97 protein-coding genes, 2 tRNA genes, 1 pseudogene and 1 riboswitch (1 of these 101 running past the window's edge) are annotated in these 115,343 nt (G+C 58.9%); of the genes and pseudogenes, 34 read left to right on the top strand and 66 right to left on the bottom strand.

What is annotated here, in order from left to right:
- Positions 1–115 (bottom strand): annotated as a pseudogene (locus tag AC1DWM_RS05385) (IS110 family transposase); the annotation flags it as partial.
- Positions 116–398: 283 nt separating this feature from the next.
- On the opposite strand from AC1DWM_RS05385, the gene ureE reads away from it, so the two are divergent.
- From ureE to AC1DWM_RS05410, 5 genes are all read left to right on the top strand, one after another.
- Positions 399–899, top strand: a complete 501-nt coding sequence (ureE, locus tag AC1DWM_RS05390) for an urease accessory protein UreE (protein ID WP_223518489.1) — start codon at positions 399–401, stop codon at positions 897–899.
- Complete coding sequence (locus tag AC1DWM_RS05395; RefSeq protein WP_223518488.1) at positions 896–1,570, top strand: urease accessory protein UreF; 675 nt, start codon at positions 896–898, stop codon at positions 1,568–1,570. Before ureE ends, AC1DWM_RS05395 begins: the two co-directional genes overlap by 4 nt.
- 23 nt (positions 1,571–1,593) lie before the next feature.
- Positions 1,594–2,208: an urease accessory protein UreG gene (ureG, locus tag AC1DWM_RS05400; RefSeq protein ID WP_007947546.1), complete on the top strand. Its 615-nt coding sequence runs from the start codon at positions 1,594–1,596 to the stop codon at positions 2,206–2,208.
- Positions 2,209–2,237: 29 nt separating this feature from the next.
- A complete protein-coding gene (locus tag AC1DWM_RS05405) occupies positions 2,238–2,810 on the top strand; it encodes a HupE/UreJ family protein (protein ID WP_223518487.1) in 573 nt (190 codons plus the stop codon).
- Between the two features lie 255 nt (positions 2,811–3,065).
- Positions 3,066–4,193 (top strand): AGE family epimerase/isomerase, encoded by a 1,128-nt coding sequence (locus AC1DWM_RS05410; protein ID WP_223518485.1) that lies wholly within the window; start codon positions 3,066–3,068, stop codon positions 4,191–4,193.
- Between the two features lie 123 nt (positions 4,194–4,316).
- On the opposite strand, the gene AC1DWM_RS05415 is transcribed toward AC1DWM_RS05410, so the two are convergent.
- The 9 genes from AC1DWM_RS05415 to amaB all read right to left on the bottom strand — a co-directional run bounded on the left by AC1DWM_RS05415 (position 4,317) and on the right by amaB (position 15,102).
- Positions 4,317–5,084, bottom strand: coding sequence for an SDR family oxidoreductase (locus AC1DWM_RS05415; protein ID WP_223518484.1), 768 nt, complete (start codon positions 5,082–5,084; stop codon positions 4,317–4,319).
- Positions 5,085–6,015: 931 nt separating this feature from the next.
- On the bottom strand, positions 6,016–6,321 hold the full coding sequence (locus AC1DWM_RS05420; protein WP_223518482.1) for an HdeA/HdeB family chaperone: 306 nt from the start codon (positions 6,319–6,321) through the stop codon (positions 6,016–6,018).
- A 370-nt stretch (positions 6,322–6,691) separates the two neighbouring features.
- Positions 6,692–7,408 carry an ABC transporter ATP-binding protein gene (locus AC1DWM_RS05425; RefSeq protein ID WP_223518480.1) on the bottom strand — a complete coding sequence of 239 codons (717 nt, stop codon included), beginning with the start codon at positions 7,406–7,408 and terminating at the stop codon, positions 6,692–6,694.
- Positions 7,405–8,280 carry an ATP-binding cassette domain-containing protein gene (locus tag AC1DWM_RS05430; protein WP_223518479.1) on the bottom strand — a complete coding sequence of 292 codons (876 nt, stop codon included), beginning with the start codon at positions 8,278–8,280 and terminating at the stop codon, positions 7,405–7,407. The genes AC1DWM_RS05425 and AC1DWM_RS05430 overlap by 4 nt, the downstream gene beginning before the upstream one ends.
- Positions 8,277–9,560, bottom strand: coding sequence for a high-affinity branched-chain amino acid ABC transporter permease LivM (livM, locus tag AC1DWM_RS05435; RefSeq protein WP_223518478.1), 1,284 nt, complete (start codon positions 9,558–9,560; stop codon positions 8,277–8,279). Before livM ends, AC1DWM_RS05430 begins: the two co-directional genes overlap by 4 nt.
- A gap of 3 nt (positions 9,561–9,563) precedes the next feature.
- Positions 9,564–10,478 carry an ABC transporter permease subunit gene (locus tag AC1DWM_RS05440; RefSeq protein ID WP_223518476.1) on the bottom strand — a complete coding sequence of 305 codons (915 nt, stop codon included), beginning with the start codon at positions 10,476–10,478 and terminating at the stop codon, positions 9,564–9,566.
- 241 nt (positions 10,479–10,719) lie between these two features.
- Entirely contained in the window at positions 10,720–11,853 is a 1,134-nt protein-coding gene (locus AC1DWM_RS05445; protein WP_223518474.1) for a branched-chain amino acid ABC transporter substrate-binding protein, read from the bottom strand.
- A gap of 364 nt (positions 11,854–12,217) precedes the next feature.
- Positions 12,218–13,501, bottom strand: coding sequence for an L-pipecolate oxidase (gene amaA / locus AC1DWM_RS05450; RefSeq protein ID WP_223518473.1), 1,284 nt, complete (start codon positions 13,499–13,501; stop codon positions 12,218–12,220).
- Between the two features lie 110 nt (positions 13,502–13,611).
- The gene (gene amaB, locus AC1DWM_RS05455; RefSeq protein ID WP_310336614.1) at positions 13,612–15,102 is read right to left on the bottom strand and encodes an L-piperidine-6-carboxylate dehydrogenase; all 1,491 of its coding nucleotides are present in this window, start codon (positions 15,100–15,102) and stop codon (positions 13,612–13,614) included.
- A gap of 174 nt (positions 15,103–15,276) precedes the next feature.
- Between amaB and AC1DWM_RS05460 the strand changes: the two genes are divergently transcribed.
- Positions 15,277–16,188, top strand: coding sequence for a LysR family transcriptional regulator (locus tag AC1DWM_RS05460; RefSeq protein ID WP_223518468.1), 912 nt, complete (start codon positions 15,277–15,279; stop codon positions 16,186–16,188).
- A 96-nt stretch (positions 16,189–16,284) separates the two neighbouring features.
- On the opposite strand, the gene AC1DWM_RS05465 is transcribed toward AC1DWM_RS05460, so the two are convergent.
- Complete coding sequence (locus AC1DWM_RS05465) at positions 16,285–17,094, bottom strand: helix-turn-helix domain-containing protein (RefSeq protein WP_477794766.1); 810 nt, start codon at positions 17,092–17,094, stop codon at positions 16,285–16,287.
- A gap of 177 nt (positions 17,095–17,271) precedes the next feature.
- Here AC1DWM_RS05465 and AC1DWM_RS05470 point away from each other — a divergent pair, with 177 nt between their 5' ends.
- From AC1DWM_RS05470 to nadE, 5 genes are all read left to right on the top strand, one after another.
- Positions 17,272–18,729, top strand: coding sequence for an alanine/glycine:cation symporter family protein (locus tag AC1DWM_RS05470; RefSeq protein WP_223518463.1), 1,458 nt, complete (start codon positions 17,272–17,274; stop codon positions 18,727–18,729).
- 125 nt (positions 18,730–18,854) lie between these two features.
- On the top strand, positions 18,855–19,112 hold the full coding sequence (locus AC1DWM_RS05475; RefSeq protein WP_223518462.1) for a hypothetical protein: 258 nt from the start codon (positions 18,855–18,857) through the stop codon (positions 19,110–19,112).
- A 3-nt stretch (positions 19,113–19,115) separates the two neighbouring features.
- Positions 19,116–19,277 carry a hypothetical protein gene (locus AC1DWM_RS05480; RefSeq protein WP_223518460.1) on the top strand — a complete coding sequence of 54 codons (162 nt, stop codon included), beginning with the start codon at positions 19,116–19,118 and terminating at the stop codon, positions 19,275–19,277.
- Positions 19,278–19,441: 164 nt separating this feature from the next.
- Positions 19,442–20,668, top strand: coding sequence for a nicotinate phosphoribosyltransferase (gene pncB, locus AC1DWM_RS05485; RefSeq protein WP_477794767.1), 1,227 nt, complete (start codon positions 19,442–19,444; stop codon positions 20,666–20,668).
- A gap of 4 nt (positions 20,669–20,672) precedes the next feature.
- Complete coding sequence (gene nadE, locus AC1DWM_RS05490; RefSeq protein WP_477794768.1) at positions 20,673–21,500, top strand: ammonia-dependent NAD(+) synthetase; 828 nt, start codon at positions 20,673–20,675, stop codon at positions 21,498–21,500.
- A gap of 165 nt (positions 21,501–21,665) precedes the next feature.
- Here nadE and azu read toward each other — a convergent pair whose 3' ends face one another.
- Positions 21,666–22,112, bottom strand: coding sequence for an azurin (gene azu / locus AC1DWM_RS05495; RefSeq protein ID WP_223518456.1), 447 nt, complete (start codon positions 22,110–22,112; stop codon positions 21,666–21,668).
- Positions 22,113–22,456: 344 nt separating this feature from the next.
- On the opposite strand from azu, the gene AC1DWM_RS05500 reads away from it, so the two are divergent.
- Both AC1DWM_RS05500 and AC1DWM_RS05505 read left to right on the top strand, forming a co-directional pair.
- Positions 22,457–23,044, top strand: a complete 588-nt coding sequence (locus AC1DWM_RS05500) for an LOG family protein (RefSeq protein WP_223518453.1) — start codon at positions 22,457–22,459, stop codon at positions 23,042–23,044.
- 68 nt (positions 23,045–23,112) lie between these two features.
- Positions 23,113–23,301: a hypothetical protein gene (locus AC1DWM_RS05505; protein WP_223518450.1), complete on the top strand. Its 189-nt coding sequence runs from the start codon at positions 23,113–23,115 to the stop codon at positions 23,299–23,301.
- Positions 23,302–23,523: 222 nt separating this feature from the next.
- Here AC1DWM_RS05505 and AC1DWM_RS05510 read toward each other — a convergent pair whose 3' ends face one another.
- The 11 genes from AC1DWM_RS05510 to rnr form a co-directional block, all read right to left on the bottom strand.
- The gene (locus tag AC1DWM_RS05510; protein WP_223518445.1) at positions 23,524–24,414 is read right to left on the bottom strand and encodes a transglutaminase family protein; all 891 of its coding nucleotides are present in this window, start codon (positions 24,412–24,414) and stop codon (positions 23,524–23,526) included.
- Complete coding sequence (locus tag AC1DWM_RS05515; protein WP_477794769.1) at positions 24,414–26,900, bottom strand: circularly permuted type 2 ATP-grasp protein; 2,487 nt, start codon at positions 26,898–26,900, stop codon at positions 24,414–24,416. The genes AC1DWM_RS05510 and AC1DWM_RS05515 overlap by 1 nt, the downstream gene beginning before the upstream one ends.
- Before the next feature lie 88 nt (positions 26,901–26,988).
- Positions 26,989–30,264 (bottom strand): transglutaminase family protein, encoded by a 3,276-nt coding sequence (locus AC1DWM_RS05520; RefSeq protein ID WP_477794770.1) that lies wholly within the window; start codon positions 30,262–30,264, stop codon positions 26,989–26,991.
- 375 nt (positions 30,265–30,639) lie between these two features.
- A complete protein-coding gene (locus AC1DWM_RS05525; RefSeq protein ID WP_477794771.1) occupies positions 30,640–32,943 on the bottom strand; it encodes a YgiQ family radical SAM protein in 2,304 nt (767 codons plus the stop codon).
- A gap of 194 nt (positions 32,944–33,137) precedes the next feature.
- The gene (gene dnaB / locus AC1DWM_RS05530; protein ID WP_007947521.1) at positions 33,138–34,532 is read right to left on the bottom strand and encodes a replicative DNA helicase; all 1,395 of its coding nucleotides are present in this window, start codon (positions 34,530–34,532) and stop codon (positions 33,138–33,140) included.
- 109 nt (positions 34,533–34,641) lie between these two features.
- Positions 34,642–35,088, bottom strand: coding sequence for a 50S ribosomal protein L9 (gene rplI, locus AC1DWM_RS05535; RefSeq protein ID WP_003197251.1), 447 nt, complete (start codon positions 35,086–35,088; stop codon positions 34,642–34,644).
- Positions 35,089–35,107: 19 nt separating this feature from the next.
- Entirely contained in the window at positions 35,108–36,001 is an 894-nt protein-coding gene (locus AC1DWM_RS05540) for a hypothetical protein (protein WP_477794772.1), read from the bottom strand.
- A gap of 36 nt (positions 36,002–36,037) precedes the next feature.
- Positions 36,038–36,268, bottom strand: a complete 231-nt coding sequence (gene rpsR / locus AC1DWM_RS05545; protein WP_002551829.1) for a 30S ribosomal protein S18 — start codon at positions 36,266–36,268, stop codon at positions 36,038–36,040.
- A gap of 28 nt (positions 36,269–36,296) precedes the next feature.
- Positions 36,297–36,719, bottom strand: a complete 423-nt coding sequence (gene rpsF / locus AC1DWM_RS05550; RefSeq protein WP_003217491.1) for a 30S ribosomal protein S6 — start codon at positions 36,717–36,719, stop codon at positions 36,297–36,299.
- Between the two features lie 305 nt (positions 36,720–37,024).
- Positions 37,025–37,792, bottom strand: a complete 768-nt coding sequence (rlmB, locus tag AC1DWM_RS05555) for a 23S rRNA (guanosine(2251)-2'-O)-methyltransferase RlmB (RefSeq protein ID WP_223520186.1) — start codon at positions 37,790–37,792, stop codon at positions 37,025–37,027.
- On the bottom strand, positions 37,789–40,419 hold the full coding sequence (rnr, locus tag AC1DWM_RS05560; protein ID WP_223520184.1) for a ribonuclease R: 2,631 nt from the start codon (positions 40,417–40,419) through the stop codon (positions 37,789–37,791). The genes rlmB and rnr overlap by 4 nt, the downstream gene beginning before the upstream one ends.
- A gap of 226 nt (positions 40,420–40,645) precedes the next feature.
- On the opposite strand from rnr, the gene AC1DWM_RS05565 reads away from it, so the two are divergent.
- The 4 genes from AC1DWM_RS05565 to AC1DWM_RS05580 all read left to right on the top strand — a co-directional run bounded on the left by AC1DWM_RS05565 (position 40,646) and on the right by AC1DWM_RS05580 (position 43,895).
- A tRNA-Leu gene (locus AC1DWM_RS05565) sits at positions 40,646–40,732 on the top strand.
- Between the two features lie 166 nt (positions 40,733–40,898).
- Positions 40,899–40,985 (top strand) — tRNA-Leu (locus tag AC1DWM_RS05570).
- A 334-nt stretch (positions 40,986–41,319) separates the two neighbouring features.
- Positions 41,320–42,330 carry an iron ABC transporter substrate-binding protein gene (locus AC1DWM_RS05575; protein WP_477794773.1) on the top strand — a complete coding sequence of 337 codons (1,011 nt, stop codon included), beginning with the start codon at positions 41,320–41,322 and terminating at the stop codon, positions 42,328–42,330.
- A complete protein-coding gene (locus AC1DWM_RS05580) occupies positions 42,330–43,895 on the top strand; it encodes an ABC transporter permease (RefSeq protein WP_477794774.1) in 1,566 nt (521 codons plus the stop codon). The genes AC1DWM_RS05575 and AC1DWM_RS05580 overlap by 1 nt, the downstream gene beginning before the upstream one ends.
- A gap of 108 nt (positions 43,896–44,003) precedes the next feature.
- Here the strand turns inward: AC1DWM_RS05580 and AC1DWM_RS05585 are convergent, their stop codons facing one another.
- From AC1DWM_RS05585 to AC1DWM_RS05640, 12 genes are all read right to left on the bottom strand, one after another.
- Positions 44,004–45,938: a methyl-accepting chemotaxis protein gene (locus AC1DWM_RS05585; RefSeq protein ID WP_477794775.1), complete on the bottom strand. Its 1,935-nt coding sequence runs from the start codon at positions 45,936–45,938 to the stop codon at positions 44,004–44,006.
- A gap of 150 nt (positions 45,939–46,088) precedes the next feature.
- A complete protein-coding gene (locus AC1DWM_RS05590) occupies positions 46,089–47,381 on the bottom strand; it encodes an adenylosuccinate synthase (RefSeq protein ID WP_010464193.1) in 1,293 nt (430 codons plus the stop codon).
- A gap of 54 nt (positions 47,382–47,435) precedes the next feature.
- Positions 47,436–48,623, bottom strand: a complete 1,188-nt coding sequence (locus AC1DWM_RS05595) for an ATP phosphoribosyltransferase regulatory subunit (protein WP_007945592.1) — start codon at positions 48,621–48,623, stop codon at positions 47,436–47,438.
- A 315-nt stretch (positions 48,624–48,938) separates the two neighbouring features.
- The gene (gene hflC, locus AC1DWM_RS05600) at positions 48,939–49,808 is read right to left on the bottom strand and encodes a protease modulator HflC (protein WP_223520176.1); all 870 of its coding nucleotides are present in this window, start codon (positions 49,806–49,808) and stop codon (positions 48,939–48,941) included.
- On the bottom strand, positions 49,808–50,983 hold the full coding sequence (hflK, locus tag AC1DWM_RS05605) for an FtsH protease activity modulator HflK (protein WP_223520174.1): 1,176 nt from the start codon (positions 50,981–50,983) through the stop codon (positions 49,808–49,810). Before hflK ends, hflC begins: the two co-directional genes overlap by 1 nt.
- 96 nt (positions 50,984–51,079) lie before the next feature.
- Positions 51,080–52,381, bottom strand: a complete 1,302-nt coding sequence (gene hflX, locus AC1DWM_RS05610) for a ribosome rescue GTPase HflX (protein WP_223520172.1) — start codon at positions 52,379–52,381, stop codon at positions 51,080–51,082.
- A 12-nt stretch (positions 52,382–52,393) separates the two neighbouring features.
- Positions 52,394–52,654 carry an RNA chaperone Hfq gene (hfq, locus tag AC1DWM_RS05615; RefSeq protein WP_007902656.1) on the bottom strand — a complete coding sequence of 87 codons (261 nt, stop codon included), beginning with the start codon at positions 52,652–52,654 and terminating at the stop codon, positions 52,394–52,396.
- A gap of 94 nt (positions 52,655–52,748) precedes the next feature.
- On the bottom strand, positions 52,749–53,720 hold the full coding sequence (miaA, locus tag AC1DWM_RS05620) for a tRNA (adenosine(37)-N6)-dimethylallyltransferase MiaA (protein ID WP_223520170.1): 972 nt from the start codon (positions 53,718–53,720) through the stop codon (positions 52,749–52,751).
- Positions 53,720–55,630, bottom strand: a complete 1,911-nt coding sequence (gene mutL / locus AC1DWM_RS05625) for a DNA mismatch repair endonuclease MutL (RefSeq protein WP_477794776.1) — start codon at positions 55,628–55,630, stop codon at positions 53,720–53,722. Before mutL ends, miaA begins: the two co-directional genes overlap by 1 nt.
- Entirely contained in the window at positions 55,627–57,057 is a 1,431-nt protein-coding gene (locus tag AC1DWM_RS05630) for an N-acetylmuramoyl-L-alanine amidase (RefSeq protein WP_411741866.1), read from the bottom strand. Before AC1DWM_RS05630 ends, mutL begins: the two co-directional genes overlap by 4 nt.
- Entirely contained in the window at positions 57,058–57,528 is a 471-nt protein-coding gene (gene tsaE, locus AC1DWM_RS05635; RefSeq protein WP_223520166.1) for a tRNA (adenosine(37)-N6)-threonylcarbamoyltransferase complex ATPase subunit type 1 TsaE, read from the bottom strand.
- Positions 57,516–59,015, bottom strand: coding sequence for an NAD(P)H-hydrate dehydratase (locus tag AC1DWM_RS05640; protein WP_477794777.1), 1,500 nt, complete (start codon positions 59,013–59,015; stop codon positions 57,516–57,518). Before AC1DWM_RS05640 ends, tsaE begins: the two co-directional genes overlap by 13 nt.
- A 63-nt stretch (positions 59,016–59,078) precedes the next feature.
- Between AC1DWM_RS05640 and queG the strand changes: the two genes are divergently transcribed.
- Positions 59,079–60,143: a tRNA epoxyqueuosine(34) reductase QueG gene (gene queG / locus AC1DWM_RS05645; protein WP_477794778.1), complete on the top strand. Its 1,065-nt coding sequence runs from the start codon at positions 59,079–59,081 to the stop codon at positions 60,141–60,143.
- A gap of 120 nt (positions 60,144–60,263) precedes the next feature.
- Here the strand turns inward: queG and AC1DWM_RS05650 are convergent, their stop codons facing one another.
- Entirely contained in the window at positions 60,264–60,875 is a 612-nt protein-coding gene (locus AC1DWM_RS05650) for a trimeric intracellular cation channel family protein (RefSeq protein ID WP_094469417.1), read from the bottom strand.
- A 181-nt stretch (positions 60,876–61,056) separates the two neighbouring features.
- On the bottom strand, positions 61,057–61,599 hold the full coding sequence (gene orn / locus AC1DWM_RS05655) for an oligoribonuclease (protein ID WP_056746367.1): 543 nt from the start codon (positions 61,597–61,599) through the stop codon (positions 61,057–61,059).
- A 107-nt stretch (positions 61,600–61,706) separates the two neighbouring features.
- Here orn and rsgA point away from each other — a divergent pair, with 107 nt between their 5' ends.
- The 4 genes from rsgA (at position 61,707) to AC1DWM_RS05675 (ending at position 64,804) form a co-directional block, all read left to right on the top strand.
- Positions 61,707–62,738 carry a small ribosomal subunit biogenesis GTPase RsgA gene (rsgA, locus tag AC1DWM_RS05660; RefSeq protein WP_008153263.1) on the top strand — a complete coding sequence of 344 codons (1,032 nt, stop codon included), beginning with the start codon at positions 61,707–61,709 and terminating at the stop codon, positions 62,736–62,738.
- A 211-nt stretch (positions 62,739–62,949) separates the two neighbouring features.
- On the top strand, positions 62,950–63,357 hold the full coding sequence (locus tag AC1DWM_RS05665) for a TIR domain-containing protein (protein ID WP_477794779.1): 408 nt from the start codon (positions 62,950–62,952) through the stop codon (positions 63,355–63,357).
- Between the two features lie 2 nt (positions 63,358–63,359).
- Positions 63,360–64,319, top strand: a complete 960-nt coding sequence (locus AC1DWM_RS05670) for a caspase family protein (protein WP_477794780.1) — start codon at positions 63,360–63,362, stop codon at positions 64,317–64,319.
- Entirely contained in the window at positions 64,319–64,804 is a 486-nt protein-coding gene (locus AC1DWM_RS05675; protein ID WP_223520154.1) for a toll/interleukin-1 receptor domain-containing protein, read from the top strand. Before AC1DWM_RS05670 ends, AC1DWM_RS05675 begins: the two co-directional genes overlap by 1 nt.
- Positions 64,805–64,846: 42 nt before the next feature.
- Here AC1DWM_RS05675 and AC1DWM_RS05680 read toward each other — a convergent pair whose 3' ends face one another.
- The 9 genes from AC1DWM_RS05680 to motA form a co-directional block, all read right to left on the bottom strand.
- Positions 64,847–65,116 carry a hypothetical protein gene (locus tag AC1DWM_RS05680; RefSeq protein ID WP_223520153.1) on the bottom strand — a complete coding sequence of 90 codons (270 nt, stop codon included), beginning with the start codon at positions 65,114–65,116 and terminating at the stop codon, positions 64,847–64,849.
- Between the two features lie 192 nt (positions 65,117–65,308).
- Entirely contained in the window at positions 65,309–65,743 is a 435-nt protein-coding gene (locus tag AC1DWM_RS05685; protein WP_223520151.1) for a hypothetical protein, read from the bottom strand.
- Between the two features lie 514 nt (positions 65,744–66,257).
- A complete protein-coding gene (locus AC1DWM_RS05690; protein WP_477794781.1) occupies positions 66,258–66,893 on the bottom strand; it encodes a hypothetical protein in 636 nt (211 codons plus the stop codon).
- A gap of 287 nt (positions 66,894–67,180) precedes the next feature.
- Positions 67,181–68,134 carry a hypothetical protein gene (locus AC1DWM_RS05695; RefSeq protein ID WP_223520147.1) on the bottom strand — a complete coding sequence of 318 codons (954 nt, stop codon included), beginning with the start codon at positions 68,132–68,134 and terminating at the stop codon, positions 67,181–67,183.
- Positions 68,131–71,418, bottom strand: a complete 3,288-nt coding sequence (locus AC1DWM_RS05700) for a toxin VasX (RefSeq protein ID WP_477794782.1) — start codon at positions 71,416–71,418, stop codon at positions 68,131–68,133. The genes AC1DWM_RS05695 and AC1DWM_RS05700 overlap by 4 nt, the downstream gene beginning before the upstream one ends.
- Positions 71,415–72,248, bottom strand: coding sequence for a DUF4123 domain-containing protein (locus tag AC1DWM_RS05705; RefSeq protein WP_477794783.1), 834 nt, complete (start codon positions 72,246–72,248; stop codon positions 71,415–71,417). Before AC1DWM_RS05705 ends, AC1DWM_RS05700 begins: the two co-directional genes overlap by 4 nt.
- Complete coding sequence (gene tssI / locus AC1DWM_RS05710; protein WP_477794784.1) at positions 72,245–74,314, bottom strand: type VI secretion system tip protein TssI/VgrG; 2,070 nt, start codon at positions 74,312–74,314, stop codon at positions 72,245–72,247. Before tssI ends, AC1DWM_RS05705 begins: the two co-directional genes overlap by 4 nt.
- Before the next feature lie 234 nt (positions 74,315–74,548).
- Entirely contained in the window at positions 74,549–75,592 is a 1,044-nt protein-coding gene (motB, locus tag AC1DWM_RS05715) for a flagellar motor protein MotB (protein WP_477794785.1), read from the bottom strand.
- A gap of 162 nt (positions 75,593–75,754) precedes the next feature.
- Positions 75,755–76,606 carry a flagellar motor stator protein MotA gene (gene motA / locus AC1DWM_RS05720; RefSeq protein ID WP_223520138.1) on the bottom strand — a complete coding sequence of 284 codons (852 nt, stop codon included), beginning with the start codon at positions 76,604–76,606 and terminating at the stop codon, positions 75,755–75,757.
- A gap of 166 nt (positions 76,607–76,772) precedes the next feature.
- On the opposite strand from motA, the gene AC1DWM_RS05725 reads away from it, so the two are divergent.
- The 3 genes from AC1DWM_RS05725 to asd are packed head-to-tail and all read left to right on the top strand — an operon-like array spanning position 76,773 to position 80,047.
- Positions 76,773–78,311: an HDOD domain-containing protein gene (locus AC1DWM_RS05725; protein ID WP_223520136.1), complete on the top strand. Its 1,539-nt coding sequence runs from the start codon at positions 76,773–76,775 to the stop codon at positions 78,309–78,311.
- 42 nt (positions 78,312–78,353) lie between these two features.
- Positions 78,354–79,169, top strand: coding sequence for a rhodanese-like domain-containing protein (locus tag AC1DWM_RS05730; RefSeq protein WP_223520134.1), 816 nt, complete (start codon positions 78,354–78,356; stop codon positions 79,167–79,169).
- A 17-nt stretch (positions 79,170–79,186) separates the two neighbouring features.
- Complete coding sequence (gene asd, locus AC1DWM_RS05735; protein ID WP_223520132.1) at positions 79,187–80,047, top strand: archaetidylserine decarboxylase; 861 nt, start codon at positions 79,187–79,189, stop codon at positions 80,045–80,047.
- A 100-nt stretch (positions 80,048–80,147) separates the two neighbouring features.
- Here asd and serB read toward each other — a convergent pair whose 3' ends face one another.
- Entirely contained in the window at positions 80,148–81,362 is a 1,215-nt protein-coding gene (serB, locus tag AC1DWM_RS05740; protein WP_007945613.1) for a phosphoserine phosphatase SerB, read from the bottom strand.
- A 135-nt stretch (positions 81,363–81,497) separates the two neighbouring features.
- Between serB and AC1DWM_RS05745 the strand changes: the two genes are divergently transcribed.
- Positions 81,498–83,027, top strand: a complete 1,530-nt coding sequence (locus AC1DWM_RS05745; RefSeq protein WP_223520128.1) for an AhpA/YtjB family protein — start codon at positions 81,498–81,500, stop codon at positions 83,025–83,027.
- Positions 83,028–83,272: 245 nt separating this feature from the next.
- Here the strand turns inward: AC1DWM_RS05745 and AC1DWM_RS05750 are convergent, their stop codons facing one another.
- The 10 genes from AC1DWM_RS05750 to AC1DWM_RS05795 form a co-directional block, all read right to left on the bottom strand.
- Positions 83,273–83,986, bottom strand: coding sequence for a PqiC family protein (locus AC1DWM_RS05750; protein ID WP_223520126.1), 714 nt, complete (start codon positions 83,984–83,986; stop codon positions 83,273–83,275).
- Between the two features lie 176 nt (positions 83,987–84,162).
- Positions 84,163–86,433, bottom strand: a complete 2,271-nt coding sequence (gene parC / locus AC1DWM_RS05755; RefSeq protein WP_477794786.1) for a DNA topoisomerase IV subunit A — start codon at positions 86,431–86,433, stop codon at positions 84,163–84,165.
- A 7-nt stretch (positions 86,434–86,440) separates the two neighbouring features.
- Positions 86,441–86,965, bottom strand: coding sequence for a retropepsin-like aspartic protease family protein (locus AC1DWM_RS05760; RefSeq protein WP_223520123.1), 525 nt, complete (start codon positions 86,963–86,965; stop codon positions 86,441–86,443).
- Positions 86,962–87,951 (bottom strand): esterase-like activity of phytase family protein, encoded by a 990-nt coding sequence (locus AC1DWM_RS05765; RefSeq protein ID WP_223520121.1) that lies wholly within the window; start codon positions 87,949–87,951, stop codon positions 86,962–86,964. The genes AC1DWM_RS05760 and AC1DWM_RS05765 overlap by 4 nt, the downstream gene beginning before the upstream one ends.
- The gene (gene parE, locus AC1DWM_RS05770) at positions 87,951–89,855 is read right to left on the bottom strand and encodes a DNA topoisomerase IV subunit B (RefSeq protein WP_223520119.1); all 1,905 of its coding nucleotides are present in this window, start codon (positions 89,853–89,855) and stop codon (positions 87,951–87,953) included. Before parE ends, AC1DWM_RS05765 begins: the two co-directional genes overlap by 1 nt.
- 41 nt (positions 89,856–89,896) lie before the next feature.
- Positions 89,897–90,505, bottom strand: a complete 609-nt coding sequence (locus AC1DWM_RS05775) for a YqiA/YcfP family alpha/beta fold hydrolase (protein WP_477794787.1) — start codon at positions 90,503–90,505, stop codon at positions 89,897–89,899.
- Positions 90,506–90,686: 181 nt separating this feature from the next.
- Entirely contained in the window at positions 90,687–90,941 is a 255-nt protein-coding gene (locus tag AC1DWM_RS05780; protein WP_223520115.1) for a DUF6124 family protein, read from the bottom strand.
- A gap of 797 nt (positions 90,942–91,738) precedes the next feature.
- Positions 91,739–92,554 (bottom strand): 3',5'-cyclic-AMP phosphodiesterase, encoded by an 816-nt coding sequence (cpdA, locus tag AC1DWM_RS05785; RefSeq protein WP_477794788.1) that lies wholly within the window; start codon positions 92,552–92,554, stop codon positions 91,739–91,741.
- 259 nt (positions 92,555–92,813) lie between these two features.
- Positions 92,814–93,266 (bottom strand): DUF1249 domain-containing protein, encoded by a 453-nt coding sequence (locus AC1DWM_RS05790; RefSeq protein WP_223520111.1) that lies wholly within the window; start codon positions 93,264–93,266, stop codon positions 92,814–92,816.
- On the bottom strand, positions 93,257–93,874 hold the full coding sequence (locus AC1DWM_RS05795) for an NUDIX domain-containing protein (protein ID WP_007946986.1): 618 nt from the start codon (positions 93,872–93,874) through the stop codon (positions 93,257–93,259). The genes AC1DWM_RS05790 and AC1DWM_RS05795 overlap by 10 nt, the downstream gene beginning before the upstream one ends.
- 229 nt (positions 93,875–94,103) lie before the next feature.
- On the opposite strand from AC1DWM_RS05795, the gene AC1DWM_RS05800 reads away from it, so the two are divergent.
- Positions 94,104–94,850, top strand: coding sequence for an RsiV family protein (locus tag AC1DWM_RS05800; RefSeq protein ID WP_223520109.1), 747 nt, complete (start codon positions 94,104–94,106; stop codon positions 94,848–94,850).
- On the opposite strand, the gene cytX is transcribed toward AC1DWM_RS05800, so the two are convergent.
- A complete protein-coding gene (gene cytX / locus AC1DWM_RS05805; RefSeq protein WP_223520107.1) occupies positions 94,819–96,111 on the bottom strand; it encodes a putative hydroxymethylpyrimidine transporter CytX in 1,293 nt (430 codons plus the stop codon). The two genes, AC1DWM_RS05800 and cytX, sit on opposite strands and share 32 nt — an antisense overlap.
- Positions 96,112–96,264: 153 nt before the next feature.
- On the bottom strand, positions 96,265–98,154 hold the full coding sequence (thiC, locus tag AC1DWM_RS05810) for a phosphomethylpyrimidine synthase ThiC (protein WP_054053301.1): 1,890 nt from the start codon (positions 98,152–98,154) through the stop codon (positions 96,265–96,267).
- A 168-nt stretch (positions 98,155–98,322) separates the two neighbouring features.
- Positions 98,323–98,428, bottom strand: a riboswitch (TPP riboswitch).
- 193 nt (positions 98,429–98,621) lie between these two features.
- On the opposite strand from thiC, the gene AC1DWM_RS05815 reads away from it, so the two are divergent.
- Positions 98,622–100,061, top strand: a complete 1,440-nt coding sequence (locus AC1DWM_RS05815) for a TolC family outer membrane protein (RefSeq protein ID WP_477794789.1) — start codon at positions 98,622–98,624, stop codon at positions 100,059–100,061.
- Between the two features lie 45 nt (positions 100,062–100,106).
- On the opposite strand, the gene waaA is transcribed toward AC1DWM_RS05815, so the two are convergent.
- Positions 100,107–101,384 carry a lipid IV(A) 3-deoxy-D-manno-octulosonic acid transferase gene (gene waaA / locus AC1DWM_RS05820; protein WP_477794790.1) on the bottom strand — a complete coding sequence of 426 codons (1,278 nt, stop codon included), beginning with the start codon at positions 101,382–101,384 and terminating at the stop codon, positions 100,107–100,109.
- An 11-nt stretch (positions 101,385–101,395) separates the two neighbouring features.
- Positions 101,396–102,292, bottom strand: a complete 897-nt coding sequence (locus AC1DWM_RS05825; protein ID WP_223520101.1) for a LysR family transcriptional regulator — start codon at positions 102,290–102,292, stop codon at positions 101,396–101,398.
- 103 nt (positions 102,293–102,395) lie between these two features.
- Here AC1DWM_RS05825 and AC1DWM_RS05830 point away from each other — a divergent pair, with 103 nt between their 5' ends.
- The 4 genes from AC1DWM_RS05830 to AC1DWM_RS05845 all read left to right on the top strand — a co-directional run bounded on the left by AC1DWM_RS05830 (position 102,396) and on the right by AC1DWM_RS05845 (position 105,911).
- On the top strand, positions 102,396–102,728 hold the full coding sequence (locus tag AC1DWM_RS05830; RefSeq protein WP_150797006.1) for a DMT family transporter: 333 nt from the start codon (positions 102,396–102,398) through the stop codon (positions 102,726–102,728).
- A gap of 197 nt (positions 102,729–102,925) precedes the next feature.
- Positions 102,926–104,101 (top strand): NAD(P)/FAD-dependent oxidoreductase, encoded by a 1,176-nt coding sequence (locus AC1DWM_RS05835; RefSeq protein WP_477794791.1) that lies wholly within the window; start codon positions 102,926–102,928, stop codon positions 104,099–104,101.
- Positions 104,098–104,910: an aldo/keto reductase gene (locus AC1DWM_RS05840; RefSeq protein WP_477794792.1), complete on the top strand. Its 813-nt coding sequence runs from the start codon at positions 104,098–104,100 to the stop codon at positions 104,908–104,910. Before AC1DWM_RS05835 ends, AC1DWM_RS05840 begins: the two co-directional genes overlap by 4 nt.
- 32 nt (positions 104,911–104,942) lie before the next feature.
- A complete protein-coding gene (locus AC1DWM_RS05845) occupies positions 104,943–105,911 on the top strand; it encodes a metal ABC transporter ATPase (RefSeq protein WP_223520095.1) in 969 nt (322 codons plus the stop codon).
- 108 nt (positions 105,912–106,019) lie between these two features.
- Here the strand turns inward: AC1DWM_RS05845 and hldE are convergent, their stop codons facing one another.
- Positions 106,020–107,444, bottom strand: coding sequence for a bifunctional D-glycero-beta-D-manno-heptose-7-phosphate kinase/D-glycero-beta-D-manno-heptose 1-phosphate adenylyltransferase HldE (hldE, locus tag AC1DWM_RS05850; RefSeq protein WP_223520093.1), 1,425 nt, complete (start codon positions 107,442–107,444; stop codon positions 106,020–106,022).
- Between the two features lie 175 nt (positions 107,445–107,619).
- Positions 107,620–109,422, bottom strand: a complete 1,803-nt coding sequence (gene msbA, locus AC1DWM_RS05855) for a lipid A export permease/ATP-binding protein MsbA (protein WP_223520092.1) — start codon at positions 109,420–109,422, stop codon at positions 107,620–107,622.
- 156 nt (positions 109,423–109,578) lie between these two features.
- On the opposite strand from msbA, the gene AC1DWM_RS05860 reads away from it, so the two are divergent.
- Both AC1DWM_RS05860 and AC1DWM_RS05865 read left to right on the top strand, forming a co-directional pair.
- On the top strand, positions 109,579–111,441 hold the full coding sequence (locus tag AC1DWM_RS05860; RefSeq protein WP_223520090.1) for a bifunctional O-antigen ligase/aminoglycoside phosphotransferase family protein: 1,863 nt from the start codon (positions 109,579–109,581) through the stop codon (positions 111,439–111,441).
- Positions 111,441–112,658 carry an acyltransferase family protein gene (locus tag AC1DWM_RS05865; RefSeq protein ID WP_223520088.1) on the top strand — a complete coding sequence of 406 codons (1,218 nt, stop codon included), beginning with the start codon at positions 111,441–111,443 and terminating at the stop codon, positions 112,656–112,658. The genes AC1DWM_RS05860 and AC1DWM_RS05865 overlap by 1 nt, the downstream gene beginning before the upstream one ends.
- Before the next feature lie 62 nt (positions 112,659–112,720).
- Here AC1DWM_RS05865 and AC1DWM_RS05870 read toward each other — a convergent pair whose 3' ends face one another.
- The 3 genes in view from AC1DWM_RS05870 to AC1DWM_RS05880 are tightly spaced (each overlapping or abutting the next) and all read right to left on the bottom strand, a layout consistent with a single transcriptional unit that may run on beyond the window.
- On the bottom strand, positions 112,721–113,605 hold the full coding sequence (locus AC1DWM_RS05870; RefSeq protein ID WP_477794793.1) for a glycosyltransferase: 885 nt from the start codon (positions 113,603–113,605) through the stop codon (positions 112,721–112,723).
- Positions 113,602–114,756: a glycosyltransferase family 4 protein gene (locus AC1DWM_RS05875; RefSeq protein WP_477794794.1), complete on the bottom strand. Its 1,155-nt coding sequence runs from the start codon at positions 114,754–114,756 to the stop codon at positions 113,602–113,604. Before AC1DWM_RS05875 ends, AC1DWM_RS05870 begins: the two co-directional genes overlap by 4 nt.
- On the bottom strand, positions 114,753–115,343 hold the 3' end of the coding sequence (locus AC1DWM_RS05880; protein ID WP_477794795.1) for a PIG-L deacetylase family protein. Its footprint extends 852 nt past the window's final position; 591 of the gene's 1,443 nt are visible here — the last part of the coding sequence; its start codon lies off the right edge, out of view; it ends in the stop codon at positions 114,753–114,755. The genes AC1DWM_RS05875 and AC1DWM_RS05880 overlap by 4 nt, the downstream gene beginning before the upstream one ends.

Genomic DNA, 115,343 nt, shown 5'->3' on the forward strand with positions numbered 1-115,343 from the left:
AAGCTTCACGCGATTTGAGGCGTTCTTCATAAAGCACCTGGCCCAGAGCGTCTTCGCCTGCGACCTGAAAGACCTGCTTGGCAAGATCGACCGCCACTGTCGTACAGGCCGACACATCGGTTGAAGACAGGGACTGTTTAAGCGTCGTATTCTTTTTCATGGACTCGCCCTCGCTGCCGTTGGCTTCTTAGACTGCCACCGTGGCGCATTGACGCCTCGGCGTGGGCGAGTCCATCCAATTACATTGGTGCGCGAAATCTCTCAACGCACCAATTTGATTCAAAATTTTGCAATAGCCCGAACCCCCCACCAATCTCCGAAAGGTATTTCCTACGTATCGCCCGATTGGCAAGCCCCTTGCTCTAGCCTGAGCATTGTCCATTGCTGGAAGCCTTCCGATGCTGGTGATTCATCGCAGAATCGACCCTCAACCCGTCTGGGCCGCCGTATTGCTCCTGACCTTCGAAGCCCGGAGTAAAAGCCGTTTGCGCTGTTTCAGTGCCGAAGGTGAAGACGTCGGGTTGTTTTTGGAGCGCGGTCAGCCGCCTCTGTATGACGGCGAATGCCTGCAAGCCGAAGACGGACGCATCGTGCGCGTCTGCGCCCGCCCCGAACAACTGCTGCATGTCACCTGCGCCAATGCCTTCGAACTGACGCGTGCCGCGTATCACCTCGGCAACCGTCATGTCGCCTTGCAGATCGGTGATGGCTGGCTACGCCTGCTCGACGATTACGTGCTTAAAGCCATGCTCGAACAGCTGGAAGCCAAGGTCGAAAACATTGAAGCGCCCTTCCAGCCGGAACACGGCGCCTATGGTGGCGGCCATCACCATTCGCGACACGGCGACGAAGACTTCAACTACCCGCCGAAACTGCATCAGTTCGGCGTCCGCCTATGAACCCGGCCTGGGCGCTGCTGCGTCTGGCCAGCCCGCAACTGCCGATTGGCGGCTACAGCTATTCCCAAGGCCTGGAAATGGCGGTGGATAACGGTCGAGTGTGCGATTCGGACAGCGCACGACGCTGGATCAGCGATCAGCTGCTGCTGAATCTGGCACGGTTCGAGGCGCCGCTGCTGCTCGCCCATTGCACGGCGGCGGCCGAAGAAAACTGGCCAACATTGCTGCAGCGTTGCGAGGAACACCGGGCCAGTCGGGAAACCCGCGAGCTGCATCAGGAAAGCCGGCAGATGGGCTATTCGTTGCAGCAACTGCTCAACGGCTTACCGGAGCTGGATGCGCCCGCCCGCGCCTTCCTCGAACAACTCCCCGAACCGCACCTGGCCCTCGGCTGGGCGCTGGCCGCTCGGGCTTGGGGGATCAGTCCGCAGGATGCGTTGGCCGCGTGGCTCTGGAGCTGGCTGGAAAACCAATTGGCGGTGCTGATGAAAACCTTGCCGCTGGGCCAGCAAGCCGCTCAGCGCCTGACCAGCGAACTGCTGCCGCTGTTGCAACAAGCCCAGCAGGACGCCACCCGAATCAACCCCGAACACTATGGCAGCGCCGCGTTTGGCCTGTCCCTGGCGTGCATGGCCCATGAGCGCCAGTACAGCCGCCTGTTCCGTTCCTAGGGCCTTTTAATTTGGAGAACCACATGAACACACAACCCCTGCGCGTCGGCATCGGCGGCCCGGTCGGTTCCGGTAAAACCGCTCTGACCTTGGCCCTGTGCCTGGCCCTGCGCGAGCGCTATAACCTCGCCGTTGTCACCAACGACATCTACACCCGCGAAGACGCCGACTTTCTGGTGCGCAACGAGGCCCTGGCGCCCGAGCGCATCATAGGTGTGGAAACCGGCGGCTGCCCACACACGGCGATCCGCGAAGACGCCTCGATCAACCTCGAAGCCGTGGATCAACTGAACCGCCGCTTTCCGGGGCTGGACCTGATTCTGGTGGAGTCCGGTGGCGACAATCTGTCAGCAACGTTCAGCCCGGAATTATCCGACCTGACCATCTACGTGATCGACGTTTCGGCCGGCGACAAACTGCCGCGCAAGGGCGGGCCCGGTATCTGCAAATCCGATTTGCTGGTGATCAACAAAGTCGATCTCGCACCGCTGGTGGGGGCGTCGCTGGAGATGATGGACAGCGACACCAAACGCATGCGCAACGGCAAACCGTTTGTCTTCAGTAACCAGAAAACCGGTCTCGGACTGGAGGAAATCATCGCCTTCATCGAACGCCAGGGCCTGCTGACAGCGGCCTGATCACGACTTATCAACAAGGAAGCTTACCCATGACACTGAAACGCATTCTGAGCGCCGTGGCCCTGCTGCTGACCCCGGCCGTCGCCTTCGCCCATCCGGGTCATGGCGACAATGGCTTGATCGCCGGCATCAGCCACCCGATTGGCGGCCTCGATCACTTGCTGGCGATGATTGCGGTCGGCCTGTGGGCGGCACAGCAAAAAGGTGCAGCGCGCTGGGCGCTGCCGTGCACGTTCGTCGGCACGATGCTGATGGGCGGGTTACTGGGGTTTGAAGGGCTGAATCTGCCGGCGCTGGAAGGCGCGATTGCCGCGTCAGTGCTGGCGCTGGGCCTGGCGGTGGCGCTGGCGGTGCGTCCGCCGTTGAGCGTGGCGATGGGGGCGACGGGGTTGTTTGCACTGTTCCATGGTGTGGCGCATGGATTGGAGTTGCCGGACATCTCGAGCCCTTGGGCGTATGCGGCCGGGTTTGTGGCGGCGACGGCAGCGTTGCATGGATTGGGTTATGCCGTGGTGCGGGTGTTGCCGCAAGCGGCGGCGCCGTTGGTTCGACTGGCGGGTGCAGCGTCGGCGGCGACTGGCGTGTGGTTGTTGGCAGGCTGATTTTTTATCGCCTGTGATGGCCTCATCGCGAGCAAGCTCGGCTCCCACAGTGGAATGCGTACTCCTGTGGGAGCCGAGCTTGCTCGCGATAGCGGCCTGACAGACATCGCATCTCTCCGGCCGGCCTCTCTCCCACAGTGGCATGCGTACTCCTGTGGGAGCCGAGCTTGCTCGCGAAAGCGGCCTGACAGACACCGCCCCTCTCAGGCCTGCTAACATGTCGCGCAATCAACCCTGCCGTGACGACGCCAGCCAATGCCGCCTGTTTCCCGCTCCGCCTCCCTGCCTGAATTGACCGCCCTGTTCGCCTCGGTGCAACAGCACTTCCAGGACGTGATCGTGCCGCTCTGGCAAGGACCCGGCTGGAATGCCGACATGGCACTGCCTTATGAAGCACTGGACGCGGAACATCAACCGCTGGCCCCTCAACGCTACCGGGCCATGGCCTGCGCACGGCAGCTGTATGTGTTCTCCAGCCTGATTGGCCAGGTTCCGGCTGCCGAAGAGCGCGCTGCTGCGCTATTCCGCTCCCTGCAGCAGCATTTCCACGATGCTGAACATGGCGGCTGGTTCTACAGCATCGACCCGCACGGCGCACCGCTCGATCAGCGCAAAGACCTCTACACCCACGCGTTCATCCTGTTCGCCTGCGCCCATTACTGGGACAAGGTGCGCGAGCCGCTGGTGGAATCGGCCCTTAATGCGGCGCTGGAAGTGATCGCTCAGCGTTTCGCGACAGGCGACGGCCTGTACGAAGCCAGCCTCGACCGTGACTGGTCATCGCTCAACTCCGGGCCGCTGCAAAATCCCCTGATGCACTTGGCCGAAGCCTTCCTCGCCACCCTGTCTGTGCGCGAAGACATCGCCGTGCAGCGCGCGCTCGTTGAGTTATGCACAGCCATGCAGAAGCGCTTCATCGACCCGCAACAGAGCGTGTTGATGGAGAAACCGCTAGGAGCTGTGGATAACTGGTTTGAACCGGGGCATCAGTTCGAGTGGTATTTCCTGCTGGAGTCTTCGCCGTTGCTGCGCGATTCCACACTGCATGCTTCGCTTGAGCGTGCATTTGCGCTCACCGAGCAACTGGGCGTTGATCCATGCACCGGTGCCGTCGTGGCGATGCTTGATCTGGATGGCTCTGCAAAGGATGCCACCCAGCGCATATGGGCACAGGCTGAATACCTGCGCGCCCTGACCTTGCGGCCAAACAGCGAGGCCTCTGTGCAGCGCCAGTTGCAGGCGCTGCAACAGCGCTTTTTGCATGCGGGCGGCTGGTATGAGTGTCGCGATGAACAAGGCGAAGTGAGCCGCAAGGACATGCCGTCGACCACGCCTTATCACTTGGCGACCTGTTATCGCGGGTTGGTCGACTATCTGCGCTGACTGACAGATTGCTATCGCGGGCAAGTCGAATCGTCGCACCGCCGCTCCTACAGGGATCACACTGTACCTGTGGGAGCCGGCGGTGCGACGATTCGACTTGCCCGCGATGGCCGTTACGCGGTCTTAAGCCTTGGCATTACGCTCGATTGAGAAACCAGCCCAGGTCTGACTCACCGGCATCAACTCCAGGCTGTTGATGTTGATGTGCGCCGGCGCGTTAAGCACCCAGAAAATGGTCTCGGCGATGTCTTGCGGCTGAATCGGCTCGGCCCCCGCGTATGTCGCGTTGTAACGCTCCTGGTCACCGGCGAAACGCACCAGCGAGAACTCGCTCTCACACAGGCCCGGCTCGATGTTGCTGACACGCACGCCAGTGCCTTGCAGGTCGCAGCGCAAGTTCAGCGAAAACTGTTTAACGAATGCCTTGCTCGCGCCATACACGTGGCTGCCCGGATACGGATAGTTGCCGGCGATAGAACCGAGGTTAACGATGCCGGCGCCACGGCCATGGGCAATCAGGCGCGGCAGCAACAAACGGGTGCTGTACATCAAGCCTTTGATGTTGGTGTCGACCATGGTGTCCCAATCGTCGAGATCGCACTTCGGCGCAGGATCCACGCCGAGTGCCAGGCCGGCGTTGTTGATCAGCCCGCGCAGCTTCGAGAAGGACGGTGGCAGGTTGGCAATCGCTTCCTCCATGGCTTTGCGATCACGCACGTCGAGCACCAGGCCATGCACCTCGGTCTGCTTCGACAACTCGGCGCACAGGGCAGTAAGGCGCTCTTCACGACGGCCTGTCAGCACCAGTTTCCAGCCAGCCTCGGCAAAACGGCGGGCACAGGCTTCACCAAAACCGGAGGTCGCGCCGGTAATAAACAGGGTGTTGGACATCGTGTTCTCCTTGCTTCGGCTGACGGGCAGCCCTTGGAATTGAAAGTCAGCTGGCAGCATGCCCGGCCCTGCTCACAGCGGCAACCACCGCAAAGCTGTGCAAAAAACAACCAACGCTGTTAGCACCATACGCCCCGTGGCTTGCAGCCATGTACACGCACGTTATCCACAGGTCGGTCCACAGTTTCCGGGGGCAAGTGGAAATGCTGGAGGCCGCTGTGTACAAGGCTTTGCGGGGAGTTTAGAAAGTTTTTCGCTTGACCCTCGCAGGCTCACTGTGTAGCCCAGGGCATTTTGCACGATTGACCCCGCAAACCAGCGATGGCGCCAAGCCAGTAACGACGGCCCTTAGCCGAGTCTTTCCAGAGTTTAACCACAGACTTATCCACAGGCCGCTACTGCCCGTTTCACCCTGCTTTAATCGCCAATAAAAAGGTTGACAACGCCGTCCTCCAGCCTCGCAAAAACGACTGATCAAAAAACAACCACGCCGCTGCAAGCCACGTATTTAAAGGCGTACAGCCAGCTACTCCCACGTTATTCACAGCCAGTTCCACAGCAAACGGGGACAAGTCAAAACAGTGACAAAACAACAATTTACAGCGGCTTTATGTCGCGCTTTGAGAGCTTGTGAATATTGTTTTCCACAATTTCAAGAAAGCACACGACTCGCCCTGTGGGAGTGAGCCGGCTCCCGCAAGGAATGGGGATGAATTGGGAATCGATCATGACATCCGCCGTCCTACTTACACCCGGGACGGTGTGCACACCTTGTGGGAGATATTCGCCGGCCAGCAATCGGTTCTTGAGAATCAGACCCGGGAAATGGTTCAACCAACTCTGCCGGTCAAACTAATCGGACTCACAAAACGGCAAAACGCTCGCCGGCATTAAAATACCGACAAGCGCCACTAGTTCGTGATTACATTATTCAGAATAACTTCTTCAGTTCCTCTGAGAAACCAGATACTTTTTTCTCGGGGTTCTTCTGGCAAAGTTTTACAAACTCTGGAAGAACCTCTGCTTTAACTTTTTCTTTAGTGAAAGAACCCCCATTTGAATTAATATTCTCGTCGACTGAAACCCAAAGCAAGACTGGGGCCTGAGCTGGAGGGGGCGTTACAAGGAACTCCTTACACGTCATATCATCGGTACTAGTCGACGCGGCATAAACACCGCTGACAGATGAGAGAATCAAGCTAGCCAGGGCCATTTTGCAAAAGGCTTTATGAGTCATTTTAAGCATCTCCACAGACTTTGATTATACCTCTGCATATAAGAGGCAATATCGTGTATTGATTTGCGCTAAAAACAAGAACTTAATTTTAGCGGCATTACAAGCGACACGCCGGATGAGTATAGACGCTTTCACACGATGTCAATGTCTATTTTTAGCATATGACAATAGCGCAAAAAACAACCAAATAGCGCTTGTAATCAAGATTGATTTTTCTGCACTAGCTTAGAGCCAACTTATAGTTTCACCGTTTAATATCAGATTTGCGCGGGCCCGCGCCTGAACACTTAAAATTCAACCAACACTTCTCTTTCCAACACAAAAAAGCCCCGGCGATTGCGCGCCGGGGCTTGTGCATAACAACGCAGACTCAATGACCGCCGAGATAAGCGTTACGCACCTCTTCGTTCACCAACAGCTCCTTGCCGGTGCCCGTGAGGCGTATCTCGCCGTTGACCATCACGTACGCCCGGTCCGACAACCTGAGGGCGTGGTTGGCATTCTGCTCCACCAGGAAGATCGTCATGCCGGTCTTGGCCAACTCCCGCAGTGTCGCGAAGATCTGTTTCACCACAATCGGCGCTAACCCCAGGCTTGGCTCGTCAAGCAACAACAGCTTGGGCCGGCTCATCAGCGCGCGCGCGATGGCGAGCATTTGCTGTTCGCCGCCAGACATGGTCATCGCCCGCTGGTTGCGCCGCTCTTCAAGTCGCGGGAACAACTCGAACATGCGTTGCATGTCTTCCTTGGCGTACTTGTCACCAATAGGGATGGTGCCCATCAGCAGGTTTTCCTCGACGGTCATGTCGGGGAACACTCGCCGGCCTTCCGGCGATTGCGCAATGCCGTTGGACGCGATGTAGTGCGATGACTTGTGCGTAATGTCCACACCCTGATAGATGATCTGCCCGTCAGCTGCGCGCGGCTGGCCGAAGATCGACATCAGCAAGGTCGACTTGCCGGCGCCGTTGGAGCCGATCAGGCTGACCGTTTCACCTTCATTGATGTGCAACGAGACTTTCTTCAGGGCCTGGATCGGCCCGTAAAACACGTCCAGTTCCTTGAGTTCGAGGATCGGTTGACTCATAACACCACTTCCTCTTCATCGGCGCCCAGATAGGCCGCAATCACTTTCGGGTCGTGGCGGATCGCCTCGGGGCCGCCCTCGGCAATGACGATGCCGTGGTCCAGCACCACGATGTGGTCGGAAATACTCATTACCATGCCCATGTCGTGTTCGATCAGCACCACGGTCAGATCGTGCTCGTCACGCAGCAGCCGGATCATCGCGCTCAGCGCTTCGGTTTCCTGAGGGTTGAGGCCGGCGGCCGGTTCGTCGAGGCAGATGATCTGCGGACGGGTGCACATGGCCCGGGCAATTTCCAGACGGCGCTGTTGGCCGTAGGACAGTTCACCGGCCAGGCGGTTGGCGCAATCCACCAGGTCCACCACTTCCAGCCAGTAGAAGGCGTGGTCCAGCGCATCGCTTTCAGCCTTGCGGTAGCCCTTGGTATTGAGGATGCCCGCCAGCATGCTGCGGTTGACCCACATATGCTGGGCCACCAGCAGGTTTTCCAGCACCGACATTTCCTTGAACAGGCGAATGTTCTGGAAGGTCCGCGCCAGGCCGGCACGGTTCACCAGGTGGGTGCCGCCGAATGCCTTGTAGAACAGCCGACTGGCGAAGGATTTCGGCGAAACGAAATCGGTCGGTTTGAACGGTTCGCCCAGCAATTTGATGACGTTGGTCTGTTGCCCACGGATGTTGAGTTCGATCTTGCCGCCCGAGGCTTTATAGAACCCGGTCAGGCAGTTGAACACGGTGGTTTTACCGGCGCCGTTGGGGCCGATCAGGGCGAAGATCGAATTGCGGTGGACTTTCAGGCTGACATCGTTCAACGCCTTGATGCCGCCGAAGTGCATCATCAGCTTCTCGACCGAGAGTACGACTTCGCTCATGGCGCTACTCCTTTACGCGGGGTCACACCGGTACGGCTGATCCGAATCAGGCCGCGCGGTCGCCAGATCATCATCAATACCATCAGGATGCCGAACAGCAGCACGCGGTATTCCGCGAAGCCACGCAGCAGTTCCGGGGCGACGGTCAGCACGAAGGCTGCAATCACCACGCCGATGGTCGAGCCCATGCCGCCGAGTACCACGATGGCGAGGATCAGGGCCGATTCGAAGAAGGTAAACGAAGTCGGGTTGACGAAGCCCTGGTAGGTGGCAAAGAACACGCCAGCCAGACCGGCCGTCGATGCACCGATGGTGAACGCCGAGAGCTTCACCAGCACGTGGTTCAGGCCCATGGAGCGGCAGGCGATTTCGTCTTCACGCAAGGCTTCCCAGGCACGGCCTACGGGCATACGGGTCAAGCGGTGCTTGATGTACAACACGGCCAGCACAACCAGGAACAACACCGCATAAATGAAGTAGTACTTCACGTCCGGGTTGTAGGCGATGCCGAAGAACTCGTGGAACGGTACACCACCGTCTTTCGCCCGTTTGCCGAATTCCAGACCGAAAAACGTTGGCAGCGGGGCCGCCATGCCGTTCGGACCACCGGTAAACGACAGCCAGTTGGTGAGGATCAAGCGGATGATTTCACCGAAACCCAGGGTCACGATCGCCAGGTAGTCACCGTGCAGACGCAACACCGGGAAACCGAGGATGCAGCCGGCAAGCCCAGCGGTTATTGCCGCCAGCGGCAACACCGTCCAGAAGCCCAGGCCGAGGTACTGGTAACCGAGCGCCAGGCCATAGGCACCGATGGCGTAAAACGCCACGTAACCCAGGTCGAGCAGGCCGGCCAAGCCGACCACGATGTTCAGCCCCAAACCCAGCAGTACATAGATCAACCCAAGGATGACCACGCCCAACAGGTAGGAGTTGGAGAAAAACGGAAACACCACGGCAATGACGATCATCAGCGGGATGATCCAGCGCAAACGGGATTTATAATCGGGCGGCAGTACATGAACCCCGGAGCCGGTGGTTTCAAATCCTTCGAGGATTTTCAGGCCCCTGGAGGTTTGCAGGAACAGGCTCAGGGCAAAACGACCGGTCATGACGATAGCGACAATCCAGGCCACCCGGGTCGTTTCCAGGTTGAAACCGTAGCCATCGAGTACGACACCGACTATCGGCCCGAACACGATCAGGGCAATGAGGCCGGCAAGAATCGCATCAACCAGACTTTTTTTGATATCAATGGTTTTTTTAGTGGTTGAAGACATCGCTTACACCTTCGACACAAGAGGACGGCCGAGCAGGCCTTGAGGCCGAAAGACCAGTACGAGAACCAGCAACGAGAAGCTGAAAACGTCTTTGTAGTCAGAGTTGACCAGACCGGAAAACAGCGACTCGGAAATCCCGAGAATGATCCCGCCGAGCATGGCACCCGGTAGCGAACCGATCCCGCCGAGTACAGCAGCGGTGAACGCCTTGATACCGATGATGAAGCCGGCATAGAAGTCGAATGTGCCGTAGTTCATGGTGATCAGCACGCCGGCCAGGGCCGCCATCGCTGCGCCGATGATGAACACGTAGGAAATCACCCGATCGGTGTTGATCCCCAGTATCGAAGCCATCTTGCGGTCTTGCTGGGTGGCGCGGCACATACGGCCGAGCTTGGTGTACTTGATGATGTAGGTCAGCAGGGCCATCCCGGCAAACGCTGCAACCAGAATGAAGACCTTGGTGTAGGTCAACTGCACAAAACCCGTACCGAATTCGACGCGCCAGGCACCCGTCAGCAAGGTGGGAACACCCTGTTGCTTCGCGCCTTGGGCGATCTGTGCATAGTTTTGCAGGATCAGCGAAATACCGATGGCACTGATCAGCGGAGCCAGTCGGGTGGAGTTACGCAGGGGTTTGTAGGCGACACGCTCGATGACCCAGCCATACACCGCCGTGACGACGATGGTGAAGATCAGTGTGCCGAGCATCAGCAGCGGGAAGGATTCGATACCGAAGTAAGCCAGCAGAGCCAGACTGATTGCCGCCAGGTAAGCAGAAATCATGTAAACCTCGCCGTGGGCGAAGTTGATCATGCCGATGATGCCATAGACCATTGTGTAGCCGATGGCGATCAGGCCATAGACCGACCCGAGGGTCAGGCCGTTGACCAGTTGCTGCAGGAAAATACCATCCATAACGCAATCTCACGCAATGAGAACCTGCACACCTGTGGGTGTGCGGTTCTTCTAGAAAAATACAGATGTACGTCGGAGCGATCAGACACGATCAGACAAGCCACCACCGCCCCTCCCTGTAGGAGCTGGCTTGCCAGCGAAGGCGGTGTATCAGCCAACATTGATGTCGGCCGAACTGGCGCCTTCGCGGGCAAGCCCGCTCCCACAAGGGATCAGTGGGGTCAGCCGATCGAGTCAGCCCTTACTTCTGTTTTTCCAGCTGGTGGTATTTGCCGTCCTTGTCCCACTGGTAAACCACGTAGTCGGAGACTTTCAGGTCGCCCTTGCCGTCCCAGGTCTTCTCGCCCATGACGGTTTTGACCGGGTTTTTCTTCAGCCATGCAGCCGCTTCTTCGCCCTTGTTGGACTTGGCGCCATTGAAGGCTGCAGCCAGGGCCTGGACCGAAGCGTAGGCGTACAGGGTGTAGCCTTCAGGCTCGGTACCGGCCTTGCGGAATGCGTCTACCACTGCCTTGCTGTCTGGCAACAGGCGAGGGTCGGCGCCGAAAGTCATCAACACGCCGTCGACGAATTGTGGACCGCCAGCGGTGGTCACCAATTCGTCGGTCACGATGCCGTCATCGGACATGAATTTGACGTCTTTCAGACCTTGTTCACGCAGTTGACGAACCAGAGGACCGGCTTCCGGGTGCAGGCCACCGAAGTAGACGACATCGGCGCCAGCGCCGCGGATTTTGGTCACGATGGTACTGAAGTCTTTTTCGCCACGGGTCAGGCCTTCATACAGCACTGGTGTTACGCCGCGCTTGACCAGTTGAGCCTTGGTGGCATCTGCCAGGCCTTGGCCGTAGGTATCCTTGTCGTGCAGCACGACAACCTTCTTGCCCTTGAGCACGTCGACGATGTAGTCGCCGGCCACGATGCCTTGTTGATCGTCACGCCCGCACATACGGAACATGGCGCTCAGGCCGCGCTCGGTAACGGCCGGGTTGGTGGAACCCGGGGTGATTGCGATAATGCCTGCTTCGTCGTAGATCTCGGAGGCCGGGATGGTCGACGAGGAGCAGAAGTGACCGACCACGCCAGCGACTTTCTGGTTGGTCAGGTCCTTGGCGACCGTCACAGCCTGTTTCGGTTCGCAGGCGTCATCGCCCTTGACCAGTACGATTTTTTCCCCGTTTACGCCGCCCGACGCGTTGACCGCGTCGGCTGCAGCCTGTGCACCCTTCATGTACTGCTCGCCAAATGCCGCGTTGGCACCTGTCATCGGACCCGCCACACCGATTTTCACATCAGCCTGTGCAAACGCAGAAACACCCAACGCAGCTGCCACTGCGAGGGCCAGAAAGCCTTTCTTGTAAAACGTCTGGGACATGAGGTGGTGCTCCAAGGTTTTTTTTTAGTTGGCACTGCGATTTCTCTGAATGCTCAGAGCAAGGGCCGTGCCATCGGTTTTTTATTCTGAAAAAAGTCGCTGCCTTATTGTTTTTTCGACTGTTTCGATCCCATTTTCATTGGGCGTGCAACCGTCTAAACCGCGGAAGGTAAAACCTTTTATTTTTAAAGGCGCAACCCGCATGCGCCATCATTGCAACCGCGGCGTCAAACGACGTGCAACCAGCCTGTAACACCGTTCGTCACCGAAGTGCACACTGCTGGTGCGGGACTGCTACAACCCGCACCATGACAGGCTAGACGCTGCGCCGAAAAACGCCGCTTCCAGCAACAAAATTCAACAATCAAATAACGATCCGCAAGCACTGGCCTGCGTGATACAGCGAGAATCCAGCCTCATAAAGACAACTGCGCAACCCTACTCCCGCCAGGGGCTGCATCGGTGCGAACGGAATCGGCAGCGCTTGAGGATTTCCGTTACACAAATAATCGGCAAAGGCTTTGCCGACTACCGTACCCGTCGTCACACCACGACCGTTGTAACCGGTAACGGCCACTAAACCGGGCGCGGGCTCGAACAGACGCATCAAATGGTCAGGTGTGAAGGCGATGCGACCGGTCCAGGTGCATTCCCATTCCACCGGTTTAAGGTAGGGAAAATAATGCTGCTGAACGCGATCGGCCCAAGCTTTCAGGAACCAGGCCGGCTTCTGGTTGCCATTACCGAGACTGCCGAGCAACAGACGCCCGTCCTTGTCGCGTCGAATGCTGCTGAGCACCTGGCGGGTGTCCCAGGAACCCTGGCCACCGGGAAGAATCTGTTGCGCGGCGTCTTCGGTCAGCGGCACCGAAGCGACTTGATAGTAGTAACCGGGGAAGAAGTTGCGCCGCAGTTCCGTCCAGTCGCCTTCGGTGTAAGCGTTGGAGGCGATCACGACTTTCTCGGCCATGACCGAACCCTGAGCGGTTTGCACCGACCAGCGTTGACCCTGACGTTCGAGCCGGGAGACCGGAGAATGATCGAACAGTTGGCCGCCCAGGCCGATGGCCGCGTTGGCCAGCCCGGTGGTATAGGCCATTGGATTGAGGGTGCCGGCACGTCTATCGAGCAAGGCGGCGGCGATTTTTTTAGTGCCCGTCGCCTGCTCGCAGGCTTGCCCGGTCAGTAGCTCGACCGGCGCTCCGCGACGTTTCCATTGTTCTTCACGACTGCGCAAATCCGCTTCGCCACGGGCGTTGTGCGCCATGTGCAGCGTGCCTTCACGGCGTAACTGGCAATCGATGTTGTACTTGTCCACAAGGCTGAACACCAGGGACGGTGCCGCGCCGAGCATGCGATTGAGTTGGCTGCCCACCGCTTCGCCGAATCCGGCTTCGATGTCGTCCGGTGGTATCCACATGCCGGCGTTGACCAGGCCGACATTGCGCCCCGAACCACCATGGCCGGCGCGATGAGCCTCCAGTACACAAACACTTTTGCCCTGCTCCAGCAGATGCACCGCCGCCGACAAACCGGTGAAACCGGCGCCGATGACGCAGACATCGACTGTCACTTCACCCTTGAGCGCCGCGTTGTCGGGCCTTTGCGGCGTCAGTTTTTCCCACAGACACTCTTCGCGTAACGGCATTGCCAGACTCCAACAGAAACCTAACAAACAACAAGAGCTTCGCTGGCAAGCCAGCTCCTACAGAAGTTTGCAATGCCCTGTAGGAGCTGGGTTGCCAGCGAAGGGGACCATCAGTCGAATGTGATGCCCTGAGCCAACGGCAGCTCCAGCGAGTAGTTCACGGTGTTGGTCTGGCGACGCATGTACCCGCGCCACGCATCGGAGCCCGATTCACGACCACCGCCGGTTTCTTTCTCGCCACCAAACGCGCCACCGATTTCTGCGCCGCTCGGGCCGATGTTGACGTTGGCGATGCCGCAGTCGCTGCCTACCGCCGACATGAATTGCTCGGCTTCACGCACATCGGTGGTGAAGATGCAGGACGACAGGCCTTGTGGCACGGCGTTGTTCAGGCGCAGGGCTTCGTCGAAATCCTTGTAACCGATCACGTACAGAATCGGTGCGAAGGTTTCGTGGCACACCACGTCGCTCTGCTCCGGCATTTCAACAATGGCCGGGGCGACGTAGTAAGCGTTAGGGAACTTGTCTTCCAGTTGGCGCTTGCCGCCGAATACACGGCCGCCTTCGCTCAAGGCCTGCTCCAGCGCGTCCTGCATGTTTTCGAAACTTTGTTTGTCGATCAGCGGGCCGATCAGATTGCCTTCCAGCGGATGGCCGATGCGCACTTTGGAATAGGCGGCTTTCAGGCGGGTGACGATCTCTTCCTTCACCGATTCGTGCGCGATCAGACGACGCAGCGTGGTGCAACGCTGACCGGCGGTGCCGACGGCGCTGAACAGGATGGCGCGAACGGCCATGTCCAGGTCGGCGCTTGGGCCGAGGATCATCGCGTTGTTACCGCCCAATTCCAGAATGCTACGGGCGAAACGCGCGGCGATTTTCGGCGCCACTTCGCGGCCCATGCGGGTGCTGCCGGTGGCGCTGATCAGCGCGACACGCGGATCATCGACCAGTGCTTCGCCGGCATCGCGGCCGCCGATGATCACTTGGCTCAGGTGTGGCGGTGCATCGCTGAAGTTTTTCAGGACGCGATCGAACAGCGCCTGGCAGGCCAACGCAGTCAGTGGGGTTTTCTCCGACGGCTTCCAGATCACCGGGTTACCGCACACCAGCGCCAGCGTGGTGTTCCAGGCCCAGACTGCGACCGGGAAGTTGAACGCACTGATGACGCCGACGACACCCAGCGGGTGCCAGGTTTCGCGCATGTGGTGGCCAGGACGCTCGGAAGCGATGGTCAAGCCGTACAATTGACGGGACAAGCCGACGGCGAAATCGCAGATGTCGATCATTTCCTGAACTTCGCCCAGGCCTTCCTGAGTAATCTTGCCAGCTTCCCAAGACACCAGTTCGCCGAGGTCGGCCTTGTATTCACGCAGAATGTCGCCCAGTTGGCGCACCAGTTCGCCACGACGCGGCGCCGGGACTTTGCGCCACAGTTCGAACGCATGATCGGCACGACTGATGTGCTGCTCGACTTCAGCAGCGCCTTCCCAGTTCACGGCAGCGATCTGGCTGCCATCAATCGGCGAATGCACCGGCACTTTGCCGTTCTGGTACAGGGCCGGGTTTACACCAAGACGATCAAGCAATGCGGCAACCATGGGTCACTCCTCAAGCAAAAAACAGAAAACGTGCAGCCGCAATATCACGGCTGATCAGACCTGTAGTTTTAGCTCCCCGGAGGTTACCCAACAAACGACCTTTAAGAGAGATATCATTCCGTTTATTCATGCTGCGAATTGCTGGTAAGAAAGAAACAAGAAAAAGGACAACCCATGCTGAATAAACGCTACCTGCCGTCGATCACAGCACTGCAGTGTTTCGAGGCCGTGACCCGGCATTTGAGCTTCACCCGGGCCGCCGAAGAGCTGAACCTGACCCAGAGCGCCGTCAGTAAACAGGTCGCGCAACTTGAAGAATTGTTGCAGCACTTGTTGTTCCGCCGCGTGCGCCGACGCCTGCAAATGACCCCGGCCGGTGATTTGTACCTGGTAGAAGTACGAAAAATCCTCACCCAGGTCGAAATGTCGACCCATTACCTGCGTTCCTACGGCGGCGAGACTGAAGTCTTGCGCGTCTCGACCCCGCCGACTTTCGGCGCGCGCTGGCTGGTGCCCCGCCTGAAAGGCTGGCGCCTACGCCATCCGTCGATCCATCTGGACCTGTGCAGCGAGCAGGAAGCCGACGATTTACTGCAAGGTCGCAGCGATCTGGCGTTCTACTTCGGCCAGGGTTCACGGCCGGGCACCGAATGCCTGAAACTGTTCAGCGAAGAGCTGGTGCCGGTCTGCGCACCGGGCAGCCTGCCGGACAAGCCATTCACCGACCCTACGCAACTCACCGACCTTGTCCTGCTGCAAAACGCCTCCCGCCCCCAGGCCTGGCACGACTGGTTCGACAGCCAGGGCTACCACACCGAACACAGCTACCACGGCCCGCGCTTTGAAACCTTCTACATGTGCATCCGCGCCGCTCAGGTTGGCTGCGGTGTAGCCCTGTTGCCGAAGTTTCTGGTGGAAGAGGAATTGGCTGACGGCAAACTGGTCATACCGTGGAAACACGCGATGCCCAGCACGGATGCTTATTACCTGGCGTATCCCGAGCATTCGGCAGAAGTGCCCAAAGTACGCGATTTTGTGAAGTGGATGCTGGAGCAGATTGATAGCCCGGACATGTCACAAATTTAGGAGCGCGCTCAGTCCCTGTGGCGAGGGAGCCTGCTCCCGCTCGGCTGCGCAGCAGCCCCAAAACCGGCAACACGGTTTATCAGGCTCTTCATGGCGTCACGCAATAACAAAGAGGCCATCAACGACTTTGGTTTGAGCGAGGCGCCCGCGCAGATCATCATCAATGGCGGGATCATCGATGTTGTACAGTCGCAACCTGCGATATGCATTTATTCGATTGATCTCCGGCCCGAGATACTCCCAAACAACCCTCGAACAGGCAGGAGTACGATAGTCCGCAGCGGAAACGCCCATTTTCAAGCCATTAAGTCGAGTAATGCAGCTTTTGAAGCTCGGGATAAGAATGGTTTGGCTAATCTCGTTGGACGTCAGCGATTCGTAATCGATGAGAAACAAGCGATCCTGTAGGTAGTAGGCAACCCCCACATATCGATACCGCTCAAATTCCCCATCCGTCCCAGCTATCTTCAGGCGTTCATTTCGTTCGTATACGAAATGCTCCCCCTCCTCGTGTATATGCACCAGGGAACACAGAATGGAACCTGGCTCTGTCATTGCATGGTAGTACTCGTAGTAGTAGCCCGTGTGAGCTCTGAGCTGCGACGAAGACTGTTGACGAAGGTGATCAAGCATCCGCTGCGGTGCCGTCATCTCGTTGGCAGGACTAATTCGTCTCGTTTTAACACCAATAAGAATGACGAATTGATCTGTCGGCAAAAATATTTCTAATTCTTCCACTCCAAAAAAATCACAAATCCTCTTTAGGTTAAAAGCCGTGGGGACGCTACTTCCACATAGGTATTTATTAAATTGGCCACGATTAATCCGAAGTTTCCTACAGACCTCAGAGACCGATCGGTAGTGACTGCATAACAGTCTTAGGTTAGCAGGTAGAAAATTGTGCATATCAACCCATCACAACAGCGTCAGGAGGCACAACCATAGCAGCAACTCGCATCACATTTAAGCAACTTGCGAAATTGCGCAAATTGATAGATGACTTGATATTACGGGACCTGAAGGATTTCAGGATCTTGTACACCCTCGATTCGCCAGCACTCTTAAAACAGCAAGGAGCTTTGAATGCTTGACGTCATCAATGACTTTCTCTCTGGAAAGGTTTTGATACCTTTGGTTCTTGGACTTGGAACCTACTTCACCATCCGCTCGCGATTTGTACAGTTTCGATACTTCGTACACATGATTTCTGTTTTACGTGGCAGTTCGCACACCGGCAATAACCACTTGAGTTCATTGCAGGCATTGACGCTCAGCCTGGCCGGACGGGTCGGAACCGGCAATATCGTGGGCGTCGGCATTGCCTTGAGCATGGGCGGACCCGGTGCAGTGTTCTGGATGTGGATGACCGCTCTGTTGGGGATGTCGAGCAGCTTTTTCGAATGCTCACTGGGCCAACTCTACAAGCGTTGCGATGCAAACGGTCAATATCGAGGGGGCCCATCCTGGTACATCCAGCATGGCCTGGGCAAACGCTGGCTCGGTACGATTGCTGCGCTCCTGCTGTTGGTGACCTTCGGGTTTGCCATCAATGGCCTTGAGTCTCATGCCGTATCGCACTCTCTCAACAATGCCTTTGGTTTATCGACGACATGGTCCGGATTCACGCTGTCGTTGTGGCTGGGCATCGTGTTCGTGGGCGGTATAAAGCGAATCGCGGCTGTAGCCGATCTATTGGTTCCCCTTAAAGTTATCGCCTACATCGGCGTGACGCTTTACGTCATCGTGTTGCAAATTGACCAGGTCCCCGGCGTGCTGATCAGTATTGTCAAAAGCGCTTTCGGACTGGATCAGGCGTTTGGCGGGCTCGTCGGCAGCGCAATCATTATGGGGGTGAGGCGCGGTGTGTTCTCCAATGAAGCAGGACTAGGCAGTGCGCCTAACGTCGCATCCACGGCAAAGATTGCCCATCCGGTGGCACAAGGCGTGGTGCAGGCRTTCAGTGTCTTCATCGATACCATCGTTATTTGCACGTGTACTGCGCTGATCATTTTGCTTTCCGGTTTTTATGCCCCCGGTTTCGAAGGCGACGGCATTGCGTTGGCACAAAACTCGCTGGCTGCGGTGGTAGGTGATTGGGGCCGGATGTTTATCAGCGTGGTACTTGCACTGTTTGTGTTCACGGCAATGCTCTACAACTACTACCTGGGAGAGAACAGCTTACGGTTTATCATTGCTGCCCCTCGTAAATCATTAATTGCGTACCGCGCATTAGTATTGACGCTGGTCTTTTGGGGTTCGGTTGAAGACCTCTCAACGGTGCTTGCGTTTGCCGACATCACCATGACACTGCTGGCCCTAGTCAACCTGATAGCGATGACATTGCTATTCAAAGTCTGCATGCGAATTCTGGGCGACTACGACGAACAACGTCGCGATGGCAACAAAACGCCCATTTTTGACTCAAGCAAATTCAGTGATCTGGATCTCGACTTGAGGGCCTGGCCTGCGGTGACAGCTCCTCTTCCACCAATGAGTCCTGTATGTGCGGATCGCCGCCCAGCTAAAGTACAGGTCGCGTAAATTCCGAATGAACTCTGAACCATTGCGCATCTGCGATGGTTCAGCCCTTAAGCAATGCCTTCGCACCATCATCAGTAAAAAGTACTCGCGCCTTCCAAACCCAAGCGCGCTCAAGGAGTTCGTCTGTGAATCGCTATCAACCGCTTAAAGCCAACGCATCAAACAATCCAACTTTCTATATAGACACGCATGCTGCACCTCATCTGTTATTTGAAGATGCTTGTTTCAGAATACGCGCTGCCACCAGCCTTTTAGAGACACTGACGTCCGTAACCCTTAAGCATACTAATGACGCTGACTTTTTCCGGCTGATACTTCCAGCCTATTTATTGTTACAGGACGGTGTCGACGCGCTGGACCAAATAACATTTAAAGGACTGTAAATCATGGCCGGATCAGTGACCCATGAAATGATCAAGGCAGCAATGATCAAGGCAATTGAAACAGGCCTTGTTCCTCGTCACCCCTACCTTGATGCCTATATAAGCAGTTGGGATAGCCTGGCGCTCGTCATCCAGGCAGCGATTAAGGCAGCACCCGATAACTGACAAACCACTGGTGCTTGTTTTAGAGGTTGGTCACAAGTGATTAATCCGTCATGAACACAAAAAGAACTGGTAATCCCCACCCCTGTTATGCGCCACTAGCCCCAATCATTGAAACAGCTGCAACGTCGCCGCCAAGGGCCGCGGCCAGCCCGGAGAACCCCTTTATGAGCGAGAGCGTGTTTGGCGATCGCATCGTGCAGAACCTGCTCGACACCGACTTCTACAAACTGACGATGATGCAGGCGGTGCTGCACAATTACCCGAACGTCGAAGTCGAATGGGAGTTTCGTTGCCGCAACAGTGAAGATTTACGCCCGTACCTGGCCGAGATCCGTTTCCAGATCGAGCGCCTGGCAGAGTTGAGCCTGAGCGCCGATCAACTGGGTTTTCTGGAACGCATCAGTTTTCTGAAACCGGATTTCCTGCGCTTTCTCGGGCTGTTCCGTTTCAACCTGCGTTACATCCACACCGGCATTGAAAACGGCGAGCTGTTCATCCGCCTGCACGGGCCGTGGCTGCATGTGATTCTGTTCGAAGTGCCGCTGCTGGCGATTGTCAGTGAAGTGCGCAACCGCTATCGCTACCGGGAAATAGTCCTGGAGCAGGCGCGAGAACAGCTTTACCGCAAGTTCGACTGGCTGACCGCCAACGCCAGCAGCGACGAATTGTCCGAGTTGCAGGTCGCCGATTTCGGCACGCGCCGTCGCTTTTCGTACCGCGTGCAGGAAGAAGTAGTGAACGTGCTCAAGCACGACTTCCCCGGGCGCTTCGTCGGCACCAGCAACGTACACCTGTCCCGAGAACTGGACATGAAACCGTTGGGCACCATGGCCCACGAATGGATCATGGCCCACCAGCAACTGGGGCCACGGCTGATCGACAGTCAAATTGCCGCGCTCGACTGCTGGGTGCGCGAGTACCGCGGCCTGCTGGGGATCGCCCTGACTGACTGCATCACCATGGATGCCTTCCTCGGTGATTTCGATCTGTTTTTCGCCAAACTTTTCGACGGCCTGCGCCACGACTCGGGTGATCCGGTGGTATGGGCGGAAAAAGCCATCGCCCACTATCACAAGCTCGGCATCGACCCGTTGAGTAAGACGCTGACATTCTCCGATAGCCTGACACTGCCCAAGTCACTGGAGATATTCCGCGCGCTTCGGGGTCGGATCAATGTCAGCTTTGGCATCGGCACTAACCTGACGTGTGATATTCCAGGTGTTGAACCCATGAGCATCGTGCTTAAAATGGCAGCCTGCAACGGCCAGCCCGTCGCGAAAATTTCCGATGAGCCTGGCAAGACTCACTGCAAAGACCCGAATTTCGTCGCCTATTTGCGACACGTTTTCAAAGTACCTGCCGCCCTTTCAAGCACATCAAGCAAGGAGTGAATTCATGCAAGCCGTACAGCGTGAGATTGCTGAGCAGCTCAAGGTTCAACCGCCGTTTGCCGACGAAGCCGCCCTTGAGGCAGAAGTCGCTCGGCGAGTCAGCTTCATTCAGGATTGCCTGGTCAATTCCGGGCTCAAGAGCCTGGTGCTGGGCATCAGCGGTGGCGTCGACTCGCTGACCGCCGGCCTGCTGGCCCAACGCGCCATGCGCGAATTACGCCAACGCACCGGTGACAAGAGTTACAAATTCATCGCGGTGCGCCTGCCATACGAGACTCAGTTCGATGAGCACGACGCTCAGGCCTCGGTGGATTTCATCGCCCCGGACGAGCGCCACACCGTGAACATCGGCCCGGCAGTCAAATCCCTGGCCAATGAAGTCGCCGCCTTCGAAGGCAAGCACGCGGTCTCGGTGGATTTCGTGCTCGGTAACACCAAAGCACGGATGCGCATGGTCGCTCAGTACACCATCGCGGGCGCCGCCCACGGTCTGGTGATTGGCACTGACCACGCGGCGGAAGCGGTGATGGGGTTCTTCACCAAGTTCGGTGACGGCGCCTGCGACCTGGCACCGTTGAGCGGACTGGTAAAAAACCAGGTTCGGGATATCGCTCGCAGTTTCGGTGCGCCGGAATCGCTGGTAGAAAAAATCCCCACCGCCGATCTGGAAGACCTGTCGCCGGGTAAACCGGACGAAGCGTCGCACGGCGTGACCTATGCCGAGATTGATGCGTTTCTACACGGCGAAGCGGTGCGTGAGGAAGCGTTCAAGATCATTTGTGACACGTATAAAAAGACTCAACACAAGCGGGTGATGCCGTTTGCGCCTTGATTCAAGTGGCGTTCTTACGGGCGCCATCGCTGGCAAGCCATGCTCCTACGGTTCAATGTTGCTCATGTAGGAGCAAGGCTTGCCCGCGATGAACGATGACCCGGTCAAATGCCGGGCACAAAAAAAGCGTCCCAAGCGGACGCTTTTTTTATGAGCTCGATTCGATTACTTCAGCGTAACCGTGCCTTTCATCATCGCGATGTGGCCCGGGAACGAGCAGAAGAACCCGTAAGCTTCACCCGCCGCCAGCTTCGACACGTCAAAGGTCACCGAATCTTTTTCGCCAGCACCGATGACTTTGGTGTGAGCGATGACACGCGCATCACCTTCCGGCAGGTAATTTTTGTCGATGCCTGCGGCCATGCCAGCGGTAGCGATCGGCTGCATGTCAGCCTCTTTACTCAGTACCCAGTTATGGCCCATGACATTTTTCGGCAAGCTGCCGGAGTGGGTCAGCTCAACGGTGAAGGTCTTACAGCTCTTGTCGATTTCAATGGCCTTGCTGTTAAAGGACATCTGATCAGTGGAATCGATAGTTGTCTTGCACTCGGCAGCCATCAATTGACTGCTGGCCAGTGTCAGCAGGGATACCGCAACAAGTTTGGCAAACATGGTGAATCTCCAAGGCAGGGTTAACAAAAGTGCGAATGGACAGAAGACTGCCTGAAATCTTCGCAAGTTCCTATGACCTGAATCAAAAATTGTATACAACTTTTGGGCTATGACCCCTATCGAAACAATCTACCAGCCAGGCGTCTGGCACGGCCCTATCATCAGGCCGTCATCCTTCATATGGAGCGCCTCTCATGTCCATGAATAGCCTGTTGTGCAGTTTGCTTGCCGCCTACGCCTGTGGCGCCAGCGGCACCTGTGAAACACCCCAGCGCGAGGTTTAACCCTTGGAGCGTAGCTGACCTGCCTTTATTCTGTTGGCCATCCTGACCCTGGAGTAAGGCATGTCTTTAACGTCTGTTTGTGTATTTTGCGGCGCCAGCACCGGCACCCACCCAGCTTATCGTGAAGCGGCTGTGGCCTTGGGGCGCGCCTTGGCCGAACGCAAGTTGACCCTGGTCTATGGCGGCGGTGCCGTGGGCTTGATGGGGATTGTTGCCGATGCTGCTCTGGCAGCCGGCGGCGAAGTGATCGGAATCATCCCGCAAAGCCTCAAAGACAAGGAAATCGGCCACAGCGGCCTGACGCGTCTGGAAGTGGTCGATGGCATGCATGCGCGCAAGGCGCGGATGGCCGAACTCAGTGACGCGTTCATCGCTCTGCCCGGCGGCCTGGGTACCCTGGAAGAATTGTTCGAAGTCTGGACCTGGGGCCAGCTCGGCTACCACGGCAAGCCGCTCGGTCTGCTGGAAGTGAACGGTTTCTACAGCAAATTGACCGGTTTTCTTGATCATATCGTCGGCGAAGGCTTCGTTCGCGCACCGCACCGTGACATGCTGCAAGTGAGCGAATCACCGCAAACCCTGCTCGATGCACTGGACACCTGGAAACCGTCGGTCCTGCCAAAATGGACCGATCAAAAACCCAGCTAACGGCTCGGCACCGATACAGGGCAGAATATGCGCCGCTCAACCTCACCTTCGACCCCAGAGGATCGCCCATGGCTAAACCTAATTATTCCTTCGCCAAACGTCAGAGAGACTTGGCCAAGGAGCAGAAGAAAGAGGAAAAGCTTCAGCGCAAGAAAGCTACAGCTGAAGAAGAAGCAGCAGCACTGAACCCGGATGCTGAAGGCGACGTGGCTACAGACGAAACTGAAGCACCGAAAGATCAGGCGCCCGACGCCTGAGACCCTCAGGGCCGGATGATCTGATCAGGCCCACCGGATCTGTGTCCAGGGTCAGCAGTCACTTTGCTGACCCTCACAGTCCTCTCTGAAATATCCCTATCTAAAAGAACGCACACAGTCCCTGTGGGAGTGAGCCTGCTCGCGATAGCGGCTTTGCATCCAACCTCCATGTGACTGTCAGATCGCTATCGCGAGCAGGCTCACTCCTACAGTGGATCTTTGTTAATCCAGTGGCATCACGGTGACACTGACTTCCGGGTCATGATTGCCCCCTCCCAGAATCACCCCCCGCAATGGCGAGACATCGGAGAAATCCCGGCCCCAAGCCAGGGTGATGTGTTCGAGTGCCGGTTGTACGTTGTTGGTCGGGTCGAAATCGACCCATCCCAGCGCCGGGCAAAACACCGAGACCCAGGCATGGGACGCGTCCGCGCCGATCAACCGGGGCTGCCCGGGCGGTGGCTGAGTCAGCAGATAACCGCTGATATAGCGAGCGGCCAGACCACGGGAACGCACGCACGCGAGCATCAGGTGAGCGAAGTCCTGACAGACTCCGCGTCGGCGCTCCAGCACTTCCACCAAAGGCGTCGCCACTTGGGTCGCTTCGGCGTCGAAGGTGAACTCGCTGAAGATCTTCTCCATCAAAGCCTGAACACCCCACAGCAATGGCCGCCCCGCCGGAAAGCAACTCTCGGAGAAGTCGACGAAGTTGCGCTTCAAATGCACGTAAGGCGATTCGAACCGATACCGACAGGCTTCAAGAACTTCGGGTGACAGCGGCAGGCTGCTGTAGGTCAGCGCGTTGCGGGTGTCTTCCCAGGCCGGCGATTGATTGAAATCCAGCGTGGGCCGGGCAAGGACTTCGACTGTGAGGCTGGCATTGACCAGCAACTCATCGTGCGGGCGCTCAAAGGCCAATCGCGTGAGCGGATTGCCAAACACATCCAGCTCATCCCGGCGCGCGGTCGGGTCGGGACTGATCTGCAATCGTCGAGCGGTGCAGCGCTGCCACGCGCAGGGCCGCGGCCAGAGATGCGCGAGCTGCTGGGCCAAAGAGACCGGACTGTCATAGTGATAGTGGGTGTCGTGGGAAATCTGGTAGTGAGCACTCATCAGACGGACACCGTGCGCTGGCTGACATCATCGACATGGGCGAAATGGCGCAAGGCCAGGCGATCCGACACTTGCCCACTGGCGTCGGCGATTTCTTGCAGTAAATCGGCCAGCCCATTGAGCGCGGCGCGGACGCTGGTTTCGCCGAACAAAGCGTTTTCCAGGCAACCCAGATCGAATTGCGCCAGTCGCTCCACCAACAGCGGCAAACCCGCCTCGCGAGGCACACCAAAGTCGTCATTCAAGCGTTTCAGGGTTCGAGTCACCAGCTTCAACTGGAACAGCACGGCGTGAGGGTTTTGCTCATCGAGCAGCAACAGGTCCAGCACCGGCAGCAGTTGCGCCACCGCCAGATACCGCGAACGGTAGGTGATGCTGCTGTTGCCCAACTCCAGCAGCCATTCCAACCTGGCCTGATCGAAGGCCCCGGCGCCGCGCAAAAACGCTGCCAGACTGCCGCTGAGAAATTGCAGGCGTTCGATCCGCCGCCCGATCATCAGGAAACGCCAGCCTTCGTCACGGGTCATGTCGTCCAGGGCGAAGCCAGAAAGCGCCGCCAGCGACATCACCAGACGGTTAAGAAAATCCAGCAGTTCACCGAAATCCGGCTCTTCGGTTTCCAGCTCCATGGCCTCGCGCTGCAACTCCACCAACGCCTGCCAGTTTTCCCGCGAGAGCTTGCCGCGCACTTGCGAGGCCGCCCACTGCAAGCGCTGCAGATTGGAACGCAGACTGAATGGCCAGTCTTCGCCGAGCAATGCGGCCAACAGGCGCTCTGGCAACTCGCCTTCATCAGGCAACAGGTTCAGTCGTTCACCGAGGTCGACAGCCGCCTGCAAGGCTTGCGGATCGTCACCATCCACGTAGCGCGCCAGCATGATCCGCAACAGTCGTGCGCTGTCATCACAGCGCTCGCAATAGCGGCCGAACCAGAACAGGTTTTCCACCACCCGCGAGGGCAAATAAGGATCTCGCCGAACCAGGTCATGCACACCAATCGTGCGCTGGGTTTTCCATTGCTCGCCGCTGGGCGGTCGATCGCCCAGCACCCACGTGTCCTTGCTCGCACCGCCGCGCTGCATCGACACCACTTCGGCGTCTGCCTCGGCGGCCACTCGGGTCAAGCCGCCCGGTAAAACCCGGTAGCCGTCATGGCTGGCCACTGCGTACACGCGCATGCCGATGGCACGCGGTTGCAACTGACCGTCCTCAGCCTGCCAGATCGGCGCCTGGGACAACTGAGCCATTTCTTGCGCAACATAGGCATAAGGGCGTGTCTGCATGCGCGACGCAAGGGCCAGGCGCTGTTTTTCACTCAAGTCACGGCCAAACACCGGTGCAAAGCTTTGCGACGGGAAAGCCGGTTTGATCAATAGCTCCGGCAGTTTTTCCAGCGCTTGAGCCAGCACCGGCGCCTCACCGCACCACCAAGTAGCGATAGATGGGAGGAGCAGTTCTTCGCCAAACAGGAACTTATTGATCTTCGGCAAAAAGCCCAGTAACCCCGGCGACTCCAGCACGCCGCTGCCGAGAGCATTGGCCACCAGCACCCGGCCCTGTCGCACGGCTTCGAGTAGCCCCGGTACGCCCAATGCGGAATCGGTGCGCAATTCCAGCGGGTCGCAGAAATCATCATCGAGCCGGCGCATGATCGCGTGAACCCTGCGCAATCCGCTGAGGGTCTTGAGGTAAACCGTGGCATCCCGCACCGTGAGGTCGCCGCCTTCCACCAGCGGGTAACCGAGCTGACGCGCCAGATACAGGTGTTCGAAATAGCTTTCGTTGAAGCGTCCCGGCGTGAGCAACACGATTAGCGGTGCTTCATCATCGCGGGGTGCCTGACGAGCCAGTGTTTCCTGAAGCGTGCGGAAGAACCCGGCCAGATGCTGCACTTTCAAATCGCGATACAGCTCGGGAAAGGCCCGGGAGACGATGGTGCGGTTTTCCAAAGCGTAACCGGCGCCGGACGGTGCTTGAGTCCGGTCCGCCGTGACCCACCAACGACCATCGGGCGTGCGCGCCAGATCGACGGCATACAGATGCAGAAACGCCCCGTCGGGCGGTTTGATGCCCTGACAGGGCCAGAGGAAGTTGTTGTGACCGAATACCAGTTCTGCCGGCAGCAGACCTTCGGCGATCAATCGTTGCGGGCCATACAGATCCGCCAGTACCGCGTTCAACAGACGCGCCCGTTGAGCGATCCCGGCGGATAACTGCGCCCACTCATCCGCGGCAATCACATGCGGCAGCAGGTCGAGTTCCCACGGCCGGTCTGCGCCCTTGGGGTCGGCATAGACGTTGTAGGTCACGCCGTTTTCCTGGATCTGCCGGGTCAACAAGGCCTGACGCTGCACCAACTGCGATGGCGTACTGCGTTGCAATTGGTCTATCAACCGACGCCAGTGCGGGCGTACGCCACCACTGTCGTCGAGCAATTCGTGATATGTGCCCGCCGTCAGCGGGTAGCGATCAAGCAGATCAGGCATGGAAAGCTCGGCAGACTGCAAAGAACGGTCAGACTAACGCACGCTCATGACACCCGGATATACGAAAAGTCCGCGCGTCGCGTACGATTTAGAAACGTCGCAAATCGAGTGTCATCGGTAGCTCGTCGTTAATTTCCATCTTCGGCACAGGAAGCTTCCCCGGCGTGTGTCCGATGCGGAAAAACCGCGCCATTCGCCGGCTCTCGGCCTCATTGGCGTTCACCGGCAGGCTGTCGTAATTGCGCCCACCCGGATGGGCCACGTGGTATTGGCAGCCGCCCAGCGAGCGTTGCATCCAGGTATCAAGCAGGTCGAACACCAGCGGTGCATGGACCGGGATGGTCGGTTGCAGGCAGTTGGCCGGTTGCCAGGCGCGAAAACGCACGCCGGCGACAAACTCGCCGACCCGCCCGGTGGGTTGCAACGGCACCGGAACGCCGTTGCAGGTCAGCAAGTAGCGCTGGGGTGGCAGGCCGGTGAGCTTGACCTGCAAGCGCTCCAGCGACGAATCCACATACCGCACTGTGCCGCCGACCGCGCCCTCCTCGCCCAGCACATGCCAAGGCTCCAGCGCCTGACGTAATTGCAGTTCAATGCCACTGACCGCGTAATCACCGACCTTGGGAAAACGGAATTCCAGATGCGCGGCGAACCACTCGGCCCGGACCGGATAACCGGCCGCATTGAGATCAACGATCACATCGGCGAAATCCTGCTCAATGAAGTGCGGCAACAAGAAGCGATCATGTAATTCAGTGCCCCAGCGCGCCAGTTTCGGCGGCGCGTAAGGCTCACGCCAGAACCGCGCCACCAGCGCCCGCAACAACAACTGTTGAGCCAGACTCATGCGCGCGTGCGGTGGCATTTCGAACGCACGCAATTCCAGCAATCCAAGGCGTCCGGTCGCACCGTCCGGCGAGTAAAGCTTGTCGATGCAGAACTCGGCACGGTGCGTGTTGCCGGTCACGTCGATCAGCAGATTGCGCAGCAGCCGGTCCACCAACCATGGCGCGCATTCCTCGCCGGGTTCTGGCATCTGAGCGAAAGCGATTTCCAGTTCATACAGCGCATCGTTGCGCGCTTCATCAACGCGCGGGGCCTGGGACGTCGGGCCGATGAATAGTCCGGAAAACAGGTAGGACAAGGCTGGGTGGTTATGCCAGTAGCTAATCAGGCTGCGCAGCAAGTCGGGACGGCGCAGAAACGGTGAGTCGGCCGGAGTCGCGCCACCCAACACGAAATGATTACCGCCGCCGGTGCCGGTGTGCCGACCGTCGATCATGAATTTTTCGGTGGTCAGTCGGGTCTGGCGCGCTTCTTCGTACAGAAACTCGGTGCGCTCGACCAATTCATCCCAGGTCGCTGACGGCTGCACATTGACCTCGATCACGCCCGGATCCGGAGTGATGCGGAAGTTGCTCAGGCGCGGATCACTCGGTGGCTCATAGCCTTCCAGCAACACCGGGCAATGCAGTTCCTGAGCCGTGGCCTCGATAGCGGTGACCAGTTCCAGATAGTCCTCGGCCCGCTCCAGCGGCGGCATGAACAGGTACAACCGCCCTTCCCGGGCTTCGGCGCAGAACGCAGTGCGCGTTAGCCAGTCGGCAGACTCGTCGATTTTTGGCTCGCGCTCAACCGCTTCGGCCGACGTGCCCGGACTGTTTAATGCAATGGTGTCGGGCAGCGCAGGAAAATCCTGATTCGGATCATTGGGATGAATGAACGGGTACTCTGCCGCTTTCACCCAAGGCTGCGAGCCGAGCGGCAAGCGATAACCCAGCGGCGAATCCCCCGGCACCAGCCGGCAGTGCTCGTCACGCAGATACCAGCGACCGCTTTGCCATTGATCACCCTTGGCGGTGCGCGCCAGCGGCAGAACCTGACCGATGACTTTATCCAGCCCCTGACTGAAGACTTTGCGCAATCGCGCACGCTCCAGCGGTTCTTCCAGACGTGAGTCTTCGGCGCTGACGTTCTGCGGCAATGTGCCTTCGCGCCAGAGGTAATAGAAATTGTCTTCGTAGGCGGGGAACACGAAGCGCGTGGGAATCTTCAGCCGTTCGGCGACACTCGCCAGAAAACGCCCGGCCAGTGCGCCATCAGCGCCGTAGTCTTCCTGCTCATCGGCGATAAGGGCGCTGTTGTGCCAGATCGGCACACCGTCGCGACGCCAGTAGCAGTTCAGTGACCAACGCGGCAATTGCTCGCCGGGGTACCACTTGCCCTGACCGAAATGCACCAGGCCTTTGGGGGCGTAGTGTTTACGCATGCGCTGGAAAAGTTCGGCGGACAGTCGACGCTTGTCCGGCCCGAGCGCGGCGGTGTTCCATTCGGCGCCGTCCGGGTCGTCGATGGAAACAAAGGTCGGCTCGCCGCCCATGGTCAGGCGCACATCGTCCTCCAGCAGGTCGGCATCGATTTGTCGGCCCAGCGCCTGAATCGCCTGCCACTGGTCTTCTGTGTAGGGCTTGGTGACGCGCGGGGCTTCCCAAATCCGCTCCACGGACATTTCGTGAGTGAATTCGCACTCACAAGGTTCCACCAAGCCACTGATCGGCGCCGCAGAGCCCGGATCGGGGCTGCACGCCAACGGAATGTGGCCTTCACCGGCAAACAGCCCTGAGGTCGCGTCCAGGCCGATCCAGCCGGCACCGGGCAAATAGACTTCGCACCAGGCGTGCAGGTCGGTGAAGTCCACATCAGTGCCTGAAGGGCCGTCGAGGCTTTTGACGTCAGCGGTCAGTTGGATCAGGTAACCGGAGACGAAGCGCGCGGCCAGCCCGAGGTTACGCAGCAGTTGCACCAGCAACCACGCCGAGTCGCGGCAGGACCCGGAGGCCTGTTCGAGGGTGTGTTCTGGCGTCTGCACGCCTGGTTCCATGCGGATCAGGTAACCGATGTCTTCGCTCAAGCGCTGGTTAAGCGCGACGAGGAAATCCACGCTCGGCAGCGGCGTGCGGTCGATGCCATCCAGATAGGCCTTGAACGTCGGCGTCAGGGGCAAGGTTTCCAGGTACGGCGCCAACTCCTTGCGCTCGTCCGCGGCGTAGGCGAACGGGATCTTTTCCGCGTAAGGCTCAAGAAAGAAGTCGAAGGGATTGAAGACCGCCATCTCTGCCAGCAGATCGACTTCGATCCGCAGCTCATCGGTTTTTTCCGGAAACACCAACCGCGCCAGATAATTGCCCTGGGGGTCTTGTTGCCAGTTGATGAAGTGTTGCTCGGGCGAGACTTTCAGCGCATACGACAAGATCCGCGTGCGACTGTGGGCGGCCGGGCGCAGGCGAACGATCTGCGGACCGAGCTCGACAGCGCGGTCGTAGCGATAATGTGTGACGTGGTGCAATGCGACATGAATCGACACGGCGTGCCTCCTGCGAGCCCTAAGCGTTATCGAAAGCGCGCAAGACTTATGCCATCGCGGCAACGCTGGCGCTTTCTTCGTTTGCTTGAGGCAGTACAGCACCAAAATCGGGCGATGCGAGAAATTGGTTGGGGGCAGTTGCACGCAAATGTTGCGAGCGGGGGGCTGCCAGTCGGGTTTTGTAGCGGCTGAATTGGCCTCTTCGCGGGCAAGCCCGCTCCTACAGGGATCTGCTGTGAACACAGAATCCGCGCGCGATCTCGCGAAGAGGCCAGTTGCCCCAACACATCTTCCGGCCCGGCGCCCCGTTTTCTGTGACTCAGAAACGCAAAACGCCAACCCTAAGGTTGGCGTTCTGTTCAGCTCATGCGCAGCTTAGCGCGGTACAACCGGCTTGCGGGCGGGTTTAGGGCCTTTGCCTTTGGCCGCGTCCTTACGTTCCTTGGCCGCCTGCTGGTTGCGGGCGAACGCCGCCGCCTTGGCCTGTTCACGCTTGTCCCACGGGTTAGCTCCATCGCTGGCACGCGGCGGCAAGCCGGTGTGCTGGGTCAGGATCTTGGTGGTCTTTTCCCCTGCAACCTTGTGACTGCCGGCCGGTGTCGAGTTCTTGCGACGGGCGCTCTGGTAGCTGTCGGTCGCCGGCTGATGCAGCGGGATCAACTGGTTCTTGCCCGGCCCGATCAGGTCAGCCCGGCCCATGCGGGTCAGCGCTTCACGCAGCATCGGCCAGCCTTTCGGGTCGTGATAACGCAAGAACGCTTTGTGCAGACGGCGCTGCTCTTCGCTCTTGACGATGGTCACGGCGTCGCTCTTGTAAGTGACCTTACGCAGCGGGTTCTTGCCCGAGTGATACATCGCGGTGGCGGTGGCCATCGGCGACGGGTAGAACGCCTGGACCTGGTCGGCACGGAAGCCATTGCCCTTGAGCCACAGGGCCAGGTTCATCATGTCTTCGTCGGTGGTGCCCGGGTGGGCGGCGATGAAGTACGGAATCAGGTACTGCTCTTTCCCGGCTTCCTTGGAGTACTTCTCGAACATGCGCTTGAACTTGTCATAGCTGCCGATGCCCGGTTTCATCATCTGGTTGAGCGGACCTTCCTCGGTGTGTTCCGGGGCGATCTTCAGGTAACCACCGACGTGGTGGGTCACCAGCTCTTTGACGTATTCCGGCGACTCGACCGCGAGGTCGTAGCGCAGGCCGGAAGCAATCAGGATCTTCTTCACACCCGGCAAGGCACGGGCGCTGCGGTACAGTTGAATCAACGACGAGTGGTCGGTGTTCAGGTTCGGACAGATACCTGGGAACACGCACGATGGCTTGCGGCACGCGGATTCGATTTCCGGGCTCTTGCAGGCGATACGGTACATGTTCGCGGTCGGGCCGCCGAGGTCGGAAATGACGCCGGTGAAACCCGGAACCTTGTCGCGGATCTCTTCGATTTCGCGAATGATCGACTCTTCGGAACGGTTCTGGATGATCCGGCCTTCGTGCTCGGTGATCGAGCAGAAGGTGCAGCCACCGAAGCAGCCACGCATGATGTTTACCGAGAAACGGATCATGTCGTAGGCCGGGATCTTTTCCTTGCCGTACGCCGGGTGCGGAATGCGCGCATAAGGCATGCCGAACACGTAGTCCATTTCTTCGGTGGTCATCGGAATCGGTGGCGGGTTGAACCAGACATCGACTTCGCCATGCTTCTGCACCAGCGCGCGGGCGTTACCCGGGTTGGTTTCCAGGTGAAGTACGCGGTTGGCGTGAGCATAGAGCACCGCGTCGCCACGGACTTTCTCGACCGACGGCAGACGGATCACGGTCTTGTCGCGAGTCATCTTAGGGCTGGCGAGGATCTGCACGACCTTGGCTTCAGTCGGATCTTCAACCGGACCTTTTTCCTGCTCGATTGCGCAGGCCTGGGTGTCTTGGGTGTTCACGTACGGGTTGATGATCTTGTCGACCTTGCCCGGACGGTCGATACGCGTGGAGTCGACTTCGTACCAGTCTTTCGGCGTATCACGACGGATAAACGCGGTGCCGCGCACGTCAGTGATGTCTTCGATCTTGTGACCATAAGAAAGACGCTGGGCGACTTCGACGATTGCCCGCTCGGCGTTGCCATAAAGCAGGATGTCGGCGCAGGCGTCGATCAGGATCGAATTGCGAACCCGGTCCTGCCAGTAATCGTAGTGAGCGATGCGGCGCAGGGAGGCTTCGATGCCACCGAGAACGATCGGCACGTTCTTGTAGGCTTCCTTGCAGCGCTGGCTGTAAACCAGGCTCGCGCGATCCGGACGTTTGCCCGCCAGGCCACCAGGGGTGTAGGCGTCATCGGAACGGATTTTCTTGTCGGCGGTGTAACGGTTGATCATCGAGTCCATGTTGCCGGCCGCGACACCGAAGAACAGGTTCGGCTCGCCGAGCTTCATGAAGTCGTCTTTGGACTGCCAGTTCGGTTGGGCAATGATCCCGACGCGGAAGCCTTGCGACTCCAGCAGCCGGCCGATGATCGCCATGCCGAACGACGGATGGTCAACGTACGCATCACCGGTGACGATGATGATGTCGCAGGAATCCCAGCCAAGCTGATCCATCTCCTCCCTGCTCATCGGCAGGAATGGCGCTGGACCGAAGCATTCGGCCCAGTACTTGGGATAGTCAAATAACGGCTTGGCTGTTTGCATGACGATGACCGGTGTTGAGATGAAAAATCGCGGGCGCGGAATATAGCACAAAAAATAACCAATTCCGACGGCTATGGTCGGAAATTGCGGACAACCCATGTGGGAGCGAGCCTGCTCGCGATAGCGGTGTGTCAGTCGACATTGATGTTGTCTGGCACACCGCTATCGCGAGCAGGCTCGCTCCCACAGGTTTTTTATTCGTCGTCGAAGTTGTAGCTACCCGGCGCGAGGTTTTCGAAGCGGGTGTACTTGCCGATGAACGCCAGTCGTGACGTGCCGATCGGGCCGTTCCGCTGTTTACCGATGATGATTTCGGCGATGCCTTTATGCTCGGTTTCCGGGTGATAAACCTCATCCCGGTAAACGAACATGATCACGTCAGCATCCTGCTCGATCGCTCCGGATTCCCGGAGGTCGGAGTTGATCGGGCGTTTGTTCGGCCGTTGCTCCAGGGAGCGGTTGAGCTGGGACAACGCCACCACCGGGCAGTTGAATTCCTTGGCCAGGGCCTTCAAGGAACGGGAGATCTCGGAAATCTCGTTGGTCCGGTTGTCGCCGCCGGAACCTGGAATCTGCATCAATTGCAGGTAGTCGATCATGATCAGGGCGACATCGCCGTGTTCACGCACCAACCGACGGGTTCGCGCGCGCATTTCCGAGGGGCTGATACCGGCCGTATCGTCGATGAACAGCTTGCGGTCGTTGAGCAGGTTGACCGCCGAGGTCAGGCGCGGCCAATCGTCGTCATCCAGGCGACCGGCCCGGACCTTGGTCTGGTCGATACGACCCAGGGACGACAGCATACGCATGATCAGCGATTCGCCTGGCATCTCCAGCGAGTAAACCAGGACGCACTTATCGCTGCGTAACACGGCGTTTTCCACCAGGTTCATCGCAAAGGTGGTTTTACCCATGGATGGACGGCCGGCGACGATGATCAGGTCGGACGGTTGCAGGCCACTGGTCTTCTCGTCGAGGTCGGTGTAGCCGGTGGACAGGCCGGTGATGGCGTTGTCGGTGTTGAACAGGGTATCGATGCGGTCGATGGCCTTGGTCAGCAGGTCATTCACGCTCACCGGGCCGCCGGTTTTTGGCCGGGCCTCGGCGATCTGGAAGATCTGCCGTTCCGCCTCATCGAGAATCTCTTCTGCCGTGCGGCCTTCCGGGTTGAAGGCGCTGTCAGCAATCTCGGTGGCGATGCCGATCAGCTGTCGCAACGTCGCCCGCGCACGAACGATCTGCGCATACGCCTTGATGTTGGCGACGGACGGGGTGTTTTTCGCCAGTTCGCCGAGGTAACCGAGACCGCCCACTTGCGAGGTCTGACCTTCCTTGTCCAATTGCTCGGCAAGGGTCACGACGTCGATCGGCGAATTCTGGTCGGCGAGCTTGGCGATCGCTCGGAAAATCAGGCGGTGGTCATGTCGATAGAAATCGCCATCCGACACTTGATCGAGCACGCGCTCCCAGGCGTTGTTGTCCAGCATCAAACCACCGAGCACGGCCTGTTCGGCCTCGATGGAGTGCGGCGGCACCTTCAGGGAAGCGGTTTGCAGATCGTATTGCTCGGGTGCGGAGATATCGTTCATGGCCACTTGGAATTAGGGGGAATCAGAAAGACAAAGGGCACGACCTGTAAACAGGATCGTGCCCGATGTTACCGGCAAGCACCTGAGGGTGCCAGCCGACAAGTACTACTTAAGCTGCTACCACGACAACGCGTACGGTGGCTTCAACTTCGGCGTGCAGGTGCACGGCTACGTCGAATTCGCCTACGTTGCGGATGGTGCCGTTCGGCAGACGAACTTCGCTTTTTGCAACTTCAACGCCAGAGGCGGTCAGTGCATCAGCGATGTCGTGGGTGCCGATCGAACCGAACAGCTTGCCTTCGTCACCGGCGGTGGCAGTGATAGTCACTTCCAGCTCAGCCAGTTGGGCGGCACGGCTTTCAGCCGAAGTTTTACGGTCTGCTGCGGCTTTTTCCAGCTCAGCGCGACGCTCTTCGAACGCAGCCAGGTTGGCAGCGGTCGCAGCGGTAGCTTTGCCGTAAGGCAGCAGGTAGTTACGACCGTAACCAGCCTTAACGTTCACTTTGTCACCCAGGTTGCCCAGGTTGGTGACTTTTTCCAGAAGGATCAGTTGCATGTGAAAATCCTCTTAACTTTTAACCTTCACCGTTCGCGTTATCGGCATCTTTCGGTGCCGAACGACCGCGAAAATCAATCAGGCTGTCGACGATGGCCAAGACCACCAGCAACGGATAGATCAGCTGCATGAACAGCAACAGCGTGACGTACAACCCCACCAGCCAGAACCTGGCCAATCGCTTTTGCGCCACCAGCCCGTGAATCAGGGCTAGCCCGGCGAACACCAGCGGTACGCTGCACAACGGCGTTAACATGGCCATCTGTGGACCGATGTTCGGCCCCAGAAGCATGCACGCCAGCAGCAACATCGCTGGCAAAAGCGGGAATCGGATGGCGCGAAACTCGCGACCAAAACCACCCGGGTTGTACAACAACGCCTGCCAGTAGCGCCCGACAAGCAGGCTCAGCACACTGACGATTTGCAACAACGCCGCAATCAGGCCGGTCAGGACCGGTGCAATCAGGGACGCAAAATGCGCTTGCTCGTCTACCGATAACTTCTCGTAGACATCACCGAGTAGCGACGGCATGACTTTTATCAAAGCCTGCGCCAGCATCTCGATTTGAGGAGCAAAAGTCGCCCCCAGCACCACTGAAAACACCACTCCCATCGCTATGCTGACCAGCAGCACGCGGACCCAGGATTCGCTTGCGCGCAAAACCAACGCAAGGCTCGAAGAACCCAACAGCACCAGAAGTGCCCGAGGGTCATCCGAGTAAAGCCACCAGATCAACGCTGGCAGCATTCCCAGGGCAAGAACGCCAAGGGCGTCCTTCAATCCGCGCCGCAGAAGCACAAGGCATCCAGCGGCAGCACCCAACCAATACAACAACGGCAATGTTACGCATCCAGCCACTACGAGAGTGGCCTGCATGCGGCCGCGCATAATGAACTCAGCTATGGCGCGCATGCATTCAATCCTTTGCTACGTGTCGACTGCCCGGTCTCAGCGGCCGTGGCTGTCGGTGTAGGCCAGCAGGGCCAGGAAGCGGGCGCGCTTGATAGCGGTGGCCAGCTGACGCTGATAACGTGCTTTGGTACCGGTGATGCGGCTTGGAACGATTTTGCCGGTCTCGGATACATAAGCTTTCAGAGTGTTGAGATCTTTGTAATCGATCTCTTTCACGTCTTCAGCGGTGAAGCGGCAGAATTTACGACGACGGAAGAAACGTGCCATGTAATAGGCTCCTCAAAAGGTCCGTGGATTACTCGTCAGCGTTATCGCTGTTGTCGCTGTCATCACTATCAGCGCTTTCAGCGCCTTCGTGCTCAGGACGGTCGCGACGCTCACGGCGCTCACTGCGGTTTTCTTCAGCCTTGAGCATCTCGGATTGGCCGGTAACGGCTTCTTCGCGACGGATGACCAGGTTACGGATCACTGCATCGTTGTAGCGGAAGTTGTCTTCCAGCTCGGCCAGGGCCTTGCCAGTGCACTCAACGTTCAGCATCACGTAGTGAGCCTTGTGAACATTGTTGATTGCGTAGGCCAGTTGACGACGGCCCCAATCTTCCAGACGGTGGATTTTGCCGCCGTCTTCTTCGATCAGCTTGGTGTAACGCTCAACCATGCCGCCGACTTGCTCGCTTTGATCCGGGTGGACCAAAAAGATGATTTCGTAATGACGCATGAATGCTCCTTACGGGTTGTAGCCTGCCGCTCAAAAGCGGTCAGACAAGGAGTGAATGACACTTATGGACTTGCTTGCGATAGACACATGCGTGCCTGCCGTCACAGCAAGGGGCGCAATTGTAGAGAAGGGACAGGAGAGGTGCAAGGCAATTGGTGATTATTTGAACAACCACCCATCTTCACCCAAACACAAAACACTGTGGGAGCGAGCCTGCTCGCGATGGGGGCCTGACATTCAACATTGATGCCGAATGTTACTCCGCATTCGCGAGCAGGCTCGCTCCCACAGGAATTACAGCTGACTTAAGACTTTTTGCCGACTGCGGCAGCCTTGACGCTCCGCTGACGCTGAGCCTCGAACAGGCAAACACCGGTCGCCACGGACACGTTGAGACTGCTGACGCTGCCAGTCATTGGCAAATGCACCAGGTAGTCGCAAAGATCGCGGGTCAGGCGACGCATGCCGCTGCCTTCTGCGCCCATGATCAGAATGGTCGGGCCGGTCATGTCTTGCTGATACAGACTCTGCTCAGCCTCGCCCGCCGTACCGACAACCCACAAACCACGCTGCTTGAGTTTTTCCAGGGTGCGCGCCAGGTTGGTCACGGCGACCAACGGAATCACTTCCGCCGCGCCACAGGCCACTTTACGGACCGTCGGGGTCAGCGTGGCTGACTTGTCCTTCGGCACGATCACCGCCAGCGCACCGGCCGCATCGGCCGAACGCAGGCAAGCGCCGAGGTTGTGCGGATCGGTCACGCCGTCGAGCACCAGCAGCAGCGGTGCGCCTTCGGTACGGTCCAGCAGTTCGTCGAGCATCGCCTCACCCCAGACCTGGCTAGGACTCACGTCCGCCACCACGCCCTGGTGAACACCCTCAACCCACGCATCCAGCTCACGACGCTCGGCCTGACCGACCGCTACGCGGTTCTGGGCGGCGAGTTCGATCAGCGTTTGCACGCGCGGATCACTGCGACCTTCCGCCAGCCAGATCTGCTTGACGCGTTTCGGATGGTGACGCAGCAATGCTTCTACCGCATGCACGCCGTAGATCTTTTCCAACTGACTCATGGTTTGGCCTTAGGTTTACGCGCCCCGCCGCTTCTACCGGCTGGAGCAGCACCCGCTTTTGGCGGGCCTTTACGATGTTTACTCGGTTTTGCTGGCTTGCCGCCGGGAGCCTTGTCAGGCGCCGACCGCCCGGTCTTTCCCCCAGACGCCGCTTTACCGCCGCTTTTCGCTTCAGACAGCAACGCCTGCTTCATTTCACGACTTTTACGCAGCTCGGCGTTTTTTGCCGCGGCATCGCTTGGGCGATAAGCTTCGACAGCTTTTTCCTTGGCAGGACGACGACCGGTTTTTGCCGGTGCCGGTTCTGCGGCGGTTTTAGCGGCAGGAGCGGTTGTTTCGGTTCCGCGCTTCTTGCGTCCAATTGGCGCACTGATGGTTTTTTCAGCCATCTCGAAGTCGATCTTGCGTTCGTCGAGGTCAACGCGCATCACGCGCACTTCAACGGTGTCGCCCAGACGGAAGCTGCGACCGGTACGCTCACCGGCGAGGCGGTGGTGCACAGGGTCGAAGTGGTAGTAATCGCCCGGCAGCGCGGTGACGTGCACCAAGCCTTCGACGTAGATATCGGTCAGTTCGACGAACAAGCCAAAACCGGTCACGGCGGTGATCACACCCGGGAACGATTCGCCGACGCGATCCTTCATGAACTCGCACTTGAGCCAGTTCACAACATCGCGCGTAGCCTCGTCGGCACGGCGCTCGCTCATAGAGCACTGCTCGCCGAGTTGCTCCAGCGCCGCTTCGTCGTACGGATAGATGCGCGCTTTCGGAATGGTCATCGCGCCGGCACGGCGAACGTGCGGCGTGTTCTGCTTGGAATGGATGACGCTGCGGATCGCCCGGTGCGTGAGCAAGTCCGGGTAGCGGCGGATCGGCGAGGTGAAGTGGGTATAGGCTTCGTAATTCAGGCCGAAGTGGCCCTGGTTATCAGCGCTGTACACCGCCTGGCTCAACGAACGCAGCATGACGGTCTGGATCAGATGGAAATCCGGACGGTCCTTGATGCTTGCCAGCAAGGCCTGGTAGTCCTTCGGCGACGGGCCATCCTTGCCTTTGTGCAGGGACAGGCCGAGCTCACCCAGGAAGGCGCGCAGTTTTTCCAGACGCTCCGGCGGCGGACCATCGTGGACGCGGTACAGCGCCGGGATTTCGTGCTTTTTCAGGAATTCGGCGGTGGCCACGTTGGCCGCCAACATGCATTCCTCGATCAGCTTGTGCGCATCGTTACGAACGGTTGGGCGGATTTCGGCAATCTTGCGCTCGGTCCCGAAGATGATCCGGGTTTCCTGCGTTTCGAAGTCGATCGCGCCACGCACGTGACGAGCGGCCAGCAGCACTTTGTACAGCGCGTAAAGCTGCTTGAGGTGCGGCAGAACGTCGTTGTACTCGCCACGAAGCTGACGCGCCTCGGTGAGTTTCGGCGTTTCCAGCATCGCGCTGACTTTGTTGTAAGTCAGGCGGGCGTGGGAGTGAATCACCGCTTCGTAGAAGCAGTAGTCGGTCATTTCGCCGGACTTGGAGATGGTCATCTCGCAAACCATGGCCAGACGATCGACGTGCGGGTTCAGCGAGCACAGGCCGTTGGACAGCTGCTCAGGCAGCATCGGCACAACGCGCTCGGGGAAGTACACCGAGTTGCCGCGAACCTGGGATTCGTTGTCCAGGGCCGAACCGATTTTCACATAGCTGGAAACGTCGGCAATCGCCACGTACAACTTCCAGCCACCGGAGAACAGGCGCAGCTTGCCCGGCTTGGATTCGCAGTAAACCGCGTCATCGAAGTCGCGCGCGTCTTCACCGTCGATGGTCACAAACGGCAGATGACGCAGGTCGATGCGCTTCTCTTTGTCTTTCTCTTCAACTTCCGGCTTGAGCTTGGCGGCTTCTTTCAAGACCGCTTCAGGCCAGACGTGAGGAATGTCGTAGGTGCGCAGGGCGACATCGATTTCCATGCCCGGCGCCATGTAATTGCCCACGACTTCGACCACGTCGCCTTGCGGCTGGAAGCGTGGTGTCGGCCAGTGAGTGATCTTCACCTCAACGAATTGACCGATCTGGGCATTGGCATTGCGGCCCGGTGTGACCAGCACTTCTTGCTGGATCTTCGGGTTATCCGCAACGACGAAGCCGATGCCGCCTTCTTCGAAGTAGCGACCGACGATGGTCTCGTGAGCACGAGAGACCACTTCGACGATCATGCCTTCGCGGCGACCGCGACGGTCGAGGCCGGAAACACGGGCCAGGGCACGATCGCCGTCGAATACCAGGCGCATTTGCGCCGGGCTCATGAACAGGTCGTCACTGCCGTCGTCCGGAACCAGGAAGCCGAAGCCGTCACGGTGACCGCTGATGCGGCCCAGGATCAGGTCGAGCTTGTCCACCGGCGCATAGGTACCGCGACGGGTATAGATGAGTTGAGCATCGCGCTCCATGGCGCGCAGGCGGCGACGCAGGGCTTCGATCTGGTCTTCTGTGGTCAGACCAAACTCTTCGACCAGCTGCTCGCGGTTAGCAGGCGAACCTCGATCAGCAAGGTGCTGAAGGATCAGTTCGCGGCTAGGAATAGGGTTTTCATATTTTTCCGCTTCACGAGCGGCCTCGGGATCGAGGGACTGCCAATCGGCCATTAGAGAGTTTTCACCTTGTCTATATGCGGGTTAGTTTGGCATAGGCGTAATGAAACGGGAAATTTCAAGCTATGACAGCCCTTCTAAAGCCCTTTATCGACATCGCAACGCTGATTTGAAGACCACTGGTGAAATTTTCCAGATTTTTTTGATGTCGGGGGTTTACAGTTAAAAAGACGCTCCGTATAGTGCGCGCCATCGACGACGCAGACGCGCTGCCGATACTGCCCAGATGGTGAAATTGGTAGACACGCCAGCTTCAGGTGCTGGTGACCGCAAGGTCGTGGAAGTTCGAGTCTTCTTCTGGGCACCAATTTCGAGCTTGAGATTAGTTCAATTTCAAGGCTCACACAAAAACCCGCGAAAGCGGGTTTTTGCATTCTAAGCATCTGATTTAATAAATCTAAATCAGGGGTTTACAGATCAAAACGCTCTCCGTATAGTGCGCCACATCAACAGCGGCAACGCTTGCGATGAATGCCCAGATGGTGAAATTGGTAGACACGCCAGCTTCAGGTGCTGGTGACCGCAAGGTCGTGGAAGTTCGAGTCTTCTTCTGGGCACCAATTCAAATTCAAGGTCACGATCTTGAATTTCACAGAAACCCGCGAAAGCGGGTTTTTGCGTTTCTGGCTTCCGAAAACCAATCCCCCTCTTAAGAAACACACGACCTGTAATTGAATGGACTCGCCCAAGCCGAGGCGTCGATGCGCCACGGTGGCATTCTATGAAAGCCAACGACAGCGAGGGCGAGGCCATGAGCAAGCATACGACGATAAACAAATCCTTGTCGCCAGCCGCTCTAGCAGACACTTCCCAGGCCAGCAAGGCGCACTTGAGAAACAATATCGTTTATCATTGTTGCAAGTTTTTGCAATGCGACAGTGAGGAACCTTGCGAATGATGTTTCGAAATACCCTGCGCCGCGGCCTGACCTTCACCCTCCTCGGCCTGGTACTCACCACTCCCCTCACCCAGGCTGCCGACCCGGTTTCCCTGACACTCTATAACGGTCAACACAAGGAAGTCGGTGACGCCATCGCCAAGGCTTTCGAAGCCAAGACCGGCATCCACGTCAACGTACGCAAAGGCAGCAGCAACCAGCTCGCCAGCCAGATCGTGGAAGAAGGCGATCGCTCCCCCGCCGATGTGATTTACACCGAAGAGTCGCCGCCGTTGAACAAACTGGGCGAGCAAGGCCTGCTGGCCAAGACCGACGACGCCACGCTGGCGGTTTTGCCCAAGGAATATGTAGCGGGCAACGGCACCTGGATAGGTATCACGGCCCGGGTGCGGGTCGTTGCGTTTAACCCCAAGCTGATTGATGAAAAGGACCTGCCCACGTCGGTGATGGATTTCTCCAATCCAAAATGGCAAGGCAAGGTCGGCTTCGTGCCTACCAGTGGCGCCTTTCAGGAACAGGCCGTGGCGATCATCAAAGTGCACGGCATGGATGCGGCCGAAGAATGGCTGACCGGCCTGCGCGCGTTCGGCAAGACCTACAGCAACAACATGGTCGCCCTGAAAGCCGTGGAAAATGGCGAAGTTGCCACCGTACTGGTGAATAACTATTACTGGTTCGCCTTGCAACGCGAGAAGGGCCAGCTCGATTCGAAACTGCATTACTTCACCGGCGGCGACGTTGGCGGGCTGATCACCGTTTCCAGCGCGGCCGTGCTGAAATCCAGCAAACACCCACAAGAAGCCCAACAATTCCTCGCCTATATGGCTAGCGAAGAGGGTCAGCGGGTAATCACCCAGACCACCGCGGAATACCCGCTGCACAAAGGCATGGAATCGGATCGCGGCCTCAAGCCGTTCAGCGAACTGCAAGCACCGAACGTCACGCCAGCGGATCTGGGCAATGCCGAACAAGCCCTGGACCTGGAACGTGACGTTGGCTTGAACTGATGAGCGCATCGTTATCCACCCCCGCTTCGCGCGGGGGTTACGTGCCACGGCGCAAGCGGCCATCGATCTGGCTGCTGCTGCCGGTTCTGCTGCTGGTGGTGCTCAGTCTGTTGCCGCTGATGTACGTCGGGCTAAAGGCCTGGCAAGCCGGCTGGGCCGAGGCGCTGCATCTGCTGTGGCGGCCTTATGTGTTTGGACTTCTGCGCAATACGTTGGCACTGATGGCTGGCGTGACGCTGGCCTGCGGCGTGATCGGCCTGTCACTGGCCTGGCTACTGGAACGCAGCAACCTGCCTGGACGGCGTTTGTGGGGTGTCATCCTCTGCTTGCCGTTCGCCGTTCCGGCGTTTGTCAGCAGCTTTACCTGGGTTTCGCTCAGCGCTCACTTCGAAGGCTTGGGCGGGGCGATTCTGGTGATGACGCTGTCCAAGTACCCACTGATCTTTCTGCCAGTCGCGGCGACGTTACGCAATCTTGATCCCTCTCTTGAAGAGTCCGCCCGCACGCTTGGACAGAATCGCTGGGGCGTGTTTTTCAGAATCACACTGCCGCTGCTCTGGCCATCATTGCTGGCGGGGTCACTGCTGATCGCGCTGCACATGCTGGTGGAGTTCGGCGCGCTGTCGATCATCGGTTTGCAAACCTTTACCACGGCGATTTATCAGCAGTTCGAACTGGAATTCAGCAATGCCAACGCGGCGATGCTTTCGGCGGTGTTGCTGGCGCTGTGCCTGGTATTGCTGTGGCTGGAATTGCGGGTTCGCGGCAAGGGCCGGCATGTTCGTACCGGCCAAGGCGCGGCGCGGCAGGCGGAACAGGTTCAATTAGGGCCCTGGGCAGGTGCCGGACAGCTTTACTGCCTAACCCTGGCGATCATCGGCAGCGGCATACCACTGGGGATGCTGGTGTACTGGCTGGCGGTCGGTTCTTCAGCAGCGTTCCCGGTAGCCGCAATCAGCGAGGCGCTGCTGTCATCTCTTGCACTCTCCCTCGGCGGTGCAGCGCTCTGCCTGGTGCTGGCCGTGCCGGTGGGGTTGCTGGTGGTGCGCTACAAAGGTCAATTGGCGATCTGGGCCGAGCGCTTGCCGTATCTGCTGCATGCGCTGCCGGGCCTGGTGATTGCGCTGACGCTGGTGTACTTCGCGCTGCACTATGTGCCGGCGCTGTACCAGACATCGGCATTGCTGCTGATCGCTTATGCGCTGCTGTTTCTGCCGCTGGCACAGGCGCCGATTCGAACGGCCTTGAACAAGGCTGCGCCGCAATTGGAAGAGGCGGCGCGCACGCTGGGGGCTACATCCTTCAGCGCGTTTTGCCGGATTACGCTGCCGATTATTTTCCCAGCGTTGGGCGCCGCGTTTGCGCTGGTGTTTCTGGATGCGATGAAGGAGCTCACGGCGACGCTGCTCCTGAGTCCGACCGGGCTCAACACCCTGGCGACTGAGGTCTGGGCGCATACCGCAAACGTGGAGTTTGCGGCGGCGGCGCCTTATGCGGCGTTGTTGATTTTGGTGTCTGGAGTGCCGGTTTATTTGTTAACAACTCGGATGTATTTGAGCCGTTGAGACCGCTTTCGCGAGCAGGCTCGCTCCCACAGTGGTTGTTGGTGAACACCTCAATCAACTGTGGGAGCGAGCCTGCTCGCGAAGGGGCCAGACCAGCCAATGCAAGTCTTAGGCCCTGAACTGCCCCAGGCTCGCCTTCAACTGTGCCGCAAGCCCATCCAGCACCTTGCCACTGGCCGTGGTTTCCACCACCGCCTGAGCAGCCTTTTCAGCCTGCGCATGAATGGTTTCAACCCGCCCCCGCACTGCTTGCGCGCCTTGCGCTTGATGCGCAGCGGCCTGAGTCGCCAGACCAATCGCCGCATGCACCTGCTCGACCGACGCCTGCACCGACTGCTGCAACCGCGCACTGTCGCGCAATACCAGCAAACCTTCGCTGGCCTGACGTCCCGCCTGACCAATCGCAGCCACCGCTTCACGCGCACCTTGTTGCAAGGCAACGATGTGCGCCTGAATGTCGCCGGTCGAGCTCTGCGTCTTGCTCGCCAGCGCCCGTACTTCGTCAGCCACCACGGCAAACCCGCGACCGGTCTCGCCCGCACGCGCCGCTTCGATGGCTGCGTTCAGTGCCAGCAGGTTGGTTTGCTCGGCGATCCCGTGAATCACCGTCAACACCACTTCAATCTGCTCACTCTGCTGCGCCAGCCGCTCGATGACTTTCGCACCGGTATCGACCTGCCCGGCCAACGCTTCGATCAGGCTGCCGACTTTCGCCGAGGTCCGGGTGTTTTCATCAGTGGCCGAACGAATGTCGACCACCTGCTGCAACGCAGCCTGCATGGCGTGACTTTCAGACTGGGCTTCATCAGCCATCCGCGACAACGCGCGCAAACTCTCGGCCACTTCATCGCGCTGCATGCCCGCCGCCTTATCAGCCCCGGCATTACGCAGGGTCATGGCGCCGATTTCCACGCCGGTACGCTGAGCCACATCGCCCGCTTCGCGCACAATCGGCTGCAACTTATCCACAAAGCGATTGACCGCCGAAGCCATGTCGCCGATTTCGTCCTTGCTGTTGATCTGCACGCGCTTGGTCAGGTCGCCCTCGCCCGCCGCCAGGTCATCCATGGCGCTGATCAGCAGCTTCAAGCGGTTGACCACTCGACGTCCCAGCACCACGGCCAGCAACAGCAGCACACCGCAACCGACCAGCGCCAGGCCCATGCCGATGCGCCAGCGCAAGGTCGCCGCCGCTTCCTGCACAGTACTGGCGGTATTGACTTTCATTTCAGACGCCGTGGACTGCGCCGACTGCAAACGCGCCCCCATGGCCGCAGCACTGTCTGCGGCCGCACCCTTGAGGCTATCGCCGACCAGTTGATCACTGCTGGCAATCAGCGCCGAGAAACGCTTGTCGAGGGCCGCCAGGTCGGTTTCCACCGAGGCGGTCGAGACCCCCATCAAAACCTTGCCGATTTCCACGCCGTTAGGGTTGATCGAGGCCTCAAGGTAATAAACCGATGGATCGTTCTTCGCCGCATCCAGCACCTTGTCCAGCGCGCGCTCGCCCTGACCTTTTTCCAACAAGGCCTTGTTGATCGGGTTTTCGCGATTCAGATAACGCGTCAGGTGCTGCCCCGCTGCATCGTCGTAAACCACGAACAACACATTGGGATTGCGCTGTGCCCGACGGGCAAATTCAGACAGGGTTGGTACGTCGCTGTCCCACATGGCGCGGGGGGCGACCGAGGCCAGAAGTTGCGCCATATCATTGGCGGAGTCCTTCAGGTCTTTTTCCAGCGTGGCTCGCAACTGTGCCTGCTCATCCTTCAAACGCGAGGACAAACCGGCGGTGAGGCGCTGACGCGTGCTGGTCGAGAGGCTGTCGAGGCTCGACGTGACTTCACGCCCCGCCTGCTCAAGTTCGCCAGAGAGTTTTTGACTGTCGGCGCCCAGGCGCACACCCAGATCGGCTTCCAGCGCAGTCACTGTGCTCCGGGTCAGGGCAACAGCCACCAGCACCTGCACCAAAAGGGCGATACCCAAGGTAACGAACACGGGCCGCAATAAACGGCTTTGTAACAATGAGAGAACGGCTGACACTTAAAATCCCTCTGCTTTGGCGCCATTAAATTGATGGCGCGCTGGAAGCGATGCTTTTAATCAAGATCACAGCAAAGGTCATGCCGTCCGACAGGCATAAACGACAAAGGCCCCAATTAAGGGGCCTTTGTGTTGTACATCAACGACTTATCAGGCGAACGGGTGACGCAGAACGATGGTTTCGTTGCGGTCCGGGCCCGTCGAAATAATGTCAATCGGCGCACCGACCAACTCTTCAACGCGTTTGATGTAGTTGCGAGCAGCTTGCGGCAGCTCTTCCAGCGTCTTGGCACCGACGGTGGATTCGGTCCAGCCCGGCATCTCTTCGTACACCGGCTCCAGGCCGATGTAGCTGTCGGCGTCAGTCGGTGCGTCGATCACCGCACCATCCTGGTTCTTGTAGCCAACGCAGATGTTGATGGTTTCCAGACCGTCCAGTACGTCCAGCTTGGTCAGGCACAGACCCGAAATGCTGTTGACGTCGATAGCGCGACGCAGGATGACGGCGTCAAACCAGCCGCAACGACGGGCACGGCCAGTGGTCGCGCCGAACTCGTGGCCACGCTTGGCGAGGAACGCGCCAACGTCATCGAACAGCTCAGTCGGGAACGGACCCGAACCGACGCGAGTGGTGTAGGCCTTGGTGATGCCCAGGATGTAATCCAGGTACATCGGACCAAAACCCGAACCGGTGGCGATGCCGCCCGCAGTGGTGTTGGAGCTGGTGACGTACGGGTAGGTACCGTGGTCGATGTCCAGCAGGGAGCCTTGGGCGCCTTCGAACATGATGTCTTTGCCAGCGCGACGCAGCTCGTGCAGCTCGGCGGTGACGTCGAGCATCATCGGCTTCAGCAGCTCGGCGTACTCCATGCACTCGTCCAGAGTCTTCTGGAAGTCGATCGCTGGTTCTTTGTAGTAATTGACCAGTACGAAGTTGTGGTAATCCAGCAACTCGCCCAGCTTGGCGGCGAAACGCTCACGATGGAACAGGTCACCGATGCGCAGACCGCGACGTGCAACCTTGTCTTCGTAAGCCGGGCCGATGCCGCGACCGGTGGTACCGATCTTCAGCTCGCCACGGGCCTTTTCACGAGCCTGGTCCAGCGCAACGTGGTAGGACAGGATCAGCGGGCAGGACGGGCTGATACGCAGGCGCTCACGTACCGGTACGCCTTTCTCTTCCAGCTTGATGATTTCCCGCAGCAGAGCGTCGGGTGCAACCACCACGCCGTTACCGATCAGGCACTGCACGCCTTCGCGCAGCACGCCCGAAGGGATCAGGTGCAAGACGGTTTTCTCGCCGTCGATCACCAGAGTGTGACCAGCGTTGTGGCCACCTTGGTAGCGCACTACGGCGGCAGCATGTTCGGTCAGCAGATCAACGATCTTGCCTTTGCCCTCATCACCCCATTGGGTGCCCAGGACTACGACATTCTTACCCATAACACTTGTCCTCATTCGCGCAAACTTGGTGCCGGCGGCGGCCGGCAGGAAAACTCAAGAAGCCAGCGGCAATACTTGCCAAAGCCCGTTCTGCTGAATCAATTGCCGGTCGCAGTCCGCTTCACGGGCGGCGGCCAATGGTTGCCCAGGCAATGCCTGAACGACACGCTGACCCTCACTGCGCAACTGGCAAACCTGCTGCCAGAGTGCCGCATCCGTACTGTCAGGCATCCAGATACCGCCAGACGGTAGCTCGATTTCAGCACGCCCCAGGGTCACCAGGGTTTTCAAATCGGTAGAGAAGCCGGTGGCCGGACGAGCGCGACCGAAGTCGGCGCCGATATCGTCGTAACGACCGCCCTGGGCAATGGACTGGCCAACACCCGGCACGAACACCGCGAACACCACACCGGTGTGGTAGTGGTAACCGCGCAACTCGCCCAGGTCGAAGTACAGCGGCAGTTCCGGGAAACGCACGGACAAACGTTCGGCAATCGCCAACAGGTCGTCCAGAGCAGCCAGAACAGGGGCCGGCGCATTCGCCAGACGCTCGCGGGCAGCGCTCAACACTTCACGGCCGCCACACAAATCAACCAATGCGCGCAGCATGCCCGACAAGTCGGCAGGCAGGCCTTCGGTCAAGGTAATGACCTCGTCGATGGCTTTGCGTTGCAACGCATCGAACAATTGTTGCTCGACTTCGCCGGACAATCCGGCGGCGCGGGCCAAGCCACGGTAGATGCCGACATGGCCGAGATCCATGTGCACATCCGGCACATCGGCCAGTTGCAGCATAGCCAACATCAGACTGATGACTTCCACATCGCTGCTCGGGCTGCCATCGCCATACAACTCGGCACCCAACTGAATCGGGCTGCGCGAGGATGACAACGCACGCGGCTGAGCGTGCAGCACGCTACCGGCATAGCACAGACGGCTCGGGCCTTCGCGACGCAAGGTGTGCGCATCGATGCGCGCCACTTGCGGCGTGATGTCGGCACGGAAACCCATCTGCCGGCCCGATTGCGGGTCGATGACCTTGAAGGTACGCAGATCGAGGTCCGAGCCCGCGCCGGTCAGCAGGGATTCCAGGTACTCGATATGGGGAGTCACGACAAACTCGTAACCCCAGCTCTGGAACAGATCCAACACCTGACGACGCGCCACTTCAATGCGCGCCGCTTCTGGTGGCAGTACTTCTTCGATGCCATCTGGCAGCAGCCAGCGGTCTACCGTTGCCATTACGCCATTCCCCTATGATCCGGGCGGCAAGCCGTCGGGCGAGCCTTGAGTGAAGCAGAAAATGATCGGTTCATGTGCAAACCACGCGCATGAACAACACGGCGAAAAGCCTCAAACCGGCTTCGCCAACCACTTTCCTCGAAAATCCTGTCGAGTCATTCAACTCGGTCTTCTGCCTGAAAACAGCAATCAAACGTGCAGACGCAAAAAAGCCGGGAATTTCCCGGCTGCCGCATCATACACACGTTTTCCCAAAGGATCACCCCGCCCGAGGCTTTAGCCGCCAGGCGGGGGATGATTCAGGTCAACGCGGTATCAAGGCTTGGCTTTTTCCAGGTAACGGAAGAAGTCGCTGCTTGGGTCCAGGACCATGACGTCGGATTTGTTCGCGAAGCTTTCACGGTAGGCACGCAGGCTACGGTAGAACGCGTAGAACTCCTGGTCCTGGCCGTAGGCCTTGGAGTAGATGGAAGATGCCTGGGCATCACCGTCACCGCGAACCTCTTCAGATTCACGATAGGCTTCAGCCAGCAACACGCGGCGCTGACGATCGGCGTCGGCACGGATGCCTTCTGCCAGCTCGTTACCCTTGGCGCGGTGCTCGCGAGCTTCACGCTCACGCTCGGTGCTCATACGCTCGAACACGCTGCGGTTCACTTCTTTCGGCAGGTCGATGGCCTTGACCCGAACATCGACGACTTCGATGCCCAGTTCTTTTTCCGCCATCTTGTTCAGCGAAGCGGTGATGTCAGCCATCAGCGCGTCACGCTCACCAGAAACCACTTCATGCAGCGTGCGCTTACCGAACTGGTCACGCAGGCCCGATTCCAGACGACGGGACAGACGCTCGTCGGCGATCTGCTTGAGCCCGGAAGTTGCGGTGTAGAAGCGCTCGGCGTCTTTCACGCGCCACTTGGCGAAGGCATCCACCATGACGGCTTTCTTTTCCAGCGTCAGGAAGCGTTGCGTCGGTGCATCCAGCGTCATCAGGCGTGCGTCGAATTTACGCACCTGGTTAACGTAAGGCACTTTCACATGCAGGCCCGGCTGAACATCGGCCTGAACCACGCGACCGAACTGCAGCAACACCGCACGCTCGGTCTGAGCCACGATGTAGAAGCAGTTCCAGGCCGCGATCGCCACGACGACGCCGACAATAAGGGCGATCAGCGATTTATTGCTCATCAGCGACTCTCCCTGGTACGTGCTTGCTGTTGTTGCAGATCAGCTGCTGCACGCGTATTCGCTTCATTGCTGCTGGCTGCCGCGCCCGAAGCCGGAGCGCTGCTGGTGGTGCGACCACTTTCGACCATCTTGTCCAGCGGCAAGTACAGCAGATTGCTCTGGCCATTCTTGTTGCCGGTCACGAGTACCTTGCTGGTGTTGGTGAAGACTTCCTGCATGGTGTCCAGGTACAGACGCTCGCGGGTAACTTCAGGAGCCTTGCGGTATTCATAGACCAGTTTGGTGAAGCGATCAGCCTCACCCTTGGCGCGCGAGACGGTTTCGTCACGGTAACCATTGGCATCCTCGAGGATACGCTGGGCCTGACCACGGGCTTCCGGCACGACGCCGTTGGCATAGGTTTCAGCCTGGTTACGCGAACGCTGCTCGTCTTCACGGGCACGGATCACGTCATCGAAGGCTTCCTGGACTTCACGCGGTGCCGCTGCGTTCTGAACGTTGACCTGGGTAACGGTGATACCGGTGCGATAGGTATCCATGAAGCGTTGCAGACGCTCCTTGATCTCGCTGGCCATCAACTCACGGCCCTCAGTCAGTACCTGGTCCATGGCGGTAGAGCCCACCACGTGACGCAAGGCACTGTCTGTCGCTTGCTGCAGGCTGATTTCCGGCTGATCGACATCCAGCACGAAATCCTGCAGGTTGCTGATCTTGTATTGCACGGTCAGCGGCACTTCGACGATGTTCTCGTCTTCGGTCAGCATCTGCCCCTGCTTGGTGTACGAACGCTCACGCGTAACGTTTTCCAGGTACTTCTTGTCGATCGGCGGGAAATAGATGTTCAGGCCCGGGCCGACGGTTTCGTAGTACTTGCCGAAGCGCAGCACCACGGCTTGCTCCTGCTCGTCGACGACGTAGACCGCGCTGTACAGCCAAACAGCCGCCAGCACGACAAGGCCGATGCCAAGAATGCCGCCGAAGCCGCCGCTCTTGCCCGAACCACCGCCGTCATCACCGCGTTTCTTACCACCACCGAACAACCCGTTCAGGCTTTCCTGCAGCTTTCGGAAGGCCTCGTCGAGATCCGGTGGTCCCTTGCGGTCGCCGTTATTGCGGCGCTTGCCACCCCAAGGATCCTGATTATTCGAGTTGCCACCCGGCTCATTCCAAGCCATAGCGCTCTCCATCTGATAAAGCAAAGACGCACCCACGGCGCGCCGACCAATGCTACAGAATGCCTGTCACCACGACACAACCGCTTTCTCAGGCTTTTATTGCAAAGTGTGTTGCTCGATGAAGTCATTCGGCTGCAAACCTTCGCGGCTCACCAATCGATTCAATTCGATCCGTGGCAAGCGAACGGCCAGCAAGCTGATGCCTTCTTCGTCGTGTTCTTCTTTCTGTACCGCACCGACTTCAAAAAATTGCGCACGCAGTCGAGCAAAACGTTGCGGCAAGCGCAAGGTACCTACAAACAAATCATCCCCAAGCAACTCGGCCAGGGCCTGCTTGAGCAGGTCCAGGCCTGTACCGTCCTTGGCCGACAACCAGACCCGCAGCGGTTTGCCATCGGCATCGCGCTGGATCTGCGGCTCTACGCCCTCGAGCAAATCGAGTTTGTTGTATACCTCAAGGATCGGCAAGTCTTGCGCCCCGATCTCCCCGAGCACCACCATGACCTGTTCAATCTGGGCCATACGCTCGGGTTCATGAGCGTCGATCACATGCAGCAGCAAGTCAGAGTTGCTCGACTCTTCGAGCGTAGCTCGAAATGCCTCAACCAGCTTGTGAGGCAGATGACGAATGAAGCCCACTGTGTCGGCCAGCACGATCGGCCCGAGGTCATCGAGTTCGAGTCGGCGCAAGGTCGGGTCGAGGGTCGCGAAGAGCTGATCAGCAGCGAAGACGTCGGAATCAGTCACCGAGTTGAACAGCGTCGATTTGCCGGCGTTGGTATATCCCACCAGTGAAACCGTTGGAATGTCAGCACGTTTGCGCCCGCGACGAGACTGCTCGCGCTGGCTGCGGACCTTCTCCAGACGCCCCTTGATTTGCCGCAGGCGAACCCGCAACAGGCGTCGGTCGGTTTCGAGCTGGGTTTCACCCGGACCGCGCAGACCGATACCGCCTTTCTGCCGCTCAAGGTGAGTCCAGCCACGAACCAGCCGCGTACTCATGTGCTCAAGCTGGGCCAGTTCGACCTGGAGCTTGCCTTCATGGGTGCGGGCGCGTTGGGCGAAAATATCGAGAATCAGACCCGTGCGGTCGATCACGCGACACTCGAACACACGTTCAAGGTTACGTTCCTGACTGGGCGTGAGGATGTGATTGAAAATCACCAGATCTACCTGCTCGGCGTTGACCAGGTCGCGTAATTCCTCGACCTTGCCGCTGCCAATCAGGTATTTGGCGGTTGGCCGATGACGCGGCACGTTAAAAAACGCGACGGTCTCGGCACCTGCCGATATTGCCAATTCCTGGAACTCCTGCGGATCTTCGCGCGCCTCAGGGTCCTGACCATCCAAGTGAACGAGAATGGCTCGCTCACCACCACCGTGGCGCTCAAAGAACAAAGGAGACTCCTATCAGGCGTTACCTGGCTCAGCGTCACCTGCTTCGGATTCGGTTGCGCTAGGCAGACGAATTGGACGAACCGGCACCACTGTAGAGATAGCGTGTTTGTAAACCATCTGGCTCACGGTGTTTTTCAGCAGGATAACGAACTGGTCGAAAGACTCAATCGTGCCTTGCAGTTTGATACCGTTGACCAGGTAGATAGACACCCCAACTTTCTCTTTACGTAAAGTATTCAAGTAAGGGTCTTGTAGCGAATGCCCTTTTGACATGTGCCGCACTCCTTTAAGGATTCAAAATAAAAAAATAGGTAAACAGATGGCTTCAGCCGTCACACCCCCAAGGATAGACGGCAATTGAAAGGACTCAGCTCAATATGGAGATGGTCCCCAAGTATTTCAAGGCGCGCGGCAGATTGTCGCAATCGAGGCTGTCCAGCCAGTGTAAATCAGCCCAACTGCGCAGCCAGGTGAACTGACGCTTTGCCAATTGGCGCGTGGCAATGATTCCGCGCTCCTGCATCTCGGCTTGCGTCAGCTTGCCATCCAGGTAATCCCAGACTTGTCGGTAGCCTACTGCACGTATAGACGGCAACCCGGAATGCAGGTCACTTCTCTTACGCAGGGCTACGACCTCGTCAATGAATCCCTGTTCCAACATATTCGTGAATCTTTGTTTAATTCGCTCGTGCAGTACCTGGCGATTTGCCGGAGCAATGGCCAAGTTCGCGACAGTATAGGGCAATTGTTGCAGTCCCGAAGCGGCTGCTTCAGTACTTTGCGCAGTTTGTCTCAGTCGCAGCTCGGTCATGCTCTGACCGCTGACGCGATAAACTTCCAGTGCTCGACTGAGTCGCTGCGGATCGTTTGGATGAATACGCGCCGCCGATTCCGGATCGATGACCGCTAATTGATCGTGCAGCGCTTGCCAGCCAAGGCGCGCAGCTTCTTCCTCGATCTGCGCACGCACATCCGGATCAGCCGCCGGCATGTCCGCCAGACCTTCGACCAACGCCTTGTAATAGAGCATTGTGCCGCCCACCAGCAGCGGGATTTTTCCCCGCGCAGTGATATCGGCCATCGCTTCAAGGGCATCACGGCGAAAATCAGCGGCCGAATAGCTCTCGGCCGGGTCAAGAATGTCGATCAAACGGTGCGGGAATTCACTCAGAATTTCTTTCGAAGGCTTGGCAGTACCGATGTCCATGCCACGGTAGACCAGTGCCGAATCGACGCTAATCAGTTCGCACGGCAGGACTTTGGTCAGTTCGATGGCCAGGTCGGTCTTGCCCGCAGCAGTCGGGCCCATCAGAAAAATCGCTGGAGGGAGCTGGCTCATCAACGACCGCGCAAGAAGAGTTTGTCCAGATCGTCCAGGCCCAATTGGGTCCAGGTCGGTCGGCCATGGTTGCATTGACCGCTGCGCTCGGTGTTTTCCATGTCACGCAGCAGGCCGTTCATTTCCGGGATCGCCAGACGCCGATTCGCACGAACCGCGCCGTGACAGGCCATCGTCCCGAGCAGTTCGTTCAGATGGGCCTGAATCCGGTCGCTGGAGCCGTATTCCATCAGGTCCGCCAATACATCACTGACCAGTCGGTTGGCTTCAGCTTGCTTGAGCAAGGCCGGGATCTGCCGGATGGCCAGGGATTCAGGCCCCAGGCGCTGCAATTCAAAGCCCAGACGCTGGAACCACGCGACGTGCTCTTCGGCGCAATCGGCTTCGCGCTGACTGACGGCCAATGACTCGGGTACCAGCAGCGGCTGACCGCTCAGGCCTTCGCTGGCCATGGCGATTTTCAGGCGTTCGTACATGATTCGCTCGTGAGCCGCATGCATATCCACCAGCACCAGCCCCTGGGCGTTTTCCGAAAGGATGTAGATACCCTTGAGCTGCGCCAGTGCATAACCCAGCGGCGGAATGTCGTCCTGCCCGGCCGGCAGCGCGACCGCGTTGGCCTCGGGCAGCGGCGCAAAAAACTCGCGGTAGGCGGCCTGAGCTTCGGCGACCGGCACCCCGGACTGAGGCCGCGGCGTGTATTGATACTGATAACCGGCGCCAGCGCCCGAGCCAGCCGGGGTATTGAACGACGGCTGCGCCTGAGGCTGCTCCAGCAGCGCATTGGCCGCCAGGCGCATCTCGCCCTGAGGGCCGAATTCACCGGCGTCCAGGCCGGTCGGTCGCACGATGGCCGTCGCCACCGGTGCGGCCAGATGATCTTCCGGTCGCACATCGCCCAAGGCGCGGTGCAGGGTGCCATAGAGGAAATCGTGAACCATGCGCCCGTCACGGAAACGAACTTCGTGCTTGGTCGGATGCACGTTGACGTCGACACCCGCCGGATCGACTTCGAAAAACAGCACAAACGTCGGATGCCGGCCATTGAACAGCACGTCGCGATAGGCCTGGCGCACCGCGTGGGCCACCAGCTTGTCGCGCACTGCACGGCCATTCACAAAGAAATACTGCAAATCTGCCTGGCTGCGATTGAACGTCGGCAAACCGACCCAACCCCACAAATGCAGGCCATTGCGCTCGATTTCGATCGGTAGCGCCTGCTCGAGAAAACCTGAACCGCAAATGGCTGCCACACGCCGGGCACGGGCCGCGTCATCATGGGCTTCGTGCAGGCTAAGGATGGTTTTGCCGTTGTGACGTAAATGGAACGCCACGTCGAACCGCGCCAACGCCAGACGCTTGATCACTTCTTGCAGGTGATCGAATTCGGTTTTTTCAGTCTTGAGGAATTTGCGCCGCGCCGGGGTGTTGAAGAACAAGTCGCGGACTTCCACCGAGGTGCCGACCGGGTGAGCGGCTGGTTGCACACGAGGCGCCATGTCCCGGCCTTCGGTCTCAACCTGCCAGGCCTGATCGGCATCGCGGGTGCGGGACGTCAGGGTCAGGCGCGCCACGGAGCTGATCGACGCCAGGGCCTCACCTCGGAAACCCAGGCTCATGACCTGTTCCAGGTCCTCAAGGTTACGAATTTTGCTGGTGGCGTGTCGGGCCAGGGCCAGCGGCAGGTCATCGGCAGAAATACCACTGCCGTCGTCGCGCACCCGCAGCAGCTTGACACCACCCTGCTCGACATCGACGTCGATGCGTTTGGCGCCAGAGTCGAGGCTGTTTTCCAGCAGCTCTTTAATCACCGAAGCCGGGCGCTCAACCACCTCGCCGGCGGCAATCTGGTTCGCCAGTCGCGGGCTGAGCAGCTCGATGCGAGCGCTATTGATCATCACCTGATTCATTCTTTAGCCGCCAACTCAGTGCCTGGAATGGTCAGGTGCTGACCGATCTTCAGCTCATCACTCGACAGGTTGTTGGCGCTGCGCAGCGTCGCTGGCGACACCTGATAACGCACGGCAATCATCGCCAGGGTTTCACCCGGATTGACCCGGTGATCACGTGGGCCCTGAGCGATTTTCCCGGAATCACGCAGCCACGCAATGTAAGTGCCCGGCGGCGGATTCTGTTGGAAGAACTGGCGTACGCCGCTGCTGATCGAACGCGCCAGCGCCTGCTGGTGATTCGATGCCGCAAGCTTTGAGGCTTCGTTGGCGTTGGAGATGAACCCGGTTTCGACCAGGATCGACGGGATGTCTGGCGACTTCAGCACCATGAATCCAGCCTGTTCCACACGCTGTTTGTGCAACGGAGTGACACGACCGATATTGCTCAGCACTTTCTGGCCGACGTTCAGGCTGGACGTCAGCGACGCCGTCATCGACAGGTCGAGCAGCACGCCTGCGAGCATGCGGTCTTTGTCATCGAGGCTGACGTTGCCGGCACCGCCAATCAAGTCGGAGCGGTTTTCACTGTCAGCCAGCCAGCGGGCAGTTTCCGATGTAGCGCCACGATCAGACAGGGCGAATACCGAAGCACCGAAGGCGGCGGTCGAAGGCGCGGCGTCGGCGTGGATCGAAACGAACAGGTCGGCGCCTTTCTTGCGGGCGATTTCGGTACGACCGCGCAGTGGAATGAAGTAGTCGCCGGTACGGGTCAGTTCGGCGCGGAAGCCTTTCATGCCGTTGACCTGACGCTGCAATTCGCGGGCGATGGCCAATACCACGTCTTTTTCCTTCTGACCGCGAGAGCCCGAGGCGCCCGGGTCTTCGCCGCCGTGGCCAGCATCGATCACCACAAGGATGTCGCGCTTGCCGGCCGGTGCCGGTGGAAGCTTGATCGCCGGCTCAACAGGCGTGACCGGCACTGCCGGCACCGTGGCGACCGAAGGCGTTGGTGCTGGCGACGGCGAGGCATCGGCGGCGCTATCAAACAGATCAACCACCAGTCGGTTACCGTACTGGGCGTTCGGGGCCAGGGAGAAGCTTTTCGGGGTCACGGCCTTTTTCAGGTCGATCACCACCCGCAGGTCGGTCGGCGTGCGTTGAGCCGAACGCATGGCGGTGATGGGGGTATTGGAGGTGTTGACGTTCAGCGGCGCACCGAGTGTCGCACCATTGATGTCGATCACCAGCCGATCCGGAGCAGTCAGGGTGAAAACGCTGTGTTGCACAGGCCCGGTCAGGTCGAACACCAGCCGTGTGTTATCCGGCGCCCGCCACAGGCGAACGCTATTGACCTTCGTGTCGGCCACAGCGTCGACGGTCACCGCCAAAAACAACAATCCTACGGCAGCTACCATCGCGCGAAAGCGCATACCAGACCCCATCATTTAATTGGATTCCAATGCCAAAGCGGCACACCAGGCCTCGCCACGCGAGCCCTGGGATAAAATTTTCAGCGAACGCCCGCTGTCTTGCGGGCTAATGGTAATGGTCAGGTCGGGCTTTGGCAAAAAGCCTGCACCTTTATCGGGCCACTCAATCAGGCACAGGGCGTCGTCGTCGAAGTAGTCGCGAATGCCGAGGTACTCCAGCTCTTCCGGATCGACCAAACGGTACAGGTCGAAATGGAAGGCGCGGACGTCACCGATCTCGTAAGGCTCGACCAGCGTGAATGTCGGACTTTTTACTGCCCCGTCATGCCCCAATCCCCGGATGATGCCCCGTGACAGTGTGGTTTTCCCCGCCCCCAAGTCCCCTTCCAGAAAAATCAGACCGTGCCCTTGGGTGGTTTTTGCGATATGTGCGCCAAAGGCGGTCATCGCCTCTTCATCCGCCAGGTACAGGGTTACTTCAGACACGGTGCTTGCTCCTCCAACAACTGACGAATGGCCGGGATCAGATCACTGGCCGCCAGCCCACGGCCATCTTTACCTTGTTGCTCACCCGCATTGGCGTGCAGCCAGACGGCCAGACACGCGGCGTCGAAGGCTTGCATGCCTTGAGCCAACAGCGCGCCCACCAGACCCGCCAGTACGTCGCCCAAGCCGGCGGTGGCCATGGCCGGATGACCTTGATGACACAACGCCAGACGCCCATCGGGACTGGCGATCAGGCTGCCGGCGCCTTTCAACACCACGACAGCGGTGTATTTTTTGCTCAATGCATGCGCCGCTGCCGGGCGATCCGCCTGCACCTGAGCAGTGCTGATCCCAAGCAACCGTGCCGCTTCACCTGGATGCGGCGTGATCACGCAATCCTTGGGCAAATTCACGCGTTCTTCGGCCAGCATATTCAACGCATCGGCGTCCCAGACTTGCGGCAACGGTGCATTGGCGGCCGCCGACAGCAAACTTTGCCCCCAGGAAGCCTGCCCCAAGCCGGGACCGACCACCAGTACGGAAACTTTTTGCAGCAGTTCCATCAGCTGGTTGGCCGATGACGTGCCCAGCACCATGGCTTCAGGGATTCTAGCCAGCGCGGCGCCAACATGCTCACTGCGAGTGGCCACGGAAACCATGCCGGCCCCGCTACGCAGAGCGCTTTGTGCACTCAGCAGGATCGCGCCACCCAAACCGCGATCACCACCGATCAGCAACACATGGCCGAATTTGCCTTTGTGGGAAGTCGGCGTTCGGGGGGCAAGTTGCGGCAAGTTACGGGCCGTCAGGCGACGAGCACTGACCGACGCGGCCTCAATTACCTGCGGATCAGCGTGTAAATCGTTGAAAACCAGTTCACCGACGACGTCTGCGGCATCACCGGTGAACAGCCCCAGCTTCAACCCGATGAAAGTCACAGTGAGATCGGCATGCACCGCCGCACCGAGGACGCGACCGGTATCGGCGCAAAGGCCCGAAGGGATGTCCACCGCCACCACCGGTAAACCGCAGCCGTTGATCGCTGCAATGGCGTCAGCGTAAGGCGCTCTCACCTCACCCGTCAGACCGGTGCCCAGCAACGCGTCCAGCACGATGCCGCGCAGTTGGGGCTGCGCAGCCCAGGACTCAATCAAAACATTCTCGGAAACGGCCTCCGCATGGGCCAACGCCGCGTCACCTTGCAAACGCTGAGGATCACCGACCGCCAACACCCGCACCGCCCAACCCGCACGCTGGGCCAGCACCGCTACCAGATAACCGTCGCCAGCGTTATTGCCGTGACCGGCCAGCACACTCAATTCATTCGCCGACGGCCACTGCCGGACCAACGCACGCCAGGTCGCCCGCGCCGCGCGTTGCATCAATTCGAAGCCGGGAGTGCCGCCCGCAATCAGGCTCGCATCGAGCCCGCGGACCTGCGCAGCGCTATACAGTGCGTCGGGAAAATCATCTTTAGTGTGCGGCATGCGTCTTCGAGCTCCGATGTCTGGCAGAATTATACGCACCTCAGCTCCGGTTTCTCTCGCCTCATGCCCGCTATTACTACAGACCTGCCCGCCCTCGCCCAATCCATCAAGGATTGGGGTCGCGAGCTGGGCTTTCAGCAAGTCGGCATCAGCGGCCTGGACCTGGCCGAGCATGAGCAGCACCTGGAGCGCTGGCTCGCCGCCGGCTACCACGGCGAAATGGACTACATGGGCGCCCACGGCAGCAAACGCTCGCATCCGGAAGAACTGGTTCCCGGTACCTTGCGCGTGGTTTCCCTGCGCATGGACTACCTGCCCGGCGACACGCAAATGGCGCAATTGCTGGCTCAGCCGGAAAAAGCCTATGTGTCGCGTTATGCCTTGGGCCGTGATTACCACAAGTTGATCCGCAAACGCGTGCAACAACTGGCCGATAAAATTCAGGGTGAGATCGGCCCGTTTGGTTTCCGCGCGTTCGTCGACAGCGCCCCAGTGCTGGAAAAAGCCATCGCCGAACAAGCCGGTCTCGGCTGGATCGGCAAAAACACCTTGGTTTTGAATCGCAAGGCCGGCAGTTACTTCTTCCTCAGCGAACTCTTTGTCGATCTGCCGCTGCCGGTCGATCCACCTCACACCACCGAACATTGCGGCCGCTGCACCGCGTGCCTCGACATCTGCCCGACCAATGCCTTCGTCGGCCCTTACGTACTGGACGCCCGGCGTTGCATCTCGTACCTGACCATCGAACTGAAAAGCGCGATCCCGGAAGATTTACGACCACTGATCGGCAACCGGGTGTTTGGTTGCGATGACTGCCAGATCGTCTGCCCATGGAACCGCTTCGCCCGTCCGTCCGGCGAAAGCGACTTCAAGCCGAGGCACAATCTGGACAATGCCGAATTGGCCGAGCTGTTTATGTGGGACGAGGACAAATTCCTCAGTAGCACCGAAGGCTCGCCGTTACGCCGGGCTGGTTATGAGCGCTGGCTGCGTAATTTGGCAGTGGGGCTGGGTAACGCGCCGTCGAGCATTCCGGTGCTCGAAGCGTTGAAGGCGCGCAGGGATTACCCGTCGGAGTTGGTGCGTGAGCATGTCGAGTGGGCGTTGAAACAACACGGACTCCTGTAGCAGCTGCCGAAGGTTCGGGCCGCGTTCGGACGTTCGATTGCGTAGCAGTCGCCTTCCTGGAAAGCGAGTCCTGCGGCCTCGGACGCAGCCTTCGGCAGCTGCTACAGGGGCGTGGAGACGTCAGGCTTCGTCGTTGTAGACGAACTTCGGCATTTCCCAATGGAAACGAATTGCCAGCAGCCGCAGCAGAAAGCCACCAAACAGCGTGATCAAAATCGCCTGTTCACCGGGTAATTGCAGGTAGATGCAGAGCATGTAGCACCACGCCGCCGCGAACGAGACACTGGCGTAGAGCTCTCGGCGAAAGATCAGCGGGATGTCGTTGCAGAAGATGTCGCGCAGGATACCGCCGAATACGCCGGTGATCACGCCACTGACCGACGCCACCAGCATGCCATGGCCCATTTCCAGCGCGGTCATGCAGCCGATCAGGGTAAACGCCACCAGGCCCACGGCGTCGAGCACCAGAAATAGTGAGCGCAGGTGGCGCATCCAGCGCGCAGCGAAGACGGTGAACATCGCCGCGATCGAGGTCAGCACCAGGTATTCCGGGTGTTTGACCCAGGTCAGCGGATAGTGCCCGAGCAGCACATCGCGTACCGAACCGCCGCCCAACGCCGTGACACAGGCGATCAACACCACACCAAACCAGTCCATGCCGCGGCGGCCGGCAGACAGCGCACCGGTCATGGCTTCAGCGGTGATGGCGATCAGGTAGAGCATCAGCAACATGGCGGCGGTCCTTGCAGAAAGGCGCGCAGTCTACTCACTTCATCGACGCCCCAAAAGAGGGCGATCATTGCGCAGGACCGCGTTGCCTGTATCGCGGGCAAGCCATGCGCCTACAAAAACAGGGCGTACACCGCTTCTGTAGGAGCATGACTTGCCCGCGATGGCGTCACCCGAGGCGCTATCAGAACTTGATGAAGTGCTTGCGGTAGTGCTGCAGCTCGGCGATGGATTCGCGGATGTCGTCCAACGCCAGGTGGGTGCTACCCTTTTTGAAGCTGTCGCGCACGTCCGGCGCCCAGCGAGCGGCCAGCTCTTTAAGGGTCGAGACGTCGAGGTTGCGGTAGTGGAAGAAGCTTTCCAGGGATTTCATGTGCGTATAAAGGAAGCGACGGTCCTGGCAGATGCTGTTGCCACAGATCGGCGACTTGCCCTTGGGCACCCACTGCTCCAGGAAAGCAATAGTCTCGGCTTCGGCTTCGGCCATGCTGATGCGGCTGTCGCGCACGCGCTGGGTCAGGCCCGAGCCGCCGTGTTGACGGGTGTTCCACTCGTCCATGCCGGCGAGGATTTCGTCGCTGTGATGGATAGCGATCACCGGACCTTCGGCCAAGGTGTTCAAATCACTGTCGGTGACGATGGTAGCCATCTCGATGATGACGTCGGTATCAGGGTTCAGACCGGTCATTTCCAGGTCGATCCAGATCAGATTCTGCGGGTTTTGCATGTGTCGGCTCCTAGGCAATGCTGCGCAGTTTAGCCTAGGCAACCGGCGGGGCGTGCTAAACTCGCGGCCGTTTTACCTAATCGCTGCATTCTTGATACGGAACACCCATGGCCAAACGCCAACTCAATCGTCGTCAAAACTGGCGCATCGAAAAGATTCAGGGCGAACGCGCTGCCCGCGCCGCCAAACGCGAGTCCTCGGCTGTCGAGGCACTTGAGGGTGGCGACCTGGGTCCGGAACAGACCGGCCTGGTGATCGCGCACTTCGGTGTACAGGTTGAAGTCGAAGCCCTCGATGGCGATTTGGCCGGCCAGGTATTCCGCTGCCACTTGCGCGCCAACCTCCCCGCGCTAGTGACCGGCGATCAGGTGGTCTGGCGTGCCGGTAACCAGGGCATCGGCGTGATCGTGGCGCAACTGCCGCGCAAAACCGAACTCTGCCGTCCGGACAGCCGTGGCCAGCTCAAGCCTGTGGCCGCCAACGTCGACATGATCGTCATCGTCTTCGCCCCGCTGCCCGAGCCTCACGCCAACCTGATCGACCGTTATCTGGTTGCTGCCGAGCACGCCGGTATCCGGCCGCTGCTGCTGCTCAACAAATTCGACTTGATCGATGAGCAGAACGCCCCGGCGCTGAACGCCTTGCTGGCGGTGTACCGCACGCTCGGTTACCCGGTACTGGAAGTGTCGGCGCATCACGGCAACGGCATGGAGCAACTGCAGGAGCAACTGGACGGGCGCATCAGCGTGTTCGTCGGCCAGTCCGGCGTCGGCAAGTCGTCGCTGGTCAACAGCCTGCTGCCGGAAGTCGAAGCCCGTGTCGGTCCGTTGTCCGAGCTGTCCGGCCAGGGCACTCACACCACGACCACCGCGCGATTGTTCCACTTCCCTGGTGGCGGTGAGTTGATCGACTCCCCGGGTATTCGTGAATTCGGCCTGGGCCACGTCAGCCGCGCCGACGTCGAAGCCGGTTTCATCGAGTTCAACGACCTGATCGGCACCTGCCGCTTTCGCGACTGCAAACACGACCGCGAACCGGGTTGCGCCCTGCTCAAGGCCCTCGAAGAAGGCCGCGTGCAGCAGCAACGGATGAACAGCTACCGCTCGATCATCGCCAGCTTGCCGGAAACCAGCTACTAAACAGACGTGCCGACCGCCCCGACTCTGACGGGCGGTCAGCCGCTTGTTGCACCCCACAAAACATCCCGCCGATTAAACGTCAGACACCTCTGTAGGACTTCCGCTCGCCCGCTTGAAGGACCCGTCTCTTTAACCGCGCAGGCCTTGTTGCGCCCTCTCAAGTGCATACATTCAAGCCCTCTTCGCATTCCGGCGATACCGAGGGACAACCATGCAAACCTATCATTTGTTCATCAGCCATTCGTGGAACTACCCCCACGCCCACGACAATCTCGTGCGCCTGCTGAACGCCAAACCCGGCTTCACATTCAAAAATTTTTCAGTGCCGACGGACAACCCGATCACCGACGCGCAGACCGACAAACAACTGGAAGCCGCCATAGAAAACAAGATCCGGCCCTGCTCGGCAGTGCTGATCATGGCGGGGATGTATTCGACCTACAGCAAGTGGATCAACAAGGAAATCGAGATTGCCAAGCGGATGGGCAAGGTGATCATTGCGGTCAAGCCGTTTGGGGCAGAGCGGATTTCCACCGTAGTGCGTGATGCCGCGCACGCCGAATGTGCGTGGAACACCAACAGCATCGTCAACGCCATTCGCCTGCACACGGCGGTGTAACCATGCGCAAGGGACTGTTCATCGGCATTAACCACTACACCCATGTGTCGCCTTTGAGTGGCTGCAACAACGACGCGATGGCCATGGCCTCGGTGCTCGAACGCCACGCCAACGGGCGCCCCAACTTCAGCAGCAAGGTCCTGACCTCGGCGGAGGAAAACCTCACTCACACGAACCTGAAGCAGCAAATCCAGAGTCTGTTTTCCGGTGATTGCGACGTGGCGCTGCTGTACTTCGCCGGTCACGGCCAGTTTGATACCAGCATCGATGAAGGCCTGCTGATCCCGCAGGATTTCGGTCAGGGCGTCGAAGGTATCCGCATCAGCGACATCCTCAACTGGGCGGAAAACGCCCCACACATCAAAAACAAAATCATCATCCTCGACTGCTGCCAGGCCGGCGCGGCGGCCGCCATGCGCGGGTTGCGCGGTGGCAGCAGCGTGATCAGCGAAGGCATGACCATTCTCACCGCCTGTAAAAAAGACCAGGTGGCGCTCGAAGGTCGCGGCCACGGCGTGTTTACCGACCTGTTGCTGCAAGCACTGCACGGCGGAGCCGCCAATGTGCTGGGCAAAGTCACCCCCGGCAGCGTGTATTCGTTCGTCGACAACGCACTTGGGGCATGGGAACAACGACCGGTTTTCAAGACCAACGTCTCGCAATTTGTGCCGCTGCGCGAAGTCACGCCGCTGATTGCCGAAGAAACCCTGCGCAAGCTCAAGGACTGGTTCCCGGAACCTAGCTATGTGTTCCCGCTGGACCCCAGCTACGAACCGACCGAGGCCGCGTTCGATCCCGACAACGGCGAAATCTTCAAGCAACTGCAAAAGTGCAACCGCCACAGCTTGATCGAACCGGTCGACGCCGAGCACATGTACTACGCCGCCCTGCATTCCACCGGCTGCCGCCTGACCGCCCTCGGCGCCTATTACCGCGAACTCGCGATCAAGGGACATTTCTGATGCCTGTGTTTATCAGCTACCGCCACACCGACCGTGCCCATGCGATGGCCATTAACACCCGCCTGACGCAGGCAAACATCAAGACCTACCTCGATGTGCTGGACGCGGAATCGCAAACCACTGAAGACATCACCACCGTCATCACCCGCAACATCACCGAATGCACACACCTGATGGCCGTGGTTTCGGAGCAGACTGCGCAGTCGTGGTGGGTGCCGTTCGAAATCGGCGAGGCGACCATCAGTAATCGCCGGATCTGCTCGTACAAGATCGGCCCCAGCGCGCTACCGTTGTACCTCGATAAATGGCCGAAGTTGAGCGGTGAGAACGATATCAACTTCTTTATTGATGCCTATCGCGAGGAGCTGGTCTCCAAGCGCTCAATAGGACTGGAGTCGTTCAGCGAATCTGTGCGCGGCACTTACCGGCGTGATGCCGAACTGTTCCATGACCAGCTCAAGAACCGAATTCGACGGGGTTTCTGACAGGCATAAAAAAGCCGCGATCATTTCGCGGCTTTCTGGTCTTCAGCGTGCGGCTTTTTCCAGCCTCCAACCCAAGGCGTCCAAGGCGTCACAGCCATCCTGAATCAATATATGTGCAGCATTGGCGAAATGCTCCAGATCGTGACCTTCGGCGTCTTTGACACACAGGCAGGTGACGCTGTTGAGCAGATTCCGGCCGGCTTTGATTCGGTGAACGGCGGCTTCGAAAAGGTCAGAGGTTTTGGCTTCTGTATCGATATATAGCGTCGGGCCGACGCTGAAGTTGCCTTGGAGCGGGTGGTACTTAGCCATGGGTCAAAATTCCAGATAATTTCGAGAGGTTTCATCTTTGTTTCGACCGGCTAAGATCGGTCACCGAACTGGCGGGGCGACATTGGAACTATAAACATCTACCTACATGATGAAAACCCCACTCGATAATTTCGGAAAGCTCCTACAAATCCACCTTGAGAGAAATCAACACGACTAAAAACAAACCCCAATTTAATAAATTATTCGAGATTGAGCGCAGTCAACAAAGTCTTCCGGCGCAATCATATTGCTAAATGAAAATATCTGATTATCATTCAATTCAATGATGAGAGAATCGAAAAATATATTCCTTGTGACTTTTATTTTTAGTATCTCCTCGCTACGAATTAGGACCCGACGACAGTAACCAGCAGCTTCATCACGAAAATCCAGCCCCTCAGAAACAAGTTCAACAGTGACCATTCTGTCGCGCCACCCAAGCGTAAAATATGAAAATAATATTATATTCATCAGAACAGACAAGACTAATACTCGACCCAGTACAACATCCTCTAAGTAAAAAAGCGGCTCCAACATAAACTTAATCACTGCATAGGTTGGAACCAAACTCACACAAGCCCACGCTCTGACTCTCAAACCCACACGCTCATTCCAAATCACCCGCATAAAGACTTCACTCCCTATCAAACAGATTTAAAACCATTCGACCTCCGTTCAACTCATCAAGTCCACAAGTCGCGAAGAAGGGCCATTGGCTTTCAGGCGTTCAGTGACAACTTTCGGCCACAAGTTGCGAGAACGGCGTTTGGCAAGGCTGTAGGTGAATTATTGAATGCGACAGGTGGGGTAGAAGCAAAGATCGAGCACTAAGCCCAATACATCTATGCCACGTAAAAAATTTCTGCCTCCGCTCTCTTGCTTCGTGTATCGAGATAGGGCGCGCCAGGAAGCGCGGCGGCGTCGTGGGGAATGCAAAATTCTAGGAGCTAGCAATTGAAGCGCATTAACAGTGGTACTGCACGTAATAGATCCACAATTAAAAATCATCGTAAACACTCCTTCAATCCAAAAAACCTTAACCAAAACAGAAACAGAAACAGAAATAGAAATAGAAATAGAAATAGAAATAGAAATAGAAATAGAAACTACGACTGCTACACACATGATCATAACGACCAACTCACACCTGAAACTCCCTTAGGTTTCTTACCGGGAAATTCATTTCACTCAACGATAACGTAAAATCATTTAAAAAATTATTTAACGCTACCTTCTTCAAAGAAAAAACAAATCGAAGCTGCTTTCCGTCATTTGTTTCAATTACAACACCACGATCCCGAACCAAGAACCACCCATCTTGAACATAGCCCGAAACGGATCTAATGCCGGCGATAGATAGCACGTGTATAAATCGCTCTGAACCCACCGACATTTCAACAGAAACACCTGCCGAGCTGAAACAAACATTCAAGACTCTCTCAGCGAGATTACTATCGATTGACTTATCCTTACTCTCAGACCACTCTACAATCACAATGACCACTGTAATAATGAGAAGAAACGCACCCATACCAAATATTGAATACGCAAAAGCTTCAGAATTCATTGGCACCCAAAAAAAACGCACAATGGCGGCTACAAACACAATAAACCAAAACATCACATAGGTAGTTGCAACCATTAACCGCCACCAAAAAGAGGACATTATTTTATATACAGCCTCAGATGACGCTTGAGGATAACGATAGGCTTTCTCGATATATCCAAATGGAATTATCACACTCACTTCAACTTCTCCACCGACAAAATCAGTCAACAAAATTTTTTAAAACAAAAAATTAACGTACCCCCAACTACTGCACTTCATCCCACTGCCTGTCCGACCTCAAAATTTTATAATCGCCGCTCCAATACCAATGAAAAAAATTGGCACCCTTCTCGGGGGACATAGTTATGACAATTCGTCGACTTTCCTTGGAAGTCATTCGCTGACAGGTGCTACAGCGCCACCATGTAGGCGTCATCTAGCGCCAAGGACGGAGTGGCATGTAGCGGCTGAGCGGGCTGTTTTGATTAGATCTCTGCAGCATCGAGTACTCGCCTTCAAGCTAACTCTCGCTCGGCGTGAGCGACTAGTTCAGCCTCGCGTATGGCAATGGCTTCTTCCAGCTCCGGGGAACGTTTAGCCCACTGTTCGGGTCGCAAGGGTTTTGACCACTCGATGATCTCGGGATAGGGCAAGTCGGGCGGCGGCGACAACTTCCACTCTTGCAACATCATTGCGAGCGGAGCACCCAGGAGCACGGCCCCCGTTACCAGCCACAACGCCTTGCCAACCTCCTGCGCGACCAAGTGCTGTCTGATGCCGTCGAGATATGCACAGCAAATGCCCCAAAAGACGCTTCTACCCCGCAGCTTTTCTCGTCCGCCCTCAAAGTCATTTGTGATCGGCAAAACCTGCGGTCCAATCTCCATGTAGCTGCGCATGCACTCCCACAACGCCATGGCCGTGGTACCGCCACCACAGTTGAAGCCTATGGAGAAATGCTTGTTATCTTCCTTGGCCAGTGGGTCTGGGTTTTCGAAACCGATGACCAGCAAACCCGTTGTGGCTTTACCAGCTTGGCTGACCGACGACTGCTGGGTGGCGGCGGCGGTCACGGTTTCCCAAGGGACGATCCAGTACTCGCCGTCGTCGCGGGGTACGCAGACTTCTCGGCGTTGGCGGTTGAAGCGCATGGGGAGAGGCACGTCGCGGAAGAGGCCTTGGATCAAAATCAAAGAAGGGATACCAATGATGATTAGCGCCCCAATCCAGATCATTCCAGGGTCAGGGGTGAGGTAACCCATAAGTACAAACACCATCAGTGTTGGCCACATCACCATCACCGCCGAACCGATGCTGTAGTTACCAATATCAAGAAACACCTCGTTCTTGCGCCAAATGGTGTTGAGGACGTCCTGTGGTCTCTCCCCCGTGGGAATGGGCAATGGCGCCAAATAGTCATTACGCGAAAACATCCGTTTTTTCGTGGTGCCTGCTGGTGGCGTGCTCATCGTTTGTCCTTGGGTTGCAGGTAAATGGCGCCAGGATGGTCCTCGCCGAGTGGGTAATTCGGCACCCGATCCAGTTCGGGCGTCGGGTCCGCCCACAGCGCGATCACGCCAGTGGCGTTATTCAGAGTAAACGCAAGCCCTCGCTCGCCGCCGATAAAGGAGCGAGCACCGAGCATTGCGATCAAAGGCGTGCGATAACGCAACCGCAGGGAAACGGTACCGGGTGACGTGCCCAACACATTTGGCAGCGTGTTGAAGGGGCCGCTCAGACGTAAACCCTGACCTTCCTTGAACGGTATCCACTGACAGGCGCTGCTGGACAACCAGTGAGGTGTCATGTCTCGCCAAGGTCGCGGCGGCTTGAAGTTATCAGTACGGCTGTTTTTGATCAGATCACGGTAGCGCTGGGTATCCACCGGGTCGCCGACCATGCTCAGTTCCAAGTAGGCACTGTCGGGCTCGGCACCTGGCAAGTCGATGGTCAGGGCCTGGATGGCACTGACGAAAGCGAGGCCGGAAGAGCTATTACCGGTGGTCGACTCCGAGCGGCTTTGCATGCTGACCCGGGGCGCATACAGGATGAAGTACAGCTGGTCGAGTTCGTCCTCTTGGGCTTTGGGCGCGATTGGCTCCAGATCGACAGCCCGGGCTTTTGACCAGCAGCAGAAGTTCAGGAAGTTTTGCAACGGGGTTTGCTGCAAGAACGTGGCGATCAGGTGCAGCACGCCCAGCACGAGAATGATCCAGTTCACCGGCCCCATGTACAGCGTGTAACGCAAGATGGCGGCATCGGCAGTTATTGAACCTGCCAAGGCTCTGCCGGTTTGGGCCATCCCCAACAATGCCTGAGCACCAAACGCCCCCACCTGACCAGCGACCATGATCTGACGCATCTCCAGCCACGGATCGACTCGGCTTTGGGCGTTTTCCAGTTGTATTTGCAGGGATTGAAATTCGTTTATTGCTGCACCGGTGGAAAGTGCACCAATCACCCCACCAAAAAGAGTAAGTGTTGGTGCAATCCCGACCCGCCCATCAGGCAGCCGTAAGGACATTTCCTTAACCCCAAACCCCTTCCGCACCTGATTATCAACCACCGCCACCAAAGCGGCCGCCGCATACAACGTCGCCGACACCGTGTCATTCACCCGCCGACTGTCCATCCCCTCCAAAACCCCGGCCTTACTCAAATAACTATGCGCATTCAGCACGTTCACCAACAACGCCGCCAACGGCACCACCCCACCGCTGTTGGCCACAACAGGCGAATTAACAATCCGTCCCACACGCCCCGCACCAATAGCCTTACCGGTCGCCTTCGCCCAGTCACCCAACGCTTCGGCCTGTTGCCCCAACAACTTCCACACCTGCCGGCCGCCCTCAATCACGAACTGCAAACGCGCGTCACTGCCCAGACGGGCGCCAACAAAAACCCCCATCCATGAACCACTGATGGAGCCTTCCCCCTTGAGCAACAACAACGAAGCCGCCAGTCGATTGACCAGCACACTCCATTGGCTGCTCGCATCGCGGGCCATGGCCGCGATGTCGTCCAGAACCCCTACGCTCAACGGCGCCAGGACCTGATGGGTGGCGCTGATGTTGTCGTCGGCCAATGCCGCCATCAACTCGCCCAGTCGAGAGGTGTTGTTAACCGCCGCATCGATCGACGGCGTCCAGGCGTTGAACAGTTGTTTCAGGGCACCGCCGTCGACGGCTCGCACGTAGTCGGCGTATTGCTCGGCGCCTTGGGCGCGCAGGCACTGGGCGGTCAGGCAGCCGGTGGCCAGTTCGGTCAGCCAGTGGCGCGTCGTCAGATCGGAGTAATCGACAAACCAGGTGCCGCTGATCGAACGCTTGAGGTACAGGCCCCGGTCGGCGAACAACGCGGTGTGACGCTGCTCGATCTGCTGGTAGTGCGCTGCTGCCGTCTGCGCGAACCAGGTGTTCATGGCATTGAGGTCGATGTATTCACCGACCTTGGCACTGAAATGATGATCGTTGAGGTGGGCATGCTTTTCGGCGCGGTACTCGCGGACGACGAATTCCACTTCGCTGTACAAGTCCGCCGGAATAAAGGCCCGCACCGGCGCGACAATGGCTGCAATTCGCGCATCGCGGGCGGCGACCTCGGCCTGCGTGGGCTGGCCACCGTACTGTCGGGCCTGGGTTTCAGCCTTGAGTTCCTCATCCAGCCGATACTGGGTGTCGAGCATGACTTGGCCCTGTTCGGGCGTGAGGGTGATGTCGCGTTCCTTGTAGCGGTAGCTGATGGACCCCGCCAGTTCGGCGCCATCTTCGCTGATCAGGCTGCGTACGAACCCGCCGATGCTCAGTCGCAGATTGTTCTCGCCCAACCATTTTTCGTGACTCGCCTCTATCCACTCCTGTTCGTGATTGATGTCACGCAACACGCCCAGGTCGTCATCCAGACAGACGAAAACGGCAAACAAGCCTCCGGTTTTTGCCTTGGCGCTGTCCAGCCAATCCTGAGTGCCCTGCGCGTCCCACGCCACGGCGCTCCACTCGCCCGGCGGCTGATCGCTGGCGCCGGGGTGTTGGGCGATAATTTTCTCGCGCTCACGGGCGCGGTGCATGGCATGGGTGTAGGCCTTGATGTTGGCCGGGGTCGGGGCTTTCATGACGGTTTCGCCCAGCGCGTCGGTATCCTCGGCGCTGCGTTGCGAGTCAGCTTTCATGGACTGGGCGAAGGTGCCGGGGATCAGCTCAGCCATGACCTCAATGGCTTTTTCCAGTGGCGGGCAATGCTCGGCTTGCAGCTCATTGGCCACGGTGCGCAAGGCCACATGGCGCATGTGTTGACGACGCTTGGCGCTGCTGTCACTCAGCGCTTGGCGGTGTTCCGGGTTCAGGGGGAACTCGCTATAGAGCATCCACGCATCGTGGAGCTTTTCCAGAGTCAGCCCCGTCAGGGTGGCGTCCAGCACCGGAGTGGCATCGGCTTCCAGCGCCTGCTCTTTGAGCTGGCCATTCGGCGACACGGCATACCGTTTGAGGGGGCCGTTGGCCTGCCACAGATAAACAAACCCCGCACGCAAACGTCGGGCCGCCATGGGTCGGCTTTGCGTGGTCACGCCTGGAACACAGCAAGCGTTCCCGGCTTTTTCCTCAGACACCGCATAACGCACCGGGACCACGAACAATTCGTTTTGACTGGCCGGGCACGGCGCAAGCGTACTGTTGATGTCGACGTGAGGCTGAGCCTTGGCGGCGCGTTCAGCCTGAGCGTCTCGGTCGAGCCTCGCCAGTTGTTCTGCGCTCATTGGCGGAACTCCTTGTCGGTGAGCTGCTGACGCGTCAGTTCGGCATTGAGGTTATCCAGCCGTTGCTCGGGCGAGACGCAGGGCTCGGCCAACAGGTTTCGGTAAACGGCGTGCTCAGGTGCATCGGGAAAGTCAGTGCCCAGCACCGCGTGGAAACGAGCCCAAAGCAGGACTTCATCGATGGCGCTGTAACCGTGACGCGCGGCGGTGTGCTGGCAGTGAGACGCCCACTGCTGCAGCGCAATGGAATCCAGCCCCTGCACGTATTCACAAAAGTACTGCTGGCAATGCTCAATCAATTGTTGAGCGAAGCGTTGCCGTTGGGCGGTGCCCAAGTGCTCCAGTTGCTCCGCAGACAGGAACAACCAAGGCTCCCGCGTATACCGTGCAGCGGGTTGATCCGGGTTTTCCTGCTGGATATCCAGCTCCGCAAGCCGGATTAACCGCACAGGCCCCATCAAGCGATCACGCTCGCCGACGGCCAACGGCGCCAGCCACGCTGCCGTGATACGAGGGTCGTGGTAACGGAACAAGACCGTGACCTCCCCTTCGATACGCACGTGAATCAGGCTGCGTAAATGCTCAAGCACGACCGCTTCTTGCGCCTCTGACTCCAGCCAGATGCCACACGTCGTGTTCCACTCCTGAAAAAACGCCTGGGCCAGCGGGCTATTGGGAGAAACAGACACCAAAACCGGGCCGACCTCTTCCAATGAGGCAAAAGCGGTCTTTTGGTAAAGCGATTGGAATGTGGTGCTCCCCAGCGAAAACAGACGCTCGGGCAGACGTTCAATCTGGGCGCGATCCAGCAGCAGGTAAGCCTGACTCATGCCGATACCTCCGCCAGTTTTTGACACACGGCACAGATCGGTGCCGCCTGTTGCGCCGCCTGAGTCAATGCCAGTTTTTGCGCGGCCAGTGACGGCGCAATCAGCGCCTCTGGTGCCACGGGGATCAATGAGCGAGCAGGCTCCGCAGCGATCCCGGCCACCGGCGCCCCACCCTGAACAATGGCCACGCTGCTGAAAATGCCGGCGGCGTTGATCACGATGTGCTGACCGCCACACTCAAGCGTCAAGCTCGAATCGCCCTTGATCACCACATGGCTGGCGGTGACATGAGCGTGAGGCCCTGCCTGAATTACCAGCGTGCCCTCTGCCGTCGTGCTGCTGTTGCCGCTGATGGTGATCAATTCATTGCCGCCGATCACGGTGTTGCGCGCACCTTCGGTGGTGTGCAACTCGTCGCCCTTGATCAGGCTGGCGCTATGGTGGTCGACCTGTTCGAAGCGGTCGTTGCTGATCAGGCTGTGGCTGTCACGGGTGATCTGTTCGCGGCGGTCGTTACCAATGTTGGTATCGCTGTCGTTGAGGATCAGCTGTTCGAGGTCGCGTTGGGCGCGCAGGTAAATCTTCTCCTGCCCCGCGCGGTCTTCAAGCGACAGTTCGTTGTAACCACCGCTGTACGGGGAGCTTTGGCTGCGCAAGACGGTTTTGGTTTTGTGTTCGGGCAAGGGGTATGGCACCGCATTGACCTTGTTCGGCGCGCACCCGGTAATGAACGGATGATCGGGATTGCCGTCCAGAAAGGTGACAATGACCTCCATGCCGACACGCGGAATCGTCATCGCACCGAAATGTGGACCCGCCCATTGCGTCGAGACGCGCAGCCAGCAGCTGCTTTTTTCACTGTTGAGCTCGGCCCGGTCCCACGGCAGCTCAATCTTCACGCGACCATACTCATCACAGTAGATCTCTTCGCCGGCAGGTCCGGTGACGCGGGCGGTCTGGCTCACCAGCAGCGTTGTGCGTGAGCGCATCGGCGGCCGGTAAATCACGTCCCATGGCAGGACGCTGAAGCGGTTGCGATAGCCTTGGGTGAAGCCGTCTGCGGGTTGGACGTCGCTGGTGATGGCTTCTTCCAGTGACTGCGGCTGTTTTCCGGAATGCGTCACGCGGAGCAACAGCCACAAGTCGTTGCGGGCTTGGCGGGGGTGATTGGTCAGGTCAAAAAAGTGCCCACTGCGCAGGCTCGGCTGATCGCTCTGGCCCTCGATCAACTGGTAATCGGTACGGTGGCGTTCCAAGTCCTGGCGAACATGTTGTTTGCCGCGCTGTTCGTTATCGAGCAGAACCCGGTAACGGTAGTCTTCAAGTTCAGGCGTAAACTCGGCCGTGAAGCGGTTTTCCAGCAGCAGATTCGGGCGTTGGAAGTCGTAGTGCCGGCGGGTGGTGGTGCTGGTGCGGGTGCTGAAACGCATCGAGAACTGGCTGACGACCGGTTCGTCAGCCACCATGCCGGAGTCCTGTTGATAAGCGGTTTCGCCCAGTTTGGGAAACCAGGTCTGGTCGTCAGTGAACACCAGCACATGGCCTTGCGGTGAATGCTGAAAATGCCACGCGATGCCGTCTTCGGCGCACAGGCGCTGGACCAGCTCGTAATCACTTTCCCCATACTGCGTGCAGTACTCGCGCTCGGCGCTGGTACTGACATGGAAGGTAAACGCATCGGCCTGAATGCCGTGACCTTTGAGCACCTTGGTAATGATTTGCGGCACGGTCAGGTGCTGGAAAATTCGTTGGTCGTAGCTGAACTGCAAATAGTGCAGCACGGGCACCAGGGTCAGCTGATAGCGGGTCAGGCGTTTGCCGGATTCGCCGACGAGCACGTCTTCGATGCGGCCGTGAAGACCTTCGCCGTGATGACCGAACTCTAGAAAGGCGGGCTGACTGAGCAGGCTCTCGATATCGAAATCCGGGTTTTCGCTGACCAGCTCAACCTGGATCGCGTACAAGGCGCTGATGGCCTCGACACCGTCAAAAGCGAGGACTTTGAAATCATTGCGAACAGCAGGGATGTGCAGCGTGAAATGCGCCGTATTGGCCGAACCGAACATACGCTTATCCTTAAGCAAAGAGGAAATGAAGCGCGATGTCCAAACCGTCCATGGTCTGTGCACGCGAAATGGGCGCGCACGGTACCAACGGGGGGCAATGCATTGATGTCGGGCAACTCCGCAAAACGCGTAAGATCTTTCCCGACCTCAGATCGACGCGGGAGAATGGCCGACAATCTCCCTCACAAACGACAGGCACAAAAAAGCCGACATCGCTGTCGGCTTTTTTGTGGGTCACTGCTTCGGCGGTTCAGCCGGTTTCGGTGCCGGGTTTTCAAAGATATTCAAACGCTCGCGAAGCTCATGGGCCGGCAGCGGTTCTTTATCCGCCGGCAAAGCGTTCGGATCAACTGGCTTGGCCGGCACTTCGCCCGGACCGCCCTGCCCTTGTACTGCGGGGGCTGGTGCCGGTTCTGGCGCAGGTTCTGCACCTTGCGAACCTTCAATGGCCTTTTGGGCTTTCTTGGTCAGTACCACGATGTCGATGCGGCGGTTGACCGGATTGAATGGGTGCTCACGATCGAACAGCGCCGACGAGGCATAACCGACCACCCGCGCCACCTGCTGCTCCGGATAACTGCCGGCGACCAGCGCACGGCGGGCGGCGTTGGCACGGTTGGCCGAGAGTTCCCAGTTGCCGAAGTCACCAGTGCCCGAGTACGGCTTGGCATCGGTGTGGCCGCTGATGCTGATCTTGTTCGGCACCGCTTTGATGGTGTCGGCCATGGCCAGCAGGATGTCTTCGAAATACGGCTTCAGGCGCGCACTGCCGGAATCGAACATCGGGCGGTTTTCGGCGTCCATGATCTGGATGCGCAAACCGTCTTGAGTAATCTCGAACAGGATCTGGTCCTTGAATTTCTGCAACTGCGGATTTTCATCGACCTTGTTCTGCAACTCTTGCAGCAACAACTCCAGGCGCTCTTTCTCAACCTGCTCGGCCAAGCCTTCGACCTGTTCGGTGTCGATGGTGACGCGGTCTGGCTGCGGCTGCGACTTCACTTCGGGGTTGAGGGTTTTCTCTGGCGCCAGGGTCGGAGAGCCGCCCAGATCGATGATGTACGGCGTGCCACTTTCGGTAAAACCGACCGGGTCTTTGAAGTAACCGGCGATGAGGATTTTCTGTTCCGGTGTTGCGGTGGACAGCAGCCACAGCACCAGGAAGAACGCCATCATCGCCGTCGCGAAGTCCGCGAAAGCGATTTTCCAGGAACCGCCGTGATGCCCGCCCGCGTATTTCTTGACGCGCTTGATGATGATCGGCTGGTTATTTTCCATACAGAGTGCTCTGTCTCACAAATACTGTTCCTTTTTGACGGTGCCTGTTGTCGCCATACGGCGTTGCCGCTCCTCGCCATAGCGAGCTATGACTCGTCTCGGCGCCTTGTCTGGCAACAACAGTCACTCGCCAAAAAAGGAACGTATTTGCAAAACAGAGCACTATCGACCGCGAACCGCTTGTTCCAGCTCAGCGAAGCTAGGACGGTGCGCCGGGTACAGCACCTTGCGACCGAATTCCACGGCCAACGATGGCGGCATGCCGGACGCCGAGGCCACCAGCGAAGCCTTGATGGCTTCGTAGACGTTCAGCTCCTCCTTGGCATCGTGGGCCAGGGCATGGGCCAGCGGACCAAAGAAACCGTACGCGGCGAGAATACCGAAGAAGGTACCTACCAGTGCCGCACCGACGTGCACGCCGATCATTTTTTGATCGCTATCACCCAGGGAGGCCATGGTCACCACGATACCCAGTACCGCCGCGACGATACCGAAACCCGGCATGGCGTCAGCGATGCCGTTTACCGCGTGGGAAGGGTGATCCAGATCTTCCTTGAGGCTGGTCAGTTCCATGTCGAACAGGCCTTCGAGCTCATGGGGCGCCATGTTGCCGGAGGACATGATGCGCAGGTAATCGCAGATGTACGCGGTCATGCGTTCATCTTTGAGCACCGCCGGGTACTTGGCGAAGATCGGGCTCGCCGCGGCATCTTCGATGTCGCCTTCGATGGCCATCATGCCTTCGCGGCGGCTTTTGTTGAGGATCTCGTAAATCAACCCCAGCACCTCAAGGTAGAAGGTGTGGTTGAAACGCGAACTGAACATCCCGAAGGCTTTCTTCAGAACGTGCTTGACCATATGGCCAGGGTTGGCCTGCAGGAATGCGCCCAGGGCCGCACCACCGATAATCATCACCTCGAAAGGCTGAATAAGGGCGGCAATCTTGCCGTGGGAAAGCACGTATCCGCCAAGCACGCTTGCGAATACGACGATGATGCCGAGAATTTTAGCCATAGGTAGGAAAACACTTACTGAGTCGGGTTCAAGGTCATATTCGGAAGTTGAAAAATCTCTTCTTCTCCTTATCGGCAAAACTGCGCCAGACTATAGCCCGTTCAAGCGAAAAGCTAATTTAGCCTTCTCCGGGCACAGGTAATGCAGACGATGATTGCGTCCAACCATGGCTAACCAAACGAACATTGCAACTCAAAAACCGACCACGCTTGAAGGCTGGATCAAGCTTCTCGATGGCGTGCGCCTGCCGGTTCCGCAAGTCAGCCATGACCGTGTCTGCAAGGCCATCGCCGATAACCGCAGCTCGCTTCGCGATATCGCAGACCTCATGCAAGACAGCCCGGCCCTGGCCTTGAGCATCATTCGTGAAGCCAATCGCCACACCCATGGCAGCATGACCGAGCCTGCGGAAAACCTTGAAGTAGCGATCAATCGCCTCGGTTTGAAGCGCACCGAAGAACTGCTCGCCCGCCTGCCCGTAGAGCCCCTGTCACAGATCCCGATTGCGTTGCGCCAGTTGCAGTTGATCAGCCAGCACGCGACGCAACAGGCCAATGGTTTTTTTGCCAGTCGCCTGGCGCGGCTGTGGCAGGACATTCACTGGGGCAGCCTGCTGTTTCTCTCGCCACTGTGGCCCATGGCGCTGACCCATCCGCAATTGCTTGAAGAGTGGGAGCTGCGGGTCATCCATAAAGGCGAATCGGCACGCAACGTCGAAAAGCAGTTGTTCGGTGTGCGCCTGCTGGATATTTGCCAGACCCTGGTGAGCCTCTGGCGCCTGCCGATCTGGGTGGAACAGGGTTATCGCCTGCTGCTGACCGAGCAGCGCGAGCTGGTCAAAGTCCTGCGCATCGCCCGCGACAGCGATCATCCACTGCGCCAGCAAAACCGCCTCGATGACGATCCGACTCTGCGTCGCTGGCTCAATCAGCCGGCTAATACCGTGCTACTGGCCAACGGTCTGGCGCTGTCGGCGCAACAGGCGTGGGACAGTCCTCACAGCAAGCGCTGGCAATACCTGACCAGCCTTTACCTGCAAATGCCCATGGCCGAGGTGCAGCAGCAATTGCACCAGCAGGCCGCCAACAGCGCCCGGCTGCATGCCATGCCGGACCTGTGGCACCCCGCTGTTTCGCTGCTCTGGCCGTGGGGCATGAACCGTATCCACGCCGGGCTGCTGCCGGCACCGGCGCCGACCACCGAAGACCTGGCGAAGTGGCGCAGCCAATGCGCCGAGTTGCTGGTGGAGCCAAGCCCGTTCACCAACGCCATGCACTTGACCACCTCCGCCCGGGACGCCCTGGTCGCATGCGGCTTGCGCCGAGTGATGATTTTGATGGCTGACCGCACGCACGCCAATCTGCGGGTGCATCAGATTGCCGGATTGCCAAAAGAAACGGCCGGGCTGAATTTCGTGGTGAATCAAAGCAACGTGCTGCAACGTTTGCTCTCGCAACAAGCGCAGGTGCGCCTGACACCGGCCAACAACGCCCAGTTTTCGGCCTTGTTGCCGGCCAGCCTGCGCGCGCAGTTCCGTGGCGAACACCTGTTGCTGCGCTCGCTGATCAATAATGGTCGGGTGATCATGGTGGTGGTGGCGGATCAGGGCGGCGGACCGTTCTCGGAAATCACCGTGCAAGCCTTCGGTAAAACCGCGCAGTGCATCGAGAAATCCCTGCACACCTTTAGCCACCGCGGCCAATGACGCTGCGCTACAATCCTCCCTTTTGTGCTCTGGAGACCTCACATGTCTGACTTCTCTGGCTTGCCGCTGGTGATCGAGCCGAGCGACTTGCTCCCTCGCCTTGAGTCCCGCGATCTGATCTTGGTGGACCTGACCAGCAGTGCCCGTTATGCCGAAGGGCATCTTCCCGGCGCGCGCTTTGTCGATCCGAAACGCACGCAACTCGGTCAGGCGCCTGCGCCGGGGCTGATGCCGCCGAAAGCGGCGCTCGAAGCGTTGTTCGGTGAGCTGGGACACAATCCCGCCGCGGTGTACGTGGTGTATGACGACGAAGGCGGCGGCTGGGCCGGGCGTTTTATCTGGCTCTTGGATGTCATCGGTCACCGTAAGTACCACTATGTCGACGGCGGACTGCCGGCTTGGCTGGCAGAAGGCTTGCCCATGTCGATCCAAATCCCGGCCCCCGTTGGCGGCCCGGTGGCATTGACGCTGCACGACGAACCCACCGCTACCCGCGAATACCTGCAAAGCCGTCTCGGCGCCGCCGACCTGGCGATCTGGGACGCGCGCGGGCCGCTGGAGTACTCCGGCGAGAAAGTGCTGGCGGCCAAGGCCGGGCACATTCCCGGCGCCGTCAATTTCGAATGGACCGCGGGCATGGATCAGTCGCGCAACTTGCGCATCCGCACAGACATGCCGCAGATTCTCGAACAGCTCGGCATCAGCAAAGACAAAGAAGTGATCACCCACTGCCAGACTCACCACCGTTCTGGCTTCACCTATCTGGTGGCCAAATCCCTCGGTTATCCGCGGGTCAAAGGCTATGCCGGTTCCTGGGGCGAATGGGGCAACCATCCCGACACCCCCGTAGAGATTTAAGGTTTTAAGGACAGTTAATGAATAAGCGTCTGTTTATCCTCAGCCAATACCTGCTGCCCCATAATTTGCTCTCGCGACTGGCCGGCTGCATTGCCGAATGCCGCGTGCGCTGGTTCAAAAACGCCTTTACCGCCTGGTTCGCCAAGCGTTATCAGGTGGACATGTCCCTGGCGCTGGTCGAAGACCTGACCGCCTACGAGCACTTCAATGCGTTCTTCACCCGCGCCCTGAAAGACGGCGCTCGCCCGCTCGACGAAACCCCGGGTGCCATTCTCAGCCCGGCCGATGGCGCGATCAGCCAGCTCGGCCCGATCGAACACGGTCGTGTATTCCAGGCCAAGGGCCACAGTTTCAGCGTGCTGGAGTTGCTCGGCGGTGACTCCGCCAACGCCGCGCCGTTCATGGGCGGTGATTTCGCCACGATTTACCTGTCGCCGAAGGACTACCACCGCGTGCACATGCCGCTGGCCGGCACCTTGCGCGAGATGGTCTACATCCCGGGCCGTCTGTTCTCGGTGAATCAGACCACCGCCGAAAACGTTCCGGAGCTGTTCGCCCGTAACGAGCGTGTGGCGTGCATTTTCGACACTGAGCGCGGGCCGATGGCCGTGGTGCTGGTAGGCGCGATGATCGTTGCGTCGATCGAAACCGTCTGGGCCGGGCTGGTCACGCCGCCGAAACGCGAGCTGAAAACCTTCCGCTACGACGAAGCCGCCCGCGCGCCGATCCACCTGGAGAAAGGTGCGGAATTGGGTCGCTTCAAACTGGGTTCGACCGCTGTCGTGCTGTTCGGGCCAGACCAGGTGAAATGGGCCGAAGAACTGGCGGCCGGTTCGCCGGTGCAGATGGGCCAGGGCATGGGCCAGCCAAAGGCCTGACCCTGTAGGAGCCGGCTTGCCGGCGAATGCAGCAACGCGGTGTACCTGCCCTGATACACCGCTTTCGCTGGCAAGCCAGCTCCTACAGTAGGTTTACTTTTTACAACTGTCCGTCGCGATCGCGGAAGCCCAGCAGATACAGCACGCCATCCAGCCCAAGGGTGGAGATCGCCTGCTTCGCCGACTGTTTCACCAGCGGCTTGGCCCGGAATGCCACACCCAACCCGGCAATCGCCAGCATCGGCAAATCATTGGCGCCGTCACCGACCGCAATGGTCTGCTCCAGTCGCAATCCTTCCTTATGGGCCAGCTCACGCAGCAAGTCAGCCTTACGCTGCGCATCGACAATCGGCTCGACTGCAACACCCGTGACTTTACCGTCGACCACTTCCAGTTCGTTGGCAAATACGTAGTCAATGCCCAGCTTGGCCTGCAATTGCTTGGCGAAGTAGGTAAAGCCACCCGACAGAATGGCGGTCTTGTAGCCCAGACGCTTGAGTTCGGCGAACAGGGTTTCAGCACCTTCGGTCAAGCGCAGGGAAGCACCGATCGAATCCAGCACGCTGACATCCAGACCTTGCAGCAACGCCAGACGTTCTTTGAAGCTCGCGCGAAAGTCCAGCTCGCCGGCCATCGCTCGCTCGGTGATTTCCGACACCTGATCGCCGACACCCGCCGCCTTGGCCAGTTCGTCGATCACTTCTGCTTCGATCAGGGTCGAGTCCATGTCGAACACCGCCAAGCGACGGTTGCGACGGAACAGCGAGTCTTCCTGAAAGGCGATGTCGACGTTCAGTTCCTGCGCAACGCTGAGGAATTCGGCCCGCAGCGCCTGCGGATCAGCCGCTTCGCCACGCACGGAAAACTCGATGCAGCCCTTGCCCTTGTCAGCCGGGGTGTCCAGCGGCATGCGTCCGGACAGACGATCGATGTGATCGATGTTCAGACCATATTTGGCGGTGATCGAGCTCACGGCCTGCAATTGCCCGGCAGTCACTTTGCGGGTCAATAGCGTCACGATGTGGCGTTTTTTGCCCTGATTGCCGACCCACTGCTGATAATCCTCTTCGGACACTGGCGTGAAACGCACCTGTTGATCGAGCTCGTAACCCTTGAACAGGATGTCCTTGAGCACCGACTTGCCTTGCTCGGTATCCGGAATTTCAACCAGGATGCCGAACGACAGAGTGTCGTGGATCACCGCCTGACCAATGTCGAGAATGTTCACACCACCTTGGGCCAGAACGCCGGTAATGGCCGCAGTCAGACCCGGACGGTCGACTCCCGTGATGTTTATCAGGACGATTTCGCGCAAGGCGCACCCCCGCAAGTGGAAAAAAACCGCATTCTACCCACTTTCAGTGACCATCGGGCACCGTGAGCGCTTTGACGGTCTAGGGCCTGTCGCTATACTGCGCGTCAACTCCACGGACAAAAGAGCCGAGCTCAAGTGAACCGGCCTACGCCAGTAAAAACCGACAACTTCTTCCTGCTGATCTTCCGGGCACTGCGCCACCGCCGTGTACCGATTGCATTGCGCATCGCCAGCCATAACGTGATCCTGGTCGCCCTGGCCCTGGTGATCTACGCCGGCGTGATGGGTTTGCAGTTCAAGCAGGCCATGCACGAGCAGGCAGATGCGCTGGGCGAAAGCCTGACCACGCAGACCGCCACCTCCGCTACGGAGCTGTTGGTGTCCAACGACATCCTCAGCCTCAATGTGCTGCTCAACAACCTGACCAAGAACAAGCTGGTGGCCCACGCCGCCATCTATAGCGTGGATAACCGCATCCTCGCCGAGGCCGGTCAGCGTCCCAAGCACAGCCTGTTGGGCGAAGCCGAGGGCATGTACCAGAGCAAGATCACGTTCCAGGACGTGACCGCCGGGCAACTGCGCATCAGCCTGGACATGGACCAATTCCAGCAGCCAATGACCATCAGCCTACAAAGCATGGGCATTTTGAGTGCGATCCTGTTGGCGTTGTCGCTGGCCCTGAGCCTGCGTCTGGGTCGGCACATCTCTACGCCGCTGCTGCAATTGCGCGTATGGCTGCGCAATATCGACGAATACACCCCGGCCACTGAGCGCCAGGACGAGATCGGCGACCTGGCCCGTCAGCTGCACGCCAATTTCGCACCGGAGCCCGCCGAGCCGGAACCGGCGCCGGAGCCTGAGTACGACGACAGCGATGAAGACGCGGACGACAACGAGCCAACCTTCGAAGTACGCAACTTGCGTGACCCGAGTTTCGATGAAACCAAACCCGTCGCCAGCCTGAAACCAGCGCCACGACACATTGTCAGCACCGTTGAAGACGACGATGACGATGATGCGTTTGCCGACCTGCGTGACGAGTCGGTCGCCGTCGCACCGAAACCGGCAGCAAAACCCGTGATCTCGAACGTGCCACAGCACAGCGCCGTCCTGGCCGTGCAACTGGGCGCTCAGGACCAACTGCGTCGCCTGCCCCGCACGCGCCTCGAAGAATTGCTGAAACGCTATCGCGACTGCCTTGATCAGGCTGCTTCGCTCTACCAAAGCGAACTGCACACACTGAACGATGGCAGCACGCTGATGCTGTTCCACACCGAAGACAGTGGCGATGACTACCTGACCAACGCCATCTGCTGCGGTGAATTGCTGCGAGCCCTGGGCCATCAGTTGCAGATTGAAGTCGCGGACAGCGGCATCACCCTGCAATTGCAGTTGGGTCTGACGCTGGGTGAGGAGTTGTTCGGTATGAGCCAGATCGATTTGCTGCTGACCGAAACCGCTCAGGACGCCCTGGCCCTGTCGCAACACAGCCGCAACCTGCTGCTGGTGCAGCGCAAGATCGGTGACGACGTGCTGATTCGTCAGCGTGCACGGATTCGCCCTATTGCGAGCCCTGAGGGCGCTTGCTGTGTGGAGCGGTTGATGGAGCCCTATCCGTCGATGCTGGAACGGCAACTGGCGCGGATGCATGAGCGCCGGGCGTAAGCCCCGCTGTAAAGAAGCCCGCAGACAAGAGATTGTCTGCGGGCTTTTTATTGTCTGTTCCGACCCCATCGCGAGCAGGCTCGCTCCCACAGGGATCTTCTGTGGACACATCCTCTGTGAGCATCAGAGATCCCCTGTGGGAGCGAGCCTGCTCGCGAAGGGGCCTTCAGCAGCGCTACAGATATCCAACCTGCTGAAACAACAAAGCCCGCACAAGGCGGGCTTTGCTTTAGATCAGTCCAGGCTTAGAACCTGAACACTTCCATATCGGTCCGGATCGGCAAAGCCATCGGGATCTTCGGCTGTTTCTCTTGCTCGGCCGCCGGCGCGACAGGTTTTGCCGCAGGTTTACGCGGCGCGTCAGCAATCGCTGGCTGGTTGGCCAATGGCTTGAGCGCCACCGACAACTGCTCCGCCAGACGCTGCAACAACACACCTTGCGCCTGAACCTGCGCCGCTGTGCTGCCCGCGTGCTGTTCTTGCAGGTGAATGATGCGGTTATCGCGAACCTTTCCACGACGGTCGATCAATCGCCATTGCGCATCCAGGACTGCCGGTTGCGACACACCCGAGTCCAGGCGAGTAATCGTCAGCAGTACCTGAACATCCGGGGTAAAGCCCGCTGTGGCAGGCGCCAGCACAACGCGCTGACTGTCCAGTCGACCGGCTACCTGACGCAGCAACAGCTGATCAATGTCGGAAGACAGGCTGCCCGCCCAACGACCGTCGGTGGCAGCTTGCAGACTGCCATCGGGCTGTCGCTGCAACAGGGTTTCGCGTTGCAGGTAATCGGCAACCGTTACCGGGCCCAACAATACCGCCATGCCCGAGCTTTGCGCAGGCGCAACCGGGCTTCCGCTGTCCAGTTGATACAGCGACACCGGCTGGTGAACGCTGCAACCCGCAAGGCCTAGCAAGCCAGCGAGCATCAAAATAAAAGGAAGGCGCAGAGCAGTCATCGTCCCATCCAGGTGGCCGCCACAAGGCTAACCACAGTGAAAATACTCAATAAATATGAAGAACGCTCGACCACGCCGGCGCTTGAAAGGCCATATCATCCGTGAATATGCGTTCCGACTCCAGCGCCAAAGCGTCGATCTACGTGTTAAATCGCAGATCGACCGCTCTAGGACGCTTAATTATTGAGGTTTTCGACGAGCAGCGCATCCACCCTCTGAAAACCACGTGGCAACTTGTTACCACGACGCCCACGCTCACCTTTGTAGTGTTCGAGGTCGTCTGCTTTCAGTGACAAGGTACGTTTTCCGGCCTGCAACACCAAAGTGGCACCCTCCGGCAATACGGCGATGTCCGTCACATACTCTTCGCGATTGGCCACACGCTCACCGGTGATGCCGATGATCTTGTTGCCTTTGCCCTTACCTAATTGTGGCAGGTCGCTGATTTTGAAGATCAGCAAGCGACCTTCGGTTGTCACCGAAGCCAGCCAGTTGTTCTCGCGATCAGCCACCGGGCGCGGGAGAATGACTTTCGAGTTGCTCGGCAGGCTCAGCAGCGCCTTGCCGGCCTTGTTCTTGGCCTGGAAATCTTCACCTTTGACCACGAAACCATACCCGGCGTCGGAAGCGATCACGTACAGCGAATCGTCTTCCGGCATCAGCACGCATTCAAAACTCGCGCCCGGCGGAGGCGTCAGACGACCGGTCAACGGCTCGCCCTGGCCACGGGCCGATGGCAACGTGTGCGTCGCCACCGAATAACTGCGACCGGTGGAGTCGATAAACACCGCAAACTGGTTGGAGCGGCCGGCCGCCAAGGCCTTGAAACCGTCTCCGGCCTTGTAGGAAAGTCCAGTGGCGTCGATCTCATGCCCTTTGGCAGAGCGAACCCAGCCTTTTTCCGACAGCACAACCGTCACTTTCTCATTCGGCAGCAGATCGTGCTCGGTCAGGGCCTTGGCTTCGGCGCGCTCGACAATCGGCGAACGGCGATCGTCGCCATAGGTTTCGGCGTCCTTGATCAGCTCGGTGCGTACCAGCTTTTTCAGCTTGGCTTCGCTGCCCAGCAGGGCCTGCAGCTTGGCTTGCTCCTTGAGCAGCTCATCCTGCTCGGAACGCAGCTTCATTTCTTCCAGTCGCGCCAACTGACGCAAACGGGTGTCGAGAATGTATTCGGCCTGGATTTCACTCAGGGCGAAACGCGCGATCAGCGCCGCTTTTGGATGCTCCTCGGTTCGAATGATGTGAATCACTTCATCGAGGTTGAGGTAGGCAATCAATAAACCGTCCAACAGGTGCAAGCGACGCTCGACCTTATCGAGGCGGAATTGCAGGCGGCGACGCACGGTCTGCACCCGGAACTCCAGCCACTCGACCAGCAGCGCCCGCAGGTTTTTCAGCTGCGGCTTGCCGTCCAGACCAATGATGTTGATGTTGACCCGGTAGCTCGACTCCAGCTCGGTGCTGGCGAACAGATGCTGCATCAGCGCATCGTGGTCAAAGTTTTTCCGCGCACCCGGAATGATCACGATGCGGCATGGGTTTTCGTGGTCGGATTCGTCGCGCAGGTCAGCGATCTGCGGCGCCTTGGACGGTTTGGCCTGCATCATCGCCGCAATCTGTTCCAGCACCTTGGCACCCGATACCTGGTGCGGCAGCGCGGTGACGATAATGTCGCCGTCTTCGATGTGGTAGACGGCGCGCATACGCACCGAGCCCTTGCCGGTTTCGTAGATTTTCAGCAGGTCGGCGCGCGGGGTGATGATTTCCGCTTCGGTCGGGTAATCCGGGCCCTGGATGTGTTCAAAGAGCTGTTCGACCGTGGCTTTGGGCTCATCGAGCAAACGCACGCACGCCGTCGCGACTTCGCGCAGGTTGTGCGGCGGCACATCGGTGGCCATGCCCACGGCGATGCCGGTGGTGCCGTTAAGCAGGATGTTCGGCAAACGTGCCGGCAACACCAGCGGCTCGTCGAGGGTGCCGTCGAAGTTCGGGCCCCAGTCCGCAGTGCCCTGCCCCAATTCACTGAGCAGCACTTCGGAATAACGCGACAGCCGCGCTTCGGTGTAACGCATGGCGGCGAACGACTTGGGATCATCCGGCGCACCCCAGTTACCCTGACCGTCGACCAACGTGTAGCGATAGCTGAAAGGCTGGGCCATCAGGACCATGGCTTCGTAGCAGGCCGAATCGCCGTGCGGGTGGAACTTGCCGAGCACGTCACCGACGGTACGCGCCGATTTCTTGTGCTTGGAGTCGGCGTCCAGCCCCAACTCGCTCATCGCATAGATGATGCGTCGCTGTACCGGTTTCAGGCCGTCGCCGATATGCGGCAAGGCACGGTCCATGATCACGTACATGGAATAGTTGAGGTAGGCATTTTCGGTGAAGTCAGCCAGTGACCGGCGTTCTACACCGTCCAGGCTGAGATCAAGGGAGTCGCTCATGCGGGCCTCATTGGTTCGTTGTCTGGCGCAGCAGCATGGTGCCACCGCGCTGGGTAAATTCAAGTTTGTTCAGTGCGCTCATGCCGAGCAGCACCTGTTTGCCTTCCAGTCCTGGTGCAACCAGCGCGCGAACATCACGCAACACAATGTCGCCCAGTTGCAGCCGGTCGATGCGGGTTCGATAGCCCTCGCTCAGACCATTGGCCGTGCTCAGGGTCACCCCGAAGCCTTGTTCCAGTTTCAACCCCTTGGCCACACTGGCCGGAATTGACACATCCGTTGCTCCAGTATCGAGCATGAAGTCCACCGGGTGGCCGTTGATAGCACCGCTGACGACAAAATGCCCCTGGCGGTTGCTGACCAGCTTCACTTCGATAAACCCTTCACCCTGCTCCGAGGTGACGACGGCATTGGGGTTTTGCTGACGCGCCTCCCATTGCCCGAAAAACCGTGTCGCCAGAAATAACGCGGCGCACCAGGCCAATATCAGCATGACCCGCCCGACGCGTTTGCCCGGCGTTTGCTGGCTCACGGCTTGGCGCTCCAGCCACCTTCAGGCGCGGCGAAGCGCCAGACAACCGGGCGACTTTCGCCATCGGCACGGGCACCGTTGTTGTTATCGACACCGATCCACGCACCGTCTGCGTCCACGACCAATGCTTCTTCCAACCCATAGCTCTGTGGATAACGACGGTTTTCCTGCAACAACTCGGCCGCATACGACCAGCAGCGCTCGACTTTAGCCGTCTGCGGATCACGGCGACAAATCTGGTACGCGTTGCGCTCAAGGGTGAACAATTTGCCGTTGAACAACGACACGTCGGAAAAATCCCGGGGCACCGGTTTGGCCTTGGGAAATTGCGGTGGCTGCATTTCCATGCCCGCTTCGCTTAGCAGCACACAGCCACCTTCGCAGTCCCACACCGTTTGTTTGCGCTTGATCGTCAACAATCCACGGCTTTGACGCTCGGCAGCGAACCACATTTGATCACCCGCCGGATTGATCGCCAGGCCCTCAAACAGCGCATTGAATTGCAATAACATGCCACTGGCCCGTGCTTCGCGAACCAGCATCGGTGAGATTTTCAGCCAGGTCGCCGGCCCCGTCAGAGGGACTTGCAGGACCGCCGCATGGGCTTCGCTGACGATGTAGCGATTACCGGCGCTGTCGCAGGTAATGGCTTCGAAATCCAGATCACCGCCACGCACGAACGACGCCACCCAGGCGCGCGAGCGCAATCCCCAGGGCAAGCCACTGCCCGGTACCGCAGGCACACCGATGCCCACGGCTTCAGCCTGCCAGACCGTGTCGCGGGTATCGAGGCGATAGATTTGATCGTCGTCGCGATCGGATACCGCCCACAGGTCCTTGCCGCACTGGGCAAGTCCCGACAGATTGCCGCCGCGCATGCCGTCAACCGGATGCTCGGCTACCACGCGCAATTCTGGTGCCGGTTCAGCAAACGCCAGAACCGGGGCCAGAAGTAAACAACATGCCAGGGCAAAGCCACGCGGCATCAACCAAGAACCTCGGCCAGGTTGCCCTTGGATTCCAGCCAGGATTTGCGATCACCGGCGCGTTTCTTCGCCAGCAACATGTCCATCATTTCCGACGTTGCTTCGAAATCGTCCAGCGTCAACTGCACCAGACGCCGGGTATTCGGGTCCATGGTGGTTTCGCGCAGCTGTGGCGGGTTCATTTCACCCAGACCTTTGAATCGGGTGACCTGCGGCTTGCCGCGCTTTTTCTCGGCGACCAGACGATCCAGAATGCCATCGCGCTCGGCCTCGTCCAGGGCGTAGTAAATCTCTTTGCCCAAGTCGATGCGGTACAGCGGCGGCATGGCGACATAGACGTGACCGGCATCCACCAACGGGCGGAAATGCTGGACGAACAACGCACACAGCAACGTGGCGATGTGCAAACCGTCGGAGTCGGCGTCGGCGAGGATGCAGATTTTGCCGTAACGCAGCTGGGCGATGTCCGCCGAGCCCGGGTCGACACCGATGGCCACAGCAATGTTATGCACTTCCTGGCTGGCTAGCACTTCGCTGCCGTCGACTTCCCACGTGTTCAGAATCTTGCCGCGCAACGGCAGGATGGCCTGAAACTCTTTGTCCCTCGCTTGCTTGGCGGAACCGCCGGCGGAATCACCTTCCACCAGAAACAGCTCGGAACGCATCGGGTCCTGCCCGGCACAATCAGCCAGTTTGCCCGGCAGCGCCGGCCCGGCGGTGATGCGCTTGCGCTCGACCTTCTTGCTCGCCTTGAGGCGGCGGCCGGCGTTGTTGATCGCCAGCTCCGCCAGCAGCATGCCGGTTTCCGGGTTGGCATTGAGCCACAGGCTGAAAGCGTCCTTGACCACACCGGAAACAAAAGCCGCCGCTTCACGGGACGACAATCGTTCTTTGGTCTGGCCGGAGAATTGCGGCTCCTGCATTTTCATCGACAGCACGAAAGCGATGCGTTCCCAGACGTCTTCCGGCGCCAGCTTCACGCCACGCGGCAGCAGGCTGCGGAATTCGCAGAACTCGCGCATGGCATCGAGCAAGCCCTGGCGCAAACCGTTGACGTGCGTACCGCCCTGGGCCGTCGGGATCAGGTTGACGTAGCTTTCCTGCACCGCGTCGCCACCTTCCGGCAACCACAGCAGCGCCCAGTCGACCGCTTCTTTATTACCGGCCAGGCTGCCGCAGAACGGCTCGTCCGGCAGGCGTTCGAATTCGCTGACCGCGTCTACCAGATAGGAGCGCAGGCCGTCTTCGTAATGCCACTCGACTTTTTCACCGGTGGCCTTGTCTTCAAAACTGACCAGCAGCCCCGGGCACAGCACAGCCTTGGCCTTGAGCACGTGCTTGAGACGGCTGATGGAGAATTTCGGTGAATCGAAGTATTTCGGGTCCGGGGCGAAGAACACGCTGGTACCGGTATTGCGTTTACCGACCGTGCCGATCACTTCCAGCTCGGTTTTTTTGTAACCGTCGGCGAACGTCATCTGGTATTCGTTGCCGTCACGCTTTACGCGCACCCGGACTTCGGTCGACAAGGCGTTGACCACCGAAATACCCACCCCGTGCAGACCGCCGGAGAACTGGTAGTTCTTGTTGGAAAACTTGCCACCAGCATGAAGCTTGGTGAGGATCAGCTCGACCCCGGAAACGCCCTCTTCCGGGTGAATGTCCACCGGCATGCCACGGCCGTCGTCGCTGACTTCCAGGGAGTGGTCGGCGTGCAGGATGACCTGCACCGATGTCGCATGCCCGGCCAAGGCTTCGTCGACGCTGTTGTCGATGACTTCCTGGGCGAGGTGGTTCGGCCGACTGGTGTCGGTATACATGCCGGGGCGCTTGCGCACCGGGTCGAGGCCCGAGAGGACTTCGATGGCGTCTGCGTTATAAGAGCTAGCGCTGGGAGTGGCCATGGGGTCTCGTCGTCAAATGTTCGTGAAATAGAGGCGACGGCTCACAGTGCTGTGAAATCGATCGCCTGATACAAATCTGCGCCGATACCGGCAAAACTCAGCATTACCGGCAGCTGCGCGGCAAACCCCTGGAAACTATGGTCGCCGCCGGCCTGGATGCGCAAGGCACACGCCCGGTAATACTGCTGGGCCTGTCGATAGTCCAGCGTTTCGTCACCGGTCTGCAACCACACCTGATACCGCTGCGGGTCCTGGGGTGCCGGCACTTCCAGCTCGGCCAGGGCCGTCACGTGGTCGTGGGTCAACTCCCAAGCCTCATCGGTATACAGGTTTTTCTGCGTCCCCAGGAACCCGTCGAACATCCGGTGCGGACTGACGGCCGGGTTGATCAGCAAAGCCTTGAGGCCATGGCGCTCGGCCAAGAGAGTCGCATAGTAGCCGCCGAGTGAGCTGCCGACCAGCAGTGGCCGTTGCAGCTCGGCAATCGCCTGCTCCAGCTGACCGATGGCCTCGCGAGGGTGGTGATGCAAGGCTGGCACGCGCAACTGATCGCTCAAACCCAGACGGTCCATCACTTGCATCAACTGCGTGGCCTTTTTCGACGCAGGCGCGCTGTTGAAACCGTGGATATAAAGGATCGAACCGGACATTTGAGCTCCCTGTGCGTCGGGTAAAGAGGCGCAGTTTACAGGGACTCGGGGGGATCGGGGATATCCTCGGGATTCGTGGTGCCTTTGAGGGCGCCATCGCGAGCAGGCTCACTCCCACATTGGAATGCATGTCCCTGTAGGAGTGAGCCTGCTCGCGATGAACGATAACGCGGTCTAAAGGTTATGCCGGATCAACGGTATCCAGCACCCGATTCACCGCCAGTTCAGCCAGCATGACAATTTGCTGAAGCGCCATGACCGTATGCCGGTCCGGACCTTGCAGGCGCGCAGCGAAATCACTGGCCATCACACTCGCCGAAGCCAGTGACTCACAGGAATGGGCTAACAGGCTTTCTATGTCTATGTCGGGGGCGACCATAAACATCGTGCTGGATTTGCGAACAGTATCTGGAGGATTTGGTGTTGGTTTGAACATGGTTACACGTCAGTTCATTGATATGGAGCCACCCCCAATTGCCGCGATGCAATGTAAGGGTGGCAGCTGTACGCGGGTTCGCGGACCGAGAACTGAGAATCGGCATACCCGAAGGTATCCCACGCACAGCCGCCATGAAACAAAACGACAGGCACTCAAAAGTGCTGTTGTAAGGCGCGGCGATTATGCCTCAGTTCAGTGGGCCGCGAAGCCCGGACGCTGAATGTATCAGCGACAGAGCAAAGGCTAGTGAAGCCACGTCCGACGGGCAACCTGAAAAGATCGTGGGAAGGTTCCGAAATTTCTGCTGACCATTAAACAGTGTCGTCGGTGAGGACGCCTTCGCTGGCAAGCCAGCTCCTACAGGGGAATGGTGTGCATCTGCTGGAAATTGGTCGGCTGTCAGGCCGCCATCGCTGGCAAGCCAGCTCCTACAATAGATCGGTGTACACCCGCCGCTCTTCACCACTCAACAGGCCGAGCGTTAGCTCGCCTGCAGCTCTTGATCTTGATCCACCCGCCCCTTCGGGAGGCTGAGTGGAGGTGTGCATCCGGGGAGTGGCGCGCAGCGCCGTTCGACGCAGTCGAACACGCTGCATGTAGGTCGAAGCGAAGCCGACCGGAGGGCAGTGTCCCCGGATGGATACCGGAGCGAAGGAACGCCGAGCCTTGGCGAGGGGCCGGACGCTCGGGGCGAGACCTTTTGGTTCCTTTTGGGGCGTTTGCCAAAAGGGACTCGCTGTAAGAGCGAAACCATTAGCGGCCGTTACCGCAGAAACGGATATGCACCCAAAAACTCAGTAACCGTTGGAGCTGTAATCAACCTGAAAATCAAACCCGGTGACCCGTTCGACACCGGTTTCGATCCGCCCATCGGGCAACAACCGCAACCAGCGATACCCCGGCGCCTGCTCCCCGACCTTGAAATCATCGCTGCCCGGCTCGAACTGAATGCAGGTCGAAGGCGAGGCAATCAGGCGCACGCCGTTGCGCACCTGATCAATCTCCTGATGCACATGCCCCCATAAAACCGCCCGCACCTGCGGAAAACGATCGAGTACCGCAAACAGCGCCTCAGGGTTGCGCAACCCTATCGGCTCCATCCACGCACAGCCAATCGACACCGGATGATGGTGAAAACACACCAGATGATGCCGCTCCGGTGCCTCACTCAGTGACCGAGCCAACAACTGCAACTGCTCATCCTGCAAATACCCCGGCACCGAACCCGGCACGGCGGAATCGAGCAACGTGACCCGCCAGTTACCGACATCCACCACCGATTCCAGCATTGCGCTCTGCACTGCTGCCTCGGCCATGACCTGTGGCTCATCGTGATTGCCGGGAATCCAGCGCGCCGGCGCATCGAGCTGACGGGTCAGTTCGCGGAACTGCTGGTAGGACTCCAGCGTCCCGTCCTGAGACAGGTCGCCACTGGCGATGACCAAGTCGATGTGCGGCTGCTGAAGCTGCACCAACTCGATGACTTTTTGCAGGCTGTCCCGGGTGTTCATGCCCAGCAACGTCCCGCCCGCTTGCGCAAACAGATGACTGTCGGAGAGTTGCACCAGCAACGCCGGATCGGCGGTGGTCAATGTGGATACGCTCGGCAAGGCGTTCTCCCAGGACTGAATCACGGGTGTGGATGGGTGCTGCAATTATGCTGGGGGACGCTCAAAAGGGGAAATCTGTGAACCAGACACAGTTCACAACTAGCGCCCTATCCCCCAAATATGCTCTTTTTTTGGCGAGTGGTCATTGTCGCCAGGCAAGGCGCCGCGACGACTCATAGCTAGCTATGGGGAGGAGCGGCAACGCAGCATGGTGACAATGAACACCGCCAAAAATGAGCATATTTGGGAGATAGGGCGCTCAACGCACAACGGCGTACTCGTGTCCGCAGGCCAGGCAATGGCTCAGCCATTCGCCCAGAAACATGTTCAGCTGGGCCTTTTCGTCCGGCTGATGCATCGACGCATTCGGGTAAGGATAGATGCCGCGAAAACGCCGTGCATGTTCAGCACTGACGACTTCGGCCATGCAGGCGTCGTGATAGACCTGCACTTCCAGCTGCGGTATTGGCAGCCAGGGCAGGCTGTGTTCCTGGCGCACTAGCAGGGTCGTGGTGTACGGACAGACCTGCAACACTTCCAGCGCCAGCACGCCGAGCATCTGTTCGCCGTGGGTGACGGCAATGCGCCGCGCCGCCGGCTCGTCGCGCATGTCTGGCAGCAGTCGCATCAAGCGCGCGTAGTTCGCCTCGCAGGAAGCTTGCAGCCCCGCAAGGTCCACCCTATAACGATCGCGCAGCTTGTTTACGACCATAACCCCCTCACTTCAGCGCGGTTTAAAGCTAACCATTGCAAGGCAATGATGCTGGCCGCGTTGGCAATTCGTCCGTCACGTACGGCTTGCAAGGCATCTTCGAACGCCCAGACCGTGACGCGGATATCTTCAGCTTCTTCCTCCAGCCCATGCAGGCCACCAACCCCGTTCGTGTCGCAACGCCCCAGGAACAAGTGCACGAATTCATTGCTGCCGCCCGGCGACGGGAAATATTTGATCATCGGCCAGAGCGCCCCGAACACAAGCCCAGCTTCCTCCTGCCCTTCGCGGTGAGCAACTTCTTCCGGCACTTCTTCCTTGTCGATCAGACCAGCGACCAGTTCGATCAGCCAAGGGTTGTCGGTCTTGCCCATGGCACCGACACGAAATTGCTCGATCAGCACCACTTCGTCGCGCTGCGGGTCGTAAGGCAGCACACACACTGCATCGTGGCGCACGAACACTTCACGATTGATCTCGCGACTCATACCACCCGCGAACAGTTCGTGGCGCAAGTGCACGCGGTCGAGCTTATAAAAGCCCTCGTAGCACTTTTCGCGCCGAACGATATCAACGGCGGTCGGAATGGCGTTGGCAAAATCAGTCATGACTATCCTCTTTACTGCAAATCCATTACGAGGCTCCTTTTTGTTACTTGCAACCTCGACTTCGCGCCATCCTAACGCGCCTGCGACATTTGATGCAGCCCCTTTCCCGTCAGCGGGATAGACGGTGAGGGCGAAACCAACTCTAATTAGCTTAGTGGCGAACTGACTGCTTCGTTGATAGTCGAAGCGGATAACTTTTTTGCCTTCCCCTGTTTTGCAAAGGACGCCCATGTCGCTTTTTAAAATCGCCTCCGTGGCCGCTATCGCCCTGACGCTGGGCGCCTGCCAGAGCCTGTTTCAGCCCAGCTACCGGGCACCACTGGAAACCACCCGCGACGCCACCGAAACCCTGAAACCGGGTTGCACCACATCCGAATGCCCGCTGGTGAACATCGATACAGTGCACTTTCCTGCCGAACCCGCGCTGGACGGCATCGTCGAAAAACGCCTGCTGCAATTGACCCGCACCTCACCGGACGCCCCAGTGGCACCCACGCTGACGGCCTATCGTGACGAATTTTTGCGCACCGCCAGTCCGCGTTCCAGCAGCTACCTGCAAGCCAAAGTACGTGAACAGCATGACGGCTTGGTGATCGTCGAATTTTCCAGCTACCTGGACACCGGCGGCGCTCATGGCACACCGGGCCGCGGTTTTATCAACTATTCACGCCAGCAACACAAAGTGTTGACGCTGTCGGACATGCTGATTCCAGGTCAGGAAGAAGCGTTCTGGAAGGCGGCGCAAGTCGCGCACAACAGCTGGCTGATCAGCACCAAGCTCGATCAGGAACCGGAGTTCGTGAAGAGCTGGCCGTTCCAGAAAACCCAGAACGTGGCGCTGACCTACGGCGGGGTGATCCTCAAGTACGAAACCAGCACCATCGCGCCTTACGCGCTGGGCCATATCGAACTGAAGATCCCTTACCCACGTTTGAACGGCATCATCAAGCCCGAGCTGTTTCCCGGCCGTAGCTGAAGGCCCGACCCAGCACCAACTGCAGCAGCCCTGCCAGAATCAACGACGGCAGGGTTGCGCCGATGTCCGGATACAGATTGGCCAACAAATGATAGGTGCTCACCCCACCCAACCAGGCGAGCAATGCCGGCCAGCGCAACGCGGCTGACGCCACTTGAGCCGAACGTTTGCGCAAGATGAAGTGATCCACCAGCACCACGCCGAACAGCGGCGCAAACACCGAACCGATCAACAGCAGGAAGTTCTGGTACTGGGCCAGCGGTGCCAGGCACGCGATCAGTGTGCAGATCACGCCGATGGCCAGCGCCAGATGCTCGACTTTCAAGCGCAACAAAATTCCGCTGGAAACGGCGGCCGAGTGAATATCGGCGAAGGCATTTTCCGACTCGTCCAACAGGATCAGCAGCAGCGGAATGCCCAGACCGGCACCGGCCAGCGCCAGCAACAAGGCATTCACTTCACCGCTCGGCGCGAACGCCAGGGTGTAAGCCACGCCCAGGCTCATCAGCCAGAAATTACCGATGAAGAAGCCCAGCGCCGTACCACCGAAGACGTTTTTCGCACGCTTGCCGAAACGCGAATAGTCGGCGATCAGCGGCAGCCAGGACAGCGGCATCGCGATGGCAATGTCGAAACCCACGGCAAACGGCATCGAACCATCACCGGCCTGCGCCCACAACGCGGCCAGATCGGCTTTGGCAAACAGGTTCCAGGTCAGCCAGATGCACGCAGCCAGCAACAACCAGATGCCCCACTTGCGCAGGATTTGCCGCACGAATGTCAGGGGACCGCTGACGGCAAGCAAGGTCGCCAAACCACCGAAGAAAATTGTCCAGAGCAGCGGATTCGACAGCAGGCTGCCTTCGCTAAATGCCCGCGCGCCCAACAGGCTGGCAGCGTCGCGCATGACTATGATTTCGAACGAGCCCCAACCGATCAGTTGCAGCAGGTTCAGCACGGCCGGCAAGCTCGCGCCACGTTTGCCGAGGCTGAGTTTGAGTGCGGCCATCGACGACAGACCGGTGTCGCTGCCGATCACGCCGACGGCGGCCAGCAGCAAAACGCCGACCAGGGTGCCGAGGAAGATCGCCAGCAACGAACCGGACAGGCCCAAGCCTGGCGCGAGCAGTGCGCCAGTCTGCAGCACCATCAGGCCGATGCCGAGGGAGAACCACAGGGAAAACAGATCGCGACCGCCGAAGACACGTTTGTCGGTCGGCACCGCGATGTCTGGTGAATAAGTACTCGGTTGAATGCTCAAGGGTGTTATCTCAGAGGGACATTTGTTGTTGTGTAGACCTTCACTTTCTGTAGGAGCGAGGCTTGCCCGCGATGGCGATCTCACGAGCGCTATCGCGGGCAAGCCTGCTCCTACAAAAGCTACGCCAGCCTGGAAGGACTGGCGCGGGATCGATCAAACCTTCTTGTACAGCTGACTGCCTTCCTGCTTGAACCGTTCAGCCTGATCCGCCAATCCCTGGGCGACCTCGGCATCCACGGTTTCGATCCGCTGGTTGGCCGCGTATTCACGGACTTCCTGAGTGATCTTCATCGAGCAGAATTTCGGCCCGCACATGGAGCAGAAGTGCGCGACCTTGGCCGAATCCTTCGGCAGGGTTTCATCGTGATACGAACGGGCGGTGTCCGGATCCAGACCGAGGTTGAACTGGTCTTCCCAACGGAATTCGAACCGCGCCTTGCTCAAGGCATTGTCGCGAATCTGCGCGCCCGGATGCCCTTTGGCCAGATCCGCGGCATGCGCGGCGATCTTGTAGGTGATGATCCCGGTCTTCACGTCATCCTTGTTCGGCAGGCCCAAGTGCTCCTTCGGCGTCACGTAGCAGAGCATGGCGCAACCGAACCAGCCGATCATCGCCGCGCCGATCCCGGATGTGATGTGGTCGTAACCCGGTGCAATGTCGGTGGTCAGCGGGCCGAGGGTGTAGAACGGCGCTTCGTCACAGCATTCCAGCTGCTTGTCCATGTTCTCTTTGATCAACTGCATCGGCACGTGACCCGGGCCTTCGATCATGCACTGCACGTCGTGTTTCCAGGCGATCTTGGTCAGCTCGCCGAGGGTTTCCAGCTCGCCGAATTGTGCGGCGTCGTTGGCGTCGGCAATCGAGCCCGGACGCAGGCCATCACCCAGCGAGAAGCTGACATCATAGGCCTTCATGATTTCGCAGATGTCTTCGAAATGGGTGTAGAGGAAGTTTTCCTTGTGATGCGCCAGGCACCACTTGGCCATGATCGAGCCGCCACGGGAAACGATACCGGTCACGCGTTTGGCGGTCAGCGGCACGTAACGCAGCAACACGCCGGCATGGATGGTGAAGTAGTCGACGCCCTGCTCGGCCTGCTCGATCAGCGTGTCGCGGAACAGCTCCCAGGTCAGATCTTCGGCAGCGCCACCGACTTTTTCCAGGGCCTGGTAAATCGGTACCGTACCGATTGGCACTGGCGAGTTACGGATGATCCACTCGCGGGTTTCGTGAATGTGTTTGCCGGTGGACAAGTCCATGACCGTGTCCGAACCCCAGCGAATGCCCCAGGTCAGCTTCGCCACTTCTTCTTCGATGGACGAACCCAGGGCACTGTTGCCGATGTTGCCGTTGATCTTCACCAGGAAGTTACGGCCGATGATCATCGGTTCCAGTTCGGTGTGGTTGATGTTGGCCGGAATGATTGCGCGACCGCGGGCGATCTCGTCACGGACGAATTCGGGGGTGATGATTTTCGGCACGCTGGCGCCGAAGCTGTGGCCGGCGTGTTGCTGGTCCAGCAGCCCGGCGGCGCGGGCCACTTCCAGTTTCATGTTTTCGCGGATGGCGACGTATTCCATCTCGGCGGTGATGATGCCTTTGCGGGCGTAGTGCATCTGGCTGACGTTAGCCCCGGCCTTGGCGCGGCGCGGATTGTTGACGTGGGCGAAGCGCAGTTTGGTCAGCTCGGCATCAGCAAGGCGCTCCTGGCCGAAGTTCGAACTCAAGCCAGGCAGGCGTTCGGTGTCGCCACGGGACTCGATCCACGGTGAACGCACATCGGCCAGGCCTTTGCGCACGTCGATGATGACATTGGGGTCGGTGTACGGGCCCGAGGTGTCGTACACAACCACCGGCGCATTGATCTCGCCGCCGAAATCGGTCGGAGTCACATCCAGGCTGATTTCGCGCATAGGCACGAGGATGTCCGGACGTGAGCCCTGAACATAGATTTTTTGCGAGCGGGTAAACGGCTGAACCGACTGTTGATCGACTTGGGCCGAATCACTCAGGTTCGTCGTATTTTTTAGTTTTATCGTCATCACGGGCTCTCCAGACAGCATCCAGGCAGTGGGATTTTGTCGGAGTGAACCTGTAACGAATGGACGCAGCCAATCAGCCATAACGGCACTGTTGGTGCTGTGCTCAGTGCTCGAGGGGTGTTCGATTGTCGAACAACATCCCGGACGAAGCACAAGAGGACTCGCCGGGTGACGAGAAATCTTGTTCCCTACGCAGGCGCTAACCTGATCAGGTTCAACGGGATCCGAAATTATTCGATCTCAGCCTCATAGCAAGGCACCCCGACAAGAACCCGGCCAGTCTAGACACAACTGGCAGAGAACGCCAATACCGCTGCAAACACCATGATGAATGGCGCATTCCGGATTGTTCACGCCCTCTTGCACAACTACACTCGCTACGCCAAGCCACGCATTGACGTGGTACGTGCCGCGCCTTAGCCTTGGCGCTCAAATTATTTGTGTAATATTAATTCTAGGGAACGCCTATGCTGCGCAAACTCTCACTGGCCATTGCCGTGTCTTGTGCGTCCAATGGAATGGCCTGGGCAGCAGAAGCGCCCGTATCAAACAAAAACGATCTGGTCAGCGTCTACCAGGAAGCGAAGGCCAACAACGCCGACCTCGCGGCGGCCATTGCTCAATACGGCGCACAGAAAGAAGTCGTGCCCCAGGCCCGTGCCGGCCTGCTGCCCAATCTTTCGGGCGGTGCCGAACTGGCTAACGTGCGCACCTCGATCGATCAGCCTTCGTCGACGGCCAATCGCGCTGCAAATTCGTATCAGGCCACCCTGGCGCAGCCGCTGTTCCGTGCCGATCGCTGGTTCCAGTTTCAGGCCGCCAAGGACGTCAACGAACAGGCCGCCCTGCAACTCTCGGCCACCGAGCAAAACCTGATCCTGCAGACCGCTGAAAATTACTTCAACGTGCTGCGCACCCAGGACAACCTGGCGTCGACCAAGGCCGAAGAAGCGGCGTTCAAACGCCAGCTCGACCAGTCCAACGAACGTTTCGATGTCGGCTTGTCGGACAAGACCGACGTGCTCAACTCTCAAGCCAGCTACGACACCGCACGCGCCAACCGGATCGTTGCACAGCGCCAGGTAGATGACGCGTTTGAAGCACTGATCACTCTGACCAACCGTCAGTACAATTCGATTTGGGGCGTCACCCATAGCCTGCCGATCTTGCCACCGTCTCCGAACGACGCCAAAGCCTGGGTCGATACGGCGGCCAGACAGAACCTGAATTTGCTGGCCAGCAACTACGCGGTCAGTGCCGCCGAAGAAACCCTCAAGCAGCGCAAGGCCGGCCACTTACCGACCGTCGACGCCGTGGCGAAATATGAAAAAGGCGACAACGACGCGCTGGGGTTCAGCAACCCGAACAACCTTCCTCAGGCGTACGGTGGCAACGTCGAGCAAACGACGCTGGCCCTGCAACTGAGCATCCCGATCTACAGCGGTGGCCTGACCACCTCCCAGGTGCGCCAGTCGTATGCACAGCTGGACCAGACCGAGCAGCAACGCGAAGCGCTGCGTCGGCAGATCGTGGAAAGTACCCGCAATCTACACCGCGCAGTGAACACTGACGTTGATCAGGTTTCGGCGCGCAAGCAATCGATCATCTCCAACCAGAGTGCGGTAGAAGCGACCGAAATCGGTTATCAGGTGGGGACACGCAACATCGTCGACGTCCTGGATGCGCAGCGTTCGCTGTACACCTCGGTACGCGACTACAACAACACCCGCTACGACTACATCCTCGACAACCTGCGCCTCAAACAGCAGGCCGGCACACTGAGCCCGGGGGATCTGGAAGACCTGAAGCGTTATCTCAAGGCCGACTACAACCCCGACAAGGACTTCCTGCCACCGGGCCTGGCGAAGGCAGCGGAAGAGCAATTAAAAGCAAGACCTCCGCAGTAACAGGTCATCACTGTGGTGAGGGGGCTAACCCTCTCACCACATTTATTAGCGATCGATCAACCGCCCCAGCCCATCCAGCAACCGCTGCAACGCCCCTTGATTGGTGCGCATCACCTTAAGCCCCGCCTCTGCCATCCGCTGCGCATCGCGCGGCAACTCGAACAGCCGCTGCACCGCCAGCGCCAGGCCTTCGGCATCCTCCACTTCCTGCAACGCCCCGGCACTGCGCAATTGCGCGGCGATTTCGAGGAAGTTGAACAGGTGCGGGCCGCTCAGGACTGGCTTGGCCAGCGCGGCCGGTTCCAGCAGGTTATGCCCGCCGTTCGGCATCAGGCTGCCCCCCACAAAAGCGCTGTCGGCCAAGGCGTAGAGAAACAGCAACTCGCCCATGGTGTCCCCCACCAGAACCGAGGTGGCCGAGGTCACTGGCTCTCCTGTAGAACGACGCAGTGTGGCAAAACCCTGTTGCTGACACAGTTCGAACACCGGGTTGAAACGCTCTGGATGGCGCGGCACCAGAATCAGCAACGCATCGGGATGATTGACCAGCAACTGACGATGGGCCGCGAGGACCACTTCGTCTTCGCCTTCATGGGTACTGGCGGCGATCCACACCGGTCGTTCAAGCGCCTGCCACTGAGTGCGCAGTTCGGCGGCACGTTGCAGCAGTTGCGGGTCGATGGTCAGGTCGAACTTGATTGAGCCGGTGACCTCTACGGTTTCAGGACGCGCACCCAACTCTTGGAAGCGCTGGGCTTCGGCCTCGGTCTGTACCGCGAACAGGCTCATCTCGGCGAGCATCGGCTGCGTCAGTTTGCTGAAGCGACCATAGCCCTTGGCCGAGCGTTCGGACAGCCGCGCATTGGCCAGTGCCACGGGAATCCCGCGCCTGGCACATTGGTGAATGTGGTTGGGCCAGAGTTCGGTTTCCATGATCACCGCCAGGGTTGGCCGGACCCGATCCAGGAAGCGCGCAGCGGCGCATGGCAAATCGTAGGGCAAGTAGCAGTGCTGAATGCGCGGCTCATTGGCGAACAAGGCCAGGATGCGCTCGGACCCGGTCGGGGTCATGCAGGTCACGGTAATCGGCAACTGTGGATAACGTTGCAGCAAGGCGCGAATCATCGGCGCTGCGGCAATGCTTTCGCCCACCGACACCGCGTGCACCCAGATACCGCCCGGCGTCATCACCGGCAGTCCGACGGAGAAACGCTCGCCAATACGCTTGGCGTACGCCGGCGCCTTACGCGCCCGCAGCCACAGCCGAATCGCTACCAGTGGCAGCCCCAGGTAAAACAGCGCGGTATAGAGAGTTCTATTCATGGCGGCGGAGTTTATCGGCTTTTCTCGCCGATCGCCTGCAAGTGCACGGCAAAACGTTCCGCCAGCCAGCGAGCCGCCGGGCCCAGCGGTTCATCACGACGCCATACCAACTCCACCACCAGCGCCGGCGGGGTCCATTCGCTGACCAGTTCAACCATCAAGTCCTGATACGCCGGGTATTGCACCACATGCCGTGGCAACCAGGCCCAACCGAGGCCGCGCACCAGCCATTCGGCCATCACGTAGAAGCTGTCCGCGCGCCAGACTTGTGGGCTGGCCGGTTCGCTACCGGGATAGACGCTGGACTGTGTGGACATCAGCAACTGGCGATGCTGCGCCAGAGCCTGACAATCGACGTGTGCCTGTTTCGCCAGTGGATGCCCGACGCCGCACACCGTGACCATCTCGACGCGCCCCAGCACTCGCCGCTCAAGGGCCTCGGGGATTTGGTCGTGATAAAACAGCAATCCCAGATCGGCCCGGCGCTCCACCAGCTTGCGCGCCACATCGCCTTGGGCGGCGCTGGTCAGTTGCACTTCGAGGCTGGGAAATTTTTCGGCCAGGGCTTCGAAGCTTTCGATGATCGGCTGATAGGGCATGGCCTCATCCTGTGCCACGCGCAGACGAGCTTCCTGGCCGCGCATCATGGCCAGCGCGCGGCCATTGAGGCGCTCACACTGACGCAACACTTCCCGCGCCTCTTCCAGCAATGCGTTGCCGGCCTCGGTGAGTTTCGGCTGACGGCCACTGCTGCGGTCGAACAGGCTCACGCCCAAGTCTTCTTCCAGCAGTGCAATCGAACTGCTGACCGCCGACTGCGCCTTGCGCTGATTGCGCGCCACGGCAGAAAAAGAACGCTGCTCCGCTACGCTGACAAACAACCGCAGTTGCTCAAGATCCCATTGCATAGGCCAACCCATCTTCATGGCAGATAGGTAATGACTTTACCGCATCTGAAGAGTCTCTAAAATGCCAACCTCAGAAAGCAACACTTCACACGAGGATGCCCCCATGACCGCTTACTACTACTTGGCCATCGCCATCTGCGCCGAAGTGATCGCGACCGTTTCGATGAAAGCCGTCAAAGGTTTCAGCACCCCGCTGCCGCTGATTCTGGTGATTGTCGGCTACGGCATTGCCTTCTGGATGCTGACCCTGGTGGTGCGCAGCGTTCCGGTCGGCGTCGCTTACGCGGTGTGGGCCGGCATGGGCATCGTGATGGTCAGCGTCGCGGCGCTATTTATCTATGGGCAGAGGCTGGATGTGCCGGCGATGCTGGGGATGGCGTTGATTGTGCTGGGCGTTGTGGTGATCCAGCTGTTCTCCAAAACCGCAGGCCATTAGGCCCAAACCACAATCCATTGTGGGAGCGAGCCTGCTCGCGATAGCGTCATGCCCGTCGACATCTATGCAAGCTGACACACCGCTATCGCGAGCAGGCTCACTCCTACAGGTTTGCATCCCTCCAGTTGATCACCGACAAGTCCCCTTTTCTTCGAGTCTGTATACTGCGCCCTCGTCTTGAACACTGAGGTCGCCGCATGCCATCCGTTATTTCCACCGACGTTCTGATTGTCGGCGCTGGTGTCGCCGGCCTCTGGCTGAATGCGCGTCTGCGCCGCCAGGGTTTTTCGACCGTGCTGGTGGAAAGCGCCAGCCTCGGCGGCGGGCAGAGTGTGAAGTCCCAGGGCATCATTCACGGCGGCGCCAAGTACGCGTTGCATGGCGCCCTGACCGGGGCGTCGGAAGCCATTGCCGACATGCCCCGCCGCTGGCGTGCAGCGCTGGCGGGCGATGGCGAACTGGACCTGTCCGGCGTGCGCCTGCTGTCCGAAGCCCACTACCTCTGGTCCCCCGGCACGCTCGCCGGCAACCTCACCAGTTTCTTCGCCAGCAAGGCCGTGCGCGGCCGAGTCGATCAGGTCAAGGGCGAGCAACTGCCACCGGCCCTGCAAGACAAACGCTTCAAGGGCAAGGTCTATCGCTTGGCAGAATTGGTGGTCGATGTGCCAAGTCTGATCCAGCGCCTGGCCGATCTGGCCGGAGATGGCCTGCTCGCCGGACAGAAGATCGAACCGCTACTGGAAGGCAACGCTCTGGTCGGCCTCAAGGTCGATGAACGCGAGATTCGTGCCCAGCGCATTGTCCTGAGCGCCGGCGCCGGTACGGCGGCGTTACTCGAAGCGTTGGGGCTGAGTCAGCCCGCCATGCAGCGCCGGCCGTTGCACATGATCATCGCCAAAGGCCCGGGCCTTAAACCGTTGTACGCCCATTGCCTGGGTGGCGGCACCAAACCGCGCCTGACCGTGACCACTCACCCGGCGGCCGATGGCCTGTGGGTCTGGTACATGGGGGGCGATATCGCCGAAGCCGAAGGCGTTGCTCGAGAACCCGCTGAGCAAATCGCTACGGCCCAGCAAGAGCTCGGACAATTACTGCCATGGATCGACCTGAGCACCGCGCAATGGGCCACCTTGCGTGTGGACCGCGCCGAGCCGCTGCAATCGGGGCTCACCCGCCCCGACAACGCCTTTCTCGCCGAACAAGGTCGCTTGATGGTGGGCTGGCCGACCAAACTGGCACTGGCGCCGGACTTCGCCGACCGGGTCATCGCCAGCCTGACGCGCGACGGCATCCAGCCAAGCCAGACTGAGCCGCTGCCGCCGCTGCCAAAACCACCGATGGGCGTTCCGGCCTGGGATCAACTGCTGCCATGAGCCAACCAACCCTGCACGAACTGCACCGCCCGCTGGGCAGCACCGGCCTGCTGGTTTCACCGCTGGGCCTGGGCACGGTCAAACTCGGCCGCGACCAAGGCGTGAAATACCCCAACGGCTTCCAGATTCCCGACGACGACGATGCGCGCAGGCTGCTCAAACTCGCGCGCGACATGGGCATCAACCTGATCGACACCGCACCGGCCTATGGCTGCAGTGAAGAACGTCTCGGCCCACTGTTGCGTGGCCAGCGCCAGGACTGGGTGATTGTCAGCAAGGTCGGCGAAGAGTTTACCGACGGCCAATCGAGCCATGACTTCAGCGCCGCCCACACTCGACTGTCGGTGGAGCGCAGCCTGCAACGCCTGGAAACCGATTTTATCGACCTGGTGCTGGTGCACTCCGACGGCAACGATCTGGCGATCCTCAATGACAGCGAGGTCTACGCGACCCTCGCCAAGCTCAAGGCCGAAGGCAAGATTCGCGGCTTCGGTTTTTCCGGTAAAACCGTCGAGGGTGGTTTGAAGGCTCTGGAGCAAGGTGATTGCGCCATGGTCACCTACAATCTGAACGAGCAGAACGAGAAGCCCGTCATTGACTATGCTGCTGCTCACGGCAAAGCCATCCTGGTCAAAAAAGCCCTCGCCAGTGGTCATGTGTGCCTGAGTCCAGGCGTGGACCCGGTGCGCGCCAGCTTCGAATTGTTGTTTGAACATCCGGGTGTTGCCAGTGCTATTGTCGGGACCATTAATCCGCTGCACCTCGCCCACAACGTTGCGACCGTTGCCCAGGTCCTCCGTAGAAACTGATGCCGCCCACGCGGCCTTAAGCAGGAGCCGACATGCCGCGTACGCTCATTAGAAAGAACCCGAGCAACTTCAAGACCCTGCCGTTGTACGTCGAAGCGACTCCCGAAGGCTTGAGCTATCAGAGCGTCGGGATGCCGCTCAATTTCTCCCAGACCCTGCAACGTCGCCGCCCCGTGACGGTGGCTAACACCGAGCGGTTTGCGCTGGAACTGGCCAATCTTGGCGTCTCGGTGCGCCTGACCCTGCATTGGCAGAACCGCGATTACTGGGTGCTGGTGCGTCAGCGTCGGCAAGACCGTGGCGACGTGGTGCTCAAGCTGATCTCCGGCTACGTACCGGCCCATGAGCTGAACCTGCCGTTGCACACCGCGATCCAGGAAATTGCTGAGGAATGCCTGCTGGAAACCCCGGAAGGCTGGCTCGGCGGGCGTTTCAACGACACATGGCTGCCGGCACCCTACGCCAGCGCCCTGCATTACCGCGAGGCGCTGCCGTTTCGCCTGACGCCGTTGTCCGGTTCGGCGCGGCCGGTGCGCTGCGCCAAGCTTCAGTTGATCGAACGGCCGCGCGCTTACGTGCATCTGCCCACCGCGTCGTTGCAATTGATCTATGACTTGCGCCTGGACGTGCCTAAAGAAGCCAAATCCCTGAGCCTGTTTCATGTCGATGAGCGACTGGAAGGCGATCAACTGGTCGCCCGGCTCGACCGCAAGCGCCCCGATTTATACCTGATGCCATTGCAGGACGGTCAGCCGATGGCCGAGCTCTATACCTTGAAGAAAGATCAACTGTACCCGGCGAGTACTCGTGGCTTGTTTCTGGCGGAGAGCTTTGCCCGGCAGGAAGGCTGGGTAGTGCGTGATGAGCGGATTCGCTGGAAGGATTGGGTGAGGCAACAGGGCTTGAGCCCACCGGGGAAAGATTCAGGTTTGGCGCGGTTGCGTGGGAAGGCGAAGCAATTGCTGAAGAGAATCGTACCGCGTAAAAAAGTCAGCTCTTAAAGCAAAAGGTCAAAAGATCGCAGCCTCGTTTCACTCGACAGCTCCTACAGGGAATCGCATTTCAATGTAGGAGCTGTCGAGTGAAACGAGGCTGCGATCTTTTAGGCTTCACTCGGATTGGCGGATTTTCTCGACAATCGCAGTAGTCGAGCTGTTTTCCACCAGCCCCAGCACTTTCACCGTGCCGCCGTAAGCAGTCACGATGTCTGCGCCGACCACTTGGTCAATCCCATAATCGCCACCCTTGACCAACACGTCCGGCTTGACCGCACGCAGCAGGTTTTCCGGGGTGCCTTCAGGGAAGCTGATCACCCAATCCACTGCGCCCAAACCGGCCAATACCGCCATTCGACGGTCAACGCTGTTGATTGGACGACCCGGACCCTTCAAGCGGCTGACCGAAGCATCGTCGTTGACTGCAACGATCAGACGATCGCCCTGGGCCCGTGCCTGCTCAAGGTAGGTCACGTGGCCGGCATGCAGAATGTCGAAGCAGCCATTGGTGAAGACGATCTTCTCTTTGTGCGCACGCGCATCGTCGACCGCCAGCAATAGCTGCTCTAGGCCCAACACGCCGCGCTCCGACCCTTCTGCACGCTGGATGGCGCGGCGCAGTTCCGGCGCGCTGATGGCCGCCGTACCGAGTTTGCCGACCACGATGCCCGCCGCCAGGTTGGCCAGGGCCACCGCGTGCGGCAATTCTTCGCCCGCCGCAATAGCGGCTGCCAGGGTAGAAATCACGGTATCACCGGCACCGGTCACGTCGAACACTTCACGGGCGCGGGCCGGCAAGTGCAGCGCCGGGTGATCAGGGCGCAGCAACGTCATGCCGTGTTCGCCACGGGTCACCAGCAAGGCGCCGAGGTCGAGGTCGTGCATCAGCTGCGCGCCCTTGCTCACCAGCTCGTGCTCATCGGCGCAACCACCGACGATGGTTTCGAACTCGTTGAGGTTCGGGGTGATCAGGCTTGCGCCACGGTAGATCGAAAAATCCTTGCCCTTGGGATCCGCCAGCACCGGAATACCACGGGCACGTGCGGCCTGGATCAGCACCTGATGGTTTTTCAGTGCGCCTTTGCCGTAGTCGGACAGCACCAGCACCTTGATGCCTTCGAGCAATTCATCGACTTGCTCGCCAAGCGCCAACGCATCGGTGGCGAAGGGTTCTTCAAAGTCGATACGCAGCAGTTGCTGGTGACGACTCATGACCCGCAGCTTGACGATGGTCGGCTGGTGCGCAATGCGCTGGAATATCGCCCGAACGCCAGCACCCTTGAGGCTATTGGCCAGGCTGTCGGCAGCTTCGTCGTCGCCGGTCACGCCGACCAGCGAGGCCGGGGCACCGAGCGCGGCAATGTTCAACGCAACGTTGGCGGCACCGCCCGGGCGGTCTTCGATTTGCTCGACCTTGACAACCGGTACCGGCGCCTCAGGGGAAATCCGTGAGGTACCACCATGCCAGTAACGGTCGAGCATGACATCGCCGACCACCAAGACAGGGGCTTGATCGAATCGCGGCATGGACAACTTCATGGAGCAACCCACATACAAAATGAACAGGGGCGCGATATTACCACAGGGTTGGCGTGGCCTTGCGCATGGCATGAACGAGGTCGTAAAAAGCAAAAAAAAAGCAGCCTGGTCAGGTTCAAAGAACCTCAGGCTGCATTTTTTTCAGACTGTCATTAAAACTGACGGATGCCGAGGGTCAGGCGATGTCTTCAGTCGGAGCGTCGAGGCCCATGGCGTTCAGGCGGGCGTAGTAACCGTTTTGCGCCAGAAGCTCGGCATGGGTGCCGCGCTCGACAATCCGGCCCTGATCCATCACCAGGATCAGGTCAGCCTTTTCGATGGTCGACAGACGGTGAGCGATTACCAGCGTGGTCCGGCCTTTCATCACTTGGTCCAGCGCCGCCTGAATGTGGCGCTCCGATTCAGTGTCGAGCGCCGAAGTGGCTTCGTCGAGAATCAGCAACGGTGCGTTCTTCAACAGGGCCCGTGCAATGGCCAGGCGCTGGCGCTGACCGCCGGACAGCAGCACACCATTCTCGCCGACCTGGGTGTCCAGGCCTTCGGGCAACTGCGCGATGAAATCCATTGCGTAGGCATCTTTCGCGGCTCTTTCGATCGCGTCACGAGGTGCGCCAGCCAGGTCGCCATAAGCAATGTTATTGGCCACCGTGTCGCTGAACAACGTCACATGCTGGGTCACTTGGGCGATGTGCTTGCGCAGGTTCAGCAGTTTGTAATCCTCCACCTCAACATCATCAATCAGGATCTCGCCCTTGTCGTGGTGGTAGAAGCGTGGAATCAGGTTGGCCAGGGTCGACTTGCCGCTGCCGGACCGTCCGACAAGCGCTACCATTTGCCCAGGCTCGGCCGAGAAACTGATGTCATTGAGTACCTGGCGATCGGTGCCAGGGTAGGTGAAGCTCAGATTGCGCACGTCCAGGCGGCCGCTGACGGCATCGCGCTCCACGGTGCCGGTATCGACTTCAGGCTCGACGTCCAGCTGTTCGAAAATACTCTCGGCACCCGCCACACCTTTCTGGATGGTCGAGCTGACTTCGGACAATTGGCGGATCGGCTTGGGCAACAGGCCGGCCAGGGTGATGTAGGCAACCATGTCACCAGCCGACGCATCGCCGCGCAGGAACAGCACCAGGAACATCAACACCGCCATGGCGCTGTAGATCACCAGTTGCAACAACGGCGTGTAAATGGCACCGGTGCGCGTCATGCGCAGTTGTTTGTCGGTGTTGCCCTGACTGGCTGCGAAGAAACGCTTCTCTTCGTAGACTTCACCGCCAAAGCTGCGCACCACGCGATACCCCTGGATGGTTTCCGACGCCACGTGGGTCACGTCGCCCATGGCCACCTGGATTTTCTTGCTCTGCTTGCGGAATTTCTTGCTCGCGGTGCGCACCATGATGGCGATCAGCGGCAGGATGGCGATCATGACCAGCGTCAGGCGCCAATTCATGAACAGCAGCGAGGCAAACAGGAAGATCACTGTCATGCCTTCACGGATTACGACCTTGATCGCATCTGTGGCCGCCCCGGTGACCATCGTCACATTGAAGGTGATACGCGAAATCAGATGACCCGAGTTATGCTTGTCGAAATAGCGATTGGGCAAAACCAGCAGGTTATTGAACAACTGCACCCGCAAGTCATGGACAAGCCCGAGGGAAACCTTGGCCAGAAAGTAGTTGCCCAGATATGATCCCAGCCCCTGCCACGCGGCGATCAGAATGATCAGCAGCGGCACAGCCTGCAACAGTTGCAGGTCGCGCAGGTAAGGCACAGAGGGGAAAAGCACTGCCTCAGGATTGGACAGGCCATCGACAAAGTATTTGAGAATGTAACCAAGCATCGGCTGGGTCGAAGCGAAAATCAAAAAGCCGACAATGCTGATCAGAAACAGACTGATGTACGGCCGGACATAGCCGAGCAGGCGGAAGTAGATTTTCAAGCTCGATGGGCTTGCGGAGAGACTGGAGTCGGCCATATCACGCGTTTGTCGATAAAAAGGACGCTGACTTTAGCACAGCTTCTTCAGGGTTCTGGCAATCGACTAAAGGCTGTTATTGTTAGGCATCGAATTAAGTATCAAATAGCCATCACCCCGGAATGCCCGATCAACTTCAGGATTGAATCTCTCAGTATGCAACTCAGCGGTTTCAATAGTGCGTCAAATCGAGTTTTCGATTTCATCTGCCTCTGGATTCTTCCACTTGGCTATCTCTTGCTTCTATGCGCATTGTTTTTCTTGCCGGGCCGGAGTCTGCACCACAAACTTTATTATGGCCTGTTCAGCATTCCGGTGCTGATTGCCCTGTGTCTGCGTCCCCGCGAACTCAAAGAATTGTGCCGCGAGCCGATCTTCATTGCCGTGGTGGTGTTCGCGGCCTGGGCGCTGGTGAGTTTGTCCTGGGCACCGGGACAGGAAAGCTTCTCCAGTCAAGTCAAAGCACCGCTGCATATCCTGATGCTGTTCGCTGGCTGCTACTTGCTGGTGCGCTATCGCAGCGAAATCATTCACCCCCTGCTGTTCGCCGCGGCATTGATCGGACTGGTCGGCACCGTCCATAACCTGTTCGTTTTCGCCCGCATGTACGAGCCGGGTATGCGTTTGATCGGTGGCGGTGCGTTCGACAACCCACTGCTGAGTTCTCACATCTATGGCTTTTATGCTGCCTACTGGCTGAGCATGAGCATGATCTGCAAGCGCCGCCTGATGCTCTGGTTGAGTCTTCCGGCGATGGCAATCATGTTTGCCGCCGTGATCGCCACTGGCTCCAGAACGCCTCTGGCTGCACTGACGATGGCGGGGCTCTGGCTGGGCTTCATTTGCTGGAACCGCCGCTCCGTCATATTGCTGGGCGCATTGGTTGCCAGCGGCGCCGCGCTTTATGTGCTGTTTGCGCGAATGATCATCGAACGCGGCGATTCTTATCGCTTCGAAATTTGGCAACTGGCTATCAATCAAATAGCCGATCACCCATGGATCGGTCATGGTTATAGCGCCAACCTGGCCATCGACCCCGGCGTCGGCGTCAGCTTTCAGGAGCCCCACAGCTTTGTCCTGGGCGTGCTCTTTTACGTCGGTGTTGTGGGATTGCTGCCATGGTTGTTTTTCCAGGCCTGGAGTTTGCTCAGCAGTTGGCGAAATCGCGTGCAACCACTGTTCATCATCGCCTCGACCTGGCTGATATTCGGCATCGGCGCAGGCTTGACCGAGGGCGGCGGCATCATCTCCCGGCCGAAGGAGCACTGGTTTCTGCTCTGGATTCCGCTGGCGCTGATCGCCGCGCTTTGCATTAATCAACGCGCCAGACGCTTGTTGGCGATGCCCATCAAGACACTGACGCCAACGGCCCAGCAACAATTGACCGCCAATGCGCAGGTGATCGAAGAAGATGGCCTGGGCCCCAAAGTCTTGCGCCTGCTCGATGGCAGCTTCCTCAAGCTGTTCCGCTGCCGTCGCTGGTACACCTCAGGCAGTTTCAACCCCTACTCCGAACGCTTTGCCGTCAACAGCGAGCAGCTGCGCAACATGGGGTTTGCGACCCCGCCGATTCTTGACCTTTATCGCCTGGCAGACGGCAGCAGCGCCGTGCACTATTCACCGCTGCCCGGCAATACGCTGCGCCAGGTCTTGCAAGGCATAACCGCACCCGCGGTGCGTGAGGCGCTGGTGGAGCGATTCGGCAAGTTCATGGCTCAACTGCATGAACAGGGCGTCTATTTCCGTTCGCTGCACCTGGGCAACGTTCTGGTGCTTGAAGATGGAGAGTTCGGCTTGATCGATGTGGCCGACCTGCGCATTTACCCTTCTTCGTTGAGCCTGGCCCTGCGTCAGCGCAACCTGCGCCATATGCAGCGTTACACCGTAGACAAGCGCTGGCTGTTCCAGGAACACTTTGAAGCACTGCTTCAGGGCTATGCCATGACGGCATCCAAGTCCGCTGTTGATAACCTGCACAGACTAGTGCTGACCGGGAGCTCCCCGGTCAAGGCTCATTGATGACTGAAACCAATCCTCTCATTGCGCTAGCAGCTTATCTGCTGGCCATTGTGACCGGCGCCCTGCTGTTACGCGCCGTACCGAAAATCGCCCGTCAAATCGAACATTCCAGTGAAAGCCGTTATGCCAGCATTGATGGGCTACGCGGTTATCTGGCGTTCGGCGTGTTCGTACACCATGCGATCATTACCTTGATCTTCCTGCGCACGGGTGTGTTTGATTTTCCGCCGAGCAATTTCTACTCACAACTTGGCCAAGGCAGTGTCGCGCTGTTTTTCATGATCACCGCTTTCCTGTTTTGGAATCGACTACTCACCCAGGGACGTCAACACGACTGGCTGGCTTTTGCAGTATCGCGGCTGTTTCGCCTGTACCCGTTGTACTTGCCGCTGATGCTGATCGTGTTTGTCACGGTGTTCTACCTGCAGAACTGGGAACTCAAGGACTCAGGGATCCAGTTCTTCGGCCAGATCCTGGCCTGGCTGACCTTCGACCGGCCGGACGTCAACCAGTACTACCAAACCGGCGTGCTGATCTCCAACGTCACCTGGACTTTGGGTTACGAGGTATTTTTCTATCTGGCATTGCCCCTCGCCGCCTTGGTGTTTATCTACCGAGGCAGCTGGAAGCAAACGGTGTTGTGCCTGATCGGCATTTACGCACTGTATGAACTGGTCGGCCTGGAGCACTCGCTGAAAAAACATTTTCTCGCGAGCTTTCTCGGCGGCATCGGCGCTGCGTACTGGGTTCGCCAACCGAAACTGGTGGCCTGGGGTCAGACTCGAATGGCGGGGATTATCGCGCTGCTGGCATTGGCAATTGCCTTCACGGCATTCAACCGTGCTTTCAGCCCGAAGCCACTGCTGCTCATGTCGTTGTTTTTCGTGATTGTGGCGTCCGGAAACACCCTGTTCGGTGCGCTGAAACCACGCAGCATCCGTTGGCTCGGCGAAATCAGCTACAGCACCTATTTACTGCACGGCTTTGTGCTGTGGGTGTTCATCCAGCGCCTGCCGCTGGTGCTTGATCTGGATGCGCGTGACATCTGGACCTTTCTGCCGCTGCTGGCCCTGTGCAGCTGCCTGCTGATCATCATCAGCAGCCTGACGTTCCTGTACATTGAGAAACCGGGCATAACGGCCGGCAAGAAGGCCTTGCTGTGGCTGCGCCAAGGCAATCAAGCCAACAGGATTCTGACGGAGAAGATCGCTGGCTGAAGCTGACACACACCTTGTAGCTGCTGGCGAAGCCTGCGGCTATAAGGCGCATGGAGGCTGGGTCAGTCTTTTTCCAGCGGCGAGAAGTACAGCCGCCCCAGACCGCGCCAGGTCTTCTTGTTCCAGGCCTTGAACGGGATCTGCGCCAGCAGTTCGCGGGCCAGCTTGCGGTCACGGTTGGCGGTCTTGAGGAACATTGAGCTGAGGAACTTGTAGCGAACCTCGTCGTACAGTGGATGGTCGCTGAACAGCGCGTAGGTACGCAGGATGCTGTCGATCATGAAGCGGTGGTTCTTGTAAGAGTTGGTGGCGTGTTTGCGATAGCGCGCCATCAGCACATTCAGGCCATCGATAAAGTAACCGGCATGGGTCACCTTCAGTTCGATCAGCAAATCTTCCAGGCGAATGTTCGGATCGAACCCACCCACCTTATCCAGCGCCTCCCGACGGATCATCAGGGTCGGGGCGGGTGGATAGGGTTTGCGCTCCAGAAACATGTCATCGAAATCCAGACGACGAAACGGCACATCACGACGCTGACGCTTCTCCGGGTACAGATTACCGTCGGCGTCGATCAGCTCGATATTGCCGGCGCAGATACCAACCTCGGGCTTGCCATCCATGTGCGCCACCTGAGTGGCGATGCGCTCTGGCAGCATGATGTCGTCAGAACCGAACGGCACGATCAGACTGCCCTTTGAACGGGCGATGGCACCGTTGAGGGTATTGGTCAGCCCCTGGTTCTGTTGAACCCGGAAATCGAAACCGTGTTGTGCCTGCAAAGCGTTGATCCGTTCAACGCTGTTGTCGCTGGAACCGTCGTCGACCACCAACAATTCGATGTTCTTATACGTCTGGTTGAGGACGCTGAGAATGCTTTCCTCGATGTAGCGAGCGTGGTTATACGACGCAATGATGACCGTGACGAGAGGTTGCGCGGCGCTCATGGTTGTTCCTTGCGGGCCTGTTCCAGGCCGGAGTCAATCAGGCTCAGGTATTCCTGACGGAACACCTCGATGTCGTGTTGTTCCTGCAGATAACGGAAGGCCTGCTCGCCCTTGGCCTTGAGCTCGACATCCGACAGCCCGAGGTAGTTATCCAGCGCTGCGACCAGGCTCGGCACTTCCTTGGGCGTAATCGCCAGCCCGCCAGCCCCTTCAATCAGCGGCAACATGGCGGGTACGTTGGAGGCGATCACCGGCAGATGACCGCTCATGCCTTCGAGCAGCGCCAACCCGAGGCCTTCAGCCAGGGACGGCATGGTCCAGATGTCGAAGGCGCGAATGTACTGCAAGGCGATTTCCTTGAAGCCCAGAAGGTGTGCGCGCCCGGTCAGGCCCAAGCGTTCGATCTCGGCATTCAGGCGCGACTCTTCGCGGCCGGCACCAATGATCGCCAACTGTGTGTTCGGGTACTTGTCCTTGAGCGCGGCAAACGCCTGCAACAGATAGGTGTGACCCTTGACCGGTACAAGACGCCCCAGAGCACCAATCAAGCGCACCGACGGATCGATCCCCAACAATTCGCGGGCACGCTCGCGGCTATGCTGCAAACCTTCGGCCTGCTCAATGTCGATGGCGTTGGTGATCGCGTAAGTATTCTGATCGGTAAAACCGCAGTCGCAGTCCAACAGGTACTGTTTGACCGCCGGCGACACGCCGACAAAACGCCAGTGACGATCGATCAGGCGCTGGGTCTGGCGGCGCCGGTAAAACCGGTCGTACTCACCAAAACCGTGAGAAATGCCGATGCACAGCGGCACTTTCAACCAACGGTTAAGCGTCAGCATCATGTTCACGGGCTTGAAGCGGTTACAGATCACCACGTCGAATTTTTCCGCGCGGCAAAACTTGTACAGCGTCCACATCGCCCGCAAGCGCATGCCTTTGAGGGACTTGTCGGAAAACTCGAAGTACACCGAACGGTCCGCCCGGCTTATAGCCTCACCTGGCCCGGGCTTGCCGCGCAGGAACGCCGCCGTCACTTCGTAGCGATCACCGGGCAGCGCCTTGACGATCTGCTCCGCGAGGTCGGCAAAATCATGGGCTTTGACGTTGTAGTCAGGCTGCAATTGCAGAACCTTTAGCCGCTGGCTCATAACTCTCCCCGCTGCGAAGCGTTGATTGGTGTGTGCTTGAGTATCCACAAGAGCTCGTGACGCCGAACGGCCTTGCGAAAGAATTCGTTTTCACCGTAGGCCGGCGGCTTCCGCCTGGCCAGTAGCCGCTGGATTAATCGGCGCAGGCGTCGCTTGAACGGCATCGACGGTTGCAGGTCATGCATCATGCCCAACGCCATGGCTTTGTCGCGCTGAAGGTCCAGAGACAGCGGCAGGCAGCAAGGCTGCATTGGCGTCGCCGCGTCGAAGCCTGGCGGCAACGCGATACCATGACCGGCATCGCCCATTGGCCAGCGGTCGTTGTCGTGCAAATGGTTGGCGTAGCCGAGCAGTGTGGTCGGCTGCCATTCCAGGCCTTTCAAGGCTTCGAGAACCGCTTGTTGGGCACAGATATGATCGGGATGCGGATCGAGGGTCGGGTGCGGCAGTACGATCACGTCAGGGCGCGCACGCAGCAGTACTGCACGCAGATCGGCCAACAGGTTGTTCCAGGTCGGCGCACCGTCGGCATCGCCCGGCAGGGCAAATGGATTCAACTCGCGAAACAGCCGAGTGTCACTCATGTC

The organism is Pseudomonas sp. P4_C8 (genome assembly GCF_056401975.1).

Coding starts and splice junctions, on each gene's coding strand:
- ureE (WP_223518489.1), top strand. CDS start 399: ATGCTGGTGATTCATCGCAGAATCGACCCTCAACCCGTCTGGGCCGCC.
- AC1DWM_RS05395 (WP_223518488.1), top strand. CDS start 896: ATGAACCCGGCCTGGGCGCTGCTGCGTCTGGCCAGCCCGCAACTGCCG.
- ureG (WP_007947546.1), top strand. CDS start 1,594: ATGAACACACAACCCCTGCGCGTCGGCATCGGCGGCCCGGTCGGTTCC.
- AC1DWM_RS05405 (WP_223518487.1), top strand. CDS start 2,238: ATGACACTGAAACGCATTCTGAGCGCCGTGGCCCTGCTGCTGACCCCG.
- AC1DWM_RS05410 (WP_223518485.1), top strand. CDS start 3,066: ATGCCGCCTGTTTCCCGCTCCGCCTCCCTGCCTGAATTGACCGCCCTG.
- AC1DWM_RS05415 (WP_223518484.1), bottom strand. CDS start 5,084: ATGTCCAACACCCTGTTTATTACCGGCGCGACCTCCGGTTTTGGTGAA.
- AC1DWM_RS05420 (WP_223518482.1), bottom strand. CDS start 6,321: ATGACTCATAAAGCCTTTTGCAAAATGGCCCTGGCTAGCTTGATTCTC.
- AC1DWM_RS05425 (WP_223518480.1), bottom strand. CDS start 7,408: ATGAGTCAACCGATCCTCGAACTCAAGGAACTGGACGTGTTTTACGGG.
- AC1DWM_RS05430 (WP_223518479.1), bottom strand. CDS start 8,280: ATGAGCGAAGTCGTACTCTCGGTCGAGAAGCTGATGATGCACTTCGGC.
- livM (WP_223518478.1), bottom strand. CDS start 9,560: ATGTCTTCAACCACTAAAAAAACCATTGATATCAAAAAAAGTCTGGTT.
- AC1DWM_RS05440 (WP_223518476.1), bottom strand. CDS start 10,478: ATGGATGGTATTTTCCTGCAGCAACTGGTCAACGGCCTGACCCTCGGG.
- AC1DWM_RS05445 (WP_223518474.1), bottom strand. CDS start 11,853: ATGTCCCAGACGTTTTACAAGAAAGGCTTTCTGGCCCTCGCAGTGGCA.
- amaA (WP_223518473.1), bottom strand. CDS start 13,501: ATGCCGTTACGCGAAGAGTGTCTGTGGGAAAAACTGACGCCGCAAAGG.
- amaB (WP_310336614.1), bottom strand. CDS start 15,102: ATGGTTGCCGCATTGCTTGATCGTCTTGGTGTAAACCCGGCCCTGTAC.
- AC1DWM_RS05460 (WP_223518468.1), top strand. CDS start 15,277: ATGCTGAATAAACGCTACCTGCCGTCGATCACAGCACTGCAGTGTTTC.
- AC1DWM_RS05465 (WP_477794766.1), bottom strand. CDS start 17,094: ATGCACAATTTTCTACCTGCTAACCTAAGACTGTTATGCAGTCACTAC.
- AC1DWM_RS05480 (WP_223518460.1), top strand. CDS start 19,116: ATGGCCGGATCAGTGACCCATGAAATGATCAAGGCAGCAATGATCAAG.
- pncB (WP_477794767.1), top strand. CDS start 19,442: ATGAGCGAGAGCGTGTTTGGCGATCGCATCGTGCAGAACCTGCTCGAC.
- nadE (WP_477794768.1), top strand. CDS start 20,673: ATGCAAGCCGTACAGCGTGAGATTGCTGAGCAGCTCAAGGTTCAACCG.
- azu (WP_223518456.1), bottom strand. CDS start 22,112: ATGTTTGCCAAACTTGTTGCGGTATCCCTGCTGACACTGGCCAGCAGT.
- AC1DWM_RS05500 (WP_223518453.1), top strand. CDS start 22,457: ATGTCTTTAACGTCTGTTTGTGTATTTTGCGGCGCCAGCACCGGCACC.
- AC1DWM_RS05505 (WP_223518450.1), top strand. CDS start 23,113: ATGGCTAAACCTAATTATTCCTTCGCCAAACGTCAGAGAGACTTGGCC.
- AC1DWM_RS05510 (WP_223518445.1), bottom strand. CDS start 24,414: ATGAGTGCTCACTACCAGATTTCCCACGACACCCACTATCACTATGAC.
- AC1DWM_RS05515 (WP_477794769.1), bottom strand. CDS start 26,900: ATGCCTGATCTGCTTGATCGCTACCCGCTGACGGCGGGCACATATCAC.
- AC1DWM_RS05525 (WP_477794771.1), bottom strand. CDS start 32,943: ATGCAAACAGCCAAGCCGTTATTTGACTATCCCAAGTACTGGGCCGAA.
- dnaB (WP_007947521.1), bottom strand. CDS start 34,532: ATGAACGATATCTCCGCACCCGAGCAATACGATCTGCAAACCGCTTCC.
- rplI (WP_003197251.1), bottom strand. CDS start 35,088: ATGCAACTGATCCTTCTGGAAAAAGTCACCAACCTGGGCAACCTGGGT.
- AC1DWM_RS05540 (WP_477794772.1), bottom strand. CDS start 36,001: ATGCGCGCCATAGCTGAGTTCATTATGCGCGGCCGCATGCAGGCCACT.
- rpsR (WP_002551829.1), bottom strand. CDS start 36,268: ATGGCACGTTTCTTCCGTCGTCGTAAATTCTGCCGCTTCACCGCTGAA.
- rpsF (WP_003217491.1), bottom strand. CDS start 36,719: ATGCGTCATTACGAAATCATCTTTTTGGTCCACCCGGATCAAAGCGAG.
- rlmB (WP_223520186.1), bottom strand. CDS start 37,792: ATGAGTCAGTTGGAAAAGATCTACGGCGTGCATGCGGTAGAAGCATTG.
- rnr (WP_223520184.1), bottom strand. CDS start 40,419: ATGGCCGATTGGCAGTCCCTCGATCCCGAGGCCGCTCGTGAAGCGGAA.
- AC1DWM_RS05575 (WP_477794773.1), top strand. CDS start 41,320: ATGATGTTTCGAAATACCCTGCGCCGCGGCCTGACCTTCACCCTCCTC.
- AC1DWM_RS05580 (WP_477794774.1), top strand. CDS start 42,330: ATGAGCGCATCGTTATCCACCCCCGCTTCGCGCGGGGGTTACGTGCCA.
- AC1DWM_RS05590 (WP_010464193.1), bottom strand. CDS start 47,381: ATGGGTAAGAATGTCGTAGTCCTGGGCACCCAATGGGGTGATGAGGGC.
- AC1DWM_RS05595 (WP_007945592.1), bottom strand. CDS start 48,623: ATGGCAACGGTAGACCGCTGGCTGCTGCCAGATGGCATCGAAGAAGTA.
- hflC (WP_223520176.1), bottom strand. CDS start 49,808: ATGAGCAATAAATCGCTGATCGCCCTTATTGTCGGCGTCGTCGTGGCG.
- hflK (WP_223520174.1), bottom strand. CDS start 50,983: ATGGCTTGGAATGAGCCGGGTGGCAACTCGAATAATCAGGATCCTTGG.
- hfq (WP_007902656.1), bottom strand. CDS start 52,654: ATGTCAAAAGGGCATTCGCTACAAGACCCTTACTTGAATACTTTACGT.
- miaA (WP_223520170.1), bottom strand. CDS start 53,720: ATGAGCCAGCTCCCTCCAGCGATTTTTCTGATGGGCCCGACTGCTGCG.
- mutL (WP_477794776.1), bottom strand. CDS start 55,630: ATGAATCAGGTGATGATCAATAGCGCTCGCATCGAGCTGCTCAGCCCG.
- AC1DWM_RS05630 (WP_411741866.1), bottom strand. CDS start 57,057: ATGATGGGGTCTGGTATGCGCTTTCGCGCGATGGTAGCTGCCGTAGGA.
- AC1DWM_RS05640 (WP_477794777.1), bottom strand. CDS start 59,015: ATGCCGCACACTAAAGATGATTTTCCCGACGCACTGTATAGCGCTGCG.
- queG (WP_477794778.1), top strand. CDS start 59,079: ATGCCCGCTATTACTACAGACCTGCCCGCCCTCGCCCAATCCATCAAG.
- AC1DWM_RS05650 (WP_094469417.1), bottom strand. CDS start 60,875: ATGTTGCTGATGCTCTACCTGATCGCCATCACCGCTGAAGCCATGACC.
- orn (WP_056746367.1), bottom strand. CDS start 61,599: ATGCAAAACCCGCAGAATCTGATCTGGATCGACCTGGAAATGACCGGT.
- rsgA (WP_008153263.1), top strand. CDS start 61,707: ATGGCCAAACGCCAACTCAATCGTCGTCAAAACTGGCGCATCGAAAAG.
- AC1DWM_RS05665 (WP_477794779.1), top strand. CDS start 62,950: ATGCAAACCTATCATTTGTTCATCAGCCATTCGTGGAACTACCCCCAC.
- AC1DWM_RS05670 (WP_477794780.1), top strand. CDS start 63,360: ATGCGCAAGGGACTGTTCATCGGCATTAACCACTACACCCATGTGTCG.
- AC1DWM_RS05675 (WP_223520154.1), top strand. CDS start 64,319: ATGCCTGTGTTTATCAGCTACCGCCACACCGACCGTGCCCATGCGATG.
- AC1DWM_RS05680 (WP_223520153.1), bottom strand. CDS start 65,116: ATGGCTAAGTACCACCCGCTCCAAGGCAACTTCAGCGTCGGCCCGACG.
- AC1DWM_RS05685 (WP_223520151.1), bottom strand. CDS start 65,743: ATGCGGGTGATTTGGAATGAGCGTGTGGGTTTGAGAGTCAGAGCGTGG.
- AC1DWM_RS05695 (WP_223520147.1), bottom strand. CDS start 68,134: ATGAGCACGCCACCAGCAGGCACCACGAAAAAACGGATGTTTTCGCGT.
- AC1DWM_RS05700 (WP_477794782.1), bottom strand. CDS start 71,418: ATGAGCGCAGAACAACTGGCGAGGCTCGACCGAGACGCTCAGGCTGAA.
- AC1DWM_RS05705 (WP_477794783.1), bottom strand. CDS start 72,248: ATGAGTCAGGCTTACCTGCTGCTGGATCGCGCCCAGATTGAACGTCTG.
- tssI (WP_477794784.1), bottom strand. CDS start 74,314: ATGTTCGGTTCGGCCAATACGGCGCATTTCACGCTGCACATCCCTGCT.
- motB (WP_477794785.1), bottom strand. CDS start 75,592: ATGGAAAATAACCAGCCGATCATCATCAAGCGCGTCAAGAAATACGCG.
- motA (WP_223520138.1), bottom strand. CDS start 76,606: ATGGCTAAAATTCTCGGCATCATCGTCGTATTCGCAAGCGTGCTTGGC.
- AC1DWM_RS05725 (WP_223520136.1), top strand. CDS start 76,773: ATGGCTAACCAAACGAACATTGCAACTCAAAAACCGACCACGCTTGAA.
- AC1DWM_RS05730 (WP_223520134.1), top strand. CDS start 78,354: ATGTCTGACTTCTCTGGCTTGCCGCTGGTGATCGAGCCGAGCGACTTG.
- asd (WP_223520132.1), top strand. CDS start 79,187: ATGAATAAGCGTCTGTTTATCCTCAGCCAATACCTGCTGCCCCATAAT.
- AC1DWM_RS05750 (WP_223520126.1), bottom strand. CDS start 83,986: ATGACTGCTCTGCGCCTTCCTTTTATTTTGATGCTCGCTGGCTTGCTA.
- parC (WP_477794786.1), bottom strand. CDS start 86,433: ATGAGCGACTCCCTTGATCTCAGCCTGGACGGTGTAGAACGCCGGTCA.
- AC1DWM_RS05765 (WP_223520121.1), bottom strand. CDS start 87,951: ATGCCGCGTGGCTTTGCCCTGGCATGTTGTTTACTTCTGGCCCCGGTT.
- parE (WP_223520119.1), bottom strand. CDS start 89,855: ATGGCCACTCCCAGCGCTAGCTCTTATAACGCAGACGCCATCGAAGTC.
- AC1DWM_RS05775 (WP_477794787.1), bottom strand. CDS start 90,505: ATGTCCGGTTCGATCCTTTATATCCACGGTTTCAACAGCGCGCCTGCG.
- AC1DWM_RS05780 (WP_223520115.1), bottom strand. CDS start 90,941: ATGTTCAAACCAACACCAAATCCTCCAGATACTGTTCGCAAATCCAGC.
- AC1DWM_RS05790 (WP_223520111.1), bottom strand. CDS start 93,266: ATGGTCGTAAACAAGCTGCGCGATCGTTATAGGGTGGACCTTGCGGGG.
- AC1DWM_RS05795 (WP_007946986.1), bottom strand. CDS start 93,874: ATGACTGATTTTGCCAACGCCATTCCGACCGCCGTTGATATCGTTCGG.
- AC1DWM_RS05800 (WP_223520109.1), top strand. CDS start 94,104: ATGTCGCTTTTTAAAATCGCCTCCGTGGCCGCTATCGCCCTGACGCTG.
- thiC (WP_054053301.1), bottom strand. CDS start 98,154: ATGACGATAAAACTAAAAAATACGACGAACCTGAGTGATTCGGCCCAA.
- AC1DWM_RS05815 (WP_477794789.1), top strand. CDS start 98,622: ATGCTGCGCAAACTCTCACTGGCCATTGCCGTGTCTTGTGCGTCCAAT.
- waaA (WP_477794790.1), bottom strand. CDS start 101,384: ATGAATAGAACTCTCTATACCGCGCTGTTTTACCTGGGGCTGCCACTG.
- AC1DWM_RS05825 (WP_223520101.1), bottom strand. CDS start 102,292: ATGCAATGGGATCTTGAGCAACTGCGGTTGTTTGTCAGCGTAGCGGAG.
- AC1DWM_RS05830 (WP_150797006.1), top strand. CDS start 102,396: ATGACCGCTTACTACTACTTGGCCATCGCCATCTGCGCCGAAGTGATC.
- AC1DWM_RS05835 (WP_477794791.1), top strand. CDS start 102,926: ATGCCATCCGTTATTTCCACCGACGTTCTGATTGTCGGCGCTGGTGTC.
- AC1DWM_RS05840 (WP_477794792.1), top strand. CDS start 104,098: ATGAGCCAACCAACCCTGCACGAACTGCACCGCCCGCTGGGCAGCACC.
- AC1DWM_RS05845 (WP_223520095.1), top strand. CDS start 104,943: ATGCCGCGTACGCTCATTAGAAAGAACCCGAGCAACTTCAAGACCCTG.
- hldE (WP_223520093.1), bottom strand. CDS start 107,444: ATGAAGTTGTCCATGCCGCGATTCGATCAAGCCCCTGTCTTGGTGGTC.
- msbA (WP_223520092.1), bottom strand. CDS start 109,422: ATGGCCGACTCCAGTCTCTCCGCAAGCCCATCGAGCTTGAAAATCTAC.
- AC1DWM_RS05860 (WP_223520090.1), top strand. CDS start 109,579: ATGCAACTCAGCGGTTTCAATAGTGCGTCAAATCGAGTTTTCGATTTC.
- AC1DWM_RS05865 (WP_223520088.1), top strand. CDS start 111,441: ATGACTGAAACCAATCCTCTCATTGCGCTAGCAGCTTATCTGCTGGCC.
- AC1DWM_RS05870 (WP_477794793.1), bottom strand. CDS start 113,605: ATGAGCGCCGCGCAACCTCTCGTCACGGTCATCATTGCGTCGTATAAC.
- AC1DWM_RS05875 (WP_477794794.1), bottom strand. CDS start 114,756: ATGAGCCAGCGGCTAAAGGTTCTGCAATTGCAGCCTGACTACAACGTC.